The sequence below is a fragment of the Micromonospora sp. NPDC048999 genome (genome assembly GCF_040649295.1).
Classification (GTDB): domain Bacteria; phylum Actinomycetota; class Actinomycetes; order Mycobacteriales; family Micromonosporaceae; genus Micromonospora.
Genome location: NZ_JBEZFI010000013.1, coordinates 1 through 115,343, shown reverse-complemented (window position 1 = coordinate 115,343; position 115,343 = coordinate 1). Strand labels below are relative to the sequence as shown.

The window sequence follows — 115,343 nt, the reverse complement described above, 5'->3', positions numbered from 1 at the left end:
GGCATAGTGCTGGCCGACGTGGCGCAGCAGCGGGGTCGGGTCCGGCACCGGCGGTGACGGTGCCGCCTGTGGGGCGGGCACCGGCCGGTCCGGCTCCCGAGGCACCGCGGCGAGCAGGGCGTTGTCGAGATGCTCGACGCAGCGGGCAACGGCCAGCTCGACGCTCTCGCACAGCGGCAGTTCCGCCCCGACCTCGGCATCTCGGGCCACGAGCCGCACCTGCCACCGCTCCCCCTGGATCTTCACCGGGTCGCCCGCGTCGAGCCGATGGTCGCAGTAGGCCAGGACGGCGGCCAGGTCGAGGGCGTGGGCGAGCCGGAGCAGGTCGGTCAATGGCGGCGCGTCCGGCGCGGCGGCCAGCACGAACAGCCGCGCCCCGGGCAGCCCGGCACCGACCCGCTCGACGTGGCAGCGCGCCGGGTCGGCGCCCTCGATCACAGTCACGATGCCGTCGAGCAGGTCCTCAACGACCGGCCAGTCCTCGTCACTGCGGGTGAGGTCGGCCGGGCGTACCCCGAAGGCGGCGGCGTGGCGGGCCAGCCGCCAGCGCTCGCCCAGCTGGTGCACCGGCGTGCCGTTGGGCTGGTACCCGACCACCGGCGCGACCTCACCGTCCACCGGTCGCCACGTCTCGTGGACCGCCCGCCGCAGGTCGGTCACGGTCACGGAGAGCGCCGACGGGATCCGACCCCGGTCCCCGCAGGCCGAGCAGCACAGCCACGAGGGGGCCAGGCCCGCGCCGCCGCAGTGCACGCATTCCGGGTCCGGGCCGGTCACGCCGAGCCGGCAGGAGCAGCGCCGCAGCCGGGTGCCGGGCCGGCAGTCGGGGCAGGGACGCTCGGCGATCGGCTCGCCCCACCAGGCGGGGTCGGCCGGCTCCTCGGCCCGCCGCAGCACCGCTCGCAGGTGACGGCTGATCTGCCCGGTGTCCCGTTCGTGCAGCACCTCGGCGCTGCCGTCGGAACGTAGCCCGGTGTGCCACCAGCGCCCGTCGCGCCAGATCGCCTGGGCCCCGGGCGCGTCGCCCGCGAGGTCCGCGCAAATCCGCCGCCCGAGCCGCGCTAGGTCCATTTCCTCGGGTACGGCGGCAGCCGGAACCGGTCGCACCGCGTACGCGGGCGCGTCCCGCCCCCGCTCGTCGAGCCCGCGCATCGCCTCGCCGAAACTCGTGGCGGCCACGGCCGAGGGCAGGTCCCAGGCCTGGCGGCCCGGTTCGGCCGGCACGCCCCCGCCGGGCATCTCGTAGCGGATCGCCCAGGTCAGGTCGCCGTGCCAGCGGCGGGCCTCCACCATCAGGTCAAGATGGAGCAGGTCGGCCAGGGCGCAGAGCCGGGACAGCTCGCGAGCGGGATCGGGCGCCGGCGTTGGCTCGGTACCGCGGCCGACGAAGACCCGCCACGGGTCGAAGTCCTGCTCGGCGAGGGCCGCCGCCTCCAGCGCCCGCCGCCGCTCGGCGGGCAACTCCGGCCGCCACTGCCGAGGAAACCAGGCCAGCGTGTCGTCCGGGCCGCGCCGCCCCCAGCGCGGGCGCAGCCCCCGCACCCCGACGGCGGCGCTCAGCTCGGCGACGATCTCCCGGGCCCGCCACCCGCCGTCCGGGTCGAACCGTGGTTCGAGGCGGCCCGGCACCAGCCGCTTCGACGCCGCCGCCCCGGTGTCCAGGTTGACCACGGTCACCACCACCTGAGCCCGCCGCCGCCCGCCACGCCCGCACCGATGGCAGGGCTCGGCCACACTTCCGTCGCCGCCGCAGACCCGACAGCCCGCGTACGCCTCGTCAGCCAGCGTGCCCGGCTCCACGATGAGCCGATCACCGCCCTCAGTGCAGAAGCACCGCCGCACCCGGAAGCCCAGCCCATCGCACTCCCCACAGTCGACGACGGTCATCGCCGGCCGCCCAACCGGCGCGAACACGCGCCGTCGTGGTCGGTCCGCAGCAGGCACCGCCGGCCGCCCGGCAGCCGCAGATCGCAGAAGACCCGATGGCGTACGCCCTGCTCGTCCTCGGGCGAGACGGTGGTCTCCCCCGGATCGGTCTGCGGCAGCACCTGCGTCCAGCGGGCCACCACCCGGGCCAGCCGCTGCGCCGCGAGCAGGTCCGGAGCGGTCACCGGCAGGTGCACCACCCAGCGCCCGGTCACCGCACACCCCCGCGCTCGGCCCGCTGCTGCGCCGCGAGACGCGCCTCGGACTGCTCCGACTGCCAGCTGCGCAACGCGTCCCTGATCCGTTCGTGCTCCCGCCGGCTGCGGGCCAGCGCGTCGTAGACGGCCGCCAGGTCGCCGGCGACCCGGTCGAGAAACTCCGTCACCTCGTCCGGGTCGAGGCCGCGCCGGCCGAAGCGGGCGGGACGAAACCGGCGTTCCCGCACCTGCCAGGGGCGCAAGGGGTGGTAGGTAGCCGACCGGTAGCAGGTAGAGCCACCGACCGTCCACGGCCGCTGGTTGCGCCGCCGGAAGAAGACACGCATGGATTACCCGCCTCTCGTACGTGGGATGCCGCCTGGATGGGTGGGCCCGTCGACCCGCCGCGCATCGACGGACCCACCCCGCACCTGCCGCCGCAGCCTTCGATCAGCAGTACGACAGCAGGGCAGCTCACGGCCCCTGACCTGGGCATATCCACAGTGGCCGCAACGGCAGTAGAGCACCGATCAACCGCAAATGCAATGTCGCAATGGCGGCCTTGCTTTACCTATTGATCTCCAGCTGCATACCTCCCGTGATTTGTCTATTGCTTCTGATGCATCCGGTCGCTTTAATTGGACGAAGCCATGTCGACGCATGAACTCCACGGGAGGCACCGGGTGTCACACGCTGTGACCGGCTCGACCATGCTCCGACGCCAAATCGGCCGTAAGTTCGAAGCCCTCCGCAAGGCCGCCGGGCTGACCATGGACCAAGCGGCGGACGAACTCGACCGGGCGCGGGCCACAATGCACCGGATCGAGAACGGCGCCGAGCACGTGCGCTTCCGCCAGGCGGACGTGAAGGAGATGTTGAAGCTCTACGGCGCCTCGGCGGAGGACAGCGAACTGCTGCTGGCGATGACCGCCGCCACTCGAGAGAACAAGAACTGGTGGCACGACTACATCGGCTCCGGCCTGCCACGCTGGTTCCAGCTCTACGTCGGACTCGAAGCCTCCGCCTCCACCATCCGGCAGTATCAGGCGGAGTTGGTCCCCGGCCTGTTTCAGACCCGCGCCTACGCCGAGCAGCTCTTCCTGATGCCTAGCGGGGCGATCGACGCAGACGATCGCGATGGACAAGAACGATCCATCCAACTCCGTGTGGATCGGCAGGCACTTCTCACCCGCTTCTCCGCGCCGCAACTCAGCGTGATAATCAACGAGGCTGTGTTACGGCGCCCGGTCGGCAGCGCCACCATCATGGCCGAACTGCTTCACCAGATCTTGAAGGCCGCGGCGCTACCGAACGTAACCGTCCAGGTGCTGCCTTTTTCTGCCGGGCTACACGCTGGGGCGATGGCCGGAGCCTTCTCGATCCTGGAGTTCCCGACGGACAACAACGGCAAGGAGGTGGAGCCACCGGTGGCGTACCTGGAGGCGGCGACCGGCGCCATCTACCTCGACAAACCCCATGAGACGGCCGCCTACAACACCATCTGGGCCGACATGGCTGGCCGCGCCCTCAACGAATCTCAATCCAAGAGCCTGATTCACAAAGTTGCAGAGGAGTACTGCCGTGCCTGACCTGACCGGTGCCGTCTGGCGCAAGTCCACCCGCAGCAACAACGGCGGCGAGTGCGTTGAAATCGCCGACAACCTGCCCGGCATCGTCGGCCTGCGAGACAGCAAGGACCCGGCGGGCCCGGCACTCGCCTTCGGCCCGAACGCGTGGTCGCTGTTCGTCGTCGGCGTCAAGCAGGAGGGGTTCCGCCGCCTGTCGAGCTGATGACGCAAACGATTCAGGCGCTGAAGTTCTCTCGGTTCGCGAGGGGCGCTGTCCGCCAGTCGGGCAGCGCCCGCCTTCGCCACCGGGTTTGGGTCCGCGTGTTGTTGCTGGAGCGACAAGCAACGCACCCAAACAACTCGACGTGGGATCCAGCAACTCGCAAAGGAAACTCCCGTGCCACGCACGGTCGAACGCACCCGTTCGCTCGGGCCGTTAACTGAGCATCGCGGCGATCCTGGCAGCGGGCGGCACGATCACCGGCGTCCTGGCGATGCCGACGGTGGACGCCTTCTTCCACCAAGTGTTCCTCCGCTGACAGCCACATGTGGTTGACAACCGCATCGTGGAGGCCGTACAGCAGGCATTGAGCGGCCGCCCACAGACAACCTGCCAATACTCTGGCCTTGGGGACCAAGACCTCGGGCAGTAAACCGTTCTCGCTGTCGGCTGCCACTACAACCCTCTGCCGGCAATCAAGCAGGCGCTCACCCTTCGAGCAAGCAGCCGTCACAGCGAGTCAGGTTGAAAGTCATGCGATCTTCGATGACACTCCCCCTGACCGTCCCGCCGGACACCGGCGAGCCTGACCGCGCAAGGGATCCCATGCAGCCGTTGCACCCGGAGCCGACCACACGGCGCCCGCTCTGGACGTGGGCCGGCGCCGCTGCAGGCCTCGGACTCGCCCTCACCATGTTCCTCAACAACAGCGGACCGCGCACCCGCGCCGCGGCCAGCCGGCCAACCACCGGCACCTTCGTGGTATCCGGCACGGTGGTGCTCGACGACGGCGCATCCTTCACCAGGGACGATCACAGCGGCTGCACCGGCACCGGCACCCACGCCGACGTCATCGACGGCGCCCCGGTGCTCATCATGAGCACAGGCGGGTTGGCCGCCGGGAGGCTGACCAAGCCGCAGGCGCTCACCGACGGCACCTGCCAATTCTCGTTCTCCGTCCCTGGGGTGCCGACCGGACAGGACGCCTACCTGGTCATGATCGCCGAACGGGACCCCCGCCAATATGCCGAACAGGAGCTGACCGTCACGCTGGTGAGCCTGCGCGTCGACTGAAACCCGTCAGAGGTTCACCGTTCCCAGGTCGATAGCCAGTTTCCGGAACCGTTCCCGCGGATCGGGGCCAGAAGTCCGCGGCGGCGCTGCCTTCTCCGGGCTGTCGGGTGGTCCCGCCGCGTGACATTGCGGTCGCAGCATTGTGCTCACCCGGACGGTGTTGCGAAGCTCGCCAACGACGCTCGCGCCGCAGGCACCATGGAAGCCGAGATCACCGAGGCGGTCGAGGTCGGATACCTGTACGGCGGCACCGCAGCGCTCATGATGGGCGTCGATGCATTCACGAGCTGACGAGTTCACCGGCCGCAGACCGGGTCGGCGAGCTGGGCCACCGACAGCGGCGCCGGCTGCCCGCCCCACAGCATCCACGGTCTCCAGCCAGGTTTGTGGGTCATCACCCTCGCCAGTCAGCGTCGCCACCTGGATCACCGTCGACGTCAGTCCCAGGTTTCACTGATGTCAAGGATCTCCAAGCCGGGCGGGGCCGCCGCTTCGACCGCCTTCAGGTCTTGAGTAACCAGGTAGCAGCGGTAGAGGACCGCGGTGGCGATTGCGTGAGCGACATCCAATGACACGCTGAACGTCGCCGCGATCCGGGCCACCCGCCGACTCGTCGCCGCGTCGTAGACCGCAACCTGGATGTCGCGATCTGCGGTGAAGAGCAAATCAAGCATGGCGGCGGCGGACGTGCCAGCCAGTTCGAGTTGCGCCTGCCCGAGACACAGAGCCGGGATCCACACCTGCTGGTCGGGATCCTCCTCGGCCAAGGTCAGGATGGCACCGGGCTCGACACTGGTGCCCGATGCGTACGCGAGCAGGGCGGAGGTGTCGAGGACGAGACCGTTCATGCTGCGGCAGTCCCCTCGTCGTCGAACCGGCTCAGCCACTCGAGGTTCTGGGCGTGCTGCTCGTCGCTGATCGGCGGCTGGGCGGCGAGACGGCCGCGCGTCCGCTCCACGTCCTCGTCGGTGACGACGTAACCGAGCTGCGCCCACCTCGCCCGGAGACCATCGGCCCGCATCTTCCGACGAAGGATTCCAGCGATGAAACCGGACGTGTTGCCCTGGGTCCGCTCCACGTACGCGGCCACGTCGTCGGGCAGGCTGATCGTGATACGGCGAGTCATACTCCGAGGATACTCGCTGCATACTGTCCCGCTGTCGTGACGCGGATACAACCCGCAGTCACCTTGCGCACTGGGTCGGGCTGTCAGAGACCAAAGGGTCTGCTCTGGCCGCGCCCGGACACGCGGCCGGGATGTTTGACAGTGACCTTCCTCGACACCAGGATTGGCCGGTGATTTCCGACGAATTGGAGTCTCGGGCGCAGGCGCTCCGCGCGGCTGGCCGCACCCCGAAGCAGATCGCCCGAGAGCTGGGCGTCACCCGAGCCGGGGTCGGTCCTCTCGCCCGCGGCGTCGCCGTCGACCGGCCGGGCTACGCCACGCTTGGGGATCTGCCGCTCATCGGTTGCTGGATCAATCCGGGCTGGAGCACCGGCCTGATCATCGCGGACCGGCCCGTCGACTGGGTCGACGTTGATGATCCGCAGAGCGACTCCGAAGGCCTGACCGGCGTCGTGGTCGCGCGCCAGGATGGCAGGGGGGTCAGCCTGGCCGGTTTCCTCGTGGACACCTACTGCCTCGGGGCAAAGAACGCGGTGCCGCCGACCACGCTGGACCAGTACGACATGCCCTCCTTCGTCGCGGAGTTCTTCAACGCCTACTCGGATCCGCCGATGCGCGCTCCCATCGACCTGGCCCGGGACCTCGTCTTCGGTGCCGTCGACTTCGCCCAGCAGCTCGGCTTCGAACCGCACCAGGACTACTACTCGGCAGTCGGTCACCTCGGGGCGTGGCAGCCACCCAGCCGGATCACGTTCGGCCGGGACGGGCGACCGTTCTACATCCAGGGCCCACACGACAACGCCGGCCGGATCATGCGGACCCTTGACCGCTCGGTGGGTGCCGGCAACTACGAATTTGCCGTCGTCGCCGGCATCTGATCGGTGCCACCACGGCAAGTCGGGCGCGTCAGTACGACGGCCGAGCGAAGTCCGCCGAGGAGTCGGGGCGCGGCTGCCGTTGCGTTTTCTTCAGGCCTGACGCCGCATCCGATAGTGCAGCCGGACTGCGGGGATGTTCCAGAGCTTGAGGCTATGATCGGCCCGGACGTCACCGTCCTCGTCGACATACAGGTGGAAGTGTTCGTTCAGCGGGATACGGCGTGCGCTGAGCGTTTCGTCGTACCGCTCCAACATGAGATATGCGCCGTCAGAGCCGAACCCGCCGATCGGGGAGCGCAGGTGGAAGCTGCCGTCCAGGCCGGCGGAGGGCTTGAGGAAGACCTGTAACGAGCCCAGCGGCAGAGGAAACACGACGCGGACGCTGGGCTGCCCGCTGCCGGGAAGGGTCCTGACGCCGTACAGCCCGCTGTAGGTCACGTGGCCTGTCTTGCGCATGTTGCGGAGCCAGGCCGAGCCGACGACCTCGCCATGCGCGCCGTGGATGTGGACCACCTTGCTCGTCATGCCGAACGACGCGTCGAGCGGCCGCATCGACAAGCAGGCCTGCTGCAGCCGTTCGCTGAGCAAGGCCGTGACAAGCCGACCGAATGGCCAAGCGACGGCGGACCATTCCGACCACAGGTTCAGGTGCCACCGCGAGGCGCGCTCATAGAAGTCGGCAATCCGTGGGTCTACGTCGGCGGGATCGAGACCCTCGCCGCCGAGCGCGGCGAAGGAGGTCAACAGGATGGGTCAGCGACGGCAGCACCTCCTGGGGGGGGTGACCACGGGCAGTAGGTACACCGCAGCCACGGGGACGACCGGCAGCGCCCGCGACGGTCAGAGCGCGACGATCGCGGCCGACTCGGGCGGCAGTTCGATGCCGTCGCGCATCACGGTGACGCCGGCCGCGGTGGCCAGCAGGACGCTGCGGACCACGCCGGGCAGGTTGATCCGCTGCGGCTTGCCGGCGAGGTTCGCCGCCACCAGGCACTCGCCCCGGCGCAGCACCAGGAACTGGTTGCCGTGCCGCACGTCGATCCGGCTCAGCCGCGGGTCGGACAGGTCGGGTCGGCTCTTGCGCAGCGCGATCAGCCGCCGGTAGAAGTCGTACATCTCGCGGTGCTCGGGCTTGTCCAGCTCGGCCCAGTCCAACCGGGACGGGACGAAGCGGTCGGGCACCTCCCCCGCCGGCCAGCCGTGCGCGGCGCGCTGCCACGGCGTGCTGGCCGCCCACTCTTCTCCCATGAACAGCGTCGGGGTGAGCGGCGCGGTCATCAGCAGGGTGGCGCCGACGCGCAGCAGGCCGGTGGAGAGCGGCTGAGCGGCCCGGTCGCCGGTGAGCAGGGTGGGCAGGGCGGGCAGGGCGTGGTGGGCCGGGTCGTGCAGGTCGGGCTCGGTGGTCAGCGACAGCGGCCGGCCCAGGTGGGTGGAGAGCGACTCGACCGACACCGCCAGATCGTCGAGGAAGCGGGAGCCCGGCGTGGCGGGCAGGCCGTCCAGCCGCAGCCCGTCGACGTGGTAGTCGCGCAGCCACATGAGCACGCTGTCGATGATGTGGCGGCGTACCCCGTCGGCGTGCGACCCGTCGAGGGTGACCGGACCCTTGCCCTGCTCGGTGAGGTACGGCGCGAGCATCGGCGGGTGGGCCCCGGGCGTCCCGACGTGGTGGTAGGCGACGTCGAGGATCATCCCCAGCCCCTTGGCGTGCGCCGCGTCGACCAGTCGCTTGAGCCCGTCCGGCCCACCGTACGGCTGGTGCGGGGCGTTCCAGGAGACCTCGTCGTAGCCCCAGCTGTGCTCGCCGTCGAAGGCGTTGACCGGCAGCAGCTCGACCAGGTCGACGCCGAGGTCGACCAGGTGGTCGAGGTGTCCGATGGCCGCGTCGAAGGTGCCCTCCGGCGTGAAGGTGCCGACGTGCACCGCGTAGCGGATGCTGCCGGGCAGCCGGCGACCGGTCCAGCCCTGGTCGGTCCAGTGGAACGCCGCGTGGTCGTAACGGCGGCTCGGCCCGCGCACGCCCGCCGGCTGCCAGGGCGAACGCGGGTCGGGCCGCGCCCGCTCGTCATCGCCCAGCAGGAACGCGTAGTCGGTGCCCGGCCCGGCGCCGGGCACCGCGACCCGCCACCAGCCGCCCGGGCCGGGCCGCATCTCGTGGTCGGCGACGCCGGGCAGGCGCAGCCGGACCCGGGCGGCTTCGGGCGCCCACACCGTGAACTCGGACATGCGGCAGCCTCCACGGAGTCGGTGGGAGCCGGCAGGGCGACGGTACAGGTGTTCGGCAAATCAGGAAGGAGCAGCTCAGCCCCACTGTAGACCCGACCGGTGAACCTGTCCGAGGAGCAGAACCACCCACCCGAGGTTGGAAGGAACTTCAGGTGTCTTCCGTCACGATCGCCCGTTTCTAGCTGCGCGTTGGCGCGGAATGGCCTTTCCTGGATGTCGGACGCGTGCGCCCCGCCCGCGTCACCCCGGCCCTTCGGCCACCCTCACCACACCTGTCACGCCGCCAACGCCGCCGGCGCAACCCAGCATGCCTCAACACGGAGATTGATGTGACCATCCTGCGGGTCGGCGAGCAGCCCGCCACCGCGACGGACCCGACCCACCTGCCCACCCTCACCTCCCGCCCCGCCGTCCCCCGGCAGCCCGGCTCGCCGGCCCGGCCGCGACGCATCCTGATGCTCTCGTGGGAATACCCACCCGTGCTCGTCGGTGGCCTCGGCCGCCACGTGCACGCCCTCTCCGTCGCACTGGCCGCCGCCGGCCACGAGGTCACCGTCGTCACCCGGCACGCCGAGGGCGCCCCACTGGAGGAGTACGCCGACGGCGTCCGGATCATCCGCGCCGCCGAAGACCCGGTCCGCTTCCCACTCGCCACAGACTCCCTACTCGCCTGGACCATGGCGTTCAACCACACGCTCACCCGGGCCGCCCTACGCGCCGCCGACACCGGCGCGTACGACGTCATCCACGCCCACGACTGGCTCGTCGCGCACACCGCGATGACGCTGCGCGAGCATCTGGACCTGCCGCTGGTCAGCACCATCCACGCCACCGAGGCCGGCCGGCACCAGGGCTGGCTGCCCGAGGAGATGAACCGCACCATCCACGGTGTGGAGCACTGGCTGGCCGCCGAGTCCGGCCGGGTGATCGTCTGCTCCGGCTACATGCGCGACGAGGTGACCGCGCTGTTCGACGTGGCGGCCGGGCGGGTCGACGTGGTGCCCAACGGGGTCGAGCCGCACCGCTGGCGGGTGTCCGCGGCGGCGCTGGCGTCCGCCCGGGCCCGCTTCGCCGGCGACGGTCCGCTGGTCACCTTCGCCGGTCGGCTGGTCTACGAGAAGGGCGTGCAGGACCTGCTCGCCGGGTTGCCGGTGCTGCGCGAGCGGCACCCCGGGCTGCGCGCGGTGATCGTCGGCGACGGGCCGTACCGGGCGGCCCTGGAGGCCGAGGTGCACCGGCTCGACCTGACCGACACGGTGAGCATGCCCGGTTTCCTCGGCGGCACCGACCTGCCCGCGGTGATGGCCGCCGCGGACTGCTTCGCCGTGCCGAGCATCTACGAGCCGTTCGGCATGGTGGCCCTGGAGGGCGCCGCCGCCGGCGCGCCGCTGGCCGTGTCGCGGACCGGCGGGCTCGCCGAGATCGTCGAGCCGGGCGTCACCGGGATGACCTTCGCCCCGCAGGACCCGGACGGGCTGGCCGAGGCGGTGCACGCGCTGCTGTCGGACCGGGACCAGGCCCGCGCCCTCGCCCGGCGCGCCCTCGCCGTGGTCCACGAGCGGTACGCCTGGTCGGCGATCGCGTCCCGCACGGCCGCCACATACGCGGCCGCCATCGGCGGCGACGCCATGTTCACCGCGGCGCGGGCCGAGCAGCGGATGGTCTTCGGCCGGGCGCTTTCGCCGCTGCCGGAGGGCAACCTGCTCGCCGCCGCCGGCCTGCGCTGACGCGTACCCCACGCCGTGGGCGGTCCCGCCCGGATCGCCTGCGGTGACGGGGGGATCACCGGGACGGTCGAGCAAGTCATCGTGCGATCACGATCTTGCGTCCGGGCTGGTCACGGCCGTGCCCATCGGACAGACTCGCGTGGACCTGTCAACGACGACGGCCGAGGAGACGCGGGTGCGGGTGCTGATGGTGGAGGACGACCTGCGAGTCGCGTCCGCGCTCGGCGGCGCGCTGCGCCGCCGGGGTTACGCGGTCATCCCGGCCACGACCGTTGCGGAGGCGGCCACGGCGGGCCCGGTCGACCTCGTGCTGCTCGACCTCAACCTACCCGACCGGGACGGCCTGGAGTTGTGCCGGCAGATCCGCCGGGACAACGAGCACGTCGCCATCATCGCGGTGACCGCCCGGTCCGAGGAGCGGGACCGGGTGGCGGGGCTGCGGGCGGGCGCCGACGACTATGTGGTGAAGCCGTTCTCGATGGCGGAGTTGCAGGCCCGGATCGAGGCGGTGATGCGCCGGACGGCCCGGTCCGCGCGGATCGAGGAGACGCTGGAAGTCGGCGAACTGCGGATCGATCTCAGCGCCCGGCGCGTCTGGCTCGCCGACCGCGAGGTGAGCCTGACCCGTAAGGAGTTCGACCTGCTGATGGCGTTGGCCCGGCAGGCGGGCACCGTCGTGTCCCGCGAGCGGTTGCTGATGGACATCTGGCAGACCACCTGGAAGGCCGGGCACACCCTCGACGTTCACGTCGCGGCCCTGCGCGCCAAGCTCGCCGACGCCGGCCTGGTGGAGACCGTACGCGGAGTGGGCTACCGGCTACGGCCGAGCTGAACCCGGTGCCGGAATCTCAGATTGTCCTCAAGAAATCCCGCCCGGTCCACTGCGTACGACGTGGATCACGTGTGCTGTTCGGCACCTTGTCAGTTCACTCCTCTGGAGCGTCCATGAGAGACAGACGGAAAACTATTTTCTCCGTCCTGCTCGCCGCCAGCCTCGCGGCGGCGGTCGCGCCCATGCCCGCCTATGCCGTACCGGCCGGTGTCACCGTCCAAGCCGAGCCGAACCAGGTGCTGAACCTGTCGGTCGTGCAGAGCGACGGCTACGCCACCCTCGCGTGGACGCCGGTCGCCGGCGCCACCGACTACCAGATCGAGCGGACGCCGATCGCCGCCGACGGCTCGACGACCGGCGCCGCCGTCATCACCGGCGTCTGGCGGCCGAACCGCCAGATCAACAACGAGTCGCCGACCTTCGCCGACTCGGGATACAACCCGGGCGACCGGTTCCAGTGGCGGGTCCGCGCCCGCTTCGGCACCACCGCGCAGCCGTACTCGGAGCCGGTCTCCGGCGCCACCCTGGCGCCCTGGGGCGACCTGAACGTCCCGGGTGAGAACCTGCGGACCCAGTGGGAGACCACCCTCGGAGCGCAGTACACCAGCGACGTCAACGAGTACGCCTACACCGAGGCGCTCGAAAAGGCGAGCGACCGGGTCCGGGTGACCGAGATCGGCAAGACCGTGCTCGGCCGGCCGATCAACATGTTCATCCTCGGCTACCCGAAGCCGCCGGCGACCGCGGCGGCCGTGGCGGCCACCTCGCCGCTGCTGGTCAACTGCAACGTGCACGGCAACGAGCCCGGTGACCGGGAAGCCTGCTTCATCATGGCGCGCAAGCTGGCCTTCAGCACCGACGCCCGCACCATCGACCTGCTGTCGCACACCACCGTGCTGATCGTGCCGACGATCAACGGCGACGGCCGGGCGGCCAACACCCGGGGCAACTCGACCGGGCAGGACCTGAACCGGGACTACTCGCTGATCCGCCAGCCGGAGAACGCCGCGTTCGTACGGATGCTGCGCGACTACCACCCGGTGGCCAGCTACGACGGTCACGAGTTCGGCAACGCCAACGCCGGTGACCTGCCGATGCTGCCGCCGCGGCACCAGAACGTGGCCAAGTCGATCTTCGACGAGTCGCAGCACATGATCGAAGGCCACATGTACACCCAGGGCGCCAAGGACGGCTGGTGGCCGTGCCCGTACGGGTGTAGTGGCGGCGGGGCCGTGGGCCTGAGCGAGGAGACCATCCTCCGTAACACGGCCGGGCTCAAGAACGTCGTCAACTCGCTGCTCGAGCTGCGCAGCTCGGGCGGCACCACCCGCCCGGACGAGGGCAACACGGCGAACAACCGGCGCCGTAAGACCTTCTCCGCGCTGTGGACGTTCAACCAGTTCCTCGACTACCACCGGGCAAACCTCCCGGCGATCACCACGGCGCGGGCCGAGGCGATCAAGTTCCAGGTGTCGAACACCGGCCGCATCGTCTTCCGCGGTTCCCGCCCGATCGAGGCCTACCCGGCCCCGCACCCGGGTGAGGCCCCGCCGCCGGCCGACGCCCCGGCCGCCAAGGACATCCTCGACAACGCGCCGTGCGCGTACAAGCTCACCGAGGAGCAGTACAACGGGGCGCGCACCGACGGCCCGGCCGGCATGCGCACCACCGTGGCGGAGCGTCTCGCCGCGCACGGCTGGCAGGTCGTCAAGACCGCCGACGGGTACGTCGTGCCGCTGACCCAGCCGGAGCGGGGTCTGATCCCGCTGCTGCTGGACGGGCAGGGTGCCGAGTACATGGTGGCCGGCGAGCGGGTGTACCCGACCCTGACCGGCAAGCACAACGGCAAGCTGACCATCTCCGGCTTCGCCTGCCTGAAGGACGTCACGGTGAACGGCCCGGTCCGGGTCCAGCCGGGCGCCACGCTGATCGCGACCGGCTCGTCGTTCACCGGCCCGGTGGAGGCCAGCGGCGCCGCGGGTGTCTTCCTGACCAACAGCACGGTCACCGGCCCGACCCGGATCACGGAGACCGCCGGCCCGGTGGTGGTCATCGACGTCAAGGCCACCGGCCCGGTCGAGCTGACGAACAATCGCGGCGGCGCGCCCCTGGTGGCGGCCAACACGGTGACCGGTCCGCTGCAGTGCAGCGGCAACGCCAACGGCCCGGTCAACCTGGAAGTGCAGAACTCGGTCACGGGACCGAAGAGCGGCCAGTGCGCCGGTCTGTGACCCGCTGATCGTCGTACCGGCTGGGCCGGCCTTCGGGCCGGTCCGGCCGGTACGGCCCCGATTTGACCTGGAGAAGACCCGGTGGACCAGCTCGTCACCGCACCATTCCGTCCCCGCCGGCCGGGCCGGCGGGCCGCACGACGTCGGCTGACCGCGCTCGCCGCAGTGGGCCTGTCCCTGGCCCTCGCCGGCTGCTCCGGCTCCGGCGACGCCGCCCCGGCCCGGGCGGCGACCGACGCCACGGCAGCGGCGGCACCCGCCCTCCACGGGCCGCTGTGTGACGCGCTGCCCTCGGGCACCGATCCCGGCAACCCGGCATCGCTGACCCAGGAGCCCCCCGAGGCGGCCCTGCAGTGGATCCCCGTCCTCACCATGTTCGAGGCGGCGGTACGGGCCGCCGGCCTGGAGTCCGAGCTGCACCGTGCGTCCGGGGTGACCATTCTCGCCCCCAGCGACGACGCGTTCGAGCTGCAGTTCTCCGAGGACAACCTGGACGAGCTCTTCATCACCGACAAGGACAAGCTGCGCGGCCTGCTCCGCGAGCACCTCGTCGCCGGATCGCTGTCGATGTCCGACCTGGTGGCCGCCGGCGAGGTCACCACGCTCGCCGGTACGAAGATCCCCGTCACCGAGGCCGGCGGCGGGACGAGCGCCCGGGTGGCGCGCAAGGCCGACACCGTCTGCGCCGACTACCAGGCCGCCGGTGCGCGGATCCACATCATCAACCGGGTGCTCGGCAACCTGCCCGTCACCGCGGGCGAGGGCCACAAGAGCCACTGACCCACGCACCCGCGTACGCGAAAAAGGCCGCCGACCCCTTGTGGGGTCGGCGGCCTTCGCCGTCGGTCGGAGGTCAGCGCTCCGCGGCCGGGACGTAGTCCCGCTCGGCGTAGCCGGTGTAGATCTGCCGCGGGCGGCCGATCTTGGTCTCCGGGTCGTTGATCATCTCGCGCCACTGGGCGATCCAGCCGGGCAGCCGGCCCAGGGCGAACAGCACCGTGAACATCTTGGTCGGGAAGCCCATGGCCTTGTAGATCAGGCCGGTGTAGAAGTCCACGTTCGGGTAGAGCCGGCGGGAGACGAAGAAGTCGTCGGCGAGGGCGATCTCCTCCAGCTGAATCGCGAGGTCCAGCAGCGGGTCCGGCTTGGCCATCCGGTCGAGCACGTCCTGGGCCGCCTTCTTCACGATCGCGGCGCGCGGGTCGTAGTTCTTGTAGACCCGGTGGCCGAAGCCCATCAGCTTCACGCCGGTCTGCTTGTCCTTCACCTTCTGCACGAAGGAGCGGACATCGCCGCCGTCGGCCTGGATCCGCTGGAGCATCTCCAGCACGGCCTGGTTGGCACCGCCGTGCAGCGGGCCGAACAGCGCGTTCACCCCGGCCGACACGGAGGCGAAGAGGTTGGCGTTGCTGGAGCCGACCAGCCGCACGGTCGAGGTGGAGCAGTTCTGCTCGTGGTCGGCGTGCAGGATGAAGAGCATGTCGAGCACCCGGGCCACCACCGGGTCGACCTCGTACGGCTCGGCCGGCACCCCGAAGTTCATGCGCAGGAAGTTCTCGACGTAGCCGAGCGAGTTGTCCGGGTACAGCAGCGGCTGGCCGATCGACTTCTTGTAGGCGTACGAGGCGATGGTCGGGACCTTCGCCATCAGCCGCACCGTGGACATCTCCACGTGCTCGGAGTCGAACGGGTCCAGGCTGTCCTGGTAGAAGGTCGAGATCGCGCTCACCGCCGAGGAGAGCACGGCCATCGGGTGCGCGTCGCGCGGGAAGCCGTCGAAGAACCGACGCATCTCCTCGTGCAGCAGCGAATGCCGCCGGATCCGCTCGCTGAACTCGCTGAGCTGCTGCTGGGTCGGCAGCTCACCGTAGATCAGCAGGTACGAGACCTCCAGAAAGGAGGACTTCTCGGCCAACTGCTCGATCGGGTAGCCCCGGTACCGCAGGATGCCCGCGTCACCGTCGATGTAGGTGATCGCGGAGGAGCAGGACGCGGTGTTGACGAAACCGGGGTCGTAGGTGGTCATCCCGGTTTCCTTGAGCAGGTTGCCCACCTTGATTCCGCCGGGGCCTTCGACCGCGGACTGCACCGGCATCGACAGCTGGCCACCGGGGTGGTCGAGCTTGACTTCCGTCATCTGTTCCTCGCTTCGCCGGCAAGATCTTCGTTGAGTTGCCTTCGCTTTTACCGTACTTACGGTCCGGGCGACACCGCTCGTCATGGTTCTGCGGTGAGGTGTGCGTCACCCGATTCCCGACCGACCGGCGCGGAAACCCGCGAAAACGGGACCACCCCGGCCAAAGCCGGGGTGGTTGGAGGCGACCGAGGCGGGGGAACGGTCAGGACAGGCGGAGGCTGCGCAGGCTGCCGTCGGCTCCCACCCGATAGATGTCCAGGCGGTTGGCGCCGGCCACGAAGAGCCGGTCATCGGGCAGGAGGGCGGCGAAGCGTCGGCCGCCCTTGTCGGGCGAAACGACCGGGACGACCGCGCCCACGGTGCCGTTGACCGCCACCGCGAGCTTCGTCCCGTCCGGCACCGAAGCGGGCACGGTGCCCCAGACCAGGGCGGGCAGCTCGCCCGCCGCCGGGTCGACGGCGCGGAACGCGGCCAGGTTCGCCACGGTGGCCGCACCCCCGGCGGGCTTGCCGCCGACCCGGGTGCCGATCAGTGGGTCCGGGGCGGGCGTGGCGGGCGGGGACGGCACCCCGCCGGTGAGCCGCACCGGCTCGCCGGGGCGGTCGTAGAAGAGCTTGCCGGCGCCGTCGCGCGGGGGCTGTTTCGCCGAGCGGCCGTCCAGGCGCCACGGGACGCTGATGTGGGTCTCGTCGGCGATGGTGGGCAGCAGGTCGACGTGCTGCCAGTTCCGGTCGTCGGTCCGGCCGGCCTGCTGGCCGGGCTCCTTGACGAACATCGGCACCCAGGCGACCTGATCAGCGGCGTGGTTGATGGCGTCCATGCCCCGGCCCTGCCAGTCGCGCAGGAAGCTCACGCCGTGGTCGGCGGTGACCAGGACCAGGGCCTGGTCGTAGAGGCCGGTGGCCCGCAGCGTCCGCAGCGTCTCGCCGATCAGCCGGTCGGTGTAGCCGAGCTGGGCCAGGTGCCGCTGGCGGGCCAGGTCCACCCAGCCGGCGCCGTCGTTGGGCAGGTCGTCCGGGGCGGTGTAGCGAGCCCCGGACGGCAGGTACGCCCACGGCGCGTGCGGCATCAGCAGGTGCAGGAAGTGCAGGGTGGGCCGGGCGGACGGGCGCAGCCCGGCGAGGAAGGCGGTGAACCGGGCCGGCTGGTTGTCGTTGAGGGTGTCCCAGCGGAACTTCGGGTCGGCCGGAACCGGCTCGGCGGCGTCCAGGTTCGCCTCGGCGCGGGTCAGCTCGCGGTACGAGTTCTCCGGGTCGACCTGGCTGTCCACCGGCCCGGTGACCTGGCGCAGCAGCTTGCCGCTCTCCCGGACCAGCACGCCGAGCCCCTGCTCCGGGCTGGCCGGCTGCTCGCACCGGCTGGGCGGGCAGAGCCGGGTGATGCTCTCCTCGGCCTTGATCTCGTACAGGCCGCCGAGGGCGGTGAACAGGTTGTCCGGGTACTGCGAGTAGTGCGGGGCGACCGACTCGGCCGGGTAGCGGCCGGTGAGCATGGCCGGCAGCGCGTACGGCGTCCAGCCGCTCACCCCGGTGGCGTTGCGGTACCAGGTCGAACCGGCGGCGAGTTCGGCGAAGTGCGGGTACCGGGTGGCGTCGATCCGCCCGTCCGGGCCGAGCAGCGAGACCAGCGGCAGCTCGTCCAGGACGATCATGACCACCGGCGGGTGGCTGCCGGCGCCGGCCACCCCGGCGGCCCCGGCGTGGCCCCGGGGCAGCACCACCGCCGAGGCCGGCGTGGCGAAGACGAAGAGGCTGACGAAGACCACCGGCCCGGCCGCGGCCAGCCGCAGCACCCGCCCCGGGGCCCGCCAGCGCCGGTGCGCGACCGCCGCGCCGGCGCCGACCACCCCGGCGGCCAGCAGCAGCGGTACGCCCCGCAGCGGAGTGGTGTGCCGCCCCACCTGGACGGCGAGCGCGGCCAGCAGCAGCCCCACCACGAGGGTGTGCACGGCCGCCCGGGCGATCCGCACGGCCACCAGGCTGACCACGCCGAGCAGGGCGAACGGCACGGTCGGCACGACGGCGATCAGGGCCACCAGGAGCAGCACGTCGGCCGGGGAGGCGCCGTGGAACAGGAAGAAGTCCGGGCTGTGGCCCAGCACGTCCAGCATCGGCTGGGTGACCACCAGGCCGACCAACGCCACCACCTCCAGCAGCCGGCCCAGTTCGTCCCGCCACCCGGCCCGGCGACCGGGCGGCGGTGCGCCCGGGCGCACCTCGGGGGGCGCGAGAGTCTGTTCAGCCACGGGTCACCACCTGGTAGAGCGTGCGGGTGCCGGACGGCAGCTCGACCCGGCGGATGATCCGGCCGCGCGCCACGAGCAGCGCCTCGAACGCCTCGCGCCGGTAGTCCGGAAAGAGTCCGTCCGGCTTGTTGGCCAGCAGCCGCCGGGCCATCGGGTCCTCGGGGTGCACGTACTCCACGACCAGCGTGCCGCCGGGCGTGGTCAGCGCGGCGAGCTGGTCCAGCACCGCGTCCAGCGGCACGTTCCGGCCGATCGCCAGGTGGTGCACCAGCGCCAGCGCGAGGACGAGGTCGGCCCGCGCCCGGTCGGCGAAGGCCGCCCGCTCGACGCTCCGCCAGCCCCCGCCCGGCGACGGGTCGGCCAGGTCCATCACCAGCGGCAGGATCCGCCGCTCCCCCTCGTCCCGCAGCGCGCGGTAGAGCACGTCGACCACCGTCGGGTCCTGCTCGACCGCGACCACGTACTCGGCGTGCCGGGCCGCGATCCGGGCGTACCGGCCGTCGTTGGCGCCCAGGTCGAGGGCCAGCCCCGGCATCGTGACGGCCGCCGCCCGGTCGACGAAGCTCTCCTTCGTCTGCCGGTCGGGCATCGAGTACGCGCAGGTGCGCTGGTAGTCCGACCAGTGGCTCCGAGCCGGCCGGGCGTCCAGCCGGCGGACCAGCTTCTCCAGGCCGCGTACGGTCGCCAGCACCAGCTCACGGGAGTAGCCGGCGTCCCGAAGCTGGGCGCGCACGTCGCTGGTGCTGGCGTGCGCGTGGCGGGCCTGCAGCGCGCCGTGCAGGTGGACGTGGGTGAGCACCCCGGTGTGCCGCCGGCGCGCGCCCGAGAAGAGGCGGCGCATCTGATCCGGCTCGATACCGTCGATCCGGGCCCGCAGCCAGGGCTGGAAGTCCAGCCCCAGATGGGCCTGCAGCAGCAGCGGATAGAGCAGGGTCTGACAGAACTGGCGATAGCCGGCCCAGGGCTCTCCGTCGCGGGCCGGCTCGAACGAGCCGACGTCGATGAAGACCGGTGCCGCGCCCTGCCACTGCAGGTTGTACGCCGAGCCGTCCTTGGTGGTGAAGCCGGCGGCCAACGCCGACCGCAGGATCTCCAGGTGCAGCAGGGCGGCGTCGCGCAGCATCCCGCACGACCACTCGTACGGGTACGAGACGAACGGGATGCGCTCGTGCCGCAGCACCGCGGCCCAGGGCAGGTCGACCGGGGTCGGGACGAGCTCTTCGGTGCCGCACACCTTGCCTGCGGCGAGCAGGTCCCGGAAGAAGTCGGTGGCGGCGAGAGCCCGCCAGTCGCGGGCGGACCGCTCGTCGAGGCCGCGCAGCACCTCGCCCCGGCGGTGGAAGACCCGGTTGCCCGGGTCACGGAACGAGCCCGGCACCCGGGCACCGGCGTCGGAGACGGACACGCCGGTCAGCTCCGGTCGGTGGGCTGCCGACGGAACCGGGCCACCAGCCGTCGCCAGTAGAGCTTGGCGGCCACCGCCGCTCCGGCCACCCCGCCGACCACCGCCTGCACGATGAGGCTGCCTGATCCCGCATCCAGGTAGGCCAGGTGCGTCACGGCTGCTCCCTTCCCCTCGCCGTTGATGGAGGCCGGCCCGATATCGCCGCTTTAACGCCACAAAGCCGGACTTGCACTCCACCGTACCTTCCTGGGCGGGACGCGGAGGCCGCACGGGTCAGCGCGCCCCGTCCGTTCTGTTCAAGACGCCCGGCCCCGCCTGCCCCTACGGTGACGGGCATGACACCGCACTTCGATCTCATCGGCATGGTCGTCACCGACATGGGCCGCACGCTGGACTTCTATCGACGGCTGGGGCTGCCGATCCCGGCTGGGGCGGAACGCGAACCGCATGTGGAGGTCACCCTGGCCAACGGCGTCCGGCTGGCCTGGGACACCGTGGCGACGATCCGCGGCTTCGACCCCGGCTTCACCCCACCCACCGGCAGCCCCCGGACCAGCCTGGCCTTCCGCTGCGCCGACGCGGGCGAGGTCGACCGCTGGTACGCCGAGCTGACCGCCGCCGGAAACCACGGCCACCTGCCGCCCTGGGACGCCGTCTGGGGCCAGCGGTACGCGGTCCTGCACGACCCGGACGGCAACGCCGTCGACCTGTTCGCCCCCCGGTGAGGACGGGGACGCGGTCAGGCCCGGCCGGGCGGCAGCAGCTGGGTCGGGGGCGCCCCGGCCAGGTCCTTCACCTCCCGGGTGAAATGAGCCTGGTCGGCGTAACCGGCCCGGGCTGCCGCCTCGGCCAGCGGGGTGCCGGCACGGGCCAGGTCGAGGGCCCGGTGCATCCGCAGGATCCGGGCGAGGGTCTTCGGGCCGTACCCGAAGAGAGCGTGGCTGCGCCGGTGCAGGGCCCGCGCGCCGAGGCCGACCTCGGCCGCGGTGGCCGCCACGGTGGCGCCGGCCGCCAACCGGGCGGCTACCCGTACGCCGAGCGGGTCGACGCCGCCGGCGACCCGCAGCCGCGCCACCGCGACCGCCTCCAGCCCGGCGGCGACCGGCTCGGCCCGGCCCGGCCAGTCGGGCGCCCCGACATCGCCCGGCGCGGCGTGCAACTGCCCAGTGGATGACCCGGTGCGACCCGGCGCAGCGGGACCCGCCGCCCCGCCGGGCCGTCGCGGAGGGCCGGCCTCGGCGGCTACCGCCAGCCGTTCGGCCAGGTCGACGGCCGGCCGGCCCCACAGGTCGGCCAGCGGGACGCGCCGGTCCCGCAGCTCCTCGGCGGGGACGCCGAAGACGGCGGGGCCGGTGCCGGGCGGCAGGCGCAGCCCGACCCAGCGCTCGCCGGGCACGCTGACGGAGAGATGGGCGGTCCGGTCCGGACCGGCGACCAGCAGGCCTGCGTGGCTGGACCAGAGCAGGTCGAGGCACCCGTCCGGCAACACCCGGACCGGCGTCGCGCCCACCGCGACGCTGTCCCACACCACCGCCCCACGAACCCCCGCCGCCGGCCGTTCCCGATACACGCCATCACCCTGCCACGCCACCCACCGACTCGTTGATCATGAGGTTGTTGTCCGGCCCCCCCGGCGTGTCGCGACAACAACTCATGATCGGCGGGAGCAGGCACGCGGCTGTGGCTCCCATTAGGGGCGGCGGTGATGCATGGCTAGGCGGAGCAGGATGAAGCGGAGGGCGGTGGCCGCGAGGTTCGCGGCCACCAGGACAGCCAGCTCCAGCCGACGGGGCGGCACGCCGGCGGCGGCGGTGTGCAGGATCGCCAGGAAGCCGCTGGTCAGGGCCAGCCCGAGGGCGAAGGCGAGCAGCCCCTGGAGGTGGTGTCGGCCGGCGTGCCGACGGCCAGTGACGCCGAAGGTGAGCCGCCGGTTGGCGGCCGTGTTCGCCACCGCGGTGACCAGCAGCGCCAGCAGGTTGGCCGGCTGCGCCCCGAGCGGGCCGCGGGTCAGCACGAACAGCACCAGGTACGCGAGCGTGCTGGCCACCCCGATCACGGCGAACCGGGCCAGTTGCCGGGGCAGCCCGACCGGCACCTGCGCCGGCGGCGGGCGCAGCGGCGCCCGGCCGACCTGCGCGCGCAGCTCCGCCAGGGGCAGCGCCCCGGCGACCAGCGCCCGGCCGAGCCGCCAGATGCCCCGCAGGTCAGCCAGCACGGTGGCGACGATGTCCACCCGGCTGTCCGGGTCGTCCACCCAGTCGACCGGCACCTCGTGAATCCGCAGCCCGGCCCGCTGTGCCAGGACGAGCAGCTCGGTGTCGAAGAACCAGCCGGTGTCCCGAACCAGTGGCAGCAGCTCGGCCGCCACGTCGGCGCGGATCGCCTTGAAGCCGCACTGCGCGTCGGAGAAACGCGCCGCGAGGGTTCCCCGCAGCAGCAGGTTGTAGCCGCGCGAGATCACCTCCCGCTTGGCGCCCCGGACCACCCGACTGGTCCGCGCCAGCCGGGTGCCGATGGCCAGGTCGGAGTGGCCTGAGATGAGCGGCGCCACCAGTGGCAGCAGGGCCGCCAGGTCGGTGGAGAGGTCCACGTCCAGGTACGCCAGCACCGGCGCCGGCGAGGCCGACCAGGCGGCCTGCAGCGCCCGGCCCCGCCCCTTCGCGTCCAGGTGCAGCACACTCACCTCGGGCAGTTCCGCGGCGAGCGCCTCGGCCAGCGCGAGGGTGCCGTCGACGCTGGCGTTGTCCGCCACGGTGATCCGGAACGGGTACGGGAAGTGCGCGGTGAGGTGCGCGTGCAGCCGCCGGACGCAGGGTGCCAGGTCGACCTCCTCGTTGTAGACGGGGACCACCACGTCCAGCACCGCGTCCGTTGTCGTCGCCCCGGCCTGTACCGCCGCCCGGGGTTCGCTCGGCCAGGTCATCGCTCAGCCCTGCTTTCCGCTGCTCAGGTCGTAGACGGTGACGCCGTCGACGGTCTTCGCGGTGAACTGCTCGGCGACCCAGCCGGCGATCTCCCCGGAGGCGCTGCTGCCCCCGTTGGCCCGGAACCCACCGCCGCCGATGAAGTAGTGGATCCTTCCGTCGGCGACGTACCGCTGGAACTGGGCCAGGGTCGGGGACGGATCGCTGCCGTTGAAGCCGCCGACCGGCATGACCGGCCGCTGGGTGGCGAGCTGGTAGCCGGAGGCGTTGTTCGAGCCGACGGTCGCGGCCGCCCAGGTGTAGTCGTCGGCGTCGGCCACCAGCAGCGCCTTCAGCTCAGCGCTCGGCTCGCGGGCGTCGAGCAGCCCGCCCATGCCACCGCCGCGCGACGACCGGCCGACGCCGCCCGGGAACTGGCCGCTCTGCCCGGTGCCGTTCTGGCCGCCGGGGAAGCCCGGGAACTGCCCGTTCGGACCACCGCCGGGGAACTGCCCGTTCGAGCCACCACCCGGGAAGCCCGGGAACTGCCCGTTCTGGCCGTCACCGTTCTGGCCGCCGGGCGGGCCGGGGAACTGCCCGTTCTGGCCGGCTTCGCCGCCGTGTCGGAGGCCGGGGAACTGGCCGCCGCCGGGGAACCCGCCGCGGCCGTGGCCGAAGGCGCCCTGCACGAACGGGCCGGCGCTCGGGATCGCGCCGGTATGCGCGGTCGACGCGGTCTGGAGGGAGTAGGCGACCGGGCCGGCGAGGGCGGCCGCCGCGCCGAGCGCCAGCACCACCGACGTCACCCGGCGGGGCAGCCGGTCGACGAGCACGAGCAGCGCGGCGGCGGCCAGGCCAACCACCAGCACGGCGGCGCGCAGCCCGGGGTACCAGTCGGCGCTGCGGCCCAGCAGCCGCCACGACCACCAGGCGGTCACGGCCAGGGTGACTGCGAGCATGGCGGTCGCCGCGAGAGCGCGCCAGCGGACCGGGCCGGTCCGGGCCCGCCACAGCAGGGTCGCGCCGATGCCGACCAACGCGCCCACCGCCGGGGCCAGGGCCACCGTGTAGTACGGGTGGAAGATCCCGGACATGAAGCTGAAGATCAGCCCGGTGACCAGCAGCCAGCCGCCCCAGAGCAGCAGTCCCGCCCGGGTGCGGTCGGTACGCGCCGCCCGGCCGGCCAGCACCAGCCCGGCCACCAGCAGGAGCAACGCGGCCGGCAGCAGCCAGGAGATCTGCCCGCCGACCTCGGTGTCGAACATCCGCAGCAGTCCGGTCTGCCCGGAGAACGGACCGCCGCCACCCATCCGGCCGGGTCCGACGCTGCCCTCCTCGTTGCCGGTGATCCGGCCCAGGCCGTTGTAGCCGAGGGCGAGTTCCAGGATGCTGTTGTGCTGCGACCCGCCGATGTACGGGCGGGCACCGGCCGGGACCAACTCGACGACCGCCACCCACCAGCCGGCGGAGACCAGCAGCGCCAGCCCGGACAGCAGCAGCTGCCGGATCCGCCGCCAGAAGCCGGCCGGCGCGGCCAGCAGGTAGACCCCGGCGAAGACCGGGATCACCAGGAACGCCTGGAGCATCTTGGTGAGGAAGCCGAGGCCGACCAGCGCGCCGGTCAGCGCGATCCACCGGGTGCTCGCCGTCTCGATCGCGCGGACCGTGGCGTACGCGGCGGCGACCAGGAGGAACACCAGCAGCGCGTCGGGGTTGTTGAACCGGAACATCAGGGTGGCCACCGGGGTGACCGCGAGCACCGCGCCCGCCATCAGGCCGGCGGCCGGGCCGTACCAGCGGCGTACGGCGGCGTGCAGCACGCCGACCGAGGCCACCCCGAGCAGCGCCTGCGGCACCAGGATCGCCCAGCTGCTCAGCCCGAAGATCCGGACCGAGAGCGCCATCAGCCAGAGCGCGGCGGGGGTCTTGTCGACCGTGATCGAGTTGGCCGCGTCGGAGGAGCCGTAGAAGAACGCCTTCCAGCTATCCGAGCCGGCCTGCACGGCCGCCGAGTAGAACGCGTTGCCCCAGCCCGAGGCGCCCAGGCCCCACAGGTAGAGCACGGCGGTGGCCAGCAGCAGCCCGACCAGGGCCGGCCTGGCCCAGCGCGGGTCGCGGCGGGAGGGCTTCGGCGGCGAAGCTGCCGCGGGCACCGGTTCCGGGGCGGGGGCCGGACCGGTCGCGGCAGACTCCGGCGGGGGCATGGCCGGCAAATAGTCTGTTTTGTCCATGCCGGCCAGCTTCCGGCAGCCCGCTGGCCCGGGCCCGTGAAAGACCTATGCGGCGGCTGTGGATCGCGGCAGCCGCACCGTGAACACGGTCCGGCCGGGGCGACTGGACACATCGACCCGGCCCTGGTGGGCCTCCACCACGGCGGCCACGATGGCCAGGCCGAGGCCGGTGCTGCCGTGCGCCCGGGACCGGGAACTGTCGCCGCGAGCGAAGCGTTCAAAGATCTCCGGCTGAAGGTCGACGGGGATGCCGGGGCCGTCGTCCGTCACGCTCAGCTCGACTCCGTCGGCCAACGAGGCGAGCCGGGTGGTGACGATGGCGCCCGGCGGGGTGTGCACCCGGGCGTTGGCGAGCAGGTTGGCCACCACCTGGTGCAGCCGGTGGGCGTCGCCGGTGACACTGACCGGCTCGTCGGGCAGGTCGAGCTTCCAGCCGTGGTCGGGGCCGGCCGCGTGCGCGTCGCTGATCGCGTTCACCACCAGGGCGGTGAGGTCGACCGGCTCGGCCGCGAGGGGCCGGCCGGAGTCGAGCCGGGCCAGCAGCAGCAGGTCGTCGACGAGACTGGTCATCCGGACGCTCTCCGACTCGACCCGGCGCAGGGCGTGCGCCACGTCCGGCGGGACCTCGTCCCGGCCTCGCCGGGCCACCTCGGCGTATCCCCGGATCGCCGCCAGGGGCGTACGCAGCTCGTGGCTCGCGTCGGCGACGAACTGGCGTACCCGGGTCTCGCTGGCCTGCCGGGCGGCGAGTGCGGCGGCGACGTGGCCGAGCATCCGGTTGAGGGCGACGCCGACCTGTCCCACCTCGGTACGCGGGTCGGTGTCGGCCGGCGGCACCCGGACCGACAGCGCCACCTCGCCGCGGTCCAACGGCAGCTCGGTCACCCGGGTGGCGGTGGCGGCGACCCGGTTCAGCGGGCGCAGGGCGGCCCGGACGATCAGGGCGCCGAAGCTGCCGGCGATGAGCAGCCCGGCGGTGACCACGCCCGCCTGCGCGACCAGCATCCACATGACCGTCGCCTCGACCTGGGCGAGCGGAATGGCGAAGACCAGCACGTCACCGTCGGGCACCTTGCGGGCCACCGCGCGGTAGTTGCCGAGGCTGCCGACGTGGACGCTGCGCGGCGTGCCGTCGGCGGGCAGGCGGGTCAGCGCGGCCACCTCGCCGGCCGGCACCGTGACCGGGGCCTGGGCGCTCTGCTTCGACGCCGCGACCTGCCCACCGGCGATCCGGACCGCGATGGAATCGGTGGGAAGGCCGGGCGGGAGCGAGGGGGGGCGGCTCTCGTCGCGCCACTGGGGCAGGTCGAACGGAGACCGCCAGTCCTGCTGTCGGCGGGGCTGCTCACCGATGAGCTGGCTGTCGATCTTGGCGATCAGGAAGTGCCGCAGCGCCACCGTGGTGAGGCCGCCGATGCCGATGCTGACCAGAGCCAGCAGCGCCACCACGGAGAGCACCAGGCGGCGGCGCAGCGACCAGCCGGCCAGCCGGCCACGCAGCCGCCCGGCCAGGTCACTCCGCGGGCTTGAGGACATAGCCGGCGCCCCGCAACGTATGAATCATCGGCTCGCGGCCGGCGTCGATCTTCTTACGCAGGTACGAGATGTACAGCTCGACCACGTTGGCCTGGCCGCCGAAGTCGTAGTTCCAGACCCGGTCGAGGATCTGCGCCTTGCTCAGCACCCGGCGCGGATTGCGCATCAGGTAGCGCAGCAGCTCGAACTCGGTAGCGGTGAGGGTGATCGAGTCATCGCCCCGGCGTACCTCGTGGCTGTCCTCGTCGAGGGACAGGTCACCGACGGTGAGCACGGCGTTCTCACCGGTGGCGACCGCGAACCCGGTGCGGCGCAGCAGGGCACGCAGCCGGGCGATCACCTCCTCCAGGCTGAACGGCTTGGTGACGTAGTCGTCGCCGCCGACGGTCAGCCCGGCGATCCGCTCCTCCACGGCGTCCCGGGCGGTCAGGAAGAGCACGGGCACGGTCGGGGTCTCCTCGCGCAGCCGGCGCAGCACCTGGAAGCCGTCCAGGTCGGGGAGCATGACGTCGAGCACGACCGCGTCCGGCTTGAGCTGGCGGGCGGTGCTGATCGCGGCCATCCCGCTGCCGGCGGTGCTCACCTGCCAGCCCTCGTAACGCAGGGCCATCGAGAGCAGGTCGGTGAGGGTCGGCTCGTCGTCCACCACCAGGATCCGCACCGGTTCGCCGTCCGGTCGACGCAGCTCGATCCGGCCCTGCGCACCCCGCCCATCCATACCCATGTCCCCTATCGTGGGCGGGTCCGCTGTGCCGAACCTGTTCCAATCCTGTGTACCAGCTGTGCGGCCGGGCCGGCTCCGACCCGGCTCACTCGGTGGCGCCGAACGGTTCGGTGCGCACGTACCGCATGGTCCAGGTGCCCCAGCCGTCGCGGTGGTCCCGTTCATAGAGGTGGTCGGCCTCGCCGTCGGGGGTCGGACGGCCCGGGTGACGCATGATCCACCGCGGTGGCGGCGCCCCGTCGGGGTCGGCCGGCAGGTCCCGGACCAGGTCGTCGGCGGGCCCGCCGACGAACCGTACGCGCACCATCGCCACCCGTACCCTCCGCTTCTTCCGCGGCCCGCCGCGTCCCGGCGCCCCTGCCCGGGAAGCTACCTCGCGTCGGTGGGCCCGCACCGGAAAACCCTCGGCGGTTTGCTCCGCTCGGGACCTGGGAACCGCGACGAGCGCCGGCGGGGAGCCGGTTTCGCGCTGCGGGGGCCGGGTAGCCGGGCGGGTGAGTGACGGGAGGAACGCGATGCCGAATCCGAGTTCCTGGCTGCCCGAGAAGGCCACGGCGACCGCCGCGGGGGGTCATGTACGCACCGAGGACGGCGGGCTTTCCACGGCCCTGGCGTCCCCGCTGGCGCCGCACTGCACCGGCCTGACGCCCGAGCAGTTGCTAGCCGCGGCGTTCGCCTCCTGCCTGCACCACGCGGCGGTGGAGGCGGCGGCCGAGATCACCAACGAGGCGCACACCGTCGAGGTGACGGCGGAGGCGACGCTCGGCCGCGACGACGACGGCCGGTACCGGGCCGACGTGCACGCGGAGATCTCGTCCGCCGGGCTGACCCGCGACCAGTTGGCGGACCTGGTCGCGTGCGCCGATCGACTCTGGCCGTTCTCCAGCAGCGACGCCAGCCGGCACCGGCTGACCGTCACTCCCGCCGACAACGGCCGGCGCTGACCTCTCACCAGCGGAAACCGGCGGTCACTGCCCGGTGGTCGCTGTCCGGGGTGTGCAGCACGCCGGCCGTGGTGGGGGTGAGACCGCGGTAGAGCACGTGGTCGGGGCGGATCACCGGCAGCTCCGCTGGCCAGGTGAAGCCGAAGCCCTGCCCGGCGTCGGCCTGCGCGTCGTGCAGCAGCCGGGTGAGCGGGACGAATACCCGGTCGGTGGTGGCGGTGTTCAGGTCGCCGAGCACCACCAGCCGGGGCGCCGGGTCGGCCCGCACGGCGGCGGCCAGCGCCGCGAGGGTCTCGTCGCGGGTCACGGTGTGCCCGGCGCGGGCGGAGCCCAGGTGGACCACGTACACCACCAGGTCGCCCTGCGGGGTGGCGACCACCGCGCGCAGCGCCCGGTCCCAGCCCAGGCCGGTGTCCACCCCGACGAAGTCGCGGATCGGCCACCGGCTCCACAGCGCGACCGTCGTGACCGCGGCCCGATGCGGGTACCGCTGCCCCAGCACGGCTTCGACCCGGTCGCCGTCGTCGACCTCCTGCAGCCCGATCAGGTCCACGTCGGCGGCGGTCAGCGCGCCTATCGTGGCGGCCGGGTCGGGGTTCCCGGAGCGCAGGTTCTGGCTGGCCACCCGGACCGAGGCCGGCCCCGCGCCGGCCGCCGGTGGCAACCAGGCGCGCCCGTACAGCGCGCCCCAGGCGATCGCCGGAACCAGCACCACCAGCAGCGCCCGGCGGGAACGGCGCAGCAGCGCCGCCAGCCCGAGCAGGGGTACGCCCAACCCGAGCAGCGGGGCTGCGCTGTCAACCAGGCTGCCCAGGCCGTGCACGTTGGGCACCGCCCGATGGCCGGCGAGCAGCACGGCCAACAGGACCGCGAAGATGCTGACCACCAGCCCCCGCCGGCCACGGCGGCCGGCCGCATCGCCGGCGGCCGGCTCATCGACCATCTGCTCCGTCACCGTCCGCATCCTATCGATCCGGGCCGCCTGCGGTGGCTGGGCTCCCGGTGCGCTTCGCCCGCCGTCCGGCTGGCCCCACCGGCCGAACCGAGAACCGCAAATGACGGAGTAAGCATGGCCCGAACGAAGGAGGCACGTTCACGTCATCGAAGAAACGATCACCCGCGCGCTTTCTACCACTCTTCCTGGAATTACCGACAAAAACGATAGGAGTGAAAAGCGCCTTTCATGATTCGGTGATCGCAATTCTAGGGCGGATCATGGCAAATTGTGGCGCATGCCACCAACCAGGCCGATGGCAGGCGCGGCGAAGCTCTTTAGCCTCTCCGGGTGGATCCCGACGACCCCTCGCAGCAGAACCCAATCGAGACGTGCGTCTGCGGCCGGACGGTCGACCGGACATCGTCCGAACGGACGATCGGGCGACACCGAGTCCCGTCGCCTCGCCGGGGCCCGCTCGCGTCAACCCCCGCCCGATTCGTTCTCGCGGCCTGCGTGACCTGCTGCCTGGTCGGCTTCCTCGGTGCCCGGGACGACGCCCGGCAGGACCATGCGGCGGTCCGCGAGGCGCTGGCCGACCGCACCGCCGTCGAGCAGCGCGCCTCCCGGGACTTTGCGCGCACCATGCCGCCGGTGGTCGTGCCGGCCACCCCGGCCCCGACGGCCACGCCCAGCCCGAAGCCCACCAGGCCGGCGCCGAAAAAGCCCACCCGGCCGAAGCACCCCCGCCCGGTCGCCGGCCTCGACCAGCGGCAGATGGACAACGCCAAGGTGATCGTCGACGTCGGGCGGGGCATGAAGATGCCGCGCCGCGCCCTCGTCGTGGCCGTCGCCACGGCCATGCAGGAGAGCGAGCTGTACAACCTGGCCAGCGACGTGCTGCCGGAGTCCGCCAACTATCCGCACCAGGGCAGCGGCTCCGACCACGACTCGGTCGGGCTGTTCCAGCAACGACCCAGCAGCGGCTGGGGCACCGTCGCCGAGCTGATGCAGCCGGCGTACGCGGCCCGCGCCTTCTTCACGGCGCTCGCCGAGGTGCCGGGCTGGGCGGGCCTCAGCCTCACCCAGGCGGCCCAGGCGGTGCAGGTGTCCGCCTACCCCGACGCGTACGCCCAGCACGAGGAGCGCGCCACCACCGTGGTCGCCGCACTCGTCTGAGCGGAACTCAGGCGGCGCTGCGCTCGGTCGGGCCGGTCGCCGGGTCACCCGGAGCGCCCGCGGCCACCCGTGTCGCCGGCACCCCGGCCGCGGCGGTCGGGGTGTCCACCGGCACCGCGTCCCCGCGCACCCCCAGGATCTCCTCCACCCGGGCCTCCCGCCGCCGCCGGGCCAGCAGCGCCGCCTCGACGTCGCGGCGCGTACGCAGCGCCTCCGCGTACGCCTGCTCGCGGACCTGGCGGGCCTCCTCGCGGGCGGCCTCCAGCTCGCCGCGCGCCCGGGCCAACAGGTCGGCGGCCTCCCGCTCCACGAGCGTCGCGCCGGCCCGCACGGCGGCCGCGTCGGCATCCAGCGGGGTACGCCGACGCAGCAGGTCGCAGAGTCGGCTCGCCTCCTGCCGGATCCGATCCCACTCGCGACCGGCACCGGCGGCGCTCTCCGCGCGCGCGGCGAGCCGGACCAACCGGATTCCCAGCTCATCCAGGCAGGAGTCCACCTGCCGCTGGTCGTAACCGGTTTCAACGACGGAGAACCTCATACTGTCGCCCCCCAGGCAGCTGGTCGTACTTTCCCCCACTTGCCGATGCTGCTCGGTGACGGCCTCGGCCGCGGCAGTTCTGCGAAAAATATTCAGCATCCGAGGCTGGGGCTCGCCGCCCCCGCGGCCTCGGCGTCAGCGGCCCGGACAGGGGATGGCCCCCGACCCTGGGACCAGGGGCCGGGGGCCGGGGAGGGTGGCTCAGGCGGCCGGGACCGGTTGCCGGCGTGGCCCCGACTCGCGCAGTTCCGCGACGGTTGGCGACTCGGCGTCCTCCGGGGCGCCGGAATCGGGCGTCTGGAAGAGATACCGAACGAAGTCCCCACCCGCCTCGTTGTCGTCCGCTCCGGGCCACTGCCCCACACAGTCGACTCCGACCACCTCACGGCCGGTGCCGTCGGCCTCCTCGAGCAGCGCCCACAGCGTCACCGGGTAACAGCGGGTGGCCTCCGGCGTGACCTGCCACCGCGCGTACCAGCCGGGGCGGGCGGGGACGATCTCGATGATCCTCTTCATGGTGACCTTCCCTTCCGCGTGCATCGGAAGTCTTCCGGTCCACCCCGATCATGGGACACCGCCGGGTGAGCGGCCCTCACCCTCCGCGGATGAAGCCCGCCGGCCCCCGAGACGACACCCGTTTCCTTCCAGCCGGCGCCGGGAAGGCCACCCGCGAAAGGCGGAACCGACGAGGAACGAGGTGCGACGATGCGCAAGCAGATGGAGGGCGACAACCGGCGCCGCCGGACCCTGGCCCGGGAGGCCCGGGAACGCGGTCAGCGGCCGAGCCAGACCGGCGCCAGCCTGAGCGCGTCCAAGCAGGTCACCTCGCTGGACCAGCGGGAACGGTCCGGCCCGCCACCGGCCGGACGGCACAAGCCCAACACCACGCGGGGCGGTCCCGCACCGCCACCGGCCGGCATCCCGGAACGGCCCCGACCCCGTCCCGACGCGGGCCCGGGGCGGGTGACCACACTCGGCTACCGGGATCTCGTCGACGACGTCAGCCGGCGCGCCGGGGTCGACTTCTCCACCGCCAAGGTGGCCGCGGAGGCCACCGTGCTCGCGCTGGCCTGGGCGCTCGACGACGCCGAACGCGAACGGCTGCTCGAGGCGGTGCCGGTGAAGCTGCACGACGTGGTGCCGATGGACGGCATCGAACGCCGCCGTGACCTGCCCGGCTTCCTGGCCGAGGTGGGCCGCCGCAGCCGCCTCACCCCGGAGCAGGCGCGCTACCAGGCCGAGGCGACCCTGGCCGCGTTGGCCGACGCCGACGGCGACCTGGTCGAGTCGCTACACGTACCGGACGGGCTGCGGGACCTGCTGGCGCCACTGGAGCCCGGCGGCGGTCTGGTGGGTCCGACGTCCGCCACCGCGCCGCTGACCGAACAGGAACTGCGCGACGCGCTCGGCCGGCTGCCGTACTGGTCCAGCGACCGGCAGTCGCTGGTACGCACCATCGAGCTGCCGGCCGGCAACCTGGACCGGGTGCTCGACCGGCTCGACCAACTCCGGGTCGAGACCGGGCGCGGCCCCCAGATCGGCCGCCCCGACCCGGACAGCGCGGTGATCACGGTACGGACCCGACAGGTCGACGGGGTGACGGCTCAGGACGTGGACCTGGCCGGGCGGGTCGACGACGCCATCGACGAGGTGGGCGCCGGCATGAACGCCGGCTGAGCCGACCCCGGGCCGGCGGGCATTCCGCCCGCCGGCCCGGGTACCGTTGCCCGCCGTGGCAGGCGCGGAGGGTCTGGAGATTGTCACGGACCGGTCCCGGCCGACCGGGCGGACGCTGCTCGCCGCCGGCGTCGAACAGTCCTACGTGGACGTCGCCGACCCGTGCCACCTGCAATTCGAGTACGTCCGCCGGATGGCCGCCGTGGTCGACCTGGCCGCGCCGCCGGGCCGGCCGCTGGCCGCCCTGCATCTGGGCGGCGGCGCGCTCACCCTGCCGCGCTGGCTGGCCGCCACCCGGCCCGGCTCGCCGCAACGGGTGGTGGAATGTGACCCCGCGGTGGTCGAGCTGGTCCGCCGCGAGCTGCCGCCGACGCCGGCCGAGGTGGCCGTGGAGATCGGCGACGCCCGGGACGCGGTCACCGCCGCGCCGTCCGGCGCGTACGACCTGGTGCTCGCCGACGTCTACCGGGCGGCCCGGATGCCCACGCACGTGGCCAGCGTCGAGTTCGTCGCCGAGGTGGCCCGGGCGCTGCGCCCGGACGGCGTCTACCTGGTCAACGTGACCGACCTGCCGCCGCTGGTCTTCTCCCGTACCCAGGTGGCCACGCTGCGCGCCTTCTTCGCCGACGTCTGCCTGGTCGCCGACCGGCGGATGCTGCGCGGCCGGCGCTACGGCAACCTCGTGCTCGCCGCCGCCCACCACCCGGACCGGCTGCCGGTACGCCGGCTCGCCGCCCGGGTCGCGCGGGACCCGGTGCCCGGCGGCGTGCTGCACGCAGCGGCTCTGGACGCGTTCACCGCCGGCACCCGCCCGGCCACCGACGCCGACCTCGCCGCCGGCTGACTGTCGTTAGCGGGGTCAGGGGCGGCGTACCACCTCGGGCGACTCACTCTCCAGCGGCACCGCGTTCGCCGGCACCAGGCCGAGCCGCACCGACGGGCGGGACAGGGTCGCGTCGAGCAGCCAGTCGGCACCCACCCGGGCTCGGTTCCCCGGCATGGCGAGCAGATGGTAACCGCGGGTGACGGCCTTCGCCGGCAGGCCGGACATCGACAGCTTCAGCGGGTTGGCCGCCGCCTCCTTACCGCCCAGGTCGACCACCCAGCCCAGGTCGTAGTGCTTGTACGGCTTCCGCATGCCCTTCCCGTACGAGGCGGCGATGTTGTGCGCCGCGAGCTTGCCCTGGCGCTGCGCGTGCTGCGCGGTCATCGCACAGATCTGCCCGGGCCGGGTCGGGTCGGGCACCGCCGCCGCGTCGCCGCAGGCGTACACCTCCGGGCAGCCGGGGACGTTGAGGTACTCGTCCACCACCAGGCGTCCCTTCTCGGTACGCAGTCCCAGCTCGGCGACGAACGGGTCGGGACGCACCCCGACACACCAGACCAGACTGCACGTCGGGACGTACTCGCCGTCGGTGAGCATGACGCCGTCCGGGGTGGCCTCGGAGACCGAGGTGCCCATCCGCACGTCCACCCCGCGCTGGCGCAGCACCCGGTCGGCGGTGACCGACATCCGCTGGTCCAGCTCGGGCAGCACCCGGGGCGCCACGTCCAGCAGCATCCAGCGGGGGCGGACCTTCAGGTGGGGGCGTTGGGCGATGAGCCGGTCGGTGAAGAGCTGCCCGTGCGCGGCGACCTCGGTGCCGGTGTAGCCGGCGCCCACCACCACGAAGGTGGTCCGCGCCCGCTGCTCGACCGGGTCCTCGGTCAGCTCCGCCAGCTCGATCTGCCGCACCACATGGTCGTGCAGATAGAGCGCCTCGGGCAGGCCGCGGAAGCCGTGCGCGTACTCGGTCACCCCGGGGATGGGCAGCAGCTTGTTGACGCTGCCGACGGAGAGCACCAACCGGTCGTACGCGAGCTGGCCGTGGTCGCCCTCCGGGGAGCGGTAGCCGACCCAGCGATTCTGCAGGTCCACCCGGTCCGCCTCGCCGATCACCACCCGGACCCCGTCGAGGGTGCCGGCGAGCGGTACGGCGATCCGGGTCGGCTCGACCACCCCGGCGGCGACCTCGGGCAGCAACGGCAGGTAGAGGAAGTAGTCGGTCGTGTTCAGCAGGACGATCTCGGCCCGATTGGCGGCCATCCGGCTCAACGTCTTCGCCGCGTGGTATCCGGCGAACCCGGCCCCCACGATCACCACACGAGGTTTCGTCATGCCTGCTGCCGTTCCCTTCGACACGGCCGACAAACGTAGTGTTGGGGGCCGCCCGCTTCCGTCGCCTGAAGATAGACAGCGGTGCATGCGGCTCGGCAGGATGCGATCATGAGCAGCCACACCGAAGACGGGCGCCCCACGAGGTCGACCCGGCGCACGTTCCTGACCGCCTCCGCCGCGGCCACCGCCGCCACCATCGCCGTACCCCTCGCCGGCACGCCCGCCGCCGCCGCGGAGGCGATCACGCCGCCCGGCCCCGGCCATCCGGCGAAGCCGCAGCAGCCGGGCCGCGAGCTGACCGCCCTGCTGCGCGAGGTAGACCGGGCGCGGATCGAGGCCACCGTGCGACGGCTGGCCGCGTTCGGCACCCGGCACACCCTCTCCAGCCAGGACGATCCGGTCCGGGGCATCGGCGCCGCCCGGGACTGGATCTACGAGCAGCTCTCCGGGTACGCCGCCGCCTCCGGCGGCCGGATGACCGTCGAGCTCCAGTCGTACGTCCAGCAACGCGCCTCCCGGATCCCCACCCCCACCAGGATCACCAACGTGGTGGCCACCCTGCGGGGCGACGTCACACCCAACCGGGTCTACGTGATCACCGGCCACTACGACTCCCGCGCCACCGACGTGATGGACGCGGTGAGCGACGCACCCGGCGCCGACGACGACGCCTCCGGCGTGGCGGTGGTCATGGAGCTGGCCCGGGTGATGGCGACCCGGCGCACCGAGGCCACCATCGTCTTCGCCGCCGTCGCCGGGGAGGAGCAGAACCTGTACGGCTCGGCGTACCTGGCGAAAGAGCTCAAGGCGGCCGGCGTGGACTGCCAGGGCATGTTCAGCAACGACATCGTCGGCAGCAGCACCGCCGACGACGGCACCCGGGACCCGCGTACGGTCCGGCTCTTCGCCGAGGGCGTGCCAACGGCGGAGACCTCGTCCGAGGCGAGCACCCGGCAGTCCGTCGGCGGTGAGAACGACTCGCCGTCCCGGCAGCTCGCCCGGTTCGTCAGCGACGTGGCGGACAACGGGGCCACCGGGATGGGCGTCCGGGTGATCTACCGCCGGGACCGTTACCTGCGCGGCAGCGACCACATCTCGTTCCTGCAACAGGGCTGGCCGGCGGGCCGGTTCACCGAGCCGGCCGAGGACTTCGCCCACCAGCACCAGGACGTCCGGGTGGTCAACGGCGTCCAGTACGGCGACCTGCCGGAATTCTGCGACTTCGAGTACATCACCAAGGTGGCCCGGGTGAACGGCGCGACGCTCTGGTCCCTGGCCCAGGCGCCGGGCACCCCGAAGCGGGTCACCATCGTCACCAGCAACCTCACCAACGACACCACGCTGCGCTGGCAGCGTGGCGAAGAGCCGGACCTGGCCGGCTACGAGGTGGTGTGGCGGGAGACCACCGCCGCCGAGTGGCAGAAGGTGCTCGCCGTCGGCGACGTCACCGAGGTGACCATCGCCCTGTCCAAGGACAACGTCTTCTTCGGCGTACGGGCGGTGGACCGGGACGGCCACCGCAGCCCGGTGGCCTTCCCGAAGCCCGGCAGCTGACCGTCGGGTCACCCGGTCCGGGTGGGGTGGCCTCACCCGACGGCGGGGAAAAGTGGTGGGACCGCGAGAGCCGAGGGAGGAAAACGACATGGCGGTCCGCACCACGCTCCGTCCCGCGCCCGAGGACGTGTTCCCGATCCACCCCGCGTACGGCTACCGGATGAGGCGGCAACGCGATCCGGTGGGCGTACGCGGTGGCCCGCGGCCAGCCCCCGGGGGCCCCTGGTTGGACGACGCCGCCCGACATCAGGTACGCGCCCGCTACAAGCTGCGGGACCGGCAGTTGGCGCGGGCCCTGGTGGCGGCCGTCAGCCAACCCGGTGACTCGGCGGAGAACCTGGCCGGGCAGTTGGAACAGCGGATGGACTCGCTGGTGCACCGGGCCGGCTTCGCCCGCTCCATCAACGAGGCCCGCGACCTGATCGCGCACAACACGTTCACGCTCGACGGCGGGCGGGTCAACCGAGGCTCGTACCTGGTCCGCCCCGGTCAGACCATCGAGCTCCGGCCGGACCGGCAGTGCCGCACCCCGGTCGTCGTCGCGGTCGCCGGTCACCCCGAGGGCGACACGCCGCCGTACCTGGAAATAGAGCCGGACCGTTTCGCCGCGACGCTCACCCGGGAGCCGCAGCGACAGGAGGTCCCGGCGCTGCGGGACGTCCCGATCGCCGTGCAGACGATAGATGGGAAGCCGCTATGAGCATTCTGCCGACCGACCGGCGCGTCTCCAACTACCACCAGCAGAGTGGCCGCCCGCGACTCACCGCCCGCCAACGCCGACGGGTGGAACACAAGCAGGCGAAGTTGCAGCGGCTGACCGGCCAGCGCCCGCAGGAGCGCGGGCCCGGACGCTGAGCCCGCAGCGCGTCAGGCCGGCTCGGGCTCCGGCGCGGTGATCGCCCAGCGCTCATGGTCCCGCCAGGCACCCTCGATGAAGAGGTAGTCCGGCGAGAAGCCTTCCAGCCGGAAGCCCAGCCGGCGGGCCAGGCGCCGGGACGGCTCGTTGCCGGGCTGGATGTTGGCCTCCAGCCGGTGCAGCCCGAGCGCGGTGAAGGCGTGCGCGACGACCAGCCGGATCCCGGCCGAGGCGTGGCCGGTGCCGGCGTACGGCAGGAAGGCGGCGTAGCCCAGGTAGCCGCCGCGTAGCGCGCCCATGACGACGCCGCTGATGTTGGCGTACCCGGCGATCTCGCCGGTGGCCACGTCGCAGAACAGGTAACCGGCGTCGCCCCGCCCCCGGATCTTGCGCAGGTACGCGGCGAACCCCTCAGGGTCGTCCGGGGCCGACAGCCACGGGTGGTGCAGGTCCCGGCTGCGCCGGGCGGCGACAATGAACTCCGCCTCGTCGGCGGGTCGAGGACGCCGGATGCCGACCCGCCCGTCGGAACGCAGATATCTCACGCTGCCCTACTTTCGGCCACCGGCCCCTGCCCTGTCCAACCGGGGTCGCGCGCGGCGCGGGGTCCGGGCCGGCAGGCGAGCCGTTACAGCGGGCCGGGGTGCGGCTGGTCGAACGGCATCGGCACCCGCAGGTAGGTGGTCCCGCGCAGGTCCAGCCAGGCCCGGTCGGGCGCGCGGACCAGCCGCAGCATCACTCCACCGCAGGCCGGACAGCGGGCCACCAGGCCGGGGGCGTGGGAGTAGACGTGCAGCCCGGCCATCGGGCCGACCGCGCCGCAGGATGCGCACCGCCCGGTGGCAGCACTGAGGTCGACCGCGAAGAGTTCCCGCAGCGGCCCGTCGAGCATGTTGCCGTCCACGTAAGACATCGTCGCCATGTGTCCTCCTCGGTGCTCAGCCGGTGGGGCCGAAGCGTTCGGTCTTCACCCGCCCGGTCGGGTGGCCCAGCCCCACCAGCAGGTCCGCCACGGTCTCCACCAAGCCGGTGGGGCCGCAGACGTAGCAGAGGGGTTCGCGGTCCGGCGGCCAGCCGTGGGCGGTCACGTCGGCCCGGCCGATCCGGTGCGGTTCGCCGGGCCAGCCCTCCGGCGCCTGCCGGGTGTAGAGGTACGCCACGTCGAGACCCTGGTCGTCGCGGGCTCGGCGGCGCAAATCGTCGGCGTAGAAGACGTCGGTGGGGCTGCGTACCGAATAGATCAAGCGAAACGGCGCCCGGCTGCCCGCGGCGCGGCGGGCCCGGACCATCGCCATCAGCGGCACCACGCCGGAGCCGCCGGCCACGAGCAACACCGGCGCGGTCTCGTCGGTACGCCAGACGAACCAGCCACCGACCGGCCCACGCACCTCCACCGGGTCGCCCTCCGCGTACACGTCAATCAGGTACGGCGACACCTCCCCGTCGGGCACCCGCTGCACGGTCAGCGCGATCCGCTCGTCCTCGACGGGCGCCGCGAGGGAGTACGACCGGGCCGCCTGGTAGCCGTCGGCGGCGGTGAGCCGGACGTCGAGGTGCTGTCCGGGCAGGTGCCCCGGCCAGCCGGGCACCTCCAGCACCAGCGTCTGCGCGGTCGGCGTCTCGATCCGCCGCTCGGCGAGGCGGGCCACCCGCCAGGTCAGCGGCGCGGCGACCCGGCCGCCTGCGGGGGGCGCGGACACGTCAGTCGCCCTGGTAGCGCTGCTCGCGCCACGGGTCGCCGTAGTCGTGGTAGCCGGCGGTCTCCCAGAAGCCGGGCTGGTCGTCGGCGAGCAGCTGGACGCCGCGCACCCACTTCGCCGACTTCCAGAAATAGAGGTGCGGGACGAGCAGCCGAGCCGGGCCACCGTGCTCGGCGGGAAGCGGGCCGCCGTCGTACGTGTGCGCCACCCAGGCCCGTCCGCCGCGCAGGTCCTCCAGCGGAAGGTTGCTGCTGTAGCCGCCGTACGAGTGGGCCAGCGCGTAGCGGGCGGTGGTGTCGATGCCGTCGAGCAGGGTGTCCAGCGACACGCCCTGCCAGGTCGTGCCGAGCTTGGACCAGCGGGTCACGCAGTGGATGTCGACGGTGGGCGTCTCCTGCGGCAGGCCCATCAGCTCGTCCCAGGACCAGCGGTACTCGGCGCCGGTCTCGGTGGTGAGGACGAACTCCCAGGTGTCCAGCGGCACCTTCGGCGTCGGGCCGGCGGAGAGCACCGGCCAGTCCTCGACGAGGTACTGCCCCGGCGGCAGGGCCGGCTCGGCCGTACGGGGCCGGCCCTGGAAGCCCGGCGACACGATTCCCACCCGTCTGTCGTACCACCTGCCGAGGCAGAGCCCGGCCCCTTCACGGAAGCCGGGACGCCCACTATCGTGGCGCGATGGGCAACCAGGGGCCGCTCACGGGCGTACGGGTGATCGAGCTGGCCGGCATCGGGCCCGGTCCGTTCGCCGCGATGATGCTGGCCGACCTCGGCGCGGACGTGGTTCGCGTCGACCGCATCGCCCGTGGCGGGTTCGGCGACCTTCCCGGGGACCTGCTGAACCGCAACCGTCGTTCGATCGCCGTCGACCTCCGGTCGTCCGGGGGATGCGAGGTGGTGCTGACCCTCGTCGCCGGCGCGGACGCGCTGGTCGAGGGTTTCCGGCCCGGGGTCACCGAGCGGCTCGGCCTCGGCCCCGAGGCCTGCCTCGCCGTCAACCCCGGACTCGTGTACGGGCGGATGACCGGCTGGGGCCAGGACGGTCCGCTCGCCCACACCGCCGGCCACGACATCGACTACCTGGCGTTGACCGGCGCGCTGCACGGCGTCGGCCGGGCCGGTGAGCGCCCGGTGCCGCCGATGAACCTGCTCGGGGACTTCGGCGGCGGCGGAATGATGCTGGCCCTCGGTGTCGTCGCCGCCCTGTACGCGGTCCGCGCCGGCGCACCCGGCCAGGTCGTCGACGCGGCCATCGTGGACGGTGTCTCGGTGCTGGCCACCCAGATCCACTCGCTGCGCCGGGCCGGCAGGTGGCAGGACGCACGCGGGGTGAACCTGCTCGACGGTGGGGCGCCCTGCTACGACACGTACGAGTGCGCCGACGGCCGGTACCTCGCGGTGGGCGCGCTGGAGCCGCGGTTCTACGCCGAGCTGGTGCGGCTCACCGGCTTCCCACTCGACGGCGACGAGGCCCCGGACCGGAGCGACCCGGCGAACTGGCCGGCGCTGCGCGCGGCGTGGGCGCGGCTGTTCCGCAGTCGGTCCCGGGACGAGTGGACGGAACTGCTCGCCGGCACCGACGCCTGCGTCGCGCCCGTGCTGGACTGGGCGGAGGCGCCCGAGCACCCGCACATGGCTGCCCGGCAGGTCTTCGTCGACCACGGCGGGGTCGCCCAGCCGGCCCCCGCGCCACGCTTCTCCGGGACTCCCACCTCCGTACGCCGACCGCCGCCGCGGCCGGGCGGGCACACCGACGAACTTCTCGCGGAGGCCGGCTACGACGCCGCACGGATCGCCGCGTTGCGCACCGCCGGGGCGGTCGCCTGATCCAGCCGGGCGCGGGCCGGCAGTCGTCGCCGGGGTCAGCTGCGCGTCGTGACCGGGGTCAGCCGCGCGTCGCGCCGGGCGCCAGGGCCGGCTCCACCATGTCCCGGTAGTCGCGCGGCATCTGGACGACCACGTCCTCGAACTCACCGCCGGTGACGGCCTCGCGCAGGGTGGTGAAGACCGCCCGCACCGTGTTCCGGGCGGCGTTGCCGTCGATGCCGGCCCGGTGCCCCACGCGGGCGATGAACTCGGCTGCCCCGAACCGGTCGGCCGCCTCGGTGGCGGGATGCGGCTTCAGCATCCGTTGCAGCGGCTTCGGCAACTGCGCGGCCAGGTCCAGCACCTCCCCCCCGGTCAGCCGCTCGGCCAGGGTCTCCAACGCGGCCCGGGTCAGCTCGACCGCCCGTTCCGGGGACGTCCCGGTCCGCTGTGCGACCTTGTCGACGAAGATGTCGTATTTCATCGGGCGTACCCCCTCACGGCTGCCGCGCGGCCCCGGCGTCGTCTACCCACCGGGGCAGGCCGGAAACTGCCGTGAAATTCCGTGGCGGCCGTGCGTGACCGGCCGTCCGCCGGGTAACCGCCGCCGGTCGTGACCGCAATCGAGGCGCGAGGAGCCCGAGCCATGGCGAGTTACACGGATGTCCTTGACTACCTGTCGGCGCTGGACTACCCGGCCGGCAAGGACGACGTCGTCCGCGAGGCCGAGCGGGAGGGTGCGCCACCGGAGGTGTTGCAGGCGCTGCGGGCGTTGCCTCCGGTGGACTACGCCAATGGCACCCAGGTGGCCCGGTCGGCCGGCATCGACGCCGCCCCGGAGGTGGGTCGCTCCCAGCGGGCGGCGCAGTCCCGGGACAAGCGCCACCAGCGGGTGTCGCAGCACCTGCGCGGCATCTGACCGCCGCTCTCCATCATCGGCACGCCGGTCTGATTGGACAGTCCACGAACAGGCGAGCGCCCCGGGTCACGAACCGCGACCTGGGGCGCTATGCAGCACCTGCCCCTGCCGGTCCGCGCCCGAACCGGGTCGCGACCGGCAGGCGGTGAATGTTCGCCCGAACCGGGCGGGCATCAGCTGCCACGATCATCATACGAGACGGGATCGACCGAACGGGTGATATTCGTGAAACTGTGTCCGGCCGCACTCTGCGGTCATCCGGTCAGCTCCGCGTAGCGCTCCTCCAGGTCCACCCTGGCCAGTGCCCCCACCAGCCAGGCCAACCGCTCCGACTCACCGCTGCCGGCGAGCCCCGCGAGGTCGTCGGCGGACCGCCCGAGCCCGAGACGACGGGCCGCGGCGAGCGCGCGCCGATCGGCGACCGGCGCCGCCTCGCGCCACACCGCCTGCGCCTCGCGCAGGAAGAGGACGGTCACCTGATCGTCCACCCCGGGCAGATCGGTGAGCAGTTGCCGCTCCCGCGCCGGATCCTGCTGCGCCGCCGTGCGCAGCCGGCGCAGGTCGCCCCGGTAACGGTCCACGACGGCACGGGCGAGGTCGCCGAGGGTGTCCGCGAGCGCCTCCACATCGCCCCGCTGGCCCGCCCCACGCAGTACGCGTACCCGGTCGGCGTGCAGCGACCGGGCCATCCGCGCGGCGCTGTCCCACCCGTTGTCCCGCAACGCCAGCGCGCTGTCGATCGCCTTGTGGAAGTCGCCCCGGCGGGCGAGCAGAACGGACAGGTAGAGCACCTGGAACAGGTGGGACGGATTGTTGACGACCTGGAACCCGTACCGTTCGGCGAACCCGCGGTTGTCCCCGGCGAGCCGGCGGACCAGCCGCTTCTTGTCCTCCATGCTGGAAATCACACTGGTCGGCATGCCCGCGTCTACCCGGACCGGGGCCGGGCATTCAGCCGAGCACACCGCCGTGCCGATTCCGGGCCTTCAGCCGGACGGTGGGCAGCGCCGGAGCGGACAGCGGCGGCGCCGGGTCGTCGGTGACCGTACCGAAGCGCCGGCCCGCCATCCAGTCCTCCCGGGCCGCGGCGACCTCCTCGTGCGAGCGCCCGACGAAGTTCCACCACATGACCAGGGGCTCCTCGAACGGAGCCCCGCCGAGCAGCATCAGCCGAGCGCCGGGGGCGGCGCGCAGGGTCAGGGCGCTCCGACCGGCCCCGAGGTAGAGCAGGGCACCCGGGTCGAACGACACGTCGTCCACCTCGGCGGAACCGGACATCGCCAGCAGCGCGTACTCGAAGTCGCGGCGCAGCGGCAGGGTGACCGGCGCCGACCCCCGTGTTTCGAGCTGCGCACCCACCAGCGGCGTGTGCACGATCGCCGGGGAACGCTCGCCGCCCAGCTCACCGACCAGCAGAGTCACGTCCAGGTCGCCGTCGTGCCAGGCGGGAAGGTCCGCGTGGTGGGCGAAATCGGCCGCGCCGGCGCGAGCCGGGTCCGGCAGCGCCACCCAGAGCTGAACACCGTGCATCACGGGCGGGCGACCCGCCGGGGACCGCTCCGAGTGGGCGATGCCGTGACCGGAGGTCATCACGTTGAGCTGCCCCGGGCGGATGGGTTGCACGTTGCCCAGGCTGTCCCGGTGCACGATCTCGCCGTCGAGCAGCCAGGTGACGGTCTGCAGCCCGGTGTGCGGGTGCGGCGGCACCTCCATGCCGGGCCGCTCGGCCACGTCGTCCGGTCCGAAGTGGTCGACGAAGCACCACGCCCCGACCATCCGTCGTTGCCGCTGCGGCAACAGCCGCCGCACGGTGGTGTAGCGGCCGAGCGGCACGTCGTGGCCGGGCAGCAGCACGCTGCCCGGGTCGGTGGGCGCCGCGCCCGGTGGGACGGTCTGCGCCGGCAGCGACTCGGTACGGTCCACCGCCCGACTCTACGCGCTGCCGCCGTCCTGGGTCAGGCGGGCGTGCACCTTGGCCGCGCATCCGGACACCACGGACCGCGCGTCCAGCCCCAGGCTCTCTATCGCGACGAGCGCGGTGAACACCACGTCGGCCAACTCCGCCGCGACATCGTCTCGGGTGTGGGTCACTCCCTTGCGTGGGTTCTGCCCGAGTGTCCCGATCCATGCCGCCGCGGCCTCCCCGGCCTCTTCGGTCAGTTTGAGCAGGCGACAGGTCAGCTCGGCGTCTCCGGTGCCGTTGGCGGCGTCCAGCCAGCCGCGGGCGGTTCGGGCTGTCTCCCAGATCAACTCGTCCACCCGCACCAGTGAACCCGATGAGCGTGATTATGGTATCCGGTGACGGTCAGCGCGGACCGATGCGGTGAGGACAACCGGGCAAATGCCCGGTAACCGGAAGGGACGTGTCGGCGATGCCGGAGACGGTCGAAAGTGTGTTCGCAGACGTGGCCAGGCGCAACCCGGGTGAGCCCGAGTTCCACCAGGCCGTACGGGAGGTGCTGGAGAGCATCGGCCCGGCCCTGGCCCACCACCCCGAGTACGCGCACGCCCAGATCATCGAGCGGATCTGCGAGCCGGAGCGGCAGATCATCTTCCGGGTGCCGTGGGAGGACGACCGCGGCCGGGTCCGGGTGAACCGTGGCTTCCGGGTGGAGTTCAACAGCGCCCTGGGCCCGTTCAAGGGCGGGCTGCGCTTTCACCCGTCCGTGTACCTGGGCATCGTGAAGTTTCTCGGCTTCGAGCAGATCTTCAAGAACGCGCTGACCGGCCTGCCGATCGGCGGCGGCAAGGGCGGGTCGGACTTCGACCCGAAGGGGCACTCGGACCGTGAGGTGATGCGCTTCTGCCAGAGCTTCATGACCGAGCTGTACCGGCACATCGGCGCGGAGACCGACGTGCCGGCCGGCGACATCGGGGTTGGCGCCCGGGAGATCGGCTACCTGTTCGGCCAGTACAAGCGGATCACCAACCGGTACGAGTCGGGGGTGCTGACCGGCAAGGGCCTGGCGTACGGGGGCGCGCAGGTGCGCCGCGAGGCCACCGGGTACGGCGCGGTCTTCTTCGCCGAGGAGATGCTGAGGCAGACCGGGGACAGCCTGGAGGGCAAACGGGTGGTGGTCTCCGGCTCGGGCAACGTGGCGATCTACGCCATCGAGAAGGTGCACCAGCTCGGTGGCACGGTGGTGGCCTGCTCCGACTCGGACGGCTACGTGCTGGACGAGGAGGGCATCGACCTGGAGGTGCTGCGCGAGCTGAAGGAGGAGCGCCGGGTCCGGCTCGACAACTACGTCAAGCACCTGCCGCGCGCGGTAGCGGTCTCCGGTCGTAGCGTCTGGGAGGTGCCCTGCGATCTGGCGCTGCCCTGCGCGACGCAGAACGAGATCGGCGGCGCGGAGGCGGCGGCGCTCGTGGCCGGCGGCTGTGTCGCGGTGGTCGAGGGGGCGAACATGCCCACCACTCCGGAGGCGGTCCGCATCCTGGCCGGCGCCGGGGTGAAGTTCGCTCCGGGCAAGGCGGCGAACGCCGGCGGGGTGGCGGTGAGCGGGATGGAGATGCAGCAGAACGCCAGCCGGGACTCGTGGACGTTCGCCCAGTCGGAGCAGCGGCTGCGGGAGATGATGCGCGACATCCACGCCCGCTGCTGGTCCACGGCCGAGGAGTACGGCCTGCCCGGCGACTACGTGGCCGGCGCGAACATCAGCGGTTTCCGGCGGGTGGCGGAGGCGATGCTCGCACACGGCCTGGTCTGAGCGACCACAGTGGGCGGAGGGGGCGGTCGATTTCCCGGCCGCCCCCTCCGGCGACACCGTCCGGGCGGCTCTGTCAGTCGTCGTCGCGGCCGTCGCCGCGAAGTTGCTCGTAGACGTCGAGCAGCCCCTGCAGGTTGTCGGCGGCACCGGCGTCGAGCTTGCCCTCGTCGGCGGCCTTGTCGATTTTCTTGCGCAGGTCGGCGAGGCGCTTGCCCCGATCCTTCGGCTTGCCGCGGTCCAGCTCGGCGGCCTTCTTCCGCAGGTCGTCGGCGGTCTTGCGGTCGATCCTCCCGGTGGCCTGCGCTTCGGCGAGAAGTTCGGCGAGCTGGACGGCGAGTTGGCGTGCGGTGACCGGCACCGGCCGGGTCGAGGTGGCCGGCTCCTCCGGTGGGGCAGCCGACTCCGGCCCGTCGTCTGATGGATCCGGTGCGGGCGGGTCGTCGGCGGGTGCCGTGGTGGCCGCGCCGGCGCCCTGCGGCGACCCCCCGTGGTCGCCGAGCAGCAGCGTGCCGACCAGCCCGAGCAGGAGCGCCACCCCGGCCGCGACCAGCCCGACCAGGAGCCGGTTCGACCGGGCGGGCGGGCGCTGCGGGATCCCGGACGGACGCACCGGTGCGGCGGCCCGGTCGATGAGCGTCGGCGGGTGCGCGGGCCGGGTGACCATGGGCAGGATCGCGGTCGGCGGATCGACCGGCTGGCCGGCGCCGAACCGGGTGGCGAGCTGGGCGGCGCTGGGTCGCCGGTCCGGGTCCACGCGGAGGCAGGCCATGGTGAGTTCGGCCAGGTCGGCGGGGAGCCCGGGGATGTGCAGCGGTGGCACGGGCGGCTGCCGGGCCTGCACGTCGAGCACGTCCTGCCAGGTCTGCACGGGCAGCGGGGCCCGTCCGGTGAGGGTGCGGTAGAGCAGTGCGCCGAGTGCGTACACGTCGCTGGCCGGATTCGGCGGGCCGGGCTTCATCCGTTCCGGGGCGAAGTATGCGGGGGTGCCCATCAACAGCTCACCGGTCTGGCCGGCGAGGGGGTGCCGGGGCCCGGCGAGGGTGGCGATGCCGAAGTCGAGCACCTTCGCGCCGGTTTCGGTGAGCATCACGTTGCCGGGTTTGATGTCCCGGTGCACCACGCCGATCCGGTGCGCGGCGGCGAGGGCGGCCGCGACCTGACCGGCCAGCCGGATCGCCTCCGGCCAGGCGAGCGGCCCACCGGCCAGCCGGTCGGCGAGGGTGTGCCCCTCCACCAGTTCCATCACCAGATAGGGCACCAGGGAGCCGTCGGGCAAGGTGGCCTCGGCGTAGTCGTACACCTGGGTGACGTGCGGATGGGTGAGCCGAGCCGCCGCGCGGGCCTCGCGTTGGATGGTGGCGCGCAGCTGCGGGTCGGCGGCGAGCTGCGTGGCGAGGGCCTTGACCGCGACGGGGCGGTGCAGCACCTCGTCGTCGGCGCGCCACACCTCGGACATCCCGCCGAGCCCGATGCGCTCGTGCAGGACGTACCGATCGTGCAGCCGGAGGGCGGGCGTGAACGGCGACATGGTGATCCAGTCTGCCTGGCGCCTCGGGCCCCGCAGCAACCCGGTACCCGGTTACCCGCCGAGGGCGGAGCCGCGCTGGGGTCGTCCGGTGGTGGCCACGCGACGACCCCGTCGAGCGCGAGTCAGGAGCAGCAGGACGGTGCGGATGCCGGGCGAGGCTCCATGAGATCGGCGAGCCGGCGCAGGGCGCCCGCGGCAGCCAGCCGGGTGGGGGCCAGCCGGGGGCGCGCGGGCCGGTCGGGGCGGACCGGCGCGTCGGGGCGGGCCGAGTTGACGTGGCGCGTCACGGCGTCGACGGCGAAGACGAATCCGGTGGAGTGTTCCATGGTCAACTCCTTGGGGCGGGACCGGTGGAGGTCCGAACGACGAGGTCAGTCGGGAGCAGGACATGTCCGTCGGCCGGGTCGGCCGGCGGTTGGAGCAGCAGGGTGGCGGCGAGGCGGCCCTTTTCCTCACCCGGTTGCCGAACGGTGGTGAGCCCGGCGGAGGCAGCCTCGGCGATGTCGTCGAAGCCGGTGACCGAGACGCGATGCGCCAGCCGCGGGCCGGCCTCGGCGAGCGCGTCGAGCACTCCGAGCGCGAGCACGTCGGAGCAGGCCAGCACTGCGGTGGGCGGCTGGTCGCCGGCCAGGGCGGCGGTGACGGCGGCGGCACCGGCGGCCCGGCTGTTGCCGGTGGCGTTGAGCACGGTGACGGCGGGCCAGTCCACGCCGACGGCGGCGAACGCCTCGGCGAAGCCGGTGAGCCGGCCGCGCGTCGTCGGGTGCGGGGCGTCGGCCGGGCCGACCAGACGCAGTGGTCCGCAAGGGGCGTCGGGCAGCACGGTGTCGCCGAGGAGGGCCACCCGGCGATGGCCGAGCGCGGCGACGTGGTCGGCGATGGACCGGGCGGCGGCCCGCTCGTCGATGCCGACATAGCGGTCGGCCGGGCCGGCGTCCGGTCGGGGGGCAGTGGTGACGTACGGCAGCCCTCGGTCACGGATGGCGGCCAGGGCCCAGTCCTCGTCGCCGGCGCAGTAGACGCAGAAGCCGTCGACCGCCGCGTTGTCGATGGCGGCGCGGACCCGGGCCCGCTCGGTGGGCAGCGCCACCAGCAGGAGGTTGGTGCCGTGCCGCTCGGCCGCCTCGCTGACCCCGGTGAGGAAGCGCACCGCGAACGGATCGGTGAAGGCGTACGACAGTTGGGAGGTGAACAGGACGCCGACCGCGCCGACGACGCCGCGGCGCAGCGAGCGGGCGGTCGGGTTGGGGCCCGAGTAGCCGAGGCGCTGCGCCGCATTGAGGATCTTCGTGCGGAGGGCGGCCGAGAGCTGGTCGGGCCGACTGTAGGCGTTGGAGACGGTGCTCCGGGACACGCCCACCGCGTCCGCGACGTCCTGCAGGGTCGGCTTCACGGGAATCCCTTCTGAATCGATCCAGAAACTGAATCGATTCAGAAACTACCCGCACGAACTGGCGAGGGTCAATGGGGAACCCGGTCAGCCGGCGGTGAGCTCGTCGCGGATCCGGGTGAGCAGCTCGCGGGTCCGCTCCGGGGGCGCCGCCTCCACACAGAGCCGCGCCATGGCCAGCGCGTAATAGTCGAGGTCGTCGCGCTTGTCGAGGTAGATGGCGCTGGTCAACTGTTCGATGTAGACGATGTCCGGCAGGTCCTCGTCACCGAAGCGCAGGATGCTGAAGGCGCCGCTCGCGGCGGCGTGGCCGCCGGCGTCGAAGGGGACGATCTGCAGCCGGACGTGCGGCGCGGCGGTCGCCTCGATCAACGCGTCGAGCTGATCGCGCATCACCTCGACGCCGCCGATCGGCCGGCGCAGGACAGCCTCGTCGAGCACCGCCCAGAGCTGGGGCGGGTCGCTGCGGCGCAGCACCCGCTGACGCTCCATTCGCAGGCTCACCCGGCGGTCGACCTCGCCGGCCGCGGCACCTCGGTGGCCGAGCAGGATCACCGCCCGGGCGTACTCGGGGGTCTGGAGCAGGCCGGGCACGAACTGGACCTCGTACGTGCGGATCAGCGCAGCGGCGGCCTCCAGCCCCAGGTAGGACTGGAACCAGGTCGGCAGCACGTCGCCGTAGCGGTGCCACCAGCCGGGGCTGTTCGCGTCGCGGGCCAGCTTGAGCAGCGTGCCGCGCTCCTGAACGGCGGTGACACCGTAGAGGGTGAGCAGGTCGGCGACGTCGCGCTCCTTGAAGCCGACCCGGCCCAGCTCCATCCGGCTGATCTTCGACTCGGAGGAACGGATCTCCCAGCCGGCGGTCTCCCGGCTCACCCCGGCCCCCTCGCGCAGCCGGCGCAGCTGCGCCCCGAGCAGCATGCGCAGCACTGTCGGCCCGCTGGCCGGACCCTGCTCGGCGGACACCGTCGTCACCTGTCGTCCTTCGCCTGCCGACTGTTCCGGCCGCGCGCCTCAGGCCCGGCCGACGTGTAAGCATGCCATGGACCCTGAGTGAGGTGAACTCCCCCGGATGGCCGAGTCAGTTCCGTCGACGGGACGCACGGCCGACAATGAGGTTGTCAAAGTCGCCGTCTCGGGCGCCGAGTACGAACGCGGCGATCTCGTCGACGGTGTAGATCAGCGCCGGGCCCTCGGGGTGCCGGGAGTTGCGCACCGCGATGCCGGTGCCGTCGGGCAGCTCGGCCAGCTCGACGCAGTTGCCGCTCGGGTTGCTCCGGTGACTCTTCTGCCACCGCAGCGGTGGCAGCTCACTGATGGGTACGCCGTTCTGGGGCTGCTGCATGGGGCCGTCTTTCTGTGCAGAGGCGCCGATGCCGCGGGGAGGAGCGGTGAGTGGCGACGGGGTCGTGCCGACTGTGGATCGAAATGCACGTGCATCTGCTATTGCATCTGCAATGGACAGCGAGCATGATACACGCATTGAGGTGTACCCATCCGTTTACTGTGGGTCACCCTGACACCGGTTATGACCAGGAAAAACACCGGTCCGGCCCGGTCGGTCCCGATGCCGCCCGGCAGGGCCGACGGGTGGGGCGAAGGAGGGCGCGTGCCGGATCCGATGACCGTCGCCTCCGGTATCTCCGCCGCCGGCGCCCTCGTTTCCGCCTGGCAGTTACGCCGCCGAGCGCTCCGGGCCGAGGCGGAGATCGAGCTGCTCCAGGCCGAGCTGGCAGCCGAGCGGCACGCGGCCAGCCACGACCCACTCACCGGCCTACCGAACCGGCGCGCCTTCTACCGACTGGCCGCGGCGCTGCTCACCGACGCCGCGGGCGAGCCGTTGGTGGCGATCGTGCTCGACCTGAACGACTTCAAGCTGGTCAACGACAACTACGGGCACGCGGCCGGTGACCAGGTGCTGGTCTGCATGGCGCAACGGCTGTCCGCATTCGCCGGCGACAATCTGGTCGCCCGGCTCGGCGGGGACGAGTTCGCCGGGCTGCTGGCCAGCCCGACCGTCGACCGGCGATGGATCGAGCACGCCACCCGGCGGCTCTGCGAGGCGCTCGCCGCGCCGATCCCGCTCGGCGCCCGCACCGTGCAGGTGACCGCCTCCGTCGGGCTCGCCCCGGTGCACTGCCCGACCCAGCTCGCCGACGCGCTCTGCCGGGCCGACGCGGCGATGTACCAGGCGAAGAGCGTCGGCGCGGCGCGGCCCCGCCAGCTCGTGGACGCCCCACAGCTGGCCGAGTGCTGAGCGGCCGCGCCGGTCAGCTATCCCAGCGGCCCAGGTCGCGCAGCGCGCCGCGGGCGAGGCCCACCAGACCCGCTGGCGAGAGCAGCCCCTCCACGATCCGCAGGGCCCGGACCCGGTCGGCCTCGGACCGGCCGGCGTCGGCCACCTCCGCCGACCAGCTCCACAGGTCGTCGAGCGCCCGCACCCCGAGGTGGTACGCGAGCCGCACCCGGTCCGGCTCCACCGGGCCGTAGCCGGCACGGAAGGCGGCCTCGTCCAGCCGGCTGTCGAAGGCGAACGCCGGCCCGCCGCCGAACACGAACATCAGGTCGCGTTCCCGCGGGGCGAGCAGCGCGTCGTCCCAGTCGACCAGCCAGACCTCCCCGCCCGGGCCGAGCAGTACGTTGCCCAGGTGCGGGTCGCCGTGGCAGACCACCAGCTCGGCCGGGCAGGCCCGCAGCTCCGCGCCGAGCCGGTCGACCCGGTCCAGCAGCCGCGCCGCGTCGGCAGCGACCGCCCGCCAGTGGGCGGCCACCTCCCGGGTCCACCGGTCGGCCGAGCCGTCCACCGCGTGCAACCGCCGGTCGGTTTCCCGCACCGCCGCCGCGATCGCGGCGTGGGTGTGGTCCTCGCGGGGCAGCCCGGCCAGTTCGTCGGCCAGCGGCACCGCGTGCGCGGCGGCGAGCAGCGCACCGAACCGACGCCAGTGGCCGGGGCGCATGCCGCCATCGGCGGCCCGCTCGTCGGAGACCCACGGCACCACCCTGAGCCGGCGTCCGTCGTGGCCGGCGCTGAGCCGCCCGTCCCGGGTGACCAGCGGCGCCGGGATTCCCGATACGCCCCGCCGGGCAAGCCCGGCGGCCACCACGAGCCCGGCCGGGGTGCCGCCGCCGCTGAGCTTGACCGCGTACTCGTGGCCGTCCCGGGTGGTGGCCCGCCACAGCGTCGCAGTCGGATCCGCGCCGAACCCCACCGGCACGGCCGTGATCAGGGTCAGCCCGAACTGCTCGGCGACTCGGGCGGCGAGCCGGTCGTCCACGCGCCGCCCGCTCAGCGCCAGCCATAGTCGGCGCGCAGCGCCTGGCCCACCCGGTCGAACCGCGGCCGGTCCAGCACCGCGCCCTCGCGTCGGATGCCGTCCTCGCGCATGGTGAGCACTCGATCGAGTCGTACCCAGCTCGGGCGGTGGTCCCGGTCCCACTCCCCCGGGCCGAGGGCGAGCCAGTGCCGCTGGCCGTCCCGGTCGCTCTGGCTCGAGAGCATCAGCCCGAACACCGTGCTGCCCTGCCGGCCGACCACCAGCACCGGGCGGTCCTTACCCTGGCTGGGGTCGTCCTCGTACGGGACCCAGGTCCAGACGACCTCCCCCGGGTCGGCCTGCCCGTCCGGCTCCGGGGCGTACGACAGCTCGCGCCGCTGCAGCGCGGCGACCTGACGACGCCCGGTTGCCTGGGCCGGGATGGGCCCGGCGGTAGGGGCGGGCGGTGTCGCGCCCCCGGTGATCCAGCCGAGCCGGGACGCCACACTCCTCAACAGACCAAGCACGGCGGGCAGCTTATCTCGCACGCGCTCCTCCCGGACCGCGTTCCTGGCCACGGCTGGCGGGACAGACCCCATGATCAGCAATCAAAGTGGCCGGTCGCTGCGTAAGGTACGAGGGTTTCATGAAGTCCGGCCCGGAATACTATTTCGGTGTCCGGGACAGGTACGACAACTGCGGCAGCTGACGCCGCCAGGCTGACCCTGCTGGGGCCGGTCCTCGGGCCGACCCCAGCATCGTTTTGCTCGACTGGGCGGCGGGGCCACCTCGACCGACATCGCCGCAGAGTGGACCGGCCGGCACCGACCCGTTGGAGGAAGCGATGACCCCGGAGCTGCCCCGCGACCTGCCGGTGATCGAGCGCCGCGCGGTCCGGGTGGTGGTGCTCGACGACACCGGACGGGTGCTGCTGTTCCACACCCGTGACCCGGACCATCCCCGGCTCGGCACCTGGTGGGAGCTGCCCGGCGGCGGGCTCGACCCCGGGGAGACGTACGTCGAGGCGGCGGTACGGGAGCTGCGCGAGGAGACCGGCATCGCGGTCGGGCCGGCGGACGTGGGCGCGCCGACCTGGCGGCGGCGGGCCAGCTTCATCCATCGTCAACTGCGCCACCTGCAGGACGAGGTGGTCGTGCCGGTCCGGCTGCCCGGGCCGGGACCAGACGTGGACGAGGGCGAGCGACTCGACTACGAGGTGGAGGACTACTTCGGCTTCCGGTGGTGGCCGGTGACCGAGATCGTCGCCTCCCGGCCGCGCTGCTACCCGGGTCGGCTGCCCGAACTGCTGCCGGCGTTCCTGGCCGGCGCGGAGATCGACGAGCCGTTTGAGTTGTGGTCCTGACGAAGTGCACCGCCAACAGGCACAGTGAGGTGATGAACCCACTCCACGGACCTCTCGCCCAGTACGCCGAGCGCCTGCACCGCGTCGCCGGGGACGCGCACCACGTCGCCTCCCCGCTCGGCGCCTGGCTGCTCCTCGCGCTCACCGGTCCCGCCGCCACCGGCGACACCCGCGCCGCCCTGACGGAGGCGCTCGGCACCGACGTGGACAGCGCCGCCGTGGCGGCCCGCGCGCTGCTGGCCACGCCGCATCCGCTGGTCGCCGCGGCCACCGCCCTGTGGGAGCGGGCGCCCTTCGAGGAGCTGGCCGGCTGGCGGGCGACCCTGCCGGAGCGGACGCAGACCGGGCCGCTGCCCGATCAGGCGACGCTGGACGCGTGGGCACGGGAACACACCTACGGCCTGATCGACCGGTTCCCGATCGGTGTCACGCCGGACGTCCTGCTGATCCTGGCCAGCGCGCTGGCCACGAAGGTGTCCTGGGCCGAGCCGTTCCAGGTGGCGCCCGCCGGCCAGCTCGGGCCGGGCAGCCCCTGGGCGGGCCGTCTGAAGCGGGTGCTGCGTACCCCGGGGCACGGTCACCGGTGCTGGATCACGGCGAGCGCGCGGGCCGGTGACGTGGCGGTGCACGCCGCGCCGGCCCAGCCGGTGGCCGCCGCCGACGGGAAGGCCGGGATGCTGGTGGTCTCGGTGGCCGCCGCACCGGATGTGCCGGCGGCGGACGTGCTCGCCGCCGCCCAGAAGATCGCGGCCGGCGCGGCCACCGCTCCGGACGGGACTGCGCCGGGCCGGCGCTCGCTGTACGACCTGCCGCTGGGCGACACGCCGCTGTGGACGCTGCGGGAGGAAACGGTCCGCGCATTCGGCCGCCAGGAGCGAATCAACGCGGTGTTGCCGTGCTGGTCGGCGGAGAGCCGGCACAACCTGACCCCGGCCGGCTTCGGCGTCGCCGCGCGGGCGCTCGGCGCTCTCTTGGGGCTGTCGGAGCCGCCGTACGAGGCGGTTCAGTCGGCGGTGGCCCGGTACGGGCGGTACGGCTTCGAGGCCGCTGCGGTCACCGCGTTCATGGTGGCGACCGGCCTGCCGCCCGAGGGTATCGCCCGGGTGGCGGAGCTGCGGTTCGGGCACCCGTACGCGGTGGTGGCGGTGGCCACCGACAGCGCGGGCGGCCCTTGGCACGGCCTGCCGGTCTACTCGGCGTGGGTGGCCGAGCCAGCGGAGCTGCCCGAGGACGAGCTGGCGGATCCGCCGACGCGGTGATGAGCGCGGGGGCCTCCGGCCGCATGGCCGGAGGCCCCCGCATCGCGCGCGTGAGAAGGGGCCCTCCCTTACGCCGAGACCGGCTCGCGCTCGGCGGCGCGGGCGGCGAGGCGGCGTTCCCGTTCCTGGGCGCCGATCAGGTCGTCCGGGAGCGAGTCCTCCACCTCGAGGTCGAAGCGGCGCAGCAGCCGGATCGCGAAGCCGCCGAGGGTGACCAGCACGAGGGCCACCCCGAAGCAGACGTACGCGAAGCCGATGCCCCGACCGGGACCGGTGCCGATCACCGCGCCCACCGACCCGGCGAGCGACCCGCCCGGGGCGAGCATCGGCTCGAACAGGGCGGTGGCTCCCGGCGCGAGCAGCGCGAAGCCGATGGGCAGCGTCGACCAGGCGATGGTCTGGTTGAGGCTGAACACCCGGCCGTGGTAGCGCTGCGGCACCTTGACCTGGACGATCGTCGCGTAGATCGACTGGGCGGTGGTCATCGCCATGGCCAGCCAGCACATGCCGACGCAGATCATCGCCAGCGAGGCGTCCAGGCCGATCAGGACGCAGCCGATCGCGGTGCCGAGGTTGGCGACCAGCACGCCGATCATCCGCCGCCGGCGTGGGCCGCCCCACAGCGACATGAGCACGCCGCCGAGCACCGCGCCGACCGCCTCGGCGAGGGCCACCTGCGCCACCTGTGTGGGGGTGCCGAAGGAGAGCACCAGCGGGGTGGCGAGCACCAGCGCGGGGGCGAGGAAGATGTTGCCCAGCGCGAAGTAGCCGAGCATCAGCCGGAAGCCTCGGTGGCGCCAGGAGTAGCGCATGCCGTTGGCGATGGCCACCAGCAGCCGTTCCCGGGGCCGCCAGCCGAGCAGGTCGGGGAAGCGGACCACGGCCAGGGTGGCCACCGCGACCACGTAGCTGACCACGTCGACGAGCAGGATGCCCTTGAGCTCGATCGCGGCGAGCAGGCCGGCCGCGAACACCGGCATCAGCAGGGTGGCCACGCCGGTGGAGAGCTGGGTGATGCCCATCGCGTGGCCGAGGTAGCGCTTCGGCACGAGCTGGGGCACCGCCGACTGGAGCGCGATCCGCTGGAACGACCCGGCGACAGAACTGAGCGCGACCAGGATGTAGATGTGCCAGAGCAGAAGGTTGTCGGTCCACAGCAGCACGGCGAGGACCAGCTGGATCGACCCGGCGATGGAGCTGGCCACCATCATGATCCGGCGGCGGCTGACCCGGTCGACGATCGCGCCGGCGATCGGAAGCATCAGCACGCCGCAGATGAGCGCGAGCGCCCAGAGCAGGCCGAGGTCGGCCACCGACCCGGTCCGGTTGTACAACCAGATCGGCAGGGCGAACGAGGTCAGCGCGGACCCGGTGCTGGAGACGAGCTGACCGATGGTGATCGCGAGGAACCGGGCCATGCTCGGCTTGACCGTCGCCTTGGCCGGCTCCGCCGCCTCGCCGACGCGTAGGCGGTCGAAGGCCGCCCAGCCGGCGTCCTCGCCCCGAGCCTCGGGGGTGAGCGCCGCGATGTCGCCGGCGGCCACCGCCGGGTGGACCCGGGTGACGATCTCGGCCAGTTCCTCGGCGCGGTACTTCAGGAAGAAGTGCCCGGCCTGGTCGAGGACCACCAGCCCGAGGGTGTCGCTGAGGAACTGCCACTCGGCGTACCGCTCGCGGTAGTAGTCGGTGACCGGGTCCTCGGAGCCGACCACCGAGATGATCGGCGCGCGCAGCTTGGTCGCCTGCTGGTCGAGCAGCCGGGTGAAGTATTCCTCGGAGGCGCGGGAGTCGGCCCGCATGTTGCTGATGATCCGGTCGGCCTGCTCCGGCTCCAGCTCGTCGGTGTCCACACCCATCGACTTGAGCCAACTGGCGTAGTGCTTGTTGCTGCGCAGCTGTTCGAGCCGGTTACGCATGCTCGCGAAGAGGCCCTTGGGGCGGGCGAAGGGGAACATAGCGCCGATGTAGACGGCTTCCAGGTCCCGCCCGGCCGCCTCCACCTTGCGGGCCACCTCCGCGACGATGGCGCTGCCGACGCCGCAGTGGCCGTAGAGGGCGATCGGCCCTTCGACCCGCTCCAGGATCTCCTCGGCGACCCGGGTGGTCAGCTCGTCGAAGGGCAGCGCGTCCTCGGTGAGGCCGACGTCGTGCCCGGGGATGGCGAGCGACCACAGGGTGTGCCCGGCCGGCAGGGCGTCGGCGAGCGGCTGGTAGACGATCGCGCTGCCGCCGCCGTACGGGACGCAGACGTAGGACAGCACCCGTTTGCCTGCGGGGACCGGCTTGGTCAGTTCGTAGAGCAGCCGGCGCGGCCCGTCCTCGGCGGCGTCACCGGAGATGAACGCGGCCAGCTCGCGGATGGTCCGCTGCTGGAACAGGTCCATCACCCCGACGGGTCGGCCGCCCAGCTCCGCCTTCCGGATCTTGGCGACCACCTGGGTGGCGAGCATCGAGTGCCCGCCCAGGTCGAAGAAGTCGTCGTCGATGCCGAGGGTGTCGACGCCGAGCACCTCGGACCAGATGGCGGCGAGGGTGCGCTCGGTGTCGTCGCGCGGCTCGACCAGCGCCACCGACGCCTCGCGGGTCACCACCGGCGCGGGCAGCGCCTTGCGGTCGAGCTTGCCGTTGGGGGTCAGCGGCAGCGCGTCCAGCGTGACGAACGCGGCCGGCACCATGTACTCCGGCAGGCTGTCCTTCAGCGCGGCCTTCAGCGCGGCGTGTTCGGCCGGGCCGACCAGGTACGCGGTGAGCCGCTTGTCGCCGGGGCTGTCCTCGCGGACGATCACCGCCGTCTCGGTCACCCCGGGCTGCTCGCGCAGCGCGCTCTCGATCTCGCCCAGCTCGATGCGCAGTCCGCGCAGCTTGACCTGGTGGTCGATCCGGCCGAGGAACTCGATGACGCCGGTCTCCCCCGGCGCCGGTGGCGCCACCCAGCGGGCCAGGTCACCGGTGCGGTAGAGGCGGGCGCCCGGTTCGCCGGAGAACGGGTCGGGGACGAACTTCTCGGCGGTCAGCGCCGGCCGGCGGTGGTAGCCGCGGGCCAGCCCGACGCCGCCGATGTGCAGCTCACCGGCGACGCCCACCGGGCACTCGTTGCCGGCCGGGTCGAACACGTGCAGGCGCAGGTTGGCGATCGGCGCGCCGATCGGCACCCCGGTCAGCCCGGCGAGGCGGGCCGGGTCGCAGGGCCAGGCGGTGACGTCGATGGCCGCCTCGGTGGGGCCGTACAGGTTGTGCAGCCCACACCAGGGCAACCGGGCGGTGAAGTCGAGCGCGGAGGCCAGCGGCAGCTCCTCGCCGGAACAGATCACCCGGCGCAGCGCGGTGGCCGCCTCGATCCCGTCCTCGGCGAGGAAGACGGTCAGCATGGACGGCACGAAGTGCGTGGTGGTGATCCGCTCGGCGACCAGCAGGTCACGCAGGTAGCCGGCGTCCTTGTGGCCGCCGGGCTTGGCCAGGACCAGCCGGGCGCCCTCGCGCAGCGGCCAGAAGAACTCCCACACCGACACGTCGAAGCTGGCCGGCGTCTTCTGCAACACCGCGTCGTCGGCGCCGAGGCGGTAGGTCTTCTGCATCCAGTCGAGCCGGTTGACGATGCCCCGGTGGCTGTTCGGCACCCCCTTGGGCCGGCCCGTCGAGCCGGAGGTGTAGATGACGTACGCCAGGTGTTCGGGGCCGGCGACCGGCTGCGGGTCGGTGGTCGGCTGGTCGGCCCAGGCCGGGGCGTCGTCGAGGGCAAGGACGGTGGCGGCGGTGTCCGGCAGCACCTCGCGCAGGTGCTGCTGAACCAGCACCACCGGCGCGTCCGCGTCGGTGACCATGAAGGCCAGCCGGTCGGCCGGGTACTCCGGGTCCAACGGCAGGTACGCGCCGCCGGCCTTGAGCACGCCGAGCAGGCCGGCGACCAGTTCGAGGGAGCGTTCCGCGCAGACCCCGACCAGGGTCTCCGGGCCGACGCCGGCGGCGCGCAGCCGGTGCGCGATCCGGTTGGCGGCGGCGTTCAGCTCGGCGTACGTCAGGCTGTTGCCGTCGATGGTGACCGCGACCGCGTCCGGGGTGGTGGCGGCCCGCTCCTCGATCGGACCGTGCAGCGTCTGCGTACGCGGGAAGTCGGCGGTGGTGTCGTTCCAGGCCGCCAGCAGCGCCCGTTCCGGCGCGGGCAGCAGCTCCAGCCGGGAGACCGGAGTGTCCGGTGCGGCGACGACCGACGTCAGCAGGGTGGTCCACCGGTGGGCGATCCGCTCGACGGTGTCCCGGGTGAACAGGTCGGTGTTGAAGACCAGCTTGCCCCAGAGCCCCTCGACGGTCTCCACCGCGTGCAGCTCGAAGTCGAACCGGGTGGCCTGCAGCTCCATCGGCGTCCACGCGAAGCGCACGTCGTCGGCGCCGGAGACCTCTCGGAAGCGGCCCATCTCGTAGTTCTGCAGCACGAACATGGCCTGGAACACCGGCGACCGGCTGACGTCGCGAGGCAGTCCCAGCTCGTGGACCACCTTGGCGAACGGCACCTCGGCGTGCTCGAAGCCGTCCAGCACACCGCGCCGGGTGCGCTCCAGCAGCTCGGTGAAGGTCGGGTCGCCGGCCAGCTCGGCCCGCAGCGGCAGCATGTTGATGAACATGCCGACCACGTTCTCCAGCTCCGGCGCGGACCGGCCGGCCACCGACGCGCCCACGGCGAAGTCGTCCTGGCCGGCGTGCCGGGCCAGCAGCACCTGGTACGCGGCGAGCAGCGTCATGAACAGCGTGCCGCCGCTGGCCCGGGTGAGCGCGTTGAGCCGGTCGGTGGTGGCCAGGTCGAGCCGGAACTCGACGAAGTCGCCCCGGTAGGTCTGGGTGGCCGGACGGGGCCGGTCCAGCGGCAACTCCAGCGGGGTGATCCCGGCGAGCCGCTGCTTCCAGTAGTCGATGTGCGCCCGGGCCTGCGGACCGTCCAGCTCCTGCGCCTCCCAGACGGCGAAGTCGCCGTACTGGACGGGCAGGGTGGGCAGCTCGCCGTCCCGGTACAGGGTGATCAGGTCGCGCAGCAGCACGTCCACCGACCAGCCGTCGCCGACGATGTGGTGCTGACCGAGGAAGAGCACGTGGTCGTCGTCAGCCAGCCGGATCAGCAGGGCGCGCAGCAGCGGCCCGTGGGCCAGGTCGAACGGTTCGGCGGCGGCCGCCTCGACCAGGGCCTGCGCGGCCTCCTCGTCGGCGGCGTCCACCACGGTCAACGGCACCTCGACGAACTCCTCCACCACCACGGTGGGGCGCCCGTCCGAATCGGCCGGGAAGCGGGTACGCAGCGACTCGTGCCGGGCGCTGAGCGCGGCCAGCGCGGCGCGCAGCGCGTCGACGTCGAGCGGGCCGCGCACCCGCAGCGGCACCGGGATGTGGTACGCCGCCTCGCCCGGGGCGAGCTGGTCCATGAACCAGACCCGCTCCTGGGCGTACGACAGCGGCACCTCGGCGTCTGCGGGCCGGGGGCTGATCCGGGCCGCGGGGGCGGCCTGGCGGGCGCGCAGCCGCTTGGCGATCAGCGCCTGCCGGGCCGCTTCCCGGGTCGGATCCTTCAGGTCGGTCATCAGTTGCGTTCCTCTTCCGCCGCGAGCAGCGCGGCGACCTCGGTGTCGGAGAGCCCGTCGAGCTCGGCGGCGATCCGCTGCTCGATCTGGGCCGCCAGGTCCGCCACCACGGGGCTGCTGAACAGCGCCCGCATCGGCAGTTCGACGTCCACCTCGGCCCGGATCCGGGCCATCGCCCGCATGCCGCGCAGCGAGTTGCCGCCAAGGGCGAAGAAGTCGTCCAGGGCGCCGACCTTCTCCACCTGGAGGATCTCGGTGTACACCTCGGCGACCAGGGTCTCGGCCTCGGTGCGCGGGGCGAGGTAGGCGTCCTCGGCCGGCACGGTGGCGGCCGGGGCGGGCAGCGCCGCCCGGTCCAGCTTGCCGTTCGGCGTCAGCGGCAGCGCGTCGAGCCGCACCAGCGCCGCCGGGATCAGGTGCGTGGGCAGCTCCCGGGCCAGCGCGGCGCGGACCGACTCCTCGTCGGCCGGGCCGACCAGGTAGCCGACCAGGGTGGGCTCGCCGGAGTCGGTACGCACCGCCACGGCGGCCGCCCGGACGTCCGGGTGGGCCAGCAGGGCGGTCTCGATCTCGCCCAGCTCGATTCGCATGCCGCGCACCTTGACCTGGTCGTCGCGGCGGCCCAGATATTCCAGGCTGCCGTCGGGACGCCGGCGGGCCAGGTCGCCGGTGGCGTACATCCGCTCCCCGGGCGACCCGTACGGGCAGGGCAGGAAGCGCTCGGCGGTGAGGCCGGGGCGACGGTGGTAGCCGCGGGCGAGCTGCGGGCCGGCCACGTACAGCTCGCCGACCACGCCCGGCGGCACCGGCTGCCCGGCGGCGTCGAGCAGCAACGCCCGGGTGTGCCAGGTGGGCGTGCCGATCGGCACCGGGCCGGCCGGGACCGGCTCGCCGGGGGCGATCCGGGCGGCGACGCAGCCGACGGTGGCCTCGGTCGGGCCGTACTCGTTGATGACGGCGACGTCGGGGTGGGCGGCCCGCCAGGTGGCGAGCTGCTCGCCGGTCAGCGCCTCGCCGCCGATCACCAGGTCGACGGTGGGCGATAGCTCGCCGTCCAGCAGCGGCAGGTGGCTCGGGGTGACCTTGAGGAAGGTCGGCCGGCCACCGACCCGGGCGGCCGGGGCGTCGATCGCGGCGAGCCGGACGGTGCCGCCGGCGGTGAGGGTGCCGAGCAGGCCGGTGACGGTGAGGTCGAAGGAGACCGGCGAGTGCAGCAGCGCCGTGCCGGACAGTCCCGGGTAGGTGTGCCGGGCCCAGGCCAGGTAGGCGGTCACCGCCCGGTGCTCCACCACCACGCCCTTGGGACGCCCGGTCGAGCCGGAGGTGTAGAGCACGTACGCGGGGTGGTGGGGGCGCAGCGGGGCGACCCGGTCGGCGTCGGTGAGGTCGGCGTCGGGCTGGTCCGAGCCCGCGGTCGCGTCCAGTACCAGCGCCCCGGACGGCACCAGCGCGGCGGTGTCCGGGGTGGCCACCACCAGGGCCGGCTCGGCGTCCTCCACCAGGTAGGCGATCCGCCCGGCCGGGTACGCGGTGTCGATCGGAACGTACGCCGCGCCGGTCTTGAGCACCGCGAGGATCGCCACCAGCAGCTCGTGGGAGCGGGGCAGGGCGAGCGCCACCCGGGCCTCCGGGCCGGCGCCGCGGGTCACCAGCAGCCGGGCGAGCCGGTTGGCGGCGGCGTTCAGCTCGGCGTACGTCAGCGACACCCCGTCGCAGAGCAGCGCGACGGCGTCCGGGGTGGCCGCGGCCTGCCGCTGCACCTCGTCGACCACGGTCGCCGGCGGCACCTCGGGCGCGGCGTCCGGCCCGAGGCCGAGCACCAGGTCGCGTTCGGCGTCGGCGAGCAGCGGTAACGCGGCGACGGCCCGGTCCGGGGCGGCGACGGCGGCGGTGAGCAGCCGGACGTACCGGTCGACGACCGCCTCGGCGCTGGCCCGGTCGAACAGCTCGCTCCGGTAGACCAGGCGACCCTCGTCGGTGGCGATGTCGAACGCCAGGTCATCCTTGGTGGTGCCCAGTTCCACCGGGTCCAGGCCCGAGTCGGGAATGAAGTTCAGCGCGGTCTGGAAGATCGGTTGCACCGACGGGTCGCGCTGCGGGGCGATCGCCTCGACGATCTTCTGGAACGGCGTCTGTCCGTGCTCCATCGCGTCGACCAGGCCGTCGCGGACCCGGCCGAGCAGTTCGGCAAAGGTCGGGTCGCCGGAGACGTCGCAGCGCAGCGCCACCGGGTTGACGAACATGCCGATCAGCGGGCCCACCTCGGCGCTGTCCCGGCCCGCGGTGGAGACCCCGACCACGAGGTCGGTGTCGCCGGAGATCCGGGACAGCAGCGCCGCGAAACCGGCCAGCAGCACCATGTACGGCGTGGCCGACGCGCCGGCCGCGACGGTCCTGACCCGGTCGAACAGCCCGGCGGGCAGGTCGAAGCGCACCTCGTCGCCGGCGAAGCCGAGCTGTGCCGGGCGGGGCCGGTCCAGCGGCAGGCCGGTGACCGCCGGCGCGCCGGCCAGGTGGCCGGTCCAGAAGGCGAGCTGGCGATCCAGTTCCGCGCCGGTGAGCTGGTCGCGCTGCCAGACCGCGAAGTCGGCGTACTGGATGGGCAGGTCGGGCACGGCGGGCTCGCCGCCGGTCAGCGCGGCCTCGGTGAACGCCTGCTGCTCCTGCTGGAGCAGCACCGCCGAGTGGCTGTCGAAGACCGCGTGGTGCACCACGCACACCACCGTCCAGGTGTCGCCGAGGCAGACCAGCCGGGCCCGCCACAGCGGCGGCGCGTCCAGCGGGATCGGCGTGCGGGCCAGTTCCGTGCGGAGCCCGTCGAGCGCCGCGAGCCGCTCCGCCTCCGGCAGGTGACTCAGGTCCACGGTGGGCAGCGTGACGGGCTCGTGGGCCCGCACCACCTGCACCAGGGCGCCGTCGTCGACCCGCAGGTGGGTCCGGAGCGACTCGTGCCGGGCCAGGATCTTGTTCACGATGCCGGTGGCGCTCTCCGCGTCGACGCCGACCGGGAAGCGCATCGGGACAGCGATGTTGAAGACCGGCGAGTCGGCGTCGAGCTGGTTGGCCAGCCACACCCGCTCCTGGGCGAAGGAGGCCGGGAAGGTCCACTCCTCGGTCATGCCGCCACCTCGCTCCGCTCGGCGTCGGCATGAGGCACCACGACGCTGTACCGATGATTCGCTCGCTGGCGCTCGCTCATGACTGTGCCTCGCGTACGGAGCGGGGACGCATGTCGGTCCAGACGGTGTCGACGTGGGCCAGGCACTCCTCACGGGTGCCGGCGAAACCGGCGTCGTGCCAGCCCGCGGGGAGCTCCCGGTCGGCCGACCAGATCGAGTACTGCTCCTCGTCGTTGCGCACGACCAGGAATCGGGTTTCGGCCATCTCAGTTCGCTCCAGGGGTGTCGGGGGTGTGCGGCTCAGCCATCGCGACGGCGATCTTGCGGGGGCCGGTGAACGGCTCCCGGCCGTGTGCGGCGGTCATGTTGTCCACCACCAGCACGTCGTCGCGCTGGTAGTCGAAGCGGACGGTGGCGGCCCGGTAGGCGGCCCGCAGGTGGTCCATGACGTCGGCGGGGATCTCGCCGCCGTCGCCGTAGTAGGTGTTCGACGGCAGCCCGTCGGGGCCGAACATGGCCAGCAGGCCCTCCTGGTAGTCCTTCGGGAGGGTGGACAGGTGGAAGAAGGTGGCGTGGTTGAACCAGCGCGGGGCGTCCGAGCCGGGCCGGTGGTGCACCACGTGCCGGACCGCCCGGGTCCGCAGGCCGTCCTTGCCGACCCACTCCACGGTGATCCCGTTCGCGGCCGCGTACGCCTCGACCTCGGCCCGGCTCTCGGTGTTGAACACCTCCTGCCAGCGGGTGCCGAAGTCGCCGTGGAAGTTGCGCACCAGCATCCAGCGCCGCCGGATGAACTCCTCGCGCACCACCGGGTCGATCTCGGCGTACACCCGGCGCACGTCGGCGAGCGGGGTGGCGCCCAGGGTCTCCGGCGGGGTGATGCAGTAGAAGAACAGCGTCAGCGGCCAACGCGCCTGGTACGAGTTCTCGTTGTGCAGGAAGATCTCCTCGTCCGGCGGGTAGTCGGTCGAGGTGTAGACCCGGCCCTTGATGGAGTGCCGGGGCGAGGAGCGCTCCGTGTAGGTCAGCGGTTCGCCGGACAGGGCACGGACCACCCGGTCGAAGCCGTCCACCCCGCCGACGTCGAAGCCGCGGAAGAGCAGCCCGCCGTGCTCGGCGAGGCTGGCGCGCAGTTCGGCGCGGCGGGCATCGATCAGGTCGGTCAGGCCCCGACCGTCGTTCTCGATGACCACCGGAAGGGTGGTCGCCGTATCGCTCATGGTGCGGTCTCTCCTGTTCGTCGTGGTCAGGCGCGGGGCAGGCGCGGGATGGCCGGGATGGTCGCCGGCGCGGCCGGCTCGTCGGCGGGTTGGGCGGCGCGCAGCTCCTCGATCCGGGCGGCCAGCCCGGCGACCGTGGGGGTCTCGAAGAGGCTGCGCATCGGCAGCCGCACCCCGGTGGCCTTCCGCATCGCGGCGATGAGCTGGACCGCGACCAGCGAGTTGCCGCCGAGGGCGAAGAAGTCGTCGTCCACGCCGACCTCGGTCACGCCGAGCCCGTCCCGCCAGACCTGGGCGATGGTCTTCTCCAGCTCCGTCGAGGGCGCGGCCGAGCCGCCGCCGGCGGCGGTCGGCGCGGAGAGCGTCGGCTCGGCCTCCGTCTCCAGGCTCTCCGTGGTCACCCGGCTGGCCCGGCGGCGGATGTCGGCGACGGTACGGGTGGCGATGACCACCTGCGCGCCGAGCCCGGCCGCGAGGCTGCGGCGGAACGCCTCCGCCCCGTCCACCGGCCGGATGTCCTCGGTCGCCGGGGTCGGGCCCGCCTCGGCCGGGGCGGCCGGGGTGTCGGTGAGGCCCCCGGTGACCGCGCTCTGGTCGACCCGGCGCAGCACGAAGTCGCTGATCGCGACGAGTTCCCGGCCCTCGGCGTCCACCAGGGACAGGTCGGCCGCCACCACCTCGTCGGTGGCGCTGGCCCGGTGCCGCAGGTGGCTGTGGAAGCTCGCCGGCAGCGCGCCGCGCACCACCATCCGGCCGTAGGACAGCGGCAGGTAGGTGCCGGAGCCCTGGCCCCGGCCGAAGGCCGTGGCCACGTCCAGCAGCGCCGGGTGCATCCCCCAGTCGGGCAGGTCGCCCAGGGCGGCGGCCGGCGCCTCGATCCGGGCCAGCTCCTCCCCCGCGCCAAGGTGGTGTTCGGCCAGCCCGGCCCAGCGCGGCCCGAAGGTGAGCATGCTGGTGCGGCCCCGGCCGAACGACGCGTCGTCGTCGACCCGGCTACCGGCTACGGTGGGCACGCCCGCCGGCGGGGCCGGCTCCTCGGTCCAGCCGGCGGTGCCCCGGACGTGGGTCCGAAGCTGGCCGGCGGCCAGGCTGGCGACGGTGAAGTCCACCCCGTCCTCGGTGGGCGTCAGCTCCACCCGGTACTGGGCGACCGTGCCATCGGGCACGGAGAACGGCTCCAGGAAGACCACGTCCCGCAGCTCCACCGCCGCCTGAGGGCCGGGAGCGGGCAGCGCGGCGGTCACCGCCGCGCGCGCCGACTCCAGGTGGGCCGTGCCGGGCACCACCGGCACGCCGCCGATCCGGTGCTCGTCGAGCAGCCAGTGGGTGCCGGCGGAGACCAGGCCGTGCAGCACCGTGCCGTCCGGGCCGACCACCTTGGTGGTGAGCACCGGGTGGTTCACCGGGCTGGTGACGACGTCCCGGCCGGCGGCCCGGAACCCGGCCGGGGAGTCGGTCTCCACGGCCATGCCGACCTCGGCCCAACCGCCCCAGTTCTGCGCGACCACAGGCGCCCGGAAGCCGGTGCCGGCGCGGGCGAACGCGTCCAGGAAGTTGTTCGCCGCGCAGTAGTCGACCTGGCCGAAGCCGCCGATCACCGCGGTGATCGAGGAGCACAGCGCCACGAAGTCCAGCGGCAGGTCACCGAAGACCTGGGCGAGGGCGAGCGTGCCGGCCAGCTTCGGGGCGAGCACCCGCTCCGCCTCGGCCCGCTCCTTGATCTCGGCCATGCCGCCACCGGGCAGGCCGGCGGCGTGCACGATGCCGTCCAGCCCGCCGAACCGGGCCTCGGCGGCCTCGCGGACCCGGCGCAGGTCGGCAGGGTCGGTGACGTCGGCGGCGAGCACCAGCACCTCGGCCCCGGCCGCCTCCATCCGGCGGATCGCGGCGATGGCCCGGCCGGCCCGGTCGGCGCCGCCGTGCACCGCCAGGTGCTCGTCCCACCGGTCCCGCTCCGGCAGGCCGGACCGGGCCAGCAGCACCAGCTTGGCGCGTACCCGCCGGGCGAAGTCCTCGGCCAGGGTGACGCCGATGCCGCCGAGACCGCCGGTGATCAGGTAGCGGCCCTCCTCGATCAGCGCGCCCGGCTCGCCCTCGGCGTCCACGGTGACCTGCTCGTACCCGCCCACCCAGCGCCGGTCGCGGCGCAGCGCCACCTCCGGGTGCTCCGGGTCGACCGGGCTGCGCAGTTCGCCGACCAGGGCGGTGACCCCGCGGGCACTGAAGTCGGCGTCGACCAGCCGGACAGTGAGGCCGGGCAGCTCCACCGGCAGCACCCGGGCCAGGCCGGCGAGGGTGGCGTGTTCCGGGCGGACCAGCTCGTCGCCGCGTACGTCGCCGATGCCGGCGGTGACCAGGTCGAGGGTGACGCCGTGCTCGTCGGCGGTCAGGCCGGCACCGGCGAGCGCCTGCACCAGGTGCAGCGCGCTGAAGAAGCCCCGGTCCTGGGCGGCCCAGGCGGCGACGAGGTCCGTCCCGACCGGCTCCCCGTCCAGCGCGTACGCGTGCACGATCCGGCGCGGCAGGTCGGCCCCGAGCGCGGCGACGAGGGCCTCGTGGTCCTCGCGCACGCCAGGACGCAGCCGGAAGCCGGTCGCCGTGGCGGCGAAGGCGTCGCCGGCGCGTACCTCGACCGGGTCGTCCCCGGCGGCCCGCAGCGCCGCGGCCAGCGCCTCGCCGCGTGGGCCGTCGGCCAGCACCAGACACCGGCCCAGCGGCGCGACGGCCCGGGCCGGGGCGGCCTGCCGCCACACCGGCACCGCGAACCACTCCGGCAGCGGCCGGGGGCCGCTCTCCGCCGGGGCCGCCGCGACCTGCTCGTGCGGGTCCGGGTCGACCCAGTAGCGGCGGCGCTCGAACGGGTACGCGGGCAGCGGCACCCGGCGGGCGTCCGGGTCGGCGGCCGGCCGCACCGGCACGCCCGCGCACCAGAGCGCGCCGGCGCTGCCCAGCAGGGTGGCCAGGTCGCCGGTGGACTCGCCCGCCCCGGGCAGGCTGCCCAGCGGGGTGAGCTTCCGCTGCGCCTCGGACGCCTTGGCCACCTGCATCCGGGCCAGGTTGGCCAGCTGCCGGCCCGGACCGCACTCGACCAGCGCCCAGGTGCCCTCGGCGAGCAGGGCGGCCACGCAGGCGCCGAAGCGGACCGGCCGGCGCAGGTGCGCCGCCCAGTACGCCGGGTCGGTGGCCTGCGCCTCGGTGATCCAGGTGCCGGTCACGTTGGACAGGAACGGCACGGCCGGCGGGCGCAGCGGCACAGCGGCCATCAGCGCGGTGAACTCGTCGAGGATCGGCTCCATCATCGGCGAGTGGAACGCGTGCGAGGTCCGCAGCATCTTGCTCTTGCCCTTGAGGGTGGCGGCGAACTCCTCGACCAGGGCGGTCTCACCGGCCACCACACAGGTGCCCGGGCCGTTGACGGTGGCGACGGAGAGCCCCTCGGGCAGCCGGTCGGCGACCGTCGACTCGTCCAGCGACACGGCCAGCATCGACCCGGCGGGCAGGGAGTGCATGAGCCGGCCCCGCGCGGCCACCACCTTCAGCGCGTCCGGCAGGGTGAGCACGCCGGCCACGGTGGCGGCGACGTACTCGCCGATGGAGTGGCCGATCATCGCGGCCGGGGTGACCCCGGACCGCTGCCAGAGCAGGGCGAGCGCGTACTCGACGGTGAACAGGGCGGGCTGGGTGTAGCGGGTCTCGGTGAGCTTCTCCCCCGCCTCCGGGTCGCGGCCGAGGATCAGGTCGCGGATGTCCAGGCCCAGCTCGGGACGGAGCAGCTCGGCGCACTCGTCCACGGTGGCCGCGAAGCCAGGGTCCTCGGCGTAGAGCTGGGCGCCCATGCCGGCGTACTGGGAGCCCTGGCCGGAAAAGAGGAGAGCCACCTTCGGGGCTGGACGGTCGGTCAGGCCTCGGTGTCCGCGCTTGGGATCACGAAGCAACGCGGCCGCCGTCGTGGGGTCGGCGGCGACCACGGCGGCGCGGTGCGCGTACTCCTTGCGCCCGACGCGCAGCGTGTGCGCGACGTCGGCGAGCATCCCGGCGCCGCCTTCGGCGGTGGTGAACGGCTCGGTGCCGCCTCCGCCCCCGTTTTCCAGGTGGTCGGCGAGCCGTCGCACCGCCGCGTCCAGCGCGGCGGGGGTCTTCGCCGACACCTGCAGCAGGTGCGCGGGGCGGGCCGGCCGCTCGGCCCGGTGCGCGGCCGGAGCCTCCTCCAGCACCACGTGCGCGTTGGTGCCGCCGATGCCGAAGGAGCTGACCCCGGCCCGGCGCGGCACCCCGTCGGTGTCCCACTTGGTCAGGGTGTTGGCCACGTAGAACGGGGTGTCGGCGAAGTCGATCGCCGGGTTCGGCGTCTCGTAGTTGATGGTCGGCGGGATCAGACCGTGCTCCATGGCGAGCACCGTCTTGATCACGCTGACGATGCCGGAGGGCTGGCTGAGGTGGCCGATGTTGGACTTCACCGAGCCGATGCCGCACCAGCCCCGGTCGTCGGTGTCCCGGGTGTAGACGGCGGAGAGGGCGGCGACCTCGATCGGGTCGCCCAGCGCGGTGCCGGTGCCGTGCGCCTCGACGTAGCTGATGGTGCGCGGGTCGATCGCGGCCAACCCGACCGCCTGCGCCACCGCCTCCATCTGGCCGTCGATGCTCGGCGCGGTGAAGCCGACCTTGCCGGCGCCGTCGTTGTTGATCGCGTTGCCGAGCACCACCGCACGGACGGTGTCGCCGTCGGCGATCGCGTCGGAGAGGCGCTTGAGCAGGGTCACCCCGGCGCCGCTGCCCCACACGGTGCCGTTGGCGTCGGCGTCGAACGGGCGGCACCGGCCGTCCGGGGAGGTGAAGCCCTCCATGCCGAGGTAGCCGACGTGCGGCAGTTCGATGTTGACGCCGCCGGCCAGGGCCATGTCGCACTCGCCGTTGCGCAGCGCCTCGCAGGCCAGGTGGAACGCGACCAGCGAGCTGGAGCAGGCGGTGTGCAGGGTCAGGCTCGGCCCGCGCAGGTCCAGCCGGTACGACACGTTGGTGGCGACGTAGTTCGGCGAGGTGGCGGTGGCGATGGAGACGGTGCCGTGCGGGCTGCCGCCGACCCGCTTGTTGCGCTTCACGAACTCGTGCAGGTAGGTGTTGTTGCCGGTGCCCGCGTAGACGCCGATCGCACCGTCGTAGCGGCCCGGGTCGTAGCCGCCGTCCTGCAGCGCGGTGTAGCAGACCTCCAGGAAGATCCGATGCTGCGGGTCGGTGATCTCGGCCTCGCGGGCGGTCATCCCGAACAGGCCCGCGTCGAACTCGTCGTAGCCGTCGATCAGCGGGGCCCGGTGCACCCAGCCCGGATCGTCCACCTCCTGGATCAGGGCGCCCCGGGCGAGCTGCTCCTCACGGGTCAGCTCGGTGACCGACTCCACGCCGTCGACCAGGTTGCGCCAGAACTCCGCCACGTCGGCGGCGCCGGGCAGGCGGGCGGCGAGTCCGACGACGGCGATCGGTTCGATGCCGTCGTCGGCGGGGTGTTCGGTGACCATGTCGTTGTTCATCGGGGTCGTCCTTCGTTGCACGGGTGCCGGACGGTGGCCGGCGGGAAGGGTTGCGGCGTCACGGTTGGTTCGGTCGTCGAGGTGGGGTTCGGCGGGCCCGGCCGCGGCGGGCGGCGGCGCGCAGCGCGGCGCGGGCCAGTTCCGGCCGGTCGGCGGCGCCGTCGAGGCTGGCGGCGAGGGCCCGCACGGTCGGGTGGCGGAACAGGTCGAGCATGGCGATCGAGCGGCCGGTGGCCTCGTTGAGCCGGGCGTGCACCGCGGCTAGGGCCATCGAGTGGCCGCCGATGTCGAAGAAGTTGTCGGCGACCCCCACCCGGTCCCGGCCGAGCACCTCCTGCCAGATGCCGGCGATCAGCTCCTCGGTGGCGGTGAGCGCGTCCGGCCCGGCGGGCAGGGAAACCCGGGCCGGCTCGGCGGCCGCGACGGTCATCGCGCCGAGGGCGGCCACCCGGACCGCCGGCCGGGGCAGCTCGGCGGCCACCTTGTCGGCCGGGGCGTCGGGGTCGGCGGCCAGGGCGCCGACCAGTCCGGCGAGGTCGGCCAGGAGCGCCTCGATCCGGTCGGCGTCGAACAGATCCGGATTGTGCACCACCTCGACGCCGGCCAGGCCGGCTCGTTCCACCACGTAGACGGTGATGTCGAAGGGCGAGCCGGGCTTCGGCACCGGTGCCGGCTCGACGGTCACGCCGGCCAGGTCGAGCCGGGGTGACACGAAGTTGAGCACGTTGAACAGCACCTGCACCAGCGGGGCCCGGGAGGTGTCCCGGCCGACGCCGAGCGCCTCGACGATCCGTTCCAGGGGTGCGCCGGGGTGCTCGGTCACCTCCTGCAGCTCGGTGGCGCAGCGGTCGACCAGCTCGGCGAAGCTGGCCCCGCCGCCCCGGACCCGGACCGGCACGGTGTCGATGAAGAAGCCGATGACGTCATCGAAGGCGGCCAGCCGTCGGTCGGCGACGATCGCGCCGAGCACGTGGTCGTCGACGCCGGTGATCCGGCGCAGCAGCTCGCCGAAGCCGGCAAGCAGCACGGCGGCGACGGTGGTGCCGCGCCGCGCGGCCAGCTCGCGTACCCCCCGGTCGGCGGCTTCGGACAGCATGACCGCGGCCTCGGCGCCGGCGTAGGTCTGCACCGTCGGGCGAGGACGGTCGCGGGGCAGGTCGAGCACGGTCGGCGCGCCGGCCAGGTGCTCGGTCCACCAGGCCAGGTCGGCCGCGCCCCGGCGGCGGTCCCGCTCGGCTCGCCACACCGCGTAGTCGGCGTACGTGGCGGGCAGCGCGGGCCGGGCTGGCGGCTCGCCGTTGACCGCGCGGGCGTACCCGGCGGCGAGGTCGTCGTAGAGCAGCGCCTCGGACCAGCCGTCGAAGACCGCGTGGTGCATGGTCATGGCGAGGACGTGCTCGTCGGAGCCGAGCCGGTAGACGGTGACCTGCCAGGGTGGCCCGGTGGCCAGGTCGAACGCGTGGCCAGCTCCGGCGGCCAGCATGGTGGCCAGCTCCGCCTCGGCGTCGGCGGCACCGGTCAGGTCCACCACCGGGACGGCCACGTCGGTCGGCTCCTCGCGGACCGCGTACGGCACACCGCCGGTCTGCGGGATCCGCCACCGCAGCACGTCGTGACGCTCGGCCACGGCGCGCAGCGCGGCGCCGAGCGCGGCAATGTCCAGCGGGCCGCGCAGTCGGTGCGCGACGGCGATGTTGTAGGGCGCGCTGGACGGGGCGATCTGGTCCATGAACCACAACCGCCGCTGGGGCGGGGAGAGGGTCGGCGGGTTGCCGGTGGTCAGCCCGTCGCCGTCGGCGGGGGCGGCGGCGCGGACCCGGTCGAGCAGGGCGGCGAAGGTACGGCCGGTGAACAGGTCCCGGGTGTCGACCTGCCGGCCCAGCTCCGCGCGGAGCGCGGCGACCAGCCGCATCGCGGCGATCGAGTTGCCGCCGGCGGTGAGGAAGTCGCTGTCCGGGTGCGGGATCGCGCCGAGCAGCCGGGTCCAGACCCGCCGGACGGCGCGCTCGACCGGGTCACCGTCGTCGCTCTCGTCCACCGGGGCGTCCGAAAGGGACACGGCCAGGGCGCGCAGCGACGGCCGGTCCAGCTTGCCCGTGGTCGAGCTGACCGGCAGCTCGGCCAGCCGCACCGTGCGGGCCGGCAGCATCGCGGTGGTCAGCCGGGGCCCGGCGTACGCCCGCAGCGCGTCGTCGTCGGGGGCGTCGGCGGGGGTGAGGAAGGCGACCAGCTCGGTGCCGGCCGGGCCGGGCACCGCCTCCACGGCGACCCGGTCGACGCCGGGGTGCCCGCCCAGCACCGCCTCCACCTCGCCCAGCTCGATCCGCTGGCCGCGGATCTTGACCTGCCGGTCGGCCCGGCCCAGGTAGACGATCCGGCCGTCGGGCGCCTGGTACACGAGGTCGCCGGTGCGGTAGAGCCGCTCGCCGGGCCGGTCGCCGGACGGGTCGGGCACGAACCGCTCGGCGGTGAGCCCCGGCCGGTTGAGGTATCCGTTGGCCAGCCCCGGACCGCCGATCAGCAGCTCGCCGGTCTCCCCCGGCGGTACCGGGCGCAGCTGCGCGTCCATCACGTACGCCCGGTGGTTCGGCTGCGGGCGGCCGATCGGCACCGGTTCGGCGGCGTCGGCGGCCGTGAGGTCGCCGACGACCACCAGCACGGTGCTCTCGGTGGGGCCGTAGCCGTTGAGGAACCGCCGGCCGGGGACCCAGCGGGCGGCCAGCTCGGCGGGGACCGCCTCGCCGCCGCAGAGCAGCACCCGCAAGGCCGGCACGTCCGCCGGGTCGAGCAGGGCGAGCACGGTCGGCGTGATGAAACCCCAGTTCACCTCGTGCGCGGCGATGAACCGGGCCAGCCGGACCGGGTCGGCCCGGTCGGCGGTGCCGATCAGCTGCACCGCGCCACCGAGCAGCAGCGGCACGAACAGGTCCATGGTGATCGCGTCGAAGCCGAGCGAGGCGATGCCGAGGCTGCGTACGTCGGCGTCGGCGCCGGTCATCGCAATCATCCCGATGGTGAACGCGACCATGTTGCGGTGGGTGGTGAGCACCCCCTTGGGGCGGCCCGTCGACCCGGAGGTGAAGAGCACGTGGGCGGTGTTGTCCGGTGTCGCCGGGCAGGACGGCGGTTCGAGCGGCGCCGCGCGGTGGAGCGCGGCGGTCGACGGGGAGAGGGTCCGCAGGCCCGGCGACGCCCCGAACTCCGCCTCGGCCAGGTCACCCACCACCAGACCGACGCCGGCGTCGGCGATGATGTCCCGCAGCCGTTGACGCGGGCCGCCGGCGTCCAGCGGCACGTAGCAGCCGCCCGCCATCAGCACACCGAGCACGGTTACCACCAGCTCGGGGCTGCGGGAGGCGCAGATGCCGACCCGGGTCTCCGGTCCCACGCCCTGCTCGCGCAGGACCAGCGCCAGGTGGGCGGCCCGCTCGACGAGCTGGCGGTAGCTGAGCACGTCGTCCCACTGCCGCACGGCGACCGCGTCCGGGGTACGGGCGGCCTGAGCCGTGACCAGCTCGACCAGCGTCGCCTCCGGGTACGGCAGCGGCACGCCGTGCAGGACGGAGATGGTCGGACTCGTGGTCACCGGTGCTCCTCATTCGTACGGAAGGCGGCAGGATCGGTCACCTGCAGCCGGATCTCGCTGACATAGCGCTCGCCGTGGGCATCGGTCACCCACGCCTGGTCCGGGCCCGGCAGCAGCTCGCTGACCATCAGAGCGACGTCCGGGCCGGTCCGGGCCGCGGCGTCGACCATGGCGCAGAGCGACTGCGCGTACAGCGGGCCGGTCAGGTCGACGTAGCAGGGCTTGACCTCGGTCCCGACCTTGACGAACACCCGATCGGGCAGGCCGAGCCGGGCTCGGAACCGGCGTGCGGCGAGGAACCGCTCGGTCTCGCCGGCGTGACCGGCCAGGCCGGACTCGCCGACCGTGGTCCGCCAGGTGCGGCGGGCGACGACGAGCCGGTCGATGGTGATGCGCGGGGTCAACGCCGCCGGCGCCACCAGCTTGAAGCTGTCCAGCAGCAGCGCGCCGAGGACACTGGCGAAGACCTCCACCAGCGGCCAGCGGGACCCGTCGGGAAGCACCGCGGTCAACTCGCCGCCGGTGAACTCGACCCGCACGCCGGTCGCCGGGACCAGCCGCTCCACGTCGGCCCCACGCGCGGTGTCGATCCCGAGCTGCCGGTCCGCCGGACCGGCGAAGTGCCAGGTGGTTCGGGTCGCCAGCCGGGGGTAGTCGGCCGGGTAGAGCGGCCGGATCCGGGCCGGACCGAGGTCGGCGTCGAGGCCGGCGCGCAGCACCGCCGGGTCGGGATGGAACGGGCTGAACACCGCGCTGTCGAACGGTGTGGTGGCCGGATGCAGCTCGCCGAGGACCGCCACGAACTCGCCCCGGTTGAGCGCCTCGACGCTGACCGCGCTGAGCTGCACGTCGGGGCTGTGGATCCGGGCGGAGGGCCAGCCGGGCGCGTCGGCGGGGAACAGCTGCCGGACCCGGTCGGCCAGGTCGGCGCTGTTCAACCGCACCTCGGGCTGCGCCGCCGGCACGTCGTGCAGGCCGAACAGCGCGGCCCACCGGGCGGTGAAGGCGACGCCGGCCGCGGCGACCGGGCCGTCGGGGGCGGTGAGGAGCCCCTGGGCCAGCGACCAGATGTCGGCCAGCCGCACCGGGCCGGCCGCGGCGAGTTCGGCGTACAGGTCGGCGAGGATCCGTTCGCAGCCGGCGCCGATCTCGGCGGTCAGCCAGCGGGCGGTCTGCAGCACCACCCCGAGGGGGGCGGCCAGCGCGTCGAGCACCGCCGACCCGAGGCGGAACTCCAGGTCGCGTCCGGCCTCCTCGTAGACGAGGGTCCGTCCGGTGTACATCTGCCCGCCGTGCCGGGTGGCCGGCCGGCCGGTGACCCCGGTGAACTCGGCGTTCAACGCGGCGAGGGCCGCACCGAGCCGGTCCGGGTCCCCGGCCGCCGCGGCCACCTCGTTCCGGGCCGCCCGGAGCCGCTCGAAGTCGGCGGCCACCCGGGCGCGCGCCGCCGGGTCGCCGATCGCGGCGATCCGCTGGTCGAGCACCTGCTCCGCGTGCGGGTTGTTGGGCAGGCCGGCGTCCCAGGTGAGCAGCTCCCGTTCGACCAGCCGGTCCAGCAGCAGGAAACCGTCGGTGGCGGTCCGCAGTCCACCGTCGGCGCGTACTCGCTCCACCAGCGCGACCGCCGGGGTCCGCCCGTCGCAGCCGGCGAGCAGCCGCGCCTCGACCGGGGACAGCTCGATCGGTGGATGCAACGGCCGGCGGAGCTGCCGTCCCTCGACGGTCAGGTGCGGCGGCAGCTCCGGGGCCCACCACCGGCGGACGGCCGGATCGTCGGCGAGCCGGTCGGCGTACGCCATCAGCGCCCACGCCTCGAAGTGGACCGTGCGGCGGGCGACCAGATCGGGCCCGGGGATCAGCCGGGTGTACGGGTCGGCGGGGTCGACAACCCCCCAGCAGACCGGGCCGAAGAAGCCGATGGTCTCCGACTTGCCGCAGTAGCGCTGCCAGTAGCGCAGCACGGCGATCTCCCGCTTACGGCGGGGCTTGTTGCGCACCGCCGGGTCGGTCCGCAACAGGCCGTCGAGCGCGCCGAGCATGTCCGGGTTCTGCCAGGTGACCGCCTCGCGCAGCAGCGGGTCTTCGGCGATCTTCCCGGCCGCCGCCGAGGACTCGGCGAACGCCGCGCGCAGCGCCTCGTCGAGCAGTTCGGGGCTGCCCGCGCCGGAGAGCCGGGCATCGGCGACGGCCGCCGCCCCCGGCGCGGCGAAGTGGTCGAGCCCGTCCGCCGGGAAGCCGGCGGTACGCAGCACCACGTCCCGCCACACCGACCAACCGGTGTCGCCGAGCGGCAGCAGGTGACTCCGGCTCATCGGCTGGGCTCCCGATGGTCATCCACGATCTGCAGGCGCAGTTCGCTGAAGTACCGGTGGCCGGCGGCGTCCGGCACCCAGGCCTGTTCCGGGGTGGGCAGCATCTCGCTGACCACCAGCGACACGTCGTCGCCGCCGTCGACCCCGGCGGCCCGGACCATTGCACAGAACATGTTCGTGAAACCGGGGCTGCCCAGGTCGACGAAGCAGGGCTTGGTCTCGGTGCCGAGCTTGACGTAGACCTGCTCCGGCAGCCCGAGCCGATGGCGCCAGGCCCGAACCGCGAGGAAGCGCTCCCGCTCGCGGGTGGCGGCAGCGAGGCCGCTCTCCCCCACCGTGGTCCGCCAGGTCTGCCGGGCCACCACCAGGTTGTCGAGGGTGATCCGGGGGGTGTACGGCGCGGCGGCGACCAGCTTGAAGCCGTCGACCGCGTGCGCGCTGAGCAGCTCGGCGAAGACCTCGGTGAGCGGCCAGCGCTGGCCGTCCGAGGCGGTGGCGACGAGCCGGCCGTCGGAGTCGGTGACGGTGAGGTCCACGGTGGGCAGGACCCGGGCCGGGTCGCCGCCCGAGGCCGGTTGGAAGGCCAGGTGCCGGTCGGTCGGGCCGGTCAGCGCCTCGGCGACGCGGCTGGTCCGGCGCGGCCAGTCGTCCGGGAACAGCAGCCGGATCCGCCGCTCGCCCAGGTCGGTGGCGAGCGCCGTGCGCAGCCGTTCGACGTCCGGGTGCGACGGGGTGAAGGCCGAGCAGTCGAACGACGACCAGGCCGCGTGCAGCTCACCCAGCACTGCGGTGTAGTCGCCGCGCTGCAACGCGTCCGCGTCGGTCGCGCAGATCTGCAGGTCGGGGCTGTGGATCACGCCGTTGGACCAGTCCGGCCGGGTGCCGGGGAACACCTCGTCGATCCGCCCGGCGAGGTCGGCGACCCGCAGCCGGATCTCGGTGGTGCCGGCGGGCAGCGCGTCCAGCCCGAACAGCCCGGCCCAGCGCGCCGCGAACTCGGCGGAGACCGCGTCGACCGGCCGGTCGCCGGTGCCCCAGAACAGGCCCTGCACGAGGAACCAGAGGTCGGACAGGAGGACCGGCCCGGCACCGGCCTCGGCGCGCAGTTCCTCGTAGAGCCCCCGGAACACCTCCCCGTACGCCTCGGCCAGCGCCTCGACCAGCCACCGGGCGGCACGCAGCAGCACATCGAGCGGTGCGGCCAGGTCGGCCAGCAGCGGCGCGCCGAAGACCACGTCGAGGTCGCGGCTGGTGTCCTCGTAGCAGATCGTCCGGCCGGCGTACATCTGGCCGTCCCGCCGTCGGGGCTCGGCCCCGGTCAGCTCAGTGAAGGTGGCGTTGAGCGCCCCGTTGGCGGCGCGCAGCCGCTCGGGGTCGCCGGCCGCGCCGGCGACCGCGTCCCGCGCGGCGCGCAGCCGGTCCCAGCCGGCCCGCGCCGCCGCCCTCAGCGGCTCGTCGCCGATGGCCTCGATCCGGTCGGTGAGCACCTGCTCGGCGTCGGGTCTGACCGGCAGCGCGGCGTCCCAGGTGATCAGCTCCCGGGCCACCAGCCGCTCCAGCAGCGCGTAGCCGTCCTCGGGGCGGCGCAGCCCGACGGCCGGGTCGGTCACCAGCACGTACGCGGACCGGCGGCCGTCCATGGCGGCGAGCAGCGCCGCCTCCACCGCGGACAGCGGCACCGGCGGCCGGCCGGGGCGCAGCACGGCGCGGTCGCGCAGGCTCAGGTGGGCGCAGAGCATCGGCGGCCACCAGCGACGCACGGCCAGGTCCGCGCCGAGCGTGTCGGCGTACGCGGCCAGCGCCCACGACTCGAACCAGACCCAGCGGCGGCGGGTCAGCTCCGGGCCGTGACTGATCCGGGCGGCCTCAGGCTGCTCCGGATCGATCGTGACCCAGCAGCTCGGACCGAAGAAACCGACCGTCTCGTTCTTGCCGCAGTAGCGCTGCCAGTATCTGAGCAGGGCGCGCTCCCGGTCCCGGCGGCGCACGTTGCGGGCCGCGTCGCCGCCGCCGCGGACCAGACCTTCCAGGGCGACGAGCGCGCCGGGGTTCTGCCAGGTCACGGCCTCGCGCAGGAGCGGATCGGCGGCCAGCTCGCTGATCCGGTGGGCGGACACCCGGACCGCCTCGTCGAACTCCTTGTCGAACCGGTCCGCGCCGGTGCCGGTGGCGATCAGCTCGTCGGCCGCGGCGGCGGCGTGCGGCGTGTGGAACCGGGTCAGCCCGTCGGCCGGGAAGCCGGTGCCGCGCAGGAGCGCGTCCCGCCACACCGACCAGCCGGTGTCGCCGAGCGGCACCCGGTGCGCGGCCTTCGCGCCGGCGCAGGGCGCGGCGACGGTGCTGGGCGGCGACGCGGGGCCGGCCCGGTCGGCGGCGACCGCGGCGGCCAGGTCGGTACGGAGTGGGGCCAGCAGCTCGGCGAGCTGGTCGAGCAGGAAGAAGTGCCCGCCGCCGATCTCGTGCAGGGTGAATCCGGCGGCGGTGTGCTCCGCCCAGGCGAGGCTGTGCTCGCGGGTCACCGCCCGATCGTGCACGCCGCTGAACGCGACGATCGGCACCGGCAGCGGCTCACCGGGGACGTAGCGGTAGCTGTCCACCCGGCCGAAGTCGGCCCGCAGCAGCGGCAGCAGCAGCTCCACCAGCTCGGGGTGATCCAGCAGCTCGGCGGGGAGGCCGCCCCCGTCGCCGAGACGGCGCAGCAGTTCCTCGTCGTCCACTCGGGACAGCCCGTCGAAGAGACTGGCCGCGGTGACGTGCGGGGCGCGGGCGCCACCGACGTAGAGCCGCAGGGGCAGCGGCGCCCCCGTCCGCAGTAGTTCCCGGACCACCTCGAAGCCGACCCGGCCGCCCATCGAGTGGCCGTAGATCGCGTACGGGCGGTCGGCGCGGGAGGCGATGGCGGCGGCCACGTCGGCAACGTCGAAGCGGGCATCCTCGCCGATCCGGTTCTCCCGGCCGGGCAGCTGCACCGGCAGCACCTCGACGTCCGGGCCGATCCCCTGCTGCCAGCGCCGGAACACGCTCGCGCCGCCACCGGCGTAGGGCAGGCAGAACAATCGCACCGGCGCCTGGGGTCGGCTTCCGGCGGAGACGAACCAGTTCACCGCTTACCTTTCTGCACGGGGTCGATCCAGTACCGCTGGCGCTGGAACGGATAGGTGGGCAGCCCGGTGCGTCGGACGGTGCCCTCGGGATGCAGGGCGTCCCAGTCGACGTTCCGCCCGGCCACCCAGTCGGCCGCCAGATCGCGGAGCGGGCCGCCCTCGCCGGCGATCTGGGCGTCGGTGTCGAGCAGCACGTCCAGCGCGGCGAGCGCGCCGGGCAGGTCCGCGGCGACCACGGCGGCCCGGTACGCGAAGGCCCGCCGGCCGAGCACCAGGGTGGCGGCCACCTCGGGCAGCGCCGCAGCGGCGCCGGCCAGGTGGCGGCGTAGCCGGGTGAGCGCCGCACGCAACGCGGCCGGGGTACGCGCGGACACCGGCAGCAGCCACGGCCCGGTGCCCGGGGCCTCGGCCGGGTCGTCGGGTGGCGGCTGCTCGACGATGACGTGCGCGTTGGTGCCACCGAGCCCGAACGCGCTGACCCCGGCGACCCGACGCGGCACCGATGGCCAGTCCCGCGCCTTGGTGGGCACGTAGAACGGGCCGGCGGTGAAGTCGATCTCCGGATGCGGACGGGTGAAGTGCAGGTTGGGCGGAATCACGCCGTGCCGGACGGCGAGCACCGTCTTGATCAGCCCGGCGATCCCGGCGGCGGCGTCAAGGTGGCCGATGTTGGTCTTCACCGTGCCGAGCGCGCAGGAGTTGGCGGGGGCGGTCCCGGCGTACACCTCGTGCAGCGCGGCCACCTCGATGGCGTCGCCGAACGGCGTGCCACTGCCGTGGCCCTCGATGAACCGGACCTCATCGGGCGTGACCTCGGCGGTGGCGAGGGCGGACGCGACTGCGGCGGCCTGCCCGGCCTGGCCGGGTACGGCGAAGCCGGCCCGGTCCGGGCCGTCGTTGGTGACCGCCCAGCCGGGCAGGACGGCGTAGATCCGGTCCCCGTCGGCCTGCGCGTCGGCGAGCCGGCGCAGCGCGACCACGCCGACACCGGAGCCGAAGCCGGACCCGTTGGCGCTCTCGTCGAAGGCGCGGCAGCGGCCGTCCGGGGAGGCCATGCCGCCGGGGGTGTGCCGGTGTCGGGGCCAGGTGACGGTGACCCCGCCGGCCAGGGCGATGTCGCACTGGTAGTCGGCGAGGCTCTGCGCGGCGAGGCAGACCGCAACCAACGAGCTGGAGCAGGCGCTCTGCACGGCGAGGGCCGGCCCGGTCAGCCCCAGCCGGTAGGCGACCTGCCCGGGCAGGTGGTCGGTGAACTGCCGGCCGACCAGCCGGGCCTCCCAGTCGTCCGGGTCCACGTCGCCGACCACGGCCGGGTTGTCGAGCAGGTGGAAGAGGAAGTACCGGTTGGCGGAGGTGGCCGAGTAGACGCCGATCAGGCCGGGGAACCGCTGCGGGTCGCGCCCGGCGTCCTCGAGGGCCTCCCAGGCGGTCTCCAGGAACAGCCGGTGCTGCGGGTCGGTCCGGGCGGCCTCGTCGGCGCCGAAGGAGAAGAACTCGGCGTCGAAGTCGGTCACCCCGTCGAGCCAACCGGTCGCCCGCACGTGCCGCGGGTCGCCGCGCAGCCCCGGCCCGATGCCGAGGGCGGCCAGTTCCTCGTCCGTGTGGTCCCGGACGGAGTCGACGCCGGCGCACAGGTTCCACCAGAAGGTGGCCACGTCGGGGGCATCGGGGAAGCGGCCGGCGAGCCCGACCACGGCGATCTCGTCGCCGGTGTACTCCCGGGCCCCGGCCGCCGGGGCGACCGGGGCGGGCAGGACCGGCGCCCGGAGCGCCTCGGCCAGAGCGGCCGGGGCGGGCAGCGCCGGTGCCCGGACCGCCTCGGGCGGGGCGTCGAGCAACGCCGCCTGGCCGGCCACCGTCGGGTGGTCGAAGAGGCGCAGCATCGGCAGCCGCACGCCGAACCGCTCCGCCAACCGCTGCTGCACCTGGCCCAGCAGCAGGGACTGGCCGCCCACGTCGAAGAAGCTGTCGGTGCGGCCGACCGCGTCCCGGCCGAGCACCGTGCACCAGATGTCGTGCACGACGCGCTCGGTGTCGGTGGCCGGGGCCGCGCCGGCGGGCACGACACTGACCGGGTCGGGCAGGGCCCGCTCGTCCACCTTGCCGGTGACGGTGAGCGGGAACTCGTCGAGCACCACCACGGCGCGGGGAAGCGCGTACGCGGGCAGCGCCGCGGCGAGGGCGGCTCGCAGCGCCGTCGCGTCCGGCCGGGTCCCGTCGGCCGGGCGGGCGTACGCCAGCAGCTCGCCGTCGCGGGCGATGGCGCGTACGCCGGCCACCCCGGGGTGGGCGGCGAGGACGGCCTCGATCTCGGTCAGCTCCACCCGGTGGCCGCGCACCTTGATCTGCCGGTCGAGCCGGCCGAGGCAGACCAGCTCGCCCCCGGGCAGCCGCCGGCCCAGGTCGCCGGTGCGGTACGCGCGCACCCCGTCGGCGTCCATGGTGAACCGGTCGTTGTCCTGGTTGAGGTAACCGGGGGCGAGATGCGGGCTGTGGACCACGAGTTCGCCGGTGTCCGGCGCGAGACGCACCTCGTAGCCGGGGAACGGGGAGCCGATCGGCAGCGGGCCGAGGGCATCCGCGTCTACTTCGGACAGTAGCGTCGAGTACCGAGCGACGAAGGTCATCTCGGTCGCGCCGTAGCCGTTGACCAGCTCGCAGTCGGGGGCGAAGCGGCCCCGGCCGCGGATCGCGTCGGCCCAGGTGGCCTGCTCGCCGCCGAGCAGCACCACGCGGACCGCGTCCAGCCGCCGCTCGCCGAGGGTGTCGAGCAGGTGCCGGTAGACGGTTGGCGTGCAGTGCAGGACGGTCGCCCGGTGTCGGTCGAGCTGGTCGAGGGCGTACGCGAGCCCCTGCCGGCGCAGCTCGACCGGGACCACGGCGGCGCCGGTGAGCAGCGCCGGGTACAGGTCCGGGATGGCGGCGTCGAAGCTGAACGAGGCGAGCAGGCTGAGCCGGTCGGTCGGGGCGACGGCCAGCGCGGCGATCTGGTTGTCGACGACGTGCGCCAGGTTGCGGTGGGTCTGCCCGACCGCCTTGGGCACCCCGGTGGAGCCCGAGGTGAACAGCACGTACGCGAGCGCGTCCGGGTCTCCAGGTACCGGCCGCAGCGGGGCGGGCGGCACGTCGTCCAGCGGCACCACGGTCCGGCCGTCGGCAAGCTCGCCGGCAAGCTCGCCGGCCAGCTCCCGGTGCTCGGCGGCGCAGGCGAGCGCGCTGACCCCGGCGGCGGCGAGCATGTGGCGCAGCCGGTCGACCGGGAAGCCCGGGTCGAGCGGCACGTACGCGCAGCCGGCGGCCAGCGCGCCGAACAGCGCCGCGACGGTCGGCGCGCCGTGCGCGGTGAGCAGGGCGATCCGGTCGCCGGGTCGGGCGCCCGCGGCGGCGAACACGGCGGCGTGCCCGCCGGCTGCGGCGGCCAGTTCGGCGTAGCTGACCTCGTGGGTCTCGCCGAGCAGCGCCGGACGGTCAGGCTGACGTGCCGCGACGGCGGCGAAGCGATTGACAATCATCGGTAGTGCCATGTCAGCGGTCGGGAATTTCCTCACCGATGACAGGCGCGCAGGAGTCAACCAATGTGACCATGATCCCCCCCAGGACTACACATTGGAAGCAGAATATGACTCAATTTCCCGATGGGAAGGGCATCGATCAGGGTCGGGCCGAAGGGCCTACACCGGATGCCACCTCGGACGGAGGAAATCGTCCGATCATCCCTCTAGCGCGTAGATGATTTCCGGCGTAAGTGTCTACTGTCGAGTACGTTTTGCGGTAAAACTGCGGTAGAACCGTGGAATTTTCGCCGACGCGGCCTCCGTCGCCGCAGCTCAACCCGCTGTCGGGGAGCAGTCACCGGTCATCGTAACGCGGGATGGGATCGACCAACACGTCGAATCCCTTCGGCAGCTGCGCCACCAGATCGTGGAACTCGCCGACCGTCACCGCCTCGCGCAGCGTGGCGAGCACCGCGAGGGTGCCCACCTCGGCGACCGCCGGATCCACCCCGGTCAGCTCGGCCACCCGGCGCAGGAAGGCCACCATTCCCCCGGGCGCGCCGCCCTCGGCCGGGGCCAGGTAACCGCCCAGCTCGTCCGGCAACTGCGCGGCCAACTCGTCCGCCTCCCCCGCCGTCACCCGCTCGGCGAGGGTCTGCAGCACCGCGCGGGAGATCATCGCGGCCTGCCCGGTGGGCAGCTCGGCGCGGCGGGCCACCGTCTCGACGAATCGGGGAAACCGCACGCCGCCTCCTGTGTCGTCGCCGCCCGCCGCCGGGTCTCGGACGGCTCCAGGCACCGCAGGGTGCCTGGAGCCGTCGCGGCTTACCCGCGCTCGGCGGGGACAAACGGTGGTCACCGGCCGGCGGCCACCGCCGCGTGGGTCTCGGCCGGAGCCGGTGGCTGGTCCGGCGTCGGGATCTCCCGGGTACGCCACACCGGCGACCGCCGGGTCACCGCTGCCGCCGCGGCCATCCCCACCGAGGCCAGCGCGAGGTACGCCGGCGCCCCCAGCAATCCGGTCAGCACGCCGCCGAGGGCCGCGCCGAGCGGCATCGCACCCCAGATCACGAACCGGCTGGTGGCGGTCATCCGGGACAGCATCGCCGGCGGTGTGGCGGCCTGCCGGAGGCTGACCGCGTTCACGTTGTAGAGACCACTGGCGAAGGCGTTCACGGCCAGCCCGGCGCCGATGCCGAGCGGGTGCGGCACGAGCACCAGCACCGCGCCGGCCTGCAGCACGGCCGCCCCCGTGATCGCCCGGCCGACGCCCAGGCGGGTGCGGGCCCGGCCCGCGACCGCCGCGCCGAGCAGGTATCCGACATTGGCGCCGGCGACCAGCAGGCCGACCGTGACGGCGGGCAGGTGCAGCTCGCGGACCGCGTACACCAGCAGCATGGCCAGGAAGCCAGCGTGCCAGAGGTTGGTCAGCCCGGAGCAGAGGGTCAGCGCCCGCACGATCGGGTTGCGCAGCACGAAGCGGACGCCGCCGGCGGCGTCCCGCCACATGCCGCCGGAACCGGGGGCGGCCTGACGGGCCAGTCGGGGCGTACCGGCCAGGAACAGGGCCGAGACGACGAAGCTGGCCACGTCGACGAGCAGCGCGACGGGCGCGCCGAGCGCGCCGACCAGGATGCCGGCCACCCCCGGGCCGGCGGTCTGCCCGACCGCCCGGGTCGCCTCCAGGCGGGCGTTCGCGTCGGCCAGCCGCGCGGCCGGCACCACCGCCGGCACCGCGGCGAAGTAGGCGACGTCGAACAGCACCGTGGCGCAACCGGCGAGCAGCGCCACCGCCACGAGCTGGGCCAGGGTGAGCAGCCCGGCCGCCCAGGCGAGTGGCACGCTGGCCAGCAGCAGCGCCCGGGCCAGGTCGGTGGCGACCAGCACCGTGCGGCGGGGCAGCCGGTCCACGATCGCCCCGGCCGGAATGCCGAGCAGCAGGTACGGCAGGGTGGTCGCGGCGGTCAGCACGGCGACCCCGGTCGGCCCGGCGCCGAGCACGGTCAGCGCGGCGAGCGGCAGCGCCACCGTGGTGACGTGGGTGCCGAGGGTGCTGACCGCGTCGGAGAGCCAGAGCCGGCGGAAGGTGGCGTGCCGCCATAGGGCGGCGGAGGTGACGGTCATGCGGGCAGCCTGCCCGCGTACCCGGGAAGTCGGGCGGACCGGATTGTCACGGTGACAATCCGGCGGTGGCCGGCCGGACCCGGCGGCTAGATTGTCACGGTGACAATCTGGGAGCCGGCAGGGCCGTCCGGGGCCGGGCCCCGCTATCTGGCGCTGGCCGACGCGATCGGCGCGGACATCGCGGCGGGCCGGCTCGGCCCCGGCGACCGGCTGCCACCGCAGCGGGAACTGGCCCGGCGGCTCGGCGTCACCATCGCCACCGTCGGCCGGGCCTACCAGGTGGCCGCCCGCCGCGGCCTGCTCACCGGCGAGGTCGGCCGGGGCACCTTCGTCGCCCCCGCCCCCGCCCCCGCCCCGGCGGCCGCCGCCACGCCGGTGCTGGACGTGGCCGCGGTGCACCCGCCCGGGCACGGGCCGGTGCACCGGGCCGTCGCGCCGATCCTGCACCGGATCGCCGCCGACCCCCTGGCGGTCGGCGCCGAGGACGCCGATGCGGTCCGGCACCGGATAGCCGGTGCCCGCTGGATGGCCCACGCCGGCTGGCGACCCGAGCCCGGCAGCGTCGAGGTGACCGCCGGCGGGCAGCACGGCCTCGCCGCCGCCCTGGCCGCCCTCGCCCAACCCCGACAGGTGGTGATCACCACCGAGCTGACCAACCCCGGTCTGCTGGCCGCCGCCCGGCTGCTCCGCGTCGAACTGGCCACCGTGCCCAGCGACGCGGCCGGTGCGCGGCCGGACGCGGTCGACCGGCTCTGCGCCCGCCGCCGCGTCGCCGCGCTGCACCTGCACCCCACCCTGCACAACCCCACCGGGCTGACCATGCCGGCCGAGCGCCGCCGGGAACTCGCCGCCGTCGCCACCGCCCACGACCTCACCGTCATCGAGGAGGACCCGTTCGGCGCGCTGCTGCCCGACCGGCCGCCGCCGGTCGCCGCCTGGCACCGACGGACCGTGCACCTCACCGGCATCACCAAGACGCTCGCCCCCGGGCTGCGGATCGGCTACCGGTACGCCCCGCCGAGCCTCGCCGAGCCGCTCCACGCCGCCGCCCAGGCCCTCGCCTGGGCGGCCGCGCCGCTGGTCGCCGAGGTCGTCACCGAACTCGTGCTCAGCGGGGCCGCGCACCGGCTCGCCGCCGCCCGCGCCGCCGAGCTGGCCGGCCGCGCCGCGCTCGCCCGGGAACTGCTCGGCGAGCGGGTCAGCGCCCCCGGGCCGGCACCCTTCGCCTGGGTACGCCTCCCGCACGACGCCGAGGCGGTCACCGCGTCCGCCCGCCGCCGGGGCATCGCGGTCGCCGGCGCCGACGAGTTCGCCGCGCGGCGGGGCGCCCCGCCCGGCCTGCGGGTCAGCCTCAGCGCCGACGAGGACGCCGTACGCACCGCGCTGCGCGCCCTGGCCCGGCTGCTGCCCGGCTGAGCACCCCGGACACGCCAGACCTTGCCGCCGGATGCACCGCATTCAACGCCAAAGTGGGGCATACTGCGCACCGTGGTTGCAGCGATCAGGTGACCGAACGGGAAGACATGAAGGAGAGGGCCTGACGTGGTTGAGCGCGGCAGCGAGAGCGAGAACCCAGCAATCCCCTCCCCGACCGTGAAGCCGAGTCGGCCGAGAACGAACCAGGACTGGTGGCCGAATCAGCTGAACCTGCAGGTGCTCCATCAGCGCTCACCCCAGGCCAACCCGCTCGGCGCGACTTTCGACTACACGGAAGAGTTCAAGACCCTCGACGTCGACGCCCTGAAGCGGGACATCTTCGAGGTGCTGACGACGTCGCAGGACTGGTGGCCGGCCGACTTCGGCCACTACGGGCCGCTCTTCATCCGAATGAGCTGGCACGCCGCCGGCACATACCGCATCGAAGACGGCCGCGGCGGCGCCGGCGACGGCGGGCAGCGCTTCGCCCCGCTCAACAGTTGGCCCGACAACGCGAACCTCGACAAGGCGCGCCGGCTGCTCTGGCCGGTCAAGCAGAAGTACGGGCGGAAGATCTCCTGGGCCGACCTTCTGGTCTTCACCGGGAACTGCGCCCTGGAGTCGATGGGCTTCACGACGTTCGGCTTCGGCTTCGGCCGAGAGGACATCTGGGAGCCCGAGGAGATCTTCTGGGGGCCCGAGGACACCTGGCTCGGCGACGAGCGCTACAGCGGGGACAGGAAACTCGCGGCTCCGCTCGGCGCGGTGCAGATGGGCCTGATCTATGTGAACCCGGAGGGGCCCAACGGCACTCCGGATCCGCTGGCTTCCGCCCGGGACATCCGTGAGACGTTCCGCCGGATGGCGATGAACGACGAGGAGACCGTCGCGCTCATCGCCGGTGGCCACACGTTCGGCAAGACCCACGGGGCCGCCTCCGCCGAGTACGTCGGCCCCGAGCCCGAGGGGGCTCCCCTCGAGAGCCAGGGCCTCGGCTGGCGGAACACCTTCGGCAGCGGCATGGGCGGCGACACCATCACCAGCGGGATCGAGGTCACCTGGACCTACCATCCGACCCGGTGGGACAACGAGTTCTTCCAGATCCTCTTCGGCTACGAGTGGGAACTGATGCGGTCGCCGGCCGGCGCGCACCAGTGGCGGCCCAAGAACGGCGCGGGCGCTGACATGGTGCCCGAGGCGCACGATCCGTCGAAACGCCGCGAACCGCGGATGCTCACGTCCGACCTCGCGCTCCGGTTCGACCCGACCTACGAGCAGATCTCACGGCGGTTCCTGGAGAACCCGGACCAGCTCGCGGAGGCGTTCGCCAAGGCGTGGTCCAAGCTGTTGCACCGCGACATGGGACCCGTTTCGCGCTACCTCGGCCCGTGGATTCCCGAGCCGCAGCTGTGGCAGGACCCGGTCCCGGCGGTCGATCACGACCTGATCGGGGACGAGGACGTCGCGGCCCTCAAGGCCAGGCTCCTCGCGTCGGGGCTGTCCATCTCCCGGCTGGCCTTGACCGCCTGGGCGTCGGCGGCGAGCTTCCGCGGCACCGACATGCGTGGCGGGGCCAACGGGGCGCGGATCCGCCTGGAACCGCAGAAAGACTGGGAAGTCAACGAGCCGGCCGAGCTCGCCACGGCACTGCAGGCACTGGAGCAGATCCAACAGGACTTCAACAACTCACAGTCCGGTCGGCAGAAGGTCTCGCTCGCTGATGTGATCGTCCTCGGCGGGTGCGCGGCCGTCGAGCAGGCGGCCAAGAACGCCGGGCATGACGTCACGGTCCGCTTCGCGGCGGGGCGTACGGACGCCGCGCAGGAGCAGACCGACGTGGAGTCGTTCGCCGTGCTCGAGCCGAGGGCGGACGGATTCCGCAACTACCTGCGGGCCGGCCGGAAGTTGTCGCCGGAGACCCTGCTGCTGGACCGGGCCAGCCTGTTGACGCTGACCGCACCCGAGATGACGGTACTGCTGGGCGGCATGCGGGCCTTGACCGCCAACGCGGGCCGGACGCCACACGGTGTCCTGACCGACCGGCCCGAGACGCTGACGAACGACTTCTTCGTGAACCTGCTCGACATTGGCACCGAGTGGAAGTCATCCGCCTCGGCCGAGAACGTGTTCGAGGGGCGGGACCGCGCTACGGGTGAGGTCAAGTGGACCGCCACCGCGGTTGACCTCGTCTTCGGGGCGAACTCCCAGCTCCGCGCCATCGCCGAGGTCTACGCCGGCCGCGACGCGCAGGAGAAGTTCGTCCAGGACTTCGTCGCGGCGTGGGTCAAGGTCATGAACCTGGACCGATTCGACCTCGCCTGACGGGCCGTCACCCGACCACATTCGACCCTGGCCGACGGCTGTCCCTGCCGCCCTGCACCGGTAACGGTTGCATAACAGGCACCCCGCAGACGGGGCGCGCGCGACAGATTCTCAGCCCGGACACGCGAGGGCCACACCCACATCAGCCCCGGCCACGCAGCCGCGCCCGACGGAATGAGCGCGAGCCTCTCACCTCGCCATAGGCCATCCGGAAGAATCAGCGCCGCCACTTCCCGGAACACTGACTCACGCGTTCAAATTGATGGATATGAAGCCAGTAAAACTTACAACCATCGATGCCTCATCATAACAGCCACACGTGAACCCTTGACAACATACGTAACACGAAACACACTTCGCCCAGCCCGCGTGCGCCAAGGGATCCGCCCCGACACTGCGAATGCCGGGGCGGTATCAAGCACGCTCGATTGAAGGGAACTCCCATGAGGAGATTCGGGAAAAAGGTCGGGGTGGGTCGCCTCCTAGCGCTGGTAACCCTGCCCGCGGCCATCGCCTTCGGCGCGCTGCCGACACTGGCGAGCCCGTCTACCGACGGTGGCCGAGTTGTGCCGGACCGCAATTCTAGCACTGAACAGAACGGTGTCGCGCTTATGCGCATCGTTGCCGCCGATCGGGCGGAGGTGGACCGTCTTGTCGACCTGGGGGTCGACCTGGCGGAGTACAACAAGCAACTCGAAAACGGCATCGAGGTGCACGCCGTCCTCAGCCCGGCGGAGAGCGACGCGCTCCGCGCCATGGGCTTCAACGTCCAGGACAAGATCCTGGACCAGACGGACTACGCGGAGAACATCGCCGAGCGCAACGAGGCCATCGCGGTCGCCGAGGCCGCCGCGGCGGAGGCGGACAAGCTGACCGTGCTGCGGGCCGAGTGGTTCACCAGCCTGGACGGCAACCGCTTCCTGTCCTTCGAGGTCAAGTCGAGCGCCGTCGACGCCGCCACCGTGATCACCGCCAGCTGGGACACCGGGGTTAACACCCCGGCCGGCTCGGGCGGCACCGCGACTCTCTCCCGGTTCACCGACGCCGGCCAGTACATGTACCACCGCTTCACCAACCCGCTGCCGCTGACCACCGCAGTGCCGGACCGGGTGGTCTTCACCAGCAACAAGGGCGGCACCGTCAAGGCGTCGGTCACGAAGTGGCTGGGGAAGAAGACCCCGGAGGCGAACGAGAGCTACGTCTCGGACTTCGTCGACCACTACATGGACCCGACCGAGATCATGGCTCGGCTCACCTCGCTCCACCAGGAGTTCCCGAAGATCACCCAGCTGATCGACCTGCCGAACAAGACGAACGGCTACCGCCGCAAGGCGCAGGCCCAGTTCGGCTCGGCGTCGCAGAGCATGTTCTACGTGACGTCGAAGGCGTGGGGTCACCAGGGTGGCAACGACATCACCGCGTCGGTGGTCAACCCGGGCGGGGCCAACCAGCCCCTCGGCGTCTCGGTGACGGACAAGAACGTGGTGGTCTCGCTGGCCACCAACGGCTCCGGCGCCGCCACCAGCACCGCCGCCCAGGTCGTCGCGGCGATCAACGGCAACGCCGCCGCCTCCGCCCTGCTGACCGCTGACCTCTACCGGGGCAACGCCGGCACCGGCGTGGTCGCCACCGCCGGCCTGACCAAGCTGACCGACTACCTGAAGGCGCCGGCCAGCGTCTCGCGGGACCCGTTCCAGAACAAGGTGCTGCGGATCGGCCGCGCCAAGGACGGCTCGCGGACCGGCGTGTTCATCTACTGCCAGGAGCACGCGCGGGAGTGGGTCACCCCGATCACCTGTGTCGAGACCGCGGAGCGGCTGCTGCGCAACTACGCGCAGGACACCAAGACCCAGAACCTGGTCAACGGGCTGGACATCTTCATCATGCCGGTGGTCAACCCGGACGGCGCGCACTACAGCTTCTACGACTACAACTCGCAGCGTCGTAACATGACCAACCACTGCGCCGCCAGCGCGTCCGACCCGGGCAACCGGAACGCCTGGGGCGTCGACCTGAACCGCAACTTCACCGTCGGTACGATCTTCGACGGCTACAGCGGCGCCTCGTCGAGCTGCACCGGCGACACCTTCTCCGGCCCGACCACGCTCTCCGAGCCGGAGGCGAAGAACGAGGTCTGGCTGGTCAACGAGTTCCCGAACATCAAGTTCGCGATGAACACCCACTCCTACGGTGGGTACTTCATGTGGCCGCCGGGCGCCTACAAGACCGCCGGCCGTGAGGTTCTGCCCCGGGTCGACTACGGCACCGAGAACTACTTCTGGGACGCCTCTTCGAAGATCCTCTCCGCGGTGCAGTCCTGGCGGGGCACCGCGATCTGGCCGGGCCGCACCGGACCGGTGACCGACGTGCTCTACTCGGCGGCCGGTAACAGCGCCGACGAGCACTGGTACAAGCGGGGCATCATCGGCTGGGACTTCGAGGTCGGCGCCGACGTCTACAACAAGGCGACCAACCGGTACACGGCAGTCGGCTTCCAGCCGACGTTCGCCGAGGGCCACGAGGAAGCGATGGAGTTCTCCAGCGGCCAGATCGCGATCCTGGACGTGGCGAAGAAGTTCGGGGCGGACAAGACCGCGCCGACGTCGGAGCTGCTGGTCAAGGCCAAGGATGCCGGTCTCACCAAGTTCACCTTCAAGGTGAACGAGGCGGCCAACATCTACTACACGCTCGACGGCAGCACGCCGACCACTTCGTCGTTGAAGCTCGCTTCCTCCGGCGCGCGCGAGGGTGCGGAGCAGATCACCATCCACGCCAAGACCACCGTCAAGTGGTTCGCGGTTGACATCGCCGGCAACGCCGAGGCGGTGCAGGTTCGGGAGCTCAACGTACCCAAGAGCTGACCCTGGGGGGCCGTAACGCTACGGGCCAACCCTGGTGACAGTTCGGTGGCCGCCGACCGCTCGCGGTCGGCGGCCACGCCTGCCTCAACCCCACCGTGACCCCTCAAGGCCGGAGCCGTACATGCATTCCCACCACCACACCCACGGTCGGCCCGGGGACACGCCCGCTGCGGGCGTTACCTCGACCGACCCGGCGAGCCGCCGCCGCGCCCTCGTGCTCCTGACGCTGGTCCTGGTTCCCCTGGCGCTCGCGACCGCGCTGGGCATGGTTCTGCTCTGGCCCAAGGCCGGTGAGGTCTCCTCGTCCGGGGCCAGCACGGACACGCGGAATCTCACCTATCCGGAGGCGACCGTCGTGGCGATCGCTCCGTACGAGTGCCCCGCCGCCAACCGACGCCCGGACGAGAACGGAAACATTCCGGTGACCACCTGCGCCACGGTGCAGGCGCGACTGGAGACCGGACCGGAGCGGGACGGCATCGTCACCGTCGACGTGCCCGCCGAGTCGCTGCGCACCGGCCTGAAGATCGGGGATCGGATCAAGGTGGTCCGGATCTTCAACCACCAGAGCGGGCCCGCGGTGTACGGCTTCCACGACTACGCGCGGACGATGCCACTCGCGCTCCTCGCCGTCGCGTACGCCCTGGTGGTGGTCGGTGTGGCCCGGCTGCGCGGCCTACGGGCGCTGATCGGCCTGGGGATCGCCGGCCTGATCATCGTCAAGTTCATGCTGCCCGCGCTGCTGGTCGGCAACTCCGGGCTGCTCGTCGGGGTGGTTGGCGCCGCGGCCATCATGTTCGTCGTCCTCTATCTGGCCCACGGCTTCTCGGCCCGGACCACCACCGCCCTGGTCGGCACCCTCTTCGGGCTGCTGGCCACGGCCGGCCTCGGCGTCTGGGCCGCCGCGGCCGCGCACCTGACCGGTCTCGGCGACCGCGACGGGATCACCCTCGCGATGTTCAACCATCAGGTCAACATGACCGACATCGTGCTCTGCGGAATCATCGTGGCGGGGCTCGGCGTGCTCAACGACGTCACCATCACCCAGTCGTCGGCGGTGTGGGAACTGTACGAGCTGGCACCACAGACCTCGGCACGAAAACTGTTCGGCAGCGCGATGCGGATCGGTCGAGACCATATCGCCTCGACGGTCTACACCATCGCCTTCGCCTATGCCGGCGCCGCATTGCCGATCATGCTGCTGGTCAACGTCTACGACCGGCCGGTTCTCGCCGTGCTGAGCAGCGCGCAGATCGCCGAGGAGATCGTCCGTACCCTGGTCGCCTCCATCGGTCTGGTGCTCGCCATTCCGCTGACCACCCTGGTGGCGGTGGCGGTGGTGAAGGCGGTCGGTCGTCCCGCCCCGTCCCCGGAGGCACCCGGCGACCAGCAACCGACGCCGGAGACCGTCGGCGCCGATTCGGCCGAGGTCGTGCCCGCCCACTGAACGGAGCACCTCGTCACCGTTTCCTCCGCGCGCTGCGATGAGCAGAGGATCACAGCGGTACGCACCGGGCCGGGCCCGGTCCGGCTGTCAGGATGGCAGGGTGCAACGACGGCGATCGCAGCTGGTGGGTGCCGCGGCGCTGGCGGCCTGCGCGGGCGCGGTGGACCTGCTGGCGGTAACCATCCTCGGTGGCGCCTTCGCCAGCATCGTCACCGGCAACCTGGTGACCCTGGGCTACGGTCTGAGCGGCGCTGATCCCCACCGGGCGCTCGCAGCCGTGACCGCGACGGCCGGGTTCGGCGTCGGGGTGGGGGTGTGGACGTGGTTGGGCCGGGCCCGGCCGGCCGCGGTGCTGGGTCCGCTCGCCGCCGAGTTGGTCGCGCTGATCGTGTTGGCGGCCGGTCTGCTGGCGACCGGCTCACGGCCGGATCCGGTGGCGGCCGGTGCGCTCCTGGCGGTGGCGGCGCTGGCGATGGGCGGCCAGAGCGCGGTGGCCTTGCGGCTGAAGGTTCCCACGACGTACCTGACCGGCACCCTCACCACGGCGATCGGCGCGCTGGTGACCGGGCAACGGTCCGGTCAGGGCCAACGGTTCATCCAGCTGCTCGCGCTGGTCGCCGGAGCGGCGACAGCCGCCGTGCTGCGCGCTCACCTGCCGTCGGCCGCGCCCCTGCTACCGCCACTCCTACTGGCCGCCGCGATCGTGCTGCTGGCTCATGGCCGCCGGGTGGAGCGCACCGGGTCGGCGCCGAGCCACCCGGAGCAAGCTGAGCCGGCGCGCCCGCGTACGGAGCCCGCCAAGGTTTAGGCCGGGTTTCATAAGACCGTGCCTTGAGACATCCGACTACCGGTCCTCGTCGGGGGCGGTGGCAGCGTCACGGACGAGGTGGTTGGCCTCCTGCGGGGTGATGTCGGTGGCCCGGAGCAGGTCGCTGGCGGCGCTGCGGATCTGCAGGATGACGGTCCCGCCGAACGTACCGATCTGCTGTTTGCTGGCCTGTCCGGCCAGTCGTGCGGCGTGCAGAACGCTCTGGCGGGTCTGCCCGTCCGCCTGGGCGCCGCTGCAGTCACGATAGAGGTGGGTCAGGGCGTCGCCGAGGGCGTCGACGGCCTGATGCAGTGGCGGCGGGACGGGTTCGTGGTACTGGAGCAGGGTGGCGACCCGGCGGGTCATCACCCTGACGTCGGTGGTGAAGGCGGCGAGTCGGTCGAGGGCGGTCCGGTAGTGCCGGTAGCGGTCGCGCCGCCGGCGCCACCAGGGGGCGATGGTCACCGTTTCCTCGGCGGCCCGCAGGGCGTCGTTGAGACGGTTGGTGTCAGTGGTGACGGTGTTGTTGAGTCGCTCCAGCACCTGCACGGCCTTGTCCTGGTCGCCGGCGGCCAGGGCCTGGGCGGTGGCATGGATGGCGTCGGCGAGGTTGGTGAAGAACGGCTTGGCGGCCCGGTCGACGGCCCGCAACGGGTCGAGGGGCAGCAGCAGTGCCACGGTGAGGAAGCCGACCGACGCACCCACGGCGGCGTCGATGATGCGGCCCAGCTCGAGACTCTTCTGGTTGCCGGCGAGCGTGGCGAACAGAGTGGCCGTGGCGCCGGCCTGACTGACCAGGGCACCACTGCGGCCGGCCACCAGCAGGCCGAGCGCGATGGAAAAGAAGACGACCACGCCGATCTGCCACGCTCCGGTGCCGAACACGTAGAGCAGGGCGTCGGCCACGCTGATGCCCAGCCCCACGCCGATGAGCAGTTCCATCGTCTGTCTGGCGCGTTGCCCGGCGGCGGAGGCGATGGTGGCGAGCGCGGCGATCGGTGCGAAGACCGGCGCGTCCCGGCCGAGGTAGTCCTTGGCGATGATCCAGGCGGCCGTCGTGGCGAGCCCACCCTGGATGGAGATCACCAGGATGGCCACCAGTTGCCGGCTGGCAAGAAGACGCCGCGCGGCCGGCAGCAATCGTGCCGGACCGTAGCTTCCCGCCGAGTGGCTCGGTCCCCGGCCAGGGCTGTCCGGAGAGGCCATGCCCGAGCTTTCCCGCTGGTGCTGGAGATATTCCCGGCGTGAGCCGACAATTTAGGAGGTGGCCTGGTCGAGGGCTGACATATGCCCGACCGGACCTTGAAAACTGTGAGGATGCGCCGCCACCATGATCCAGCAAAGTCCGCGCAAAGGTGTAGGTGAATAGGGGCATCCGGTGAGTGATGTCAGTATCCCCGGCTACGACGACTTTCGGCTGCTCGGCCGGGGCGGCTTCTCCGCCGTCTACTCCGCCCGGCAGGTCGACTACGACCGCCGGGTCGCCGTCAAGGTGCTCGACATCGGCATCAACGACGACGGGCTGCGCCGGAGGCTGCAGCGCGAGCGGGCGGCCACCGGCCGGTTGACCGGCCATCCGAACATCGTGACGATCCTGGACTCGGGTTTCCTGACCGACGGGCGGCCGTTCCTGACGATGGCGCTGTGCCCCCAGGGGTCGCTGGCAGACCGCGTCGCCCGCGAGGGCCCGCTCCCGCTCGCCGACGTCCTGCACGCCGGGGTGACGATCGCCGGTGCGCTGGAGACCGCACACCGGGTGGACATCATCCATCGCGACATCAAGCCGGAGAACATCCTGATCACCGCGATCGGTGAACCGGCCCTCGCCGACTTCGGCATCGCGACCATCAGCGACCACCGGTCCATGACGCGCAACACGCAGGCGTACACGCCGAATCATGCTCCGCCGGAGGTCCTGCGGGGCGAGCCGGCGGGCGTCGCCGCCGATGTCTACAACCTCGGTTCCACCCTGTATCAGCTGCTGGCCGGGCATCCGCCGTTCGCCATGTCGGGCTCGGCGGGGCTGGCCGTCTTCGTGGACAAGGTGCTCAACTCCGAGGCCCCGCCGCCCCGCGACGACCTGCCGGAGTCGCTGCTGGGCGTGCTGCGCCGGGCCATGGCCAAAGCCGCCACCGACCGGTACGCCAGCGCCGCGGAATTCGGGGAGGCCCTGCGCGGCATACAACAGGAACTGGGTCTGCGGGTGGACAACCTGCCGGTGATGGTGGTGGCCACCCCGGACGCGCCGCCACCGCCACCTGCCCCGGGGGCACCACCACCTGCCCCCGGGGCCACGATCCTGCCGCCGGCCCCGACCATCCTGCCGCCGGCCGGTGGCGGGACGCAGCTTGCGGGCGCGGCACAGCACCCGGGCGTGTCGCAGAACCCCGGCGTGTCGCAGCAGCCGGCCGCTGCGGCGGGCTCGGCGAACCCCGCCGCGACGGTCCTTCCCCCGCCGCCGGGGATGACCTTCGCGGGCACCCCCGGGGCGGGGTCGGCGACCCGCCTCGGAAGCCCGCCCCCGGCGCCACCGGTGCCACCGCCCACGCCGGCTCCGGCGGCTCCCCCACCCAAGAAGCGCCGGGGCCTGCTGGTCGCGGCCCTCGTCGTCGTTCTCGTGGCGCTGCTCGGCACCGGCGGGTACGCCGCCATGACCCTTGCCAGCAGGCACGGCGACAGGGGCACACCGCAGGGCACACCGGAGGCCACGCCGAACGGCGGCACCGAGTCCGCGCCGCCCGACGACACACCCGGCGGCAGCGGCGAACCCACGCCCGACGGCTCGTCAGCGGCCCCGAGCTCCGCCGCGCCGCAGTCGCAGGCGCCGGCACCCAAGCCGACCGGCCCCGCGATGACGAGCATCGTCGTCAAGAACATCACGTGCATGACCAACCCTCAGATCGGATCCTGGGAGGGTCAGTTCGACGTCTCGTGGAAGGCCGTCCGCGCCGACAACGTGCAGCTGTCCGGCCCGACGGCGAGCGCATTCCTGGGGGGGTTCGACGGCGCCTCGGGCGAGGCGACCTTCTCCTTCCCCTGCACGCCGAACGGCACCTTCCTGTTCCGTGCCGTCCCGCAGTCGGGGCAGACCGCGGGGCCGTACAAGGACTACAAGGGCCGGTGGCCCGACGCGACGCGGGTCACGAACTTCACGGTGTCGAAGCTCAGGTGCGACGGCAGTGCGGCGAATCTTGAGCTGCGGTGGTCGAGCCGTGGCGCCGACGAGGTACGTGTCTTCTACAACGGTGACATGGCCAGCTCCCTCGTCGGCCTCTCCGGGGCGGCGAACGGCAGCGGCACCGCCTACTGGGACTGCGCGCCCGGGACCAGCTTCTTCCTACGCGCGGTGGCCTACAAGAACGGCGTACCCGGTGGTTCCCGCGACGTCACCGTGAAGTGGTGATCATGGATCTGCTGTTGACCGCCGTGGACACCACGGCCGCCGAACACGACATCCGCCTCGTCGCGGAGCCGAACGCCGACGCGCGTACCCTGCTCGACGCCGTGCACCGCGCGCTGCCCGGCCCAGCCGCCGGCCAGCGCATATTCCTCGAGCGCACCGGCGGCGAGGTCGAGGCCGGGCGTACGCTCGCGGAGCTGGGCGTGCGCCTGGGCGACCGGCTGCTGCTGACCGGGCCGGTCGCGCCGCCCTGGCTGATGCCGGCGGGGGTGAAGGCCGCCTTCGAGGTCCTCATCACCGGCGGCCCGCAGGCCGGGCGGCGTCTGCCGATGGCGGCCGGCGCGGCCATCTACCTCGGACGCGATCCCGCCTGCCAGATCGTCCTGGACGACGGCGAGGTCAGCCGCCGGCACCTGCACATCGGGGCGGGCTCGCGGCAGGTCGCCGTGACCGATCTGGGCTCCAGCAACGGGACGTTCGTCGACGGCGTGCGGGTCGAGGGCAGCGTCCCGGTCGAGCCGGGGCAGGTCATCACCGTCGGCACGACCACGCTGACCGTCGCGCGCCACGGCCCGGCGACGCCCGACGACGCGACCGTGCGAGACGGCCGGATCGCGTTCTCCCGGCCGCCACGGGTCCAACGACCCGTCGAGCCGCAGACGCTGACCGTCCCGATCGCCCCGGCGACCCCGCCGAAGCGGCGCGTGCCGCTCATGGCCGCGATCGTTCCCGTGCTTCTCGGGGCCGGGATGGCCTTCGTCATGGGTCCGATCATGCTGCTCATGGCGCTCTTCGGCCCGGTGATGCTCGGCGTCTCGGTATGGGAGGACAAGCGCAGCGGCCGCCGGGACTTCCAGGCGGCGAGCGAGCGGTACACCGCCGAGATGACGGCGGTCAGCGAGCAGGCCGCCGAGGCGTACGCGCTGCTGCACGAGGCGCGTCTGGCCGCCGCGCCCAACCCCGCCGACCTCACCGCGAGGGCGCTGCGGCACGCACCCGACCTGTGGGAACGCCGGGCCGCCGACAACGACTTCCTGACCGTACGCGTCGGGACGGCCGACCTGCCCAGCCACCTGACGCTGCGCCCGGAGTCCGGCCGGGAGCCGGACGAGCAGGCCGAGACGCTGATCCGGACGTACGCGCTCGATCAGGCCGCGCCGGTCGACGCGGATCTGCGTACCGTCGGGGTCCTGGGTGTCGCGGGGTCGGAGCGCGACGCGCTGCTGCGGTGGCTGGTCCTGCAGTACGCGATTCTGACCAGCCCGCGCGAGCTGGCGATCGTGGTGCTGGGGTCGTCGCAGGAGTGGGCGTGGACCCGCTGGCTGCCGCACACCGAGACGATGACGGCCGGGCTGCCGGGCGTACGGACGGTGGCCTTCGACCCGGAGGACGCGCGCGCGGTCCTGCAGATGGTCGACGACCTGGTGCAGCAGCGGCGCATCACGCTGGAGCGGCGGGGTGACCCGGGCACGTGGCTGCCGAACGTGTTGCTGGTCGTGGCGGACGATGCGGGCGTGCCCCGTTCGGCCCTGTCCCGCGTGTTGGCCGACGGGCCACAGCTCGGCGTGTACGCCGTGGCGACCGCGCCGACGGCGGAGACGCTGCCGGGCGAATGCCGGGCGATCGTGCGGACCGGGCCAGGCCACGAGACATCGGTGACCGTCACCCTGACCGGGCGTACGATCGGCGACATCGTGGTGGACGGCGTCGCCCCGCAACTCGCCGCCGACGTTGCCCGGCGGCTCGCACCCGTGCTGGACAGTTCCGCCGCGGCGATCACCGGCGACCTGCCGCGTCAGGTGCTCCTGCTGGACCTGCTCGGCCTGCCTGAGCCGGACGGGGCGGGCGTCGCTCGCCGCTGGAGCGCGCTGGGCGACGCCGGCCTGGGGGCGCCGATCGGCCACGGCCCGCGTGGGCAGTTCACGGTGGACCTGCGCCGGGACGGCCCGCACGGGCTCACCGCGGGCACCACCGGCGCGGGCAAGTCCGAGCTGTTGCAGAGCATGATCGGTTCGCTCGCGGCCACGTACCCGGCGAGCCGGCTGACCTTCGTCCTGGTGGACTACAAAGGCGGTGCCGCGTTCAAGGACTGCGTCGGGCTGCCGCACACCGTGGGCTTCTTCACGGATCTCGACGCCCATCTCGCCCGGCGCGCGCTGATCTCGCTCAACGCGGAGCTGCGCCGCCGGGAGGAGATGCTCCGCGAGCACGGGGCCAAGGACCTCATCGAGCTCGAACAGCGTCACCCCCGGCACGCGCCGGCCAACCTGCTCATCGTCATCGACGAATTCGCGTTCCTGAAGAAGGAGCTGCCCGAGTTCGTCGCCGGGGTGGTCGACATCGCCCAGCGCGGGCGGTCGCTGGGCGTGCACCTGATGCTCGCGACGCAGCGGCCGGCGGGCGTCATCGACGACAACATCCGCGCCAACACCAACCTGCGCATCGCGCTGCGCGTCGCCGACGAGGGCGACAGCAACGACGTCCTCGACCGGCCCGACGCCGCCCGCATCCCCAAGAGCCTGCCGGGCCGGGGCTACGTGCGGATCGGCCACAGCGACATCAGCCTCGTCCAGAGCGCCTACGCCAACGCGCGCACCTCGCCGGGCGGCCAGGCCGCACCCACCCTGGTCATGCTCGCGCCGCCCGGCTCCGGGCTGCGGGAGCAGCCGGCCGCGCGGGCGTCCGGCGACGCCGGCGACGACCGTCCGACCGACCTGCAGCGTCTCGTCTCAGCGATCCGCACTGCCCACCAGCTGGCCGGCGTGCCGGACCAGCCGCGGCCGTGGCTCGACACCCTGTCCGGGCACTACGACGTCGCGTCCCTTGCCGGCGACGGCTTCGCCGTCGCGCTCGGCGTCGTCGACCTGCCGCACCGGCAGGCGCAGCAGCCGTGGCTCGTCGACCTCACCGAGCTGGGTCACCTGCTCGTCTACGGCACGGCCGGTTCGGGTAAGACGCAGGCCCTGCGTACGCTGGCTGCCGGGCTGAACCGCCTCGACCCCGCCGACGTGCACATCTACGGGGTGGACTTCGCGAGCGGGGGTCTTCGGCCGCTGGCCGCGCTGCCCCAGTGCGGCGGCGTCGTCGGCGCCGACGAGCCCGAGCGGGTTGATCGACTCTTCGCGATGCTCGACGGGGTCATCGCCGAACGCAAGCGGCTGCTGGGTGCCACCGGCTCCTCTTCCGTCGCCGAGCACCGGCGCAAGACCGGCGAGCGGCTGCCGTTCCACGTCGTGCTGCTCGACGGATACGCGGCGTTCCACAACACGTACCTCAACGTGGACCGGGGCGAACTCGTCGACACGCTCGCCCGGCAGGTCGCCGACGGCAGATCGGCGGGCGTGGTCTTCGTGATCACCGCCGACCGGCGCAACGCGATCCCGTCCACGTTGTCCGGGGCCATCTCGGCCCGGCTGGTGCTGCGGATGGCCGACGCCGAGGAGTACGCCGCGCTCGGCCTGCCCATGTCGGTCGCCCAGACCGAGCTGCCGCCCGGGCGAGGCTTCTTTGACGGCGACGAGGTGCAGATCGCCGTGCTCGGGCCGGACGCGTCCGGCTCGGCCCAGGCGGCGGCGCTCGCCGCCCTCGACTCGACCACGTATCCGACCACGCCACCGGCCGTCACGGTCCTGTCCGACACCGTTCCCCTCACCGACGTGGAGCCGGGGCCGCTGCACGTACCGGTGGGGCTTTCCGGGGTGACGCACTCGATCGTCGACGTCGACCTCGACGACGTGCCCGTCTTCGCGGTCTTCGGACCCGACCGGTCCGGACGCTCCACGACACTGTCCACTGTTGTCCACGGGCTTCAGGGGCGGCTACCGGGGCTGGAGGCGTACCTGCTGGCCCCTCGGCGTACGCCCCTGTCGCGGTTGCCCGGGTGGACCGAGACGGCGGTCGGGCTGGACGCGTGTGATGCCCTCGCCGGGCAGTTGCAGGAGTTGGTACGCGAGCGCGCCACCGGCCCCGGCGCGCCGTGGCTCGTCGTGATCGACGACGGCGAGGAGATGGCCGACTCGCTGGGCGCGTCCGCGCTGTCCGCGCTGGTCCGCCGGGGCCGCGACGCGGGCCTGGTGCTGCTCGCGGCCGCCGGTGTCTACGCGGTGCACCGTTCGTTCGGCGGTTGGCTCACCGACCTGCGCAAGGCCAAGCACGGCCTGCTGCTTCGGCCGGAGGTCGACGTGGACGGCGAACTGTTCGGGCTGCGCCTGCCGCAGAAGGCGAGCCGGCGCTTCCCGCCCGGCCGCGCCTACCTGGTACGCCGGGGCGACGTGGACTACGTGCAGGTCAGCTCGGCGTCTTGAGGAAGGAGCAGGTGCGGCGACACCGGCGTGTCGCGAGCGCAAGCACACCTCACTTTGAAAGCGATATGCCTCTCAGTCATATTCATGCCTGGGAGGCATATCGCTTTCACCTCTTCCCAAAGGAGTAGGGCGTCAGCCTCAGTAACCGATTGATCGCTCTCCAGCGATTCAGGCCAGCCTGAGCGAGGCGAAGATGGCCCGGAAAGTGGTCGCGTAGTCGTCGGCGAAGGCAGCCGGACAGGTCGCGTAGCAGTGGATGAGATGTTTCGTGCCCTGTCCGGTCAGCAGCGCCGCCTGGGTCTGGAAGAGCGGGAACGCCAGCCGGTCGCTGCGGAACGTGACCGCCGACAGCACCGCGTCGTGCCCGTCGATGGTCTCGTGCCGCCGCCCGTGCACCTGCGGGTCGAGCATCTTCGTCCCGTGTGCCGCGGCGGCGGTTTCGACCAACTCGTCCAGCGTCGCCGCCACCAGAATCCGCGTAACCAACACCACGAGATTCACGGTGAAGTCGGCGGGCGAGCGCGCGTCGACGGCGAACGCCGACGCCGTCGCGTGGGGACGTTCCTCCCAACTGTCCGGCAGGGTCAGCCGGAAGGCCGGCGGGGCCGGCGAGAGGGCACTCGGGTAGGTCAGTTCCATGGCGGACCTCCGGCGGGCTGGACGAAGAAACGAGCGGCGGCGCTGATCGCGTTGCTCGCGGCATCATCGGGTGAGGTGGCGACGGCGTGCGCCCCGGACAGGTCCGGGGCGGCGGGGAAGGTACCGACGGCCCCGGTCGCCTGGCTGACCGCATCTCGTGCCGCATTCACGGCGGACTGCGCGGCGTCCTTGGCGGCCTCCACCGCCCCCTGGCCGAGTTCCTTGGCCGCCTGGCCCAGCTCCCCGGCCGCCTGCCCGGCCGCGCCGAGCGCCCCCTGCACGGCCTGGCCGGCGCTGTCCACGGCCCCCTGAGCCACGGCAGCCGCGCTGTCCACGGCGTCCTGAGCCGCACCGAGCGCGGCGTCGGCCGCCGTCCTGGCCTGGTCGACGGCCTGCTGGGCACCGTCGACCACGTCCTGCGCCGCGCCCGCCGCCTCTCCAAGGGCACCCGCCGCGTCCTGAACCGCACCCGCCGCGTCCCCAAGCGGACCCGCCGCGTCGCCAAGGGCACCGGCCGCATCGGCGAGACCGCCGGCGGCACCGGCCCCATCGCCGAGCGCCTCCGCGCCGTCGAGCAGCGAGTCCGCCAGCCCGGGGGGATCGAAGAAGTCCGCGACCGCGTCGGCGACGTCGACCGCCGCGTCCGCGATGGACGAGACCGCGTCGCCGACCATGTCGACCGCGCCTTCCAGCGTGCCGATGGGATCGGTGATGGCGTCGCCGATGGCGCCGAAGATCTCGGCGGGCGAGATCGACAGGTCGAGCGAGAAGCCGGCGCCGATGCCGAGCGCCGCGCCGACGTCCACCTGGAAGCCGACCTTGTCCCACGACACCGTGCCGCCGCCGCTGACCTGGATGCCGACGCCGACCTTGCCCTCGACGCCGACCTTCGCGCTCCCGGCGCTGCCCCCGATGGAGGCGCCCGCCCCCGCCGAGGCGCCGGCCTCCGCGCCGAGGCCGGCGCCCGCCGAGATCCCGTCCTTGCCGACGGAAGCCTCAGCGTGGCCGCTCGCGTGGGCACCGGCCTCGGCCTCGGCGTGCCCGCTGGCATCCCCGACGCCGTCGACGCCGATCGAGCCCTGCGCGCTGGCCTTCGCTTCCGCCGAAGCCTCGGCCCGGCCCGAGACGCTGACCCCGTCCGGCCCGACCGACGCGGATGCCTCGACCTCGGCCTGGGCGCGGACCGACGCGTCGGCCTGCCCCTCGGCGTGCACCGGACCGGCGTCGATCCGGCCCTCGGCGTGCGTCGAGGCCTCCACGCCTACGCCGGCCTTGGCGTGCGCGTGGGCGTTGCCCTTCTCGTCGACGCCCGCGTCCGCCTCCCCGTAGGCCCAGCCCCGGCCGGCGGCAGAGACGAAGCCGGAACCCGAGACGACACCGCCGTCGAACGAGCCGCGCGCCTGCCAGGAACCGCCGAACCCGGTACGCGCCTCGGCGCTCGCCTGTGGCGGGAGGCTGCCGTCGGCGTTGACCCACTGGGTGTCCCACGGCTGCGGCGCCGGCGACCGCTGGAGGACGCGCACAAGGATCGGGAACAAGATCAGGTCGAGATCCTGACCCGACGGCGCGGCAGGCGGCGGAGGCGGCGGGTCGGCGACCGGCGGAGTCCCCTCCTCCGCCTCGATGCCGAGCACATGCTCGGCGAGGTTGTCGTGGTCGTTGGTGATCGCACCACCGAGGCCGTCGAGGCCGCCGAGGATCTGCTGGTAGGCCGTGAAGAACGCCGGGTCCTCGCTCAGCTCGGCGCTCGCCCGCAGCAGATCCATCCGGACGTCGCCAAGCTGCTGCAGAGCGCCCTGCAGCGTCCGGGTCAGCTGCCGGAGATCATCGGTGTTGATGCGTACGCGCTCGGTCACGATCCGCCCGCCGCCTGCTGGCCGTGCTGGCGCAGCAGGCGGCCGAGGTCGCGTAGCTGCGTGGCGACCCGCACCGCCTCGCCTCGCCGCCCACGCATCGCCTCGCGGAACCGGTCGGCCTTCGCGCACCGCCAGTCTGCGCTGTCGCCCTTGCCGACCAGCTGCTGGCCGACGTAGTACACGTCGTCGGCGCGGTTGAGCAGCAGCCGCGCCAGCTCCTCGAGCCGCGCCGCATCCATGGCCACGGGTTAGGAGCCGGCCTTCATGAGGGCGTCGCGACGGCGGGCGATCTCCGCGCCCGCCTCCCCCATCTGCTGCTGAAGGCGCTGCAACATCGGCTCGAAGTCGCTCTGCCACGACTCGCGGAAACGCGACGCGGCCGGCCCCTCCCAGTAGGTGTTGCCGAGCTGGCTGCGGATCGTGCTGAGCACGTCCGCGACCATGCCGGACTGCCGGTCGAACGTGGCCTTCAGCGCGGCGAGCTGGTCGAGCTCTCCACCGATCATGGGCATGGCGACTCCTAACTGTCGAAGGTGAACGAGCGGTACAGGGCATTGATCAGCTCGGCGCCATCCAGCGGCGCGAGCTGCACGGTGGCATCGTCGTCGGGTTCCGCGCCCCGGTCGTCCGCGAGCGGCGTCAACAGCGCGGGCACGAGCCAGTAGCCGCGGCTCGCGGCCCACGCGAGCTCCGCGCCGGTGCGGCCGTGCCCGGTCCGCGCCACGACGCTCACCGCGGTCAGGTCACCGCTCGCGAGAGCGGCAGTGGCATCCTCCGGTACGCCCGCGGCGGCCGACGCCTCCCGCACGTTGTCCGTCGAGCGCAGCACGCTCAGTTGAACGTTCACCGGCCCGCCGGCCGGCTTCGGTAACTTCTCGACCCCGGCCCGCCACACCAACCGGGGCAGCAGGCCATCGCTGTGGAACGGGGTCAGCCGCACGCCGTCGGGCTCGGGCAGCACCTCCACGGCCGCGTCGCCGGCGGCCGCGTACCGAATGGGCGGGGCCCACCGGCCACCGGTCGCCCGGTGCAGCTCAACCGTCAGCGCGGGGCGGCACACGACCTGCGTCAGGCGTACCACGGACAGGGGAACGCGCGGCGGATCGCCGGGCAGGACGACGGCCCGGTCCACGAGCGACTGTCGTGAGGCGGCGAGCGCCTCCTCCCGCCGCCGGCGCGGGTACACCGCCACCGACGCGCGCAGGTAACGCGGCACCGGCTCCCCCAGCAGCTCGGCGACCTGCACAAAGTCGACGTGGCTGAGCGCGAGCGACTGCTCGACGACCGGTTCGGTCGCCGACGCTCGCCCGCTCACCCCCTCACCCTCGCTCATGTCCCCAGCCGATCTACGGCGAGCTTGAGCAGGCCGGGCAGCGCCGCCTCGCGGCCCGCGGCGACCGGGAGCAGCGCCACCTGCACGGTGGTGTCGCCGACGCGGGCGAACGCCGCCTGGGCGCGCACGAACGCGGCGTCACCGATGCCGGGCAACGGTGTGCCCTGACGCGCCGCTCGCCACGCCATCGAGCCGAACAGGCCGTGCGCCGTGAGCAGCATGAGAATCGGGCCCTCCGGCGCGGAGAACTGCACGAGCCCGCCCGGTCCCGGCGTCCCCTGCACGGTGATCGGCGACGGCCAGTGCAGGGCGCCCGCGACCTCTTCCCCCTGCAACAGTGAGACGTTGCGGGTCAGGGCCGAGACTGGTGCCGCGCCGCCGCCCTCGTGCCGCCGGTTGATCGCGGCGAGGACCAGGTTGTCGGTCGGTAGGTCCGGCTCCGGCCCGTGTGCCATGCCCCGCTCGACGACGCTCACCGCCATCACGCGCCGCGACCAGGGCCGGACTGTCATCTGGATCGTGTCGCCGGTCGCGCAACTGCCCTCCAACGCCAACGGAAGGGCCCACGCCACCGTGTGGTCACTCGTGCCGTCGTCGACCGCGAGGTAGTACGTGATCGGTTGAGGAGGGCTGTTGTCCTCGCTGCTGGCAGTCTGCGTCCGCCATACGGCGATCCAAAGGACCTGACCGGTGATCGTCTTTGGTGCCGCAAGATCGGTGAACGCCCGCACCACGGTGTAGCCACCGCGGAGCAGCAGCACCACGCCAGCCACGGTGATCAAGATCGAGGTGAGGCCGGCGAACGGGGCGAATGCGCTCGCCGACACCGCGTCGATCTGCATCGCGATGTCCACGGCGACGTGGCCGTAGCGGGCGACGGCGTAGCCGATGACGGCCAGCAGGATGCCCCGGAACACCAACTTCGGTGCGGTCTCCCCGTACCGTCCGCTGCTCGGATACCGCACCCGCACCCGGTGCCACGCCCCGCCGAAGGTGGACCAGACCCGGGTCCGGTCGCCCATGCCCATGTCGATGACGGTGCTCGCCGTACGGGTCGCCCCGAGCGCGGCGCCGTAGGCCAGGTAGCGATCCCAGAGCCCGACGGCGGCCGGCGGCAGATCGGCGAACGCGTCGTGCCCGCGCAGCCAGTCGCGCACACCCAGCCACCGGCTCGCGGCCTGTCGCCCCGCGGCGGTGCCCCGCTCCCCGTTGTAACGGCCGGCGAACGTCGACAGGATCGCGAAGCTGACGAAGCACGCCCCGGCGATCCCCTGGAGGTCGTCGTCGTGCTTGCCCGGCGTACGGATGGCCCAGTGCCCGAAGCCGTAGGTGATCCCGGCGGCGGCGACAGCGGCCACGATCACCAGGAAGGTGACGATTGCCGGGCCGAAGCGACGACGCGACAGGCCCCGCGCCCGGCTGTCCGCGATGACCTCCCTGCGCAGCGCCTTCCACCAGGACTTCGCCGCCTTCTCGTCCCGGAAGGTCATCGCGGTCAGCGGCACCACGCCGTCCATGGTCAGTTCCTTGACCCGCTCGTAGACCCGAGTCTCGTACGCGTTCAGCCCGGTCGGCACGGTGCCCGTCAGATGGACCGTGGTGTGGTACGGGTCGTTGTCGGGCTGACGGAACTCCAGGTAGCCGCGCGCGCCCAGATCCAGCAGCGTCGCCTCGGCGGCGTCCTCGGTGACCTGCCAGCCGGTGCCGAGCAGGCTCGCCACAGCGGGCGGCTCCTCCGGCAGGTCCTGAGAGGCCGGCGCGGCGTGGATGTGGCGCGGCTTGGTGATGGACAGCATCATCGCGTACGCGCCGAAGAAGAGCGCGAGGGACGCGCCGATGGCGCCGATCTCGAGGACGGCGGGGCTCATGCCGAGGACGGCGGGGTTCATGTTTAGAACCGCACCTGCACCGGGCCGCGCTCGCCCTCGGCCGTCTCGAAGAACTGCCGCGTCTTGAACCCGACGAGACCGGCGATCAGCACCGTCGGGAAGGTCTGCCCGGCGGTGTTGTAGGTCTGCACGGCCGAGTTGTAGAACTGCCGCGCGTACGCGATCTTGTTCTCGGTGGTGGCGAGCTCGGCCTGCAGGGCCGCGAAGTTCTGGCTGGCCTTGAGGTCCGGGTACGCCTCGGCCACCGCGAAGAGCCGACCGAGGCTCTGGGTGAGCACGTTCTCCGCCTGGGCCCGGGCGGCGGGATCGGCGTTCGCCGCCGCGACCACCCCGGTACGCGCCGCGGTCACCGCACCGAGGGTGGCGCTCTCGTGCGCGGTGTAGCCCTTGACGGTCTCCACGAGATTCGGGATCAGATCCGAGCGTCGCTTGAGCTGCACGTCGATCTGAGCCCACGAGGCGTCGACCTGGTTACGCAGTCGTACGATGCGGTTGTAGGTCCCGATCGTCCACACGAGTACAACGACGATCAACAGGCATACCAGCCCGCCGATGACCGCTAAGATTCCGCCCGCCTTCGCCACGGGGCTCCCCTTCTATGAACGTCCACAGACCGTCGCCGGGGAGTGTGCCACCCCTGCGCAACGGCGGCATCGAACGTTCGGTGTGGTCGACCGCGGTCGTCCGGACACGATGCCCATGCCGCGCGGTCACCCGCGCGCTCACCGGGGTGAGCGTGCGCGACCACTGCCTCGTCAGTGCGGGCAGAGCCCCCACCGACGAGGCAGTGGTCACCAGATGGGCGGACGTACCACTGCTACTTGATGGTGATCGTCGCCTGGCGGTAGTTGTTGCTGGTGTCGTTTCTCGTCGGGTCGTAACCCTTCTCGACGTTGCCGGCGACGTCCACCGAGAACCAGCGGAACGTGGTGGTCTCGGTCACGTGGAACACCTGCCCGGGCTCGCGGAACTCGGTCGCCGCGTAACGCGGCGACTCCAGGGTCGGCCGGCTGCCGTCCGTCGTGTAGTAGATGGTGGCCGGCTCACTGGTCTCGAAGCGCACGTCGACGGAGCCGGTGTACGTTCCCGCACCGGGCACCAGCGATGACGTCGGCTTCTTGTTGTCCTGGCCCCACTCCGCCGCGATCCGGAACATTTCCACGATCCCGTTGGCGTACTCCATCGTCTCGGAGTGGCCGCTGACGAGCTCCGGGTTTCCCTCCCAGGCCGGCTGGAACGAGCCACCCTGCCAGTTGCCGGTGGCCGGGTTGTAGACCGAGCCGCCGACCTCCCAGCCGAAGGCGTAGATCCCGTAGGTGTGGTACAGGTCCTCGCGCACGTTGCCCGCGGAGGAGTAGAGGACGTCCGACGAGCCGCCGACGTTCTCCGGCGTGACGACGGTCTGCCGGTAGGCCTTGACCTGGGAAAGGATCCGGCCGGCCGACTGCCAGTAGAACGCCTCGTCACCCAGCGGCGGGCGCGGCGTGGTGATCCGCCCGTCCGCGATGTAGGCGCCCGGCTGCCAGAACAGCTGGCCGCCGTTGGAGTGCACCGACATCATGAACTTGATGTTCCGGTACTTCTCGACGAGCCAGATGATGTTCTTCGACTCCGGCTCGGACAGCTTCTCCGGCCCCTGGTACGTGTCGCTGATGCAGCTGGTCGAGCCGCCCGAGTAGCCGTCGTGTCCCGACCCGACCCGGTAGTTCCGGTTCAGGTCGACGCCCCAGGAGTTGCGCCGGGCCGGATCGGCGTCGGCGTCCGCGCAGTGGTTCGTCAGGTTCCGGCGCTGCGAGGCGTAGTTGTAGAAGCTGTAGTTCGCCCCGTCAGGGTTGTTCGACAGGATAAGGAAGACGTCGGTGTTGTCGACGATCTTCTTCGTCTCCTTGTCGGTGTCGTAGTTGCGTACCAGGCGCTCGGCCGCCTCCAGCGAGGTCGTCGCGGGCACCCACTCGCGGGCATGGTCCTGCGCCTGGATCAGGACGCCGGGCTTCTTGCCGTCGCGGTGCTTGCCGATGCGCAGGACGGGGATGGTGGCCGGGCCACGCGGCACCTCGCCCTCCGGGGCGCCGACGCGCTTCTCGTCGAGGAAGTCGGTCAGGGCCACCGGGACCGCGGTCGCCTGGACGACGCCGGTGCCCGCGTTGGTCCGGTACGGGTGGGCCCGGTCGATCAGGCCGCCAGACTGCGTCTGGAGTGCGTTCGCCACCTGCGCCGCGGTGCTCGCGAGCGCTCCGGATGCGTTCTTCGCGAGCAGAACGCGAACGGCCTTGCCGGTGACCTCAACCGTGAGCGGAAGGTTCGCCCCCGGCCGGTTCACGAACTCGACGGTGATGTCGTTGCCGCCCTCGTGGCCCCACGCCGCCGAGCTGACGACGACCGCGGACTGCCCGGTGCCGCCGATCGTCGCCTGCGCCTTGCGCTGGTAGCCGTTCGTCTTGTTCGGCAGGTAGACGATCTCGGCGATCTTCGGGTACTGCCGGGCGATCTCCTCGGCGCGGCGGTAGAGCTGCTGCGGGGTCTTGTAGCCGTCGATGAAGTCCCGCTTGTAGCTGGGGTTGTCCGTCAGCGGCGGCGCGCCGTCCTCAAGCCAGTTGGAGACGTAGCCGGTGGTGACGCCGCCGGTCGAGCTCGTGACCCGGATCTGGCTCGGGCGCGCGGCGAGCTTGAACAGGTTCCGGTGGAACATGTACTGCCCGGAGTCGACGAACCGGCTCATCGTCCGGGCGTTGCCGAACGAGGTGCCTGTGCCCGAGTCGCTCTCAAGCTGCATCGTGACGATCGGGCTCGCCTGCTGCCCCTGGGTGGTCCGTGCCTCGACGTAGAGGAAACCCTGGCCCTTCGTGGTGAACCAGTCGGCGCGGACGATCCGCACCGTGGCCTCCTGGCTGAGCGCCTGGACAGTCTGCAGGCTCTGCAGGCGAGAGGCCTGGAGGCCGCCGTCGGCCTCCTCGCTCCAGGCGAAGCCCTCGTCGTCGCCGAGGATCCTGACGCCCAGCGCCTCGAGTTCGGCGACCTGTTCGGCGGTCACCACCGCCTCGCCCTCGATGCCGTCCGGCACGCGCTTGAGGCCGTGCTCGAGGTCGAAGCCGGCGTCGACGACCTTGTCCAGCATGTCGCTGCCGGTCAGCTGGATGCGTACGAGGCTTGCCGAGTCCGGATCTTCGAGGCCGGATCGAGCCGAGCCCGCCGTGGCTGGTCCCGCGGGATCCGCGCCCGCGGGCGCGGTCGTCATGAGGACGCTCCCCACCAGTGCGGGCAGCGCGAGAAGCGCGATTCGCACTTGTCTGCGTCGCATTCTTCCCTCCTTCTGCTTGTGGCGTCTGTGGTGACCGACCCTGACGCGAGCCGGCCGAGTCCATTGAGGACAGTTGTGCCGAGCTCGCAAACGACCATCCCGGGTACGGCGATGGTCACCGTCGTGAGGCGAATCGGGAGGCCGTGGGCGAGCTGGGTGCGGTGAGCGTATGCGCATGCGTGACATCGATGGCTCGCGTTCACCGGATTTGAGCATTACTTGAGGCACCACGGTGAAGCCCCGGCCGATGTCAGCGCGAGGCGCACGTCGTTCCCGGCATCGCCACCCTAATCTGACTGCGTCGAAGTGCGACTTCAGTAAGAGGAGCGTCCATGCGTCGCGCATTTGCCCCGTTTGCGGGCCTGATCCTGTTCGCCGTGGCCGCCTGCGGAAGCACGGCACCCGAATCGAACAATTCGCCGTCGGACGGCTCGTTGACGGATGAGGCCGGCGGCAACGGTGTTGCCAACGAGACGGTGCCCGAATGTCCCTTCACCGCGGCGCAGGTCTCCGAACTGGTCGGGCAGGAGATGCACGACGACGGGCCCTGCCTGTGGCGTGACAGGGAAGGGATCGCCTTCGTGACGATCACCATGGCGACCTCGAGCAGCGGCGCCCTCACCTACGACTATCAGCGCAAGAATGCCGAGGACACCTTCAAGCGGGTGACCGACCTCCAGGACGTCGACAAGGGCTACCTCGCGGTGAAGGACATCGAAGCCGAGACCGTCGTCATCACCAAGGCCGGCAACTACAACATGAACCTGCACAACTTCGACTGGGACCCGGGCAAGTACGAGCAGACGTCCCGCGAGATGCTCGACAAGATCCTCCACTGACGCATCCCGTGATCATGTGACCCGGCCGCAGCGACCGGTCCCGGCGAGCGGCGGCCCCGGCGGTCGGGGCAGCCGGCGGCCGGGACCGGTGGCCGTTCAGCGGGCGACGGGCAGCGCCACCGACGCGGGCGGCGGTACGGGCGTCAGGTCCTGCGCGGGCGGCCGGTTGCGCTCCATCAGCCACTTGCCCCACCAGAACAGGCCGCGGGCGAGGCAGACGATGGTGACCGCGAAGAACATTGTGTACACCACGTTGAACACCATCAGCAGGCCGTAGACCATGCCGACGCTGGCGCCGAACATGAACTGCATCCGCGGCGCCGCCGGGGTGGTGCCCGGGTCCGTGATCATGTAGTTGGTGAACAGGACGAAGGCCACCCCGGTGATCGGCACCAACGCGGCCAGCAGCGCCACGTCCCAGACGAAGTGCCGGATCAGCGCCTGGATCACGAACGCGCCCACCCAACCGACGATCAGCGGCACCTTCTTGGTGAGCATGGCGTTGAGCACCGTACCCGCGGTCACGATGATCAGCGGGATGAGAATGCTGATCACCCCGGGGACGTTCTCGGTGAAGTGGTACGGCGGGGCGATGTTGACCCAGGAGAAGGCCAGCAGCGTGATCGTGATGCCAAAGTTGGACGGGTTCATGAAGTGCCGCATCCGGCCCTTGATAGGTGCCTGGAGCACGGCCTTCTGGCCGATCGCCACGACCACCGCGAACGCGATGGGCCAGAAGTTGTCGTTGGCGTAGAGCAACATGTTCGCCGCGAGGGCGGTGATGTGCGTGGGCAGCAGGAAGGTGTACATCCCCCAGAGGCCGTTGCCGCTGAAGGCCAGCGGTCGTTTCAGCGCCCGCGCGGAGACGATCTCGATGACGATCTCGGCGGTGTAACCGACCGCCAGGGCCAGGATCGGCCACAGCCAGGGCTGCTCGAAGCCGAGCACCGTGTAGCCCAGGATGTTGAAGATCGACATCGAGATGGCGAAGTTGCGCAGCGCGAGGTAGCGCGGGTCCTTGCGGTCCACCCGGGGTACGCCGAGCTGGACGGCTGCGGGCGCCGGCTGCGGCGCGGTCGCGGGCGGGGCGATCGTGGTGGTGCCGGGCAGATCTCTGGCCGCCTCCGGTCGCTTGACGTCCGTCATCGCTTCGTCAACTCCTCGGCTCGACTGGTCAGGTGAATGTCGTGCCACCCGGCGGTCAGGTCGAGCGTCTGCCGGTGGGTGGCGCCGGTCAGGTCGCGCCAGCTCAGCTCCGCCTTGACCGGCCGGTCCCCGGCGGAACCGAGGCCGAAGAAGACGTCGAAGCTGCGCTTGCCGGAGTGGCCCCCGCCCCCGTCGAGCTGGGCGAGCTGGGTACGGCCCTCGGCGGTGGTGATCCGCACCTGCGCCCCGTACGCCGGTGAGGTGCCGTCGCCGGACAGCGTGGGACGGGTCAGCCGCAACCCCAGGAAGTTCCCGTTGCCGGCCTTGTCGTTGCGGTAGAACGCCGGCGGTCCCCACTGGCGGGCCACCGCGAAGTCCTGAGCCCCGTCGCCGTTGGTGTCGGCGACCGCCACGCCCCGGGTGGGAGTGGGCACGGCCATGCCGAGTTCCTTGCTGATGTTGACGTACCGGCCGTTGTCCTCGCGGACCCAGAACGCGAGCGTGTTGCCGCCGGCGATGTCGTCACCCGGTTCGGCCTTGGGCCACATGTCCGGGTCGTCGAGCAGAAGATCGTTGCTGATCGCCAGCTCCTGCAACCAGTTGAACCGGTTGATGGTGCCCTTCACGAAGCCAGTGGCCTGGACGACCACGAGCTGGCCGCTGTTGTCGAAGTCGGCCATCTTGGCGTCCCAGCCCCAGCCGACCCAGGCCATGTTCTTGGCGGCCGCCCGGTTGCGGAACGGCGCCTCGCCCTTGAGCAGCTTCTCCCGGGCCTGCTCGGGCGTCGCGGCCGTGTTCTGCCAGAGGAAGTTGCTCTCTTCCAGGCCCCACGACTCGGTGATGTTGCTGACGAACGCGTCGAACCGGCCCCGGCTCTCCAGGTCGGCGAAGTCGATGGACATGCCCTTGAACGAGTCGTTCCCGAGCACCAGCGACTTCGGGGTGACCGCGTCGCGGCGCCCCTCCACCAGCTCGAACCGGATCTGGCCCGGCGTCGACCGGTTGTGGAAGAGCCGGTCCTTGCCGAAGTCGTTGGCCAGGTACAGCTCCGGCAGCAGATCGCCGTCGAGGTCCGCGGAGGCGGCACCGAGCGTCCAGCCGGTGAAGTACGCCGGGTCGCCGACCGTCTGTTCCTCGTAGCTCACTGAGGGCAACAGGCCGGTGGTCGCGCCGGTCCAGTGCAGGAAGTGCGCGCCGCCGGAGTTGCGCGCGTGCGACATCGAGTGGTTCATCTGCACGTGCGGCAGGCCCTGCGGGTCGAGGACCTGGCTGTCCGGGAAGTAGTTGAAGATCCCGATGTCGGGCCGGCCGTCCCCGTCGAAGTCGGCCACCGCGACGGCGTTGGTGTTCCACAGCGGACCGCGGTAGACCGAGCCGGTGGTCTGCTGGGGGATCAGCTCGACCGGGTGGTACGCCGCCGGGCTCAGCGAGGTGACCCCGGGCTTCTGCAGGAACAGCACCGGCGTGCGACCCCAGTAGTAGACCAGCAGGTCCATCCGCCCGTCGAGGTTGAAGTCGCCGGGAACGCAGCCCATCGGGGCGATCGCCGGACCCATCGGCAGCGGGGCCGGGTCCAGCACGAACGGCGCGTACCGGTCGCCGGTGCCCGGGACCGGGGTGACGATCACCGTGTCGCTGCGGGTGTCGACCAGGCACATGTCGTTGGCGACGCCCTGGCCGTCCAGGTCGTTGATCGCCACCCCGGCGCCGACCGACGAGACCCAGGACCGGATGTGCTCGTACCTGGGGTTGACCGGGCGCACCGTACGCTGCGGCAGGCCGGGCGGCAGCGCGACGGGCAGTTCGGTGAACGCGTAGCGGGACGCCAGCGCGCTCCGTTCCTCGGCCGACGCCGAGGGCAGTCGGGCCACCGAGAACAGGCCGGCGACCAGCACGAGGACGAACACGGGCGGGATGAGTCGGCGCAGGATGCCTACGGATTGCTGCGGTGGCAACGGTCCCCCTCGGGTAGACGGCGCCGGGACGTCCGGGTCGGCCCGGCAGTGGGCGATCGTGGCGGCTACGGGCGGGTCGGACGCGTCGCCACGGTCACCAGCCATCGCCATGCTTTCGTCCGACTGCGGGCGATGTCTTCTCAGGACGTGCTCAGCGGCAGGACCGAGCACGGATGAATAAACACCGACGCTCGAAGATCACCCGAACGGCTTACCGCCGCTTGCGTGGCAGGGCGCTGAGGAGAGGCGGGGATTCCCACGCGGGTTCTCCGCGGCCCTGCCAGCGTTCCAGGTCCGGCGCTTCCAGTCGCGGACGGCCCGACAGGTAGAGCGCGGTTGCGCCGGCGAGCCCGACGGCCGCGATGGCGAGACAGATCCAGAGCGCAGCACGGGTACCGGAGATCTGGTCACTGCCCAGGGTCGCGGCGAGGAATACCAGGATCGGGGCGGTCAGGAACGCGGTCACGGCCCGCAGCAGCTCGATCAGGGCGAACACCCGCTGCAGCATGTTCGCCCGCAGGGACAGGCCCGCCAGGAAGAGGGCTGGCGAGACCGCCGCTGCCACGCCCAGCCCGAGCAGGCCGGTGGCCGCCGCGAGGGCGGGACCGATCGCCGGGAGCGCGACCACCAGCAGCGCCGCGGATGCCACCACCATCAGCAGCCCGGCCGCGGTCAGCAGCGGGGTGAACCGGGTACGGAACAACGCCGCGAACAGTCCGGCGACGGCGATGGCGGCGACGAACTCGGGGAGGAAGATGAGGGCGGTGGTGACGGGTGTGCTGGCGGTACGCAGCACCGTCAGGAGCAGTTCCGTGGCGCCGATGGCGGCGGCACTGGCGGTGAGCGCGGCGAAGATCCCCGCCAGGGGGACCGAGGTGGCGAGCGCCTTGACCGGTACGAGCGGGTTGGCCAGCCGGTACTCGTAGACGACCAGGAACGTGATCAGGGCGACTCCGGCGATGAGGGGGACCAGCGACGCCACGTCGGCGCTCATGCCAGCCACCAGTCGGCCCGCGCCGTAGAAGGCCGCGCCGCAGCCGGTGACACCCAGCGCCAGCGCGACGATGTCCCACGGCGCGCTGGGGTCCTGAGGCGGGGTGTCGCGGAAGGTCAACACGGAGAACAGGAGCGCCAGGCCCGCCACCGCCGCGACACTCCAGAACAGCAACCGCCAGCTGCCGGCGGCAGCCTGTAGTGCGCCGATGGTCGGACCGACGGACACGGCGCCGAAGATGCACAGGTTCAGGATGCCGGCGCTGATCGGCATCCTGGCCGCCGGCCACGACGTGACCAGCGGGGGTACCGCGGCGATCAGCATCAGGCTAGTCAGCAGCCCCTGGGCGATGAAGGCCGCGATGAACACCGTCGCGTTCGTGGCCCCGGCGGCGACCACCGACGCGACGAAGAAACACACCTCGTACCCGACGAGCATTCGTCGCGGCGGGAAGTGCATGGCGAACTGTGCGGCCAGCAGTGTGCCGACCGCGTACGCACCGGCGGACAGGCTCACCGTCACCTGCAACGCGGCGCGGGAGATACCGAGGCTCGTCGAGATGGGCTCTCCGAGAGAGAGAACGGCCACCGTCAGGATCAGGTACGGGACCAGGGAACAGACGACGAGGGCCACGGCCCCCCGGTAGCTTCCTGCGAGCGGTCCCTGACGCACCCGCGCGCCATACCCACGGCGCACCTGGATAAACCGAGCGTGCTCCACCCGCCCGGCCCGGCGCCGCTTTCTGATACGAAAATCGGGCGGTCGTGGTGATCAGGTCAGGCTGCTTGTGCGGGTTGGACCGTGACTTGGTAGCCGAGTTGGTGGAGTTGGTCGAT

General features: G+C 72.7%; 89 protein-coding genes (1 of these 89 running past the window's edge). 30 read left to right on the top strand and 59 right to left on the bottom strand.

Features of this window, described 5'->3' with window-relative positions; genetic code table 11:
• The 3 genes in view from AB0C02_RS16705 to AB0C02_RS16695 are tightly spaced (each overlapping or abutting the next) and all read right to left on the bottom strand, a layout consistent with a single transcriptional unit that may run on beyond the window.
• A protein-coding gene (locus AB0C02_RS16705) for a hypothetical protein (RefSeq protein ID WP_357548985.1) crosses the window boundary here: on the bottom strand, positions 1-1,887 show its 5' portion. It extends 126 nt beyond the left edge of the window; only the first 1,887 of its 2,013 coding nucleotides appear in the window; the start codon lies at positions 1,885-1,887; the stop codon falls past the left edge of the window.
• Positions 1,884-2,141: a hypothetical protein gene (locus tag AB0C02_RS16700; protein ID WP_357548982.1), complete on the bottom strand. Its 258-nt coding sequence runs from the start codon at positions 2,139-2,141 to the stop codon at positions 1,884-1,886. The genes AB0C02_RS16705 and AB0C02_RS16700 overlap by 4 nt, the downstream gene beginning before the upstream one ends.
• The gene (locus tag AB0C02_RS16695) at positions 2,138-2,470 is read right to left on the bottom strand and encodes a DivIVA domain-containing protein (protein ID WP_357548980.1); all 333 of its coding nucleotides are present in this window, start codon (positions 2,468-2,470) and stop codon (positions 2,138-2,140) included. The genes AB0C02_RS16700 and AB0C02_RS16695 overlap by 4 nt, the downstream gene beginning before the upstream one ends.
• Before the next feature lie 363 nt (positions 2,471-2,833).
• On the opposite strand from AB0C02_RS16695, the gene AB0C02_RS16690 reads away from it, so the two are divergent.
• From AB0C02_RS16690 to AB0C02_RS16680, 3 genes are all read left to right on the top strand, one after another.
• Positions 2,834-3,712: a helix-turn-helix transcriptional regulator gene (locus tag AB0C02_RS16690; RefSeq protein WP_357549072.1), complete on the top strand. Its 879-nt coding sequence runs from the start codon at positions 2,834-2,836 to the stop codon at positions 3,710-3,712.
• Positions 3,705-3,914, top strand: coding sequence for a DUF397 domain-containing protein (locus AB0C02_RS16685; protein WP_357548977.1), 210 nt, complete (start codon positions 3,705-3,707; stop codon positions 3,912-3,914). The genes AB0C02_RS16690 and AB0C02_RS16685 overlap by 8 nt, the downstream gene beginning before the upstream one ends.
• A 543-nt stretch (positions 3,915-4,457) precedes the next feature.
• Complete coding sequence (locus tag AB0C02_RS16680; protein ID WP_357548975.1) at positions 4,458-4,985, top strand: hypothetical protein; 528 nt, start codon at positions 4,458-4,460, stop codon at positions 4,983-4,985.
• A gap of 437 nt (positions 4,986-5,422) precedes the next feature.
• Here AB0C02_RS16680 and AB0C02_RS16675 read toward each other — a convergent pair whose 3' ends face one another.
• Both AB0C02_RS16675 and AB0C02_RS16670 read right to left on the bottom strand, forming a co-directional pair.
• Positions 5,423-5,833 carry a hypothetical protein gene (locus AB0C02_RS16675; RefSeq protein WP_357548973.1) on the bottom strand — a complete coding sequence of 137 codons (411 nt, stop codon included), beginning with the start codon at positions 5,831-5,833 and terminating at the stop codon, positions 5,423-5,425.
• Positions 5,830-6,111, bottom strand: coding sequence for a hypothetical protein (locus AB0C02_RS16670; protein ID WP_357548971.1), 282 nt, complete (start codon positions 6,109-6,111; stop codon positions 5,830-5,832). The genes AB0C02_RS16675 and AB0C02_RS16670 overlap by 4 nt, the downstream gene beginning before the upstream one ends.
• A 170-nt stretch (positions 6,112-6,281) precedes the next feature.
• Between AB0C02_RS16670 and AB0C02_RS16665 the strand changes: the two genes are divergently transcribed.
• Positions 6,282-6,989 carry a hypothetical protein gene (locus tag AB0C02_RS16665; RefSeq protein WP_357548969.1) on the top strand — a complete coding sequence of 236 codons (708 nt, stop codon included), beginning with the start codon at positions 6,282-6,284 and terminating at the stop codon, positions 6,987-6,989.
• Between the two features lie 90 nt (positions 6,990-7,079).
• On the opposite strand, the gene AB0C02_RS16660 is transcribed toward AB0C02_RS16665, so the two are convergent.
• Together AB0C02_RS16660 and AB0C02_RS16655 are read right to left on the bottom strand one after the other, a co-directional pair.
• Positions 7,080-7,733, bottom strand: coding sequence for a hypothetical protein (locus AB0C02_RS16660; protein WP_357548967.1), 654 nt, complete (start codon positions 7,731-7,733; stop codon positions 7,080-7,082).
• 96 nt (positions 7,734-7,829) lie between these two features.
• On the bottom strand, positions 7,830-9,215 hold the full coding sequence (locus tag AB0C02_RS16655) for a DUF3459 domain-containing protein (RefSeq protein WP_357548965.1): 1,386 nt from the start codon (positions 9,213-9,215) through the stop codon (positions 7,830-7,832).
• Positions 9,216-9,544: 329 nt separating this feature from the next.
• Between AB0C02_RS16655 and AB0C02_RS16650 the strand changes: the two genes are divergently transcribed.
• The 4 genes from AB0C02_RS16650 to AB0C02_RS16635 all read left to right on the top strand — a co-directional run bounded on the left by AB0C02_RS16650 (position 9,545) and on the right by AB0C02_RS16635 (position 14,785).
• Positions 9,545-10,942, top strand: a complete 1,398-nt coding sequence (locus AB0C02_RS16650) for a glycosyltransferase family 4 protein (RefSeq protein WP_357548963.1) — start codon at positions 9,545-9,547, stop codon at positions 10,940-10,942.
• Positions 10,943-11,117: 175 nt separating this feature from the next.
• Complete coding sequence (locus AB0C02_RS16645) at positions 11,118-11,774, top strand: response regulator transcription factor (RefSeq protein ID WP_357548960.1); 657 nt, start codon at positions 11,118-11,120, stop codon at positions 11,772-11,774.
• Positions 11,775-11,887: 113 nt separating this feature from the next.
• The gene (locus AB0C02_RS16640; RefSeq protein WP_357548957.1) at positions 11,888-14,005 is read left to right on the top strand and encodes a M14 family zinc carboxypeptidase; all 2,118 of its coding nucleotides are present in this window, start codon (positions 11,888-11,890) and stop codon (positions 14,003-14,005) included.
• Between the two features lie 81 nt (positions 14,006-14,086).
• Positions 14,087-14,785, top strand: a complete 699-nt coding sequence (locus tag AB0C02_RS16635) for a fasciclin domain-containing protein (RefSeq protein ID WP_357548955.1) — start codon at positions 14,087-14,089, stop codon at positions 14,783-14,785.
• A gap of 73 nt (positions 14,786-14,858) precedes the next feature.
• Here AB0C02_RS16635 and AB0C02_RS16630 read toward each other — a convergent pair whose 3' ends face one another.
• The 4 genes from AB0C02_RS16630 to AB0C02_RS16615 form a co-directional block, all read right to left on the bottom strand.
• Entirely contained in the window at positions 14,859-16,142 is a 1,284-nt protein-coding gene (locus tag AB0C02_RS16630; RefSeq protein ID WP_357548952.1) for a citrate synthase, read from the bottom strand.
• Between the two features lie 202 nt (positions 16,143-16,344).
• Entirely contained in the window at positions 16,345-18,387 is a 2,043-nt protein-coding gene (locus AB0C02_RS16625; RefSeq protein WP_357548946.1) for a sulfatase-like hydrolase/transferase, read from the bottom strand.
• The gene (locus AB0C02_RS16620; protein ID WP_357548942.1) at positions 18,380-19,792 is read right to left on the bottom strand and encodes a class I SAM-dependent methyltransferase; all 1,413 of its coding nucleotides are present in this window, start codon (positions 19,790-19,792) and stop codon (positions 18,380-18,382) included. The genes AB0C02_RS16625 and AB0C02_RS16620 overlap by 8 nt, the downstream gene beginning before the upstream one ends.
• 5 nt (positions 19,793-19,797) lie before the next feature.
• On the bottom strand, positions 19,798-19,947 hold the full coding sequence (locus tag AB0C02_RS16615; protein WP_167666652.1) for a hypothetical protein: 150 nt from the start codon (positions 19,945-19,947) through the stop codon (positions 19,798-19,800).
• A 180-nt stretch (positions 19,948-20,127) separates the two neighbouring features.
• Between AB0C02_RS16615 and AB0C02_RS16610 the strand changes: the two genes are divergently transcribed.
• Positions 20,128-20,517, top strand: coding sequence for a VOC family protein (locus tag AB0C02_RS16610; protein WP_357548939.1), 390 nt, complete (start codon positions 20,128-20,130; stop codon positions 20,515-20,517).
• Positions 20,518-20,531: 14 nt separating this feature from the next.
• Here AB0C02_RS16610 and AB0C02_RS16605 read toward each other — a convergent pair whose 3' ends face one another.
• From AB0C02_RS16605 to AB0C02_RS16580, 6 genes are all read right to left on the bottom strand, one after another.
• Entirely contained in the window at positions 20,532-21,362 is an 831-nt protein-coding gene (locus tag AB0C02_RS16605) for a helix-turn-helix domain-containing protein (protein ID WP_357548937.1), read from the bottom strand.
• A 120-nt stretch (positions 21,363-21,482) separates the two neighbouring features.
• Positions 21,483-22,715 carry a glycosyltransferase gene (locus AB0C02_RS16600; protein ID WP_357548934.1) on the bottom strand — a complete coding sequence of 411 codons (1,233 nt, stop codon included), beginning with the start codon at positions 22,713-22,715 and terminating at the stop codon, positions 21,483-21,485.
• A gap of 3 nt (positions 22,716-22,718) precedes the next feature.
• Positions 22,719-24,926 carry a glycosyltransferase family 39 protein gene (locus AB0C02_RS16595; protein ID WP_357548931.1) on the bottom strand — a complete coding sequence of 736 codons (2,208 nt, stop codon included), beginning with the start codon at positions 24,924-24,926 and terminating at the stop codon, positions 22,719-22,721.
• A gap of 45 nt (positions 24,927-24,971) precedes the next feature.
• A complete protein-coding gene (locus tag AB0C02_RS16590; protein WP_357548929.1) occupies positions 24,972-26,462 on the bottom strand; it encodes an ATP-binding protein in 1,491 nt (496 codons plus the stop codon).
• A complete protein-coding gene (locus AB0C02_RS16585; RefSeq protein ID WP_357549071.1) occupies positions 26,440-27,180 on the bottom strand; it encodes a response regulator transcription factor in 741 nt (246 codons plus the stop codon). Before AB0C02_RS16585 ends, AB0C02_RS16590 begins: the two co-directional genes overlap by 23 nt.
• Positions 27,181-27,271: 91 nt before the next feature.
• Positions 27,272-27,493: a hypothetical protein gene (locus AB0C02_RS16580; RefSeq protein ID WP_357549070.1), complete on the bottom strand. Its 222-nt coding sequence runs from the start codon at positions 27,491-27,493 to the stop codon at positions 27,272-27,274.
• A gap of 208 nt (positions 27,494-27,701) precedes the next feature.
• On the opposite strand from AB0C02_RS16580, the gene AB0C02_RS16575 reads away from it, so the two are divergent.
• A complete protein-coding gene (locus AB0C02_RS16575) occupies positions 27,702-28,130 on the top strand; it encodes an OsmC family protein (protein ID WP_357548927.1) in 429 nt (142 codons plus the stop codon).
• A gap of 4 nt (positions 28,131-28,134) precedes the next feature.
• On the opposite strand, the gene AB0C02_RS16570 is transcribed toward AB0C02_RS16575, so the two are convergent.
• On the bottom strand, positions 28,135-29,085 hold the full coding sequence (locus AB0C02_RS16570) for an endonuclease/exonuclease/phosphatase family protein (protein WP_357548925.1): 951 nt from the start codon (positions 29,083-29,085) through the stop codon (positions 28,135-28,137).
• A 417-nt stretch (positions 29,086-29,502) separates the two neighbouring features.
• On the opposite strand from AB0C02_RS16570, the gene AB0C02_RS16565 reads away from it, so the two are divergent.
• The gene (locus AB0C02_RS16565) at positions 29,503-30,243 is read left to right on the top strand and encodes a hypothetical protein (protein ID WP_357549069.1); all 741 of its coding nucleotides are present in this window, start codon (positions 29,503-29,505) and stop codon (positions 30,241-30,243) included.
• 7 nt (positions 30,244-30,250) lie between these two features.
• Here the strand turns inward: AB0C02_RS16565 and AB0C02_RS16560 are convergent, their stop codons facing one another.
• Together AB0C02_RS16560 and AB0C02_RS16555 are read right to left on the bottom strand one after the other, a co-directional pair.
• Positions 30,251-30,781 carry an ATPase gene (locus AB0C02_RS16560; protein WP_357548921.1) on the bottom strand — a complete coding sequence of 177 codons (531 nt, stop codon included), beginning with the start codon at positions 30,779-30,781 and terminating at the stop codon, positions 30,251-30,253.
• Between the two features lie 201 nt (positions 30,782-30,982).
• Positions 30,983-31,297, bottom strand: a complete 315-nt coding sequence (locus tag AB0C02_RS16555) for a hypothetical protein (RefSeq protein ID WP_357548918.1) — start codon at positions 31,295-31,297, stop codon at positions 30,983-30,985.
• Between the two features lie 189 nt (positions 31,298-31,486).
• Here AB0C02_RS16555 and AB0C02_RS16550 point away from each other — a divergent pair, with 189 nt between their 5' ends.
• On the top strand, positions 31,487-32,458 hold the full coding sequence (locus AB0C02_RS16550; protein ID WP_357548916.1) for a DUF2267 domain-containing protein: 972 nt from the start codon (positions 31,487-31,489) through the stop codon (positions 32,456-32,458).
• 55 nt (positions 32,459-32,513) lie between these two features.
• On the top strand, positions 32,514-33,302 hold the full coding sequence (locus tag AB0C02_RS16545) for a fused MFS/spermidine synthase (protein WP_357548914.1): 789 nt from the start codon (positions 32,514-32,516) through the stop codon (positions 33,300-33,302).
• 15 nt (positions 33,303-33,317) lie between these two features.
• Here the strand turns inward: AB0C02_RS16545 and AB0C02_RS16540 are convergent, their stop codons facing one another.
• Positions 33,318-34,616 (bottom strand): NAD(P)/FAD-dependent oxidoreductase, encoded by a 1,299-nt coding sequence (locus AB0C02_RS16540; RefSeq protein WP_357548912.1) that lies wholly within the window; start codon positions 34,614-34,616, stop codon positions 33,318-33,320.
• A gap of 108 nt (positions 34,617-34,724) precedes the next feature.
• Here AB0C02_RS16540 and AB0C02_RS16535 point away from each other — a divergent pair, with 108 nt between their 5' ends.
• The 3 genes from AB0C02_RS16535 (at position 34,725) to AB0C02_RS16525 (ending at position 37,025) form a co-directional block, all read left to right on the top strand.
• Entirely contained in the window at positions 34,725-36,170 is a 1,446-nt protein-coding gene (locus tag AB0C02_RS16535; protein ID WP_357548911.1) for a M20/M25/M40 family metallo-hydrolase, read from the top strand.
• Between the two features lie 88 nt (positions 36,171-36,258).
• Complete coding sequence (locus tag AB0C02_RS16530) at positions 36,259-36,870, top strand: S4 domain-containing protein (protein ID WP_357548908.1); 612 nt, start codon at positions 36,259-36,261, stop codon at positions 36,868-36,870.
• On the top strand, positions 36,867-37,025 hold the full coding sequence (locus AB0C02_RS16525) for a hypothetical protein (RefSeq protein ID WP_357548904.1): 159 nt from the start codon (positions 36,867-36,869) through the stop codon (positions 37,023-37,025). The genes AB0C02_RS16530 and AB0C02_RS16525 overlap by 4 nt, the downstream gene beginning before the upstream one ends.
• 12 nt (positions 37,026-37,037) lie before the next feature.
• On the opposite strand, the gene AB0C02_RS16520 is transcribed toward AB0C02_RS16525, so the two are convergent.
• From AB0C02_RS16520 to AB0C02_RS16505, 4 genes are all read right to left on the bottom strand, one after another.
• Positions 37,038-37,571, bottom strand: coding sequence for a GNAT family protein (locus AB0C02_RS16520; protein ID WP_357548903.1), 534 nt, complete (start codon positions 37,569-37,571; stop codon positions 37,038-37,040).
• Between the two features lie 83 nt (positions 37,572-37,654).
• Complete coding sequence (locus AB0C02_RS16515; protein WP_357548901.1) at positions 37,655-37,948, bottom strand: DUF6510 family protein; 294 nt, start codon at positions 37,946-37,948, stop codon at positions 37,655-37,657.
• A 16-nt stretch (positions 37,949-37,964) separates the two neighbouring features.
• Positions 37,965-38,726, bottom strand: a complete 762-nt coding sequence (locus AB0C02_RS16510; protein WP_357548900.1) for a ferredoxin reductase — start codon at positions 38,724-38,726, stop codon at positions 37,965-37,967.
• 1 nt (position 38,727) lies between these two features.
• Positions 38,728-39,318: a sulfite oxidase-like oxidoreductase gene (locus tag AB0C02_RS16505; protein WP_357549068.1), complete on the bottom strand. Its 591-nt coding sequence runs from the start codon at positions 39,316-39,318 to the stop codon at positions 38,728-38,730.
• 83 nt (positions 39,319-39,401) lie between these two features.
• Here AB0C02_RS16505 and AB0C02_RS16500 point away from each other — a divergent pair, with 83 nt between their 5' ends.
• A complete protein-coding gene (locus AB0C02_RS16500) occupies positions 39,402-40,550 on the top strand; it encodes a CaiB/BaiF CoA-transferase family protein (RefSeq protein ID WP_357548899.1) in 1,149 nt (382 codons plus the stop codon).
• Between the two features lie 58 nt (positions 40,551-40,608).
• Here the strand turns inward: AB0C02_RS16500 and AB0C02_RS16495 are convergent, their stop codons facing one another.
• On the bottom strand, positions 40,609-41,013 hold the full coding sequence (locus AB0C02_RS16495) for a DUF2267 domain-containing protein (RefSeq protein ID WP_357548897.1): 405 nt from the start codon (positions 41,011-41,013) through the stop codon (positions 40,609-40,611).
• A gap of 162 nt (positions 41,014-41,175) precedes the next feature.
• Between AB0C02_RS16495 and AB0C02_RS16490 the strand changes: the two genes are divergently transcribed.
• Positions 41,176-41,448: a DUF2795 domain-containing protein gene (locus AB0C02_RS16490; protein ID WP_357548895.1), complete on the top strand. Its 273-nt coding sequence runs from the start codon at positions 41,176-41,178 to the stop codon at positions 41,446-41,448.
• Positions 41,449-41,702: 254 nt separating this feature from the next.
• Here AB0C02_RS16490 and AB0C02_RS16485 read toward each other — a convergent pair whose 3' ends face one another.
• Genes AB0C02_RS16485 through AB0C02_RS16475 form a run of 3 tightly spaced genes read right to left on the bottom strand, consistent with a single transcriptional unit; the run spans position 41,703 to position 43,707 of the window.
• On the bottom strand, positions 41,703-42,368 hold the full coding sequence (locus AB0C02_RS16485) for a hypothetical protein (protein WP_357548894.1): 666 nt from the start codon (positions 42,366-42,368) through the stop codon (positions 41,703-41,705).
• A gap of 31 nt (positions 42,369-42,399) precedes the next feature.
• Positions 42,400-43,371, bottom strand: a complete 972-nt coding sequence (locus tag AB0C02_RS16480; protein ID WP_357548891.1) for a pirin family protein — start codon at positions 43,369-43,371, stop codon at positions 42,400-42,402.
• 9 nt (positions 43,372-43,380) lie between these two features.
• Positions 43,381-43,707 (bottom strand): hypothetical protein, encoded by a 327-nt coding sequence (locus tag AB0C02_RS16475; protein ID WP_357548889.1) that lies wholly within the window; start codon positions 43,705-43,707, stop codon positions 43,381-43,383.
• Positions 43,708-43,820: 113 nt separating this feature from the next.
• Between AB0C02_RS16475 and gdhA the strand changes: the two genes are divergently transcribed.
• Positions 43,821-45,158 carry an NADP-specific glutamate dehydrogenase gene (gene gdhA, locus AB0C02_RS16470; RefSeq protein WP_357548888.1) on the top strand — a complete coding sequence of 446 codons (1,338 nt, stop codon included), beginning with the start codon at positions 43,821-43,823 and terminating at the stop codon, positions 45,156-45,158.
• A gap of 73 nt (positions 45,159-45,231) precedes the next feature.
• On the opposite strand, the gene AB0C02_RS16465 is transcribed toward gdhA, so the two are convergent.
• From AB0C02_RS16465 to AB0C02_RS16445, 5 genes are all read right to left on the bottom strand, one after another.
• Entirely contained in the window at positions 45,232-46,686 is a 1,455-nt protein-coding gene (locus AB0C02_RS16465; RefSeq protein ID WP_357548886.1) for a protein kinase, read from the bottom strand.
• Positions 46,687-46,808: 122 nt separating this feature from the next.
• Positions 46,809-47,012, bottom strand: a complete 204-nt coding sequence (locus AB0C02_RS16460) for a hypothetical protein (RefSeq protein ID WP_357548883.1) — start codon at positions 47,010-47,012, stop codon at positions 46,809-46,811.
• Between the two features lie 2 nt (positions 47,013-47,014).
• Positions 47,015-48,079 carry a LacI family DNA-binding transcriptional regulator gene (locus AB0C02_RS16455; RefSeq protein WP_357548880.1) on the bottom strand — a complete coding sequence of 355 codons (1,065 nt, stop codon included), beginning with the start codon at positions 48,077-48,079 and terminating at the stop codon, positions 47,015-47,017.
• 84 nt (positions 48,080-48,163) lie between these two features.
• Positions 48,164-49,051, bottom strand: coding sequence for a helix-turn-helix transcriptional regulator (locus AB0C02_RS16450; RefSeq protein ID WP_357548878.1), 888 nt, complete (start codon positions 49,049-49,051; stop codon positions 48,164-48,166).
• A gap of 106 nt (positions 49,052-49,157) precedes the next feature.
• Positions 49,158-49,421 carry a DUF397 domain-containing protein gene (locus AB0C02_RS16445; protein WP_357548875.1) on the bottom strand — a complete coding sequence of 88 codons (264 nt, stop codon included), beginning with the start codon at positions 49,419-49,421 and terminating at the stop codon, positions 49,158-49,160.
• A gap of 264 nt (positions 49,422-49,685) precedes the next feature.
• On the opposite strand from AB0C02_RS16445, the gene AB0C02_RS16440 reads away from it, so the two are divergent.
• Positions 49,686-50,333, top strand: a complete 648-nt coding sequence (locus tag AB0C02_RS16440) for a GGDEF domain-containing protein (RefSeq protein WP_357548873.1) — start codon at positions 49,686-49,688, stop codon at positions 50,331-50,333.
• A gap of 13 nt (positions 50,334-50,346) precedes the next feature.
• Here AB0C02_RS16440 and AB0C02_RS16435 read toward each other — a convergent pair whose 3' ends face one another.
• Both AB0C02_RS16435 and AB0C02_RS16430 read right to left on the bottom strand, forming a co-directional pair.
• Entirely contained in the window at positions 50,347-51,351 is a 1,005-nt protein-coding gene (locus AB0C02_RS16435) for an aminoglycoside phosphotransferase family protein (RefSeq protein WP_357548872.1), read from the bottom strand.
• An 11-nt stretch (positions 51,352-51,362) separates the two neighbouring features.
• Complete coding sequence (locus AB0C02_RS16430) at positions 51,363-51,857, bottom strand: type II toxin-antitoxin system PemK/MazF family toxin (protein ID WP_357548870.1); 495 nt, start codon at positions 51,855-51,857, stop codon at positions 51,363-51,365.
• 317 nt (positions 51,858-52,174) lie between these two features.
• Between AB0C02_RS16430 and AB0C02_RS16425 the strand changes: the two genes are divergently transcribed.
• Together AB0C02_RS16425 and AB0C02_RS16420 are read left to right on the top strand one after the other, a co-directional pair.
• Complete coding sequence (locus AB0C02_RS16425; protein WP_357548867.1) at positions 52,175-52,693, top strand: NUDIX domain-containing protein; 519 nt, start codon at positions 52,175-52,177, stop codon at positions 52,691-52,693.
• A 32-nt stretch (positions 52,694-52,725) separates the two neighbouring features.
• On the top strand, positions 52,726-53,952 hold the full coding sequence (locus AB0C02_RS16420; protein ID WP_357548865.1) for a hypothetical protein: 1,227 nt from the start codon (positions 52,726-52,728) through the stop codon (positions 53,950-53,952).
• Positions 53,953-54,020: 68 nt separating this feature from the next.
• Here the strand turns inward: AB0C02_RS16420 and AB0C02_RS16415 are convergent, their stop codons facing one another.
• From AB0C02_RS16415 to AB0C02_RS16365, 11 genes are all read right to left on the bottom strand, one after another.
• Positions 54,021-59,516, bottom strand: coding sequence for an amino acid adenylation domain-containing protein (locus AB0C02_RS16415; protein ID WP_357548864.1), 5,496 nt, complete (start codon positions 59,514-59,516; stop codon positions 54,021-54,023).
• On the bottom strand, positions 59,516-62,635 hold the full coding sequence (locus AB0C02_RS16410; RefSeq protein ID WP_357548863.1) for an amino acid adenylation domain-containing protein: 3,120 nt from the start codon (positions 62,633-62,635) through the stop codon (positions 59,516-59,518). Before AB0C02_RS16410 ends, AB0C02_RS16415 begins: the two co-directional genes overlap by 1 nt.
• 76 nt (positions 62,636-62,711) lie before the next feature.
• Positions 62,712-62,900, bottom strand: a complete 189-nt coding sequence (locus AB0C02_RS16405; RefSeq protein ID WP_357548860.1) for an MbtH family NRPS accessory protein — start codon at positions 62,898-62,900, stop codon at positions 62,712-62,714.
• Between the two features lies 1 nt (position 62,901).
• Positions 62,902-63,855, bottom strand: a complete 954-nt coding sequence (locus AB0C02_RS16400) for a TauD/TfdA family dioxygenase (protein ID WP_357548858.1) — start codon at positions 63,853-63,855, stop codon at positions 62,902-62,904.
• 26 nt (positions 63,856-63,881) lie between these two features.
• Entirely contained in the window at positions 63,882-69,380 is a 5,499-nt protein-coding gene (locus tag AB0C02_RS16395) for an SDR family NAD(P)-dependent oxidoreductase (RefSeq protein WP_357548855.1), read from the bottom strand.
• Between the two features lie 58 nt (positions 69,381-69,438).
• A complete protein-coding gene (locus tag AB0C02_RS16390) occupies positions 69,439-72,966 on the bottom strand; it encodes an amino acid adenylation domain-containing protein (RefSeq protein WP_357548853.1) in 3,528 nt (1,175 codons plus the stop codon).
• Positions 72,963-75,278: a lantibiotic dehydratase gene (locus AB0C02_RS16385; RefSeq protein ID WP_357548850.1), complete on the bottom strand. Its 2,316-nt coding sequence runs from the start codon at positions 75,276-75,278 to the stop codon at positions 72,963-72,965. Before AB0C02_RS16385 ends, AB0C02_RS16390 begins: the two co-directional genes overlap by 4 nt.
• On the bottom strand, positions 75,275-78,382 hold the full coding sequence (locus AB0C02_RS16380) for a thioesterase domain-containing protein (protein WP_357548847.1): 3,108 nt from the start codon (positions 78,380-78,382) through the stop codon (positions 75,275-75,277). The genes AB0C02_RS16385 and AB0C02_RS16380 overlap by 4 nt, the downstream gene beginning before the upstream one ends.
• On the bottom strand, positions 78,379-81,894 hold the full coding sequence (locus tag AB0C02_RS16375) for an AMP-binding protein (protein ID WP_357548845.1): 3,516 nt from the start codon (positions 81,892-81,894) through the stop codon (positions 78,379-78,381). The genes AB0C02_RS16380 and AB0C02_RS16375 overlap by 4 nt, the downstream gene beginning before the upstream one ends.
• A 337-nt stretch (positions 81,895-82,231) precedes the next feature.
• Positions 82,232-82,621 (bottom strand): DUF2267 domain-containing protein, encoded by a 390-nt coding sequence (locus AB0C02_RS16370; protein WP_357548844.1) that lies wholly within the window; start codon positions 82,619-82,621, stop codon positions 82,232-82,234.
• Between the two features lie 110 nt (positions 82,622-82,731).
• Positions 82,732-84,000 carry an MFS transporter gene (locus AB0C02_RS16365; RefSeq protein WP_357548842.1) on the bottom strand — a complete coding sequence of 423 codons (1,269 nt, stop codon included), beginning with the start codon at positions 83,998-84,000 and terminating at the stop codon, positions 82,732-82,734.
• Between the two features lie 99 nt (positions 84,001-84,099).
• Between AB0C02_RS16365 and AB0C02_RS16360 the strand changes: the two genes are divergently transcribed.
• The 5 genes from AB0C02_RS16360 (at position 84,100) to AB0C02_RS16340 (ending at position 92,854) form a co-directional block, all read left to right on the top strand.
• On the top strand, positions 84,100-85,416 hold the full coding sequence (locus tag AB0C02_RS16360) for a PLP-dependent aminotransferase family protein (protein WP_357548839.1): 1,317 nt from the start codon (positions 84,100-84,102) through the stop codon (positions 85,414-85,416).
• A 126-nt stretch (positions 85,417-85,542) separates the two neighbouring features.
• The gene (gene katG, locus AB0C02_RS16355) at positions 85,543-87,738 is read left to right on the top strand and encodes a catalase/peroxidase HPI (protein WP_357548837.1); all 2,196 of its coding nucleotides are present in this window, start codon (positions 85,543-85,545) and stop codon (positions 87,736-87,738) included.
• A gap of 611 nt (positions 87,739-88,349) precedes the next feature.
• Positions 88,350-90,599: a M14 family metallopeptidase gene (locus AB0C02_RS16350; protein ID WP_357548835.1), complete on the top strand. Its 2,250-nt coding sequence runs from the start codon at positions 88,350-88,352 to the stop codon at positions 90,597-90,599.
• Between the two features lie 121 nt (positions 90,600-90,720).
• Positions 90,721-92,046 carry a YibE/F family protein gene (locus tag AB0C02_RS16345; protein WP_357548832.1) on the top strand — a complete coding sequence of 442 codons (1,326 nt, stop codon included), beginning with the start codon at positions 90,721-90,723 and terminating at the stop codon, positions 92,044-92,046.
• A 100-nt stretch (positions 92,047-92,146) separates the two neighbouring features.
• Positions 92,147-92,854 carry a YoaK family protein gene (locus AB0C02_RS16340; RefSeq protein WP_357548830.1) on the top strand — a complete coding sequence of 236 codons (708 nt, stop codon included), beginning with the start codon at positions 92,147-92,149 and terminating at the stop codon, positions 92,852-92,854.
• Between the two features lie 36 nt (positions 92,855-92,890).
• Here AB0C02_RS16340 and AB0C02_RS16335 read toward each other — a convergent pair whose 3' ends face one another.
• On the bottom strand, positions 92,891-93,952 hold the full coding sequence (locus AB0C02_RS16335) for an FUSC family protein (RefSeq protein ID WP_357548827.1): 1,062 nt from the start codon (positions 93,950-93,952) through the stop codon (positions 92,891-92,893).
• 280 nt (positions 93,953-94,232) lie between these two features.
• Here AB0C02_RS16335 and AB0C02_RS16330 point away from each other — a divergent pair, with 280 nt between their 5' ends.
• Complete coding sequence (locus AB0C02_RS16330) at positions 94,233-96,257, top strand: serine/threonine-protein kinase (RefSeq protein ID WP_357548825.1); 2,025 nt, start codon at positions 94,233-94,235, stop codon at positions 96,255-96,257.
• A 2-nt stretch (positions 96,258-96,259) separates the two neighbouring features.
• Positions 96,260-100,558 carry an FtsK/SpoIIIE domain-containing protein gene (locus tag AB0C02_RS16325; protein ID WP_357548823.1) on the top strand — a complete coding sequence of 1,433 codons (4,299 nt, stop codon included), beginning with the start codon at positions 96,260-96,262 and terminating at the stop codon, positions 100,556-100,558.
• 168 nt (positions 100,559-100,726) lie between these two features.
• On the opposite strand, the gene AB0C02_RS16320 is transcribed toward AB0C02_RS16325, so the two are convergent.
• The 8 genes from AB0C02_RS16320 to AB0C02_RS16285 all read right to left on the bottom strand — a co-directional run bounded on the left by AB0C02_RS16320 (position 100,727) and on the right by AB0C02_RS16285 (position 109,573).
• Positions 100,727-101,197 carry a DcrB-related protein gene (locus AB0C02_RS16320; protein ID WP_357548817.1) on the bottom strand — a complete coding sequence of 157 codons (471 nt, stop codon included), beginning with the start codon at positions 101,195-101,197 and terminating at the stop codon, positions 100,727-100,729.
• Complete coding sequence (locus AB0C02_RS16315; protein WP_357548814.1) at positions 101,188-103,053, bottom strand: hypothetical protein; 1,866 nt, start codon at positions 103,051-103,053, stop codon at positions 101,188-101,190. Before AB0C02_RS16315 ends, AB0C02_RS16320 begins: the two co-directional genes overlap by 10 nt.
• A complete protein-coding gene (locus tag AB0C02_RS16310; protein WP_357548812.1) occupies positions 103,050-103,292 on the bottom strand; it encodes a hypothetical protein in 243 nt (80 codons plus the stop codon). Before AB0C02_RS16310 ends, AB0C02_RS16315 begins: the two co-directional genes overlap by 4 nt.
• A 9-nt stretch (positions 103,293-103,301) precedes the next feature.
• Positions 103,302-103,565: a WXG100 family type VII secretion target gene (locus tag AB0C02_RS16305; RefSeq protein WP_357548809.1), complete on the bottom strand. Its 264-nt coding sequence runs from the start codon at positions 103,563-103,565 to the stop codon at positions 103,302-103,304.
• Between the two features lie 8 nt (positions 103,566-103,573).
• On the bottom strand, positions 103,574-104,386 hold the full coding sequence (locus AB0C02_RS16300) for a hypothetical protein (RefSeq protein ID WP_357548805.1): 813 nt from the start codon (positions 104,384-104,386) through the stop codon (positions 103,574-103,576).
• On the bottom strand, positions 104,383-106,275 hold the full coding sequence (locus tag AB0C02_RS16295; protein WP_357548803.1) for a hypothetical protein: 1,893 nt from the start codon (positions 106,273-106,275) through the stop codon (positions 104,383-104,385). The genes AB0C02_RS16300 and AB0C02_RS16295 overlap by 4 nt, the downstream gene beginning before the upstream one ends.
• A 2-nt stretch (positions 106,276-106,277) precedes the next feature.
• The gene (locus AB0C02_RS16290) at positions 106,278-106,790 is read right to left on the bottom strand and encodes a LemA family protein (protein ID WP_357548801.1); all 513 of its coding nucleotides are present in this window, start codon (positions 106,788-106,790) and stop codon (positions 106,278-106,280) included.
• Positions 106,791-107,092: 302 nt separating this feature from the next.
• Positions 107,093-109,573 carry a M14 family zinc carboxypeptidase gene (locus AB0C02_RS16285; RefSeq protein WP_357548799.1) on the bottom strand — a complete coding sequence of 827 codons (2,481 nt, stop codon included), beginning with the start codon at positions 109,571-109,573 and terminating at the stop codon, positions 107,093-107,095.
• Positions 109,574-109,905: 332 nt separating this feature from the next.
• Between AB0C02_RS16285 and AB0C02_RS16280 the strand changes: the two genes are divergently transcribed.
• Complete coding sequence (locus AB0C02_RS16280; protein WP_357548796.1) at positions 109,906-110,412, top strand: hypothetical protein; 507 nt, start codon at positions 109,906-109,908, stop codon at positions 110,410-110,412.
• A gap of 96 nt (positions 110,413-110,508) precedes the next feature.
• Here the strand turns inward: AB0C02_RS16280 and AB0C02_RS16275 are convergent, their stop codons facing one another.
• From AB0C02_RS16275 to AB0C02_RS16265, 3 genes are all read right to left on the bottom strand, one after another.
• Positions 110,509-111,558 (bottom strand): enediyne biosynthesis protein, encoded by a 1,050-nt coding sequence (locus AB0C02_RS16275; protein WP_357548794.1) that lies wholly within the window; start codon positions 111,556-111,558, stop codon positions 110,509-110,511.
• Positions 111,555-113,489 carry a CRTAC1 family protein gene (locus AB0C02_RS16270; RefSeq protein ID WP_357549067.1) on the bottom strand — a complete coding sequence of 645 codons (1,935 nt, stop codon included), beginning with the start codon at positions 113,487-113,489 and terminating at the stop codon, positions 111,555-111,557. The genes AB0C02_RS16275 and AB0C02_RS16270 overlap by 4 nt, the downstream gene beginning before the upstream one ends.
• 235 nt (positions 113,490-113,724) lie before the next feature.
• Entirely contained in the window at positions 113,725-115,140 is a 1,416-nt protein-coding gene (locus AB0C02_RS16265) for an MFS transporter (protein WP_357548792.1), read from the bottom strand.
• Positions 115,141-115,343 lie beyond the last annotated feature (203 nt).

Excerpts from the sequence above, each read along its gene's own strand:
- AB0C02_RS16305 (WP_357548809.1), bottom strand. The coding sequence starts at position 103,565 with ATGCCCATGATCGGTGGAGAGCTCGACCAGCTCGCCGCGCTGAAGGCC.
- AB0C02_RS16630 (WP_357548952.1), bottom strand. The coding sequence starts at position 16,142 with ATGACGGAAGTCAAGCTCGACCACCCCGGTGGCCAGCTGTCGATGCCG.
- AB0C02_RS16405 (WP_357548860.1), bottom strand. The coding sequence starts at position 62,900 with ATGGCCGAAACCCGATTCCTGGTCGTGCGCAACGACGAGGAGCAGTAC.
- AB0C02_RS16610 (WP_357548939.1), top strand. The coding sequence starts at position 20,128 with ATGACACCGCACTTCGATCTCATCGGCATGGTCGTCACCGACATGGGC.
- AB0C02_RS16555 (WP_357548918.1), bottom strand. The coding sequence starts at position 31,297 with ATGAAGAGGATCATCGAGATCGTCCCCGCCCGCCCCGGCTGGTACGCG.
- AB0C02_RS16695 (WP_357548980.1), bottom strand. The coding sequence starts at position 2,470 with ATGCGTGTCTTCTTCCGGCGGCGCAACCAGCGGCCGTGGACGGTCGGT.
- AB0C02_RS16560 (WP_357548921.1), bottom strand. The coding sequence starts at position 30,781 with ATGAGGTTCTCCGTCGTTGAAACCGGTTACGACCAGCGGCAGGTGGAC.
- AB0C02_RS16420 (WP_357548865.1), top strand. The coding sequence starts at position 52,726 with ATGAACCCACTCCACGGACCTCTCGCCCAGTACGCCGAGCGCCTGCAC.
- AB0C02_RS16400 (WP_357548858.1), bottom strand. The coding sequence starts at position 63,855 with ATGAGCGATACGGCGACCACCCTTCCGGTGGTCATCGAGAACGACGGT.
- AB0C02_RS16490 (WP_357548895.1), top strand. The coding sequence starts at position 41,176 with ATGGCGAGTTACACGGATGTCCTTGACTACCTGTCGGCGCTGGACTAC.
- AB0C02_RS16495 (WP_357548897.1), bottom strand. The coding sequence starts at position 41,013 with ATGAAATACGACATCTTCGTCGACAAGGTCGCACAGCGGACCGGGACG.
- AB0C02_RS16550 (WP_357548916.1), top strand. The coding sequence starts at position 31,487 with ATGCGCAAGCAGATGGAGGGCGACAACCGGCGCCGCCGGACCCTGGCC.
- AB0C02_RS16365 (WP_357548842.1), bottom strand. The coding sequence starts at position 84,000 with ATGACCGTCACCTCCGCCGCCCTATGGCGGCACGCCACCTTCCGCCGG.
- AB0C02_RS16425 (WP_357548867.1), top strand. The coding sequence starts at position 52,175 with ATGACCCCGGAGCTGCCCCGCGACCTGCCGGTGATCGAGCGCCGCGCG.
- AB0C02_RS16385 (WP_357548850.1), bottom strand. The coding sequence starts at position 75,278 with ATGAGCCGGAGTCACCTGCTGCCGCTCGGCGACACCGGTTGGTCGGTG.
- AB0C02_RS16275 (WP_357548794.1), bottom strand. The coding sequence starts at position 111,558 with ATGACGGACGTCAAGCGACCGGAGGCGGCCAGAGATCTGCCCGGCACC.
- AB0C02_RS16295 (WP_357548803.1), bottom strand. The coding sequence starts at position 106,275 with ATGAACCCCGCCGTCCTCGGCATGAGCCCCGCCGTCCTCGAGATCGGC.
- AB0C02_RS16395 (WP_357548855.1), bottom strand. The coding sequence starts at position 69,380 with ATGAACAACGACATGGTCACCGAACACCCCGCCGACGACGGCATCGAA.
- AB0C02_RS16540 (WP_357548912.1), bottom strand. The coding sequence starts at position 34,616 with ATGACGAAACCTCGTGTGGTGATCGTGGGGGCCGGGTTCGCCGGATAC.
- AB0C02_RS16530 (WP_357548908.1), top strand. The coding sequence starts at position 36,259 with ATGGCGGTCCGCACCACGCTCCGTCCCGCGCCCGAGGACGTGTTCCCG.
- AB0C02_RS16535 (WP_357548911.1), top strand. The coding sequence starts at position 34,725 with ATGAGCAGCCACACCGAAGACGGGCGCCCCACGAGGTCGACCCGGCGC.
- AB0C02_RS16690 (WP_357549072.1), top strand. The coding sequence starts at position 2,834 with ATGCTCCGACGCCAAATCGGCCGTAAGTTCGAAGCCCTCCGCAAGGCC.
- AB0C02_RS16410 (WP_357548863.1), bottom strand. The coding sequence starts at position 62,635 with ATGACCGAGGAGTGGACCTTCCCGGCCTCCTTCGCCCAGGAGCGGGTG.
- AB0C02_RS16680 (WP_357548975.1), top strand. The coding sequence starts at position 4,458 with ATGACACTCCCCCTGACCGTCCCGCCGGACACCGGCGAGCCTGACCGC.
- AB0C02_RS16300 (WP_357548805.1), bottom strand. The coding sequence starts at position 104,386 with ATGAGCGAGGGTGAGGGGGTGAGCGGGCGAGCGTCGGCGACCGAACCG.
- AB0C02_RS16280 (WP_357548796.1), top strand. The coding sequence starts at position 109,906 with ATGCGTCGCGCATTTGCCCCGTTTGCGGGCCTGATCCTGTTCGCCGTG.
- AB0C02_RS16525 (WP_357548904.1), top strand. The coding sequence starts at position 36,867 with ATGAGCATTCTGCCGACCGACCGGCGCGTCTCCAACTACCACCAGCAG.
- AB0C02_RS16325 (WP_357548823.1), top strand. The coding sequence starts at position 96,260 with ATGGATCTGCTGTTGACCGCCGTGGACACCACGGCCGCCGAACACGAC.
- AB0C02_RS16590 (WP_357548929.1), bottom strand. The coding sequence starts at position 26,462 with ATGTCCTCAAGCCCGCGGAGTGACCTGGCCGGGCGGCTGCGTGGCCGG.
- AB0C02_RS16375 (WP_357548845.1), bottom strand. The coding sequence starts at position 81,894 with ATGATTGTCAATCGCTTCGCCGCCGTCGCGGCACGTCAGCCTGACCGT.
- gdhA (WP_357548888.1), top strand. The coding sequence starts at position 43,821 with ATGCCGGAGACGGTCGAAAGTGTGTTCGCAGACGTGGCCAGGCGCAAC.
- AB0C02_RS16415 (WP_357548864.1), bottom strand. The coding sequence starts at position 59,516 with ATGACCGACCTGAAGGATCCGACCCGGGAAGCGGCCCGGCAGGCGCTG.
- AB0C02_RS16310 (WP_357548812.1), bottom strand. The coding sequence starts at position 103,292 with ATGGATGCGGCGCGGCTCGAGGAGCTGGCGCGGCTGCTGCTCAACCGC.
- AB0C02_RS16655 (WP_357548965.1), bottom strand. The coding sequence starts at position 9,215 with ATGTCCGAGTTCACGGTGTGGGCGCCCGAAGCCGCCCGGGTCCGGCTG.
- AB0C02_RS16515 (WP_357548901.1), bottom strand. The coding sequence starts at position 37,948 with ATGGCGACGATGTCTTACGTGGACGGCAACATGCTCGACGGGCCGCTG.
- AB0C02_RS16670 (WP_357548971.1), bottom strand. The coding sequence starts at position 6,111 with ATGACTCGCCGTATCACGATCAGCCTGCCCGACGACGTGGCCGCGTAC.
- AB0C02_RS16600 (WP_357548934.1), bottom strand. The coding sequence starts at position 22,715 with ATGACCTGGCCGAGCGAACCCCGGGCGGCGGTACAGGCCGGGGCGACG.
- AB0C02_RS16460 (WP_357548883.1), bottom strand. The coding sequence starts at position 47,012 with ATGGAACACTCCACCGGATTCGTCTTCGCCGTCGACGCCGTGACGCGC.
- AB0C02_RS16580 (WP_357549070.1), bottom strand. The coding sequence starts at position 27,493 with ATGGTGCGCGTACGGTTCGTCGGCGGGCCCGCCGACGACCTGGTCCGG.
- AB0C02_RS16445 (WP_357548875.1), bottom strand. The coding sequence starts at position 49,421 with ATGCAGCAGCCCCAGAACGGCGTACCCATCAGTGAGCTGCCACCGCTG.
- AB0C02_RS16465 (WP_357548886.1), bottom strand. The coding sequence starts at position 46,686 with ATGTCGCCGTTCACGCCCGCCCTCCGGCTGCACGATCGGTACGTCCTG.
- AB0C02_RS16575 (WP_357548927.1), top strand. The coding sequence starts at position 27,702 with ATGCCGAATCCGAGTTCCTGGCTGCCCGAGAAGGCCACGGCGACCGCC.
- AB0C02_RS16345 (WP_357548832.1), top strand. The coding sequence starts at position 90,721 with ATGCATTCCCACCACCACACCCACGGTCGGCCCGGGGACACGCCCGCT.
- AB0C02_RS16675 (WP_357548973.1), bottom strand. The coding sequence starts at position 5,833 with ATGAACGGTCTCGTCCTCGACACCTCCGCCCTGCTCGCGTACGCATCG.
- AB0C02_RS16485 (WP_357548894.1), bottom strand. The coding sequence starts at position 42,368 with ATGCCGACCAGTGTGATTTCCAGCATGGAGGACAAGAAGCGGCTGGTC.
- AB0C02_RS16500 (WP_357548899.1), top strand. The coding sequence starts at position 39,402 with ATGGGCAACCAGGGGCCGCTCACGGGCGTACGGGTGATCGAGCTGGCC.
- AB0C02_RS16285 (WP_357548799.1), bottom strand. The coding sequence starts at position 109,573 with ATGCGACGCAGACAAGTGCGAATCGCGCTTCTCGCGCTGCCCGCACTG.
- AB0C02_RS16320 (WP_357548817.1), bottom strand. The coding sequence starts at position 101,197 with ATGGAACTGACCTACCCGAGTGCCCTCTCGCCGGCCCCGCCGGCCTTC.
- AB0C02_RS16350 (WP_357548835.1), top strand. The coding sequence starts at position 88,350 with ATGCGCATCGTTGCCGCCGATCGGGCGGAGGTGGACCGTCTTGTCGAC.
- AB0C02_RS16640 (WP_357548957.1), top strand. The coding sequence starts at position 11,888 with ATGAGAGACAGACGGAAAACTATTTTCTCCGTCCTGCTCGCCGCCAGC.
- AB0C02_RS16595 (WP_357548931.1), bottom strand. The coding sequence starts at position 24,926 with ATGGACAAAACAGACTATTTGCCGGCCATGCCCCCGCCGGAGTCTGCC.
- AB0C02_RS16585 (WP_357549071.1), bottom strand. The coding sequence starts at position 27,180 with ATGGATGGGCGGGGTGCGCAGGGCCGGATCGAGCTGCGTCGACCGGAC.